Annotated in this window: 99 protein-coding genes and 4 tRNA genes; 58 read left to right on the top strand and 45 right to left on the bottom strand. The window is 72.6% G+C overall.

Annotated features, from left to right (window positions below; all coding sequences use genetic code 11):
• Positions 1-156: 156 nt before the first annotated feature.
• Entirely contained in the window at positions 157-1101 is a 945-nt protein-coding gene (locus tag ACZ4VA_RS03235; protein WP_468079454.1) for a ketopantoate reductase family protein, read from the top strand.
• A 110-nt stretch (positions 1102-1211) separates the two neighbouring features.
• On the opposite strand, the gene ACZ4VA_RS03230 is transcribed toward ACZ4VA_RS03235, so the two are convergent.
• The gene (locus ACZ4VA_RS03230; protein WP_468079452.1) at positions 1212-1796 is read right to left on the bottom strand and encodes a hydrolase; all 585 of its coding nucleotides are present in this window, start codon (positions 1794-1796) and stop codon (positions 1212-1214) included.
• A 233-nt stretch (positions 1797-2029) separates the two neighbouring features.
• Positions 2030-2479 carry a MarR family winged helix-turn-helix transcriptional regulator gene (locus ACZ4VA_RS03225; RefSeq protein WP_356168278.1) on the bottom strand — a complete coding sequence of 150 codons (450 nt, stop codon included), beginning with the start codon at positions 2477-2479 and terminating at the stop codon, positions 2030-2032.
• A gap of 299 nt (positions 2480-2778) precedes the next feature.
• Here ACZ4VA_RS03225 and ACZ4VA_RS03220 point away from each other — a divergent pair, with 299 nt between their 5' ends.
• Positions 2779-3132, top strand: a complete 354-nt coding sequence (locus ACZ4VA_RS03220; protein WP_355783253.1) for a hypothetical protein — start codon at positions 2779-2781, stop codon at positions 3130-3132.
• Positions 3133-3377: 245 nt separating this feature from the next.
• Here ACZ4VA_RS03220 and ACZ4VA_RS03215 read toward each other — a convergent pair whose 3' ends face one another.
• The 3 genes from ACZ4VA_RS03215 to ACZ4VA_RS03205 all read right to left on the bottom strand — a co-directional run bounded on the left by ACZ4VA_RS03215 (position 3378) and on the right by ACZ4VA_RS03205 (position 5743).
• The gene (locus tag ACZ4VA_RS03215) at positions 3378-3848 is read right to left on the bottom strand and encodes a GNAT family N-acetyltransferase (protein ID WP_355783685.1); all 471 of its coding nucleotides are present in this window, start codon (positions 3846-3848) and stop codon (positions 3378-3380) included.
• Between the two features lie 850 nt (positions 3849-4698).
• The gene (locus ACZ4VA_RS03210) at positions 4699-5244 is read right to left on the bottom strand and encodes a GIY-YIG nuclease family protein (protein ID WP_356241748.1); all 546 of its coding nucleotides are present in this window, start codon (positions 5242-5244) and stop codon (positions 4699-4701) included.
• Positions 5245-5347: 103 nt separating this feature from the next.
• The gene (locus tag ACZ4VA_RS03205; RefSeq protein WP_468079449.1) at positions 5348-5743 is read right to left on the bottom strand and encodes a hypothetical protein; all 396 of its coding nucleotides are present in this window, start codon (positions 5741-5743) and stop codon (positions 5348-5350) included.
• Positions 5744-6304: 561 nt separating this feature from the next.
• Between ACZ4VA_RS03205 and ACZ4VA_RS03200 the strand changes: the two genes are divergently transcribed.
• Positions 6305-6808 carry a cupin domain-containing protein gene (locus tag ACZ4VA_RS03200; protein WP_355783670.1) on the top strand — a complete coding sequence of 168 codons (504 nt, stop codon included), beginning with the start codon at positions 6305-6307 and terminating at the stop codon, positions 6806-6808.
• Positions 6809-6988: 180 nt separating this feature from the next.
• Here ACZ4VA_RS03200 and ACZ4VA_RS03195 read toward each other — a convergent pair.
• A tRNA-Val gene (locus ACZ4VA_RS03195) sits at positions 6989-7063 on the bottom strand.
• Positions 7064-7267: 204 nt separating this feature from the next.
• On the opposite strand from ACZ4VA_RS03195, the gene ACZ4VA_RS03190 reads away from it, so the two are divergent.
• From ACZ4VA_RS03190 to ACZ4VA_RS03170, 5 genes are all read left to right on the top strand, one after another.
• Complete coding sequence (locus ACZ4VA_RS03190; protein WP_355783667.1) at positions 7268-8095, top strand: DUF4097 family beta strand repeat-containing protein; 828 nt, start codon at positions 7268-7270, stop codon at positions 8093-8095.
• 74 nt (positions 8096-8169) lie between these two features.
• Positions 8170-9594, top strand: a complete 1425-nt coding sequence (locus tag ACZ4VA_RS03185) for a coiled-coil domain-containing protein (RefSeq protein ID WP_356168288.1) — start codon at positions 8170-8172, stop codon at positions 9592-9594.
• Positions 9595-9773: 179 nt separating this feature from the next.
• A complete protein-coding gene (locus tag ACZ4VA_RS03180) occupies positions 9774-10406 on the top strand; it encodes a DUF4383 domain-containing protein (protein ID WP_355783661.1) in 633 nt (210 codons plus the stop codon).
• A gap of 89 nt (positions 10407-10495) precedes the next feature.
• Entirely contained in the window at positions 10496-10720 is a 225-nt protein-coding gene (locus tag ACZ4VA_RS03175; protein WP_402381887.1) for an FmdB family zinc ribbon protein, read from the top strand.
• Positions 10721-10876: 156 nt separating this feature from the next.
• Complete coding sequence (locus ACZ4VA_RS03170; protein WP_356241741.1) at positions 10877-11596, top strand: DedA family protein; 720 nt, start codon at positions 10877-10879, stop codon at positions 11594-11596.
• On the opposite strand, the gene ACZ4VA_RS03165 is transcribed toward ACZ4VA_RS03170, so the two are convergent.
• Genes ACZ4VA_RS03165 through ACZ4VA_RS03155 form a run of 3 tightly spaced genes read right to left on the bottom strand, consistent with a single transcriptional unit; the run spans position 11508 to position 16026 of the window.
• Positions 11508-12335 carry an HAD family hydrolase gene (locus tag ACZ4VA_RS03165; protein ID WP_468079444.1) on the bottom strand — a complete coding sequence of 276 codons (828 nt, stop codon included), beginning with the start codon at positions 12333-12335 and terminating at the stop codon, positions 11508-11510. The genes ACZ4VA_RS03170 and ACZ4VA_RS03165 overlap by 89 nt on opposite strands.
• Entirely contained in the window at positions 12335-14812 is a 2478-nt protein-coding gene (locus ACZ4VA_RS03160; protein WP_468079442.1) for a phosphoribosyltransferase, read from the bottom strand. Before ACZ4VA_RS03160 ends, ACZ4VA_RS03165 begins: the two co-directional genes overlap by 1 nt.
• Positions 14813-14862: 50 nt before the next feature.
• Positions 14863-16026, bottom strand: coding sequence for an HpcH/HpaI aldolase/citrate lyase family protein (locus ACZ4VA_RS03155; protein WP_355781127.1), 1164 nt, complete (start codon positions 16024-16026; stop codon positions 14863-14865).
• A 189-nt stretch (positions 16027-16215) separates the two neighbouring features.
• On the opposite strand from ACZ4VA_RS03155, the gene ACZ4VA_RS03150 reads away from it, so the two are divergent.
• Positions 16216-17115 (top strand): TerD family protein, encoded by a 900-nt coding sequence (locus ACZ4VA_RS03150; RefSeq protein ID WP_355781125.1) that lies wholly within the window; start codon positions 16216-16218, stop codon positions 17113-17115.
• 36 nt (positions 17116-17151) lie between these two features.
• Here the strand turns inward: ACZ4VA_RS03150 and ACZ4VA_RS03145 are convergent, their stop codons facing one another.
• From ACZ4VA_RS03145 to ACZ4VA_RS03120, 6 genes are all read right to left on the bottom strand, one after another.
• Positions 17152-17889: a TerD family protein gene (locus ACZ4VA_RS03145; protein WP_355781122.1), complete on the bottom strand. Its 738-nt coding sequence runs from the start codon at positions 17887-17889 to the stop codon at positions 17152-17154.
• A 193-nt stretch (positions 17890-18082) separates the two neighbouring features.
• Positions 18083-19231, bottom strand: coding sequence for a DUF475 domain-containing protein (locus ACZ4VA_RS03140; protein ID WP_356168299.1), 1149 nt, complete (start codon positions 19229-19231; stop codon positions 18083-18085).
• A gap of 146 nt (positions 19232-19377) precedes the next feature.
• The gene (locus ACZ4VA_RS03135) at positions 19378-19953 is read right to left on the bottom strand and encodes a TerD family protein (RefSeq protein WP_355787438.1); all 576 of its coding nucleotides are present in this window, start codon (positions 19951-19953) and stop codon (positions 19378-19380) included.
• 134 nt (positions 19954-20087) lie between these two features.
• Positions 20088-20663: a TerD family protein gene (locus tag ACZ4VA_RS03130; RefSeq protein ID WP_121403257.1), complete on the bottom strand. Its 576-nt coding sequence runs from the start codon at positions 20661-20663 to the stop codon at positions 20088-20090.
• Positions 20664-20778: 115 nt separating this feature from the next.
• Positions 20779-21237 carry a peroxiredoxin gene (locus ACZ4VA_RS03125; RefSeq protein ID WP_355787441.1) on the bottom strand — a complete coding sequence of 153 codons (459 nt, stop codon included), beginning with the start codon at positions 21235-21237 and terminating at the stop codon, positions 20779-20781.
• 180 nt (positions 21238-21417) lie between these two features.
• The gene (locus tag ACZ4VA_RS03120) at positions 21418-21855 is read right to left on the bottom strand and encodes a DUF3052 domain-containing protein (RefSeq protein ID WP_183116860.1); all 438 of its coding nucleotides are present in this window, start codon (positions 21853-21855) and stop codon (positions 21418-21420) included.
• 469 nt (positions 21856-22324) lie between these two features.
• Here ACZ4VA_RS03120 and aceE point away from each other — a divergent pair, with 469 nt between their 5' ends.
• Positions 22325-25072: a pyruvate dehydrogenase (acetyl-transferring), homodimeric type gene (gene aceE, locus ACZ4VA_RS03115; RefSeq protein WP_356168304.1), complete on the top strand. Its 2748-nt coding sequence runs from the start codon at positions 22325-22327 to the stop codon at positions 25070-25072.
• 107 nt (positions 25073-25179) lie between these two features.
• Positions 25180-25947 (top strand): potassium channel family protein, encoded by a 768-nt coding sequence (locus tag ACZ4VA_RS03110; RefSeq protein ID WP_468079436.1) that lies wholly within the window; start codon positions 25180-25182, stop codon positions 25945-25947.
• A 148-nt stretch (positions 25948-26095) separates the two neighbouring features.
• Here ACZ4VA_RS03110 and ACZ4VA_RS03105 read toward each other — a convergent pair whose 3' ends face one another.
• Both ACZ4VA_RS03105 and ACZ4VA_RS03100 read right to left on the bottom strand, forming a co-directional pair.
• Entirely contained in the window at positions 26096-26404 is a 309-nt protein-coding gene (locus tag ACZ4VA_RS03105) for a small hydrophobic protein (protein WP_468079634.1), read from the bottom strand.
• A 275-nt stretch (positions 26405-26679) separates the two neighbouring features.
• Positions 26680-28302 (bottom strand): MFS transporter, encoded by a 1623-nt coding sequence (locus tag ACZ4VA_RS03100; RefSeq protein WP_356241733.1) that lies wholly within the window; start codon positions 28300-28302, stop codon positions 26680-26682.
• A gap of 113 nt (positions 28303-28415) precedes the next feature.
• Here ACZ4VA_RS03100 and ACZ4VA_RS03095 point away from each other — a divergent pair, with 113 nt between their 5' ends.
• The 3 genes from ACZ4VA_RS03095 to ACZ4VA_RS03085 all read left to right on the top strand — a co-directional run bounded on the left by ACZ4VA_RS03095 (position 28416) and on the right by ACZ4VA_RS03085 (position 31410).
• A complete protein-coding gene (locus ACZ4VA_RS03095; RefSeq protein WP_355784729.1) occupies positions 28416-29096 on the top strand; it encodes a TetR family transcriptional regulator in 681 nt (226 codons plus the stop codon).
• Positions 29097-29268: 172 nt separating this feature from the next.
• Positions 29269-30486: an alpha/beta hydrolase gene (locus ACZ4VA_RS03090; RefSeq protein WP_468079433.1), complete on the top strand. Its 1218-nt coding sequence runs from the start codon at positions 29269-29271 to the stop codon at positions 30484-30486.
• 57 nt (positions 30487-30543) lie between these two features.
• Entirely contained in the window at positions 30544-31410 is an 867-nt protein-coding gene (locus tag ACZ4VA_RS03085; protein WP_355784738.1) for a DUF4429 domain-containing protein, read from the top strand.
• A 25-nt stretch (positions 31411-31435) separates the two neighbouring features.
• Here the strand turns inward: ACZ4VA_RS03085 and ACZ4VA_RS03080 are convergent, their stop codons facing one another.
• Both ACZ4VA_RS03080 and ACZ4VA_RS03075 read right to left on the bottom strand, forming a co-directional pair.
• Entirely contained in the window at positions 31436-32452 is a 1017-nt protein-coding gene (locus tag ACZ4VA_RS03080) for an aldo/keto reductase (protein WP_468079431.1), read from the bottom strand.
• The gene (locus tag ACZ4VA_RS03075) at positions 32449-32931 is read right to left on the bottom strand and encodes a MerR family transcriptional regulator (protein WP_355789809.1); all 483 of its coding nucleotides are present in this window, start codon (positions 32929-32931) and stop codon (positions 32449-32451) included. The genes ACZ4VA_RS03080 and ACZ4VA_RS03075 overlap by 4 nt, the downstream gene beginning before the upstream one ends.
• A 95-nt stretch (positions 32932-33026) precedes the next feature.
• Here ACZ4VA_RS03075 and ACZ4VA_RS03070 point away from each other — a divergent pair, with 95 nt between their 5' ends.
• Together ACZ4VA_RS03070 and ACZ4VA_RS03065 are read left to right on the top strand one after the other, a co-directional pair.
• Positions 33027-33506, top strand: a complete 480-nt coding sequence (locus ACZ4VA_RS03070) for a GNAT family N-acetyltransferase (RefSeq protein WP_356241729.1) — start codon at positions 33027-33029, stop codon at positions 33504-33506.
• A gap of 10 nt (positions 33507-33516) precedes the next feature.
• Complete coding sequence (locus ACZ4VA_RS03065; RefSeq protein ID WP_468079428.1) at positions 33517-34344, top strand: serine hydrolase domain-containing protein; 828 nt, start codon at positions 33517-33519, stop codon at positions 34342-34344.
• 291 nt (positions 34345-34635) lie between these two features.
• Here ACZ4VA_RS03065 and ACZ4VA_RS03060 read toward each other — a convergent pair whose 3' ends face one another.
• The gene (locus ACZ4VA_RS03060) at positions 34636-35292 is read right to left on the bottom strand and encodes a pirin family protein (RefSeq protein ID WP_355789815.1); all 657 of its coding nucleotides are present in this window, start codon (positions 35290-35292) and stop codon (positions 34636-34638) included.
• Between the two features lie 84 nt (positions 35293-35376).
• Here ACZ4VA_RS03060 and fasR point away from each other — a divergent pair, with 84 nt between their 5' ends.
• The 5 genes from fasR to fabF all read left to right on the top strand — a co-directional run bounded on the left by fasR (position 35377) and on the right by fabF (position 40310).
• Positions 35377-36582, top strand: a complete 1206-nt coding sequence (fasR, locus tag ACZ4VA_RS03055; protein ID WP_355789801.1) for a fatty acid biosynthesis transcriptional regulator FasR — start codon at positions 35377-35379, stop codon at positions 36580-36582.
• A gap of 89 nt (positions 36583-36671) precedes the next feature.
• Entirely contained in the window at positions 36672-37589 is a 918-nt protein-coding gene (locus tag ACZ4VA_RS03050) for an ACP S-malonyltransferase (protein ID WP_356168320.1), read from the top strand.
• A gap of 14 nt (positions 37590-37603) precedes the next feature.
• The gene (locus ACZ4VA_RS03045; protein ID WP_355788635.1) at positions 37604-38635 is read left to right on the top strand and encodes a ketoacyl-ACP synthase III; all 1032 of its coding nucleotides are present in this window, start codon (positions 37604-37606) and stop codon (positions 38633-38635) included.
• Between the two features lie 72 nt (positions 38636-38707).
• Positions 38708-38956: an acyl carrier protein gene (locus ACZ4VA_RS03040; RefSeq protein ID WP_355788632.1), complete on the top strand. Its 249-nt coding sequence runs from the start codon at positions 38708-38710 to the stop codon at positions 38954-38956.
• Positions 38957-39038: 82 nt separating this feature from the next.
• Positions 39039-40310 (top strand): beta-ketoacyl-ACP synthase II, encoded by a 1272-nt coding sequence (gene fabF, locus ACZ4VA_RS03035; RefSeq protein ID WP_355788629.1) that lies wholly within the window; start codon positions 39039-39041, stop codon positions 40308-40310.
• Between the two features lie 101 nt (positions 40311-40411).
• Here fabF and ACZ4VA_RS03030 read toward each other — a convergent pair whose 3' ends face one another.
• Positions 40412-40906, bottom strand: a complete 495-nt coding sequence (locus ACZ4VA_RS03030) for a DUF3145 domain-containing protein (protein ID WP_468079424.1) — start codon at positions 40904-40906, stop codon at positions 40412-40414.
• Positions 40907-41166: 260 nt separating this feature from the next.
• On the opposite strand from ACZ4VA_RS03030, the gene ACZ4VA_RS03025 reads away from it, so the two are divergent.
• Entirely contained in the window at positions 41167-42069 is a 903-nt protein-coding gene (locus ACZ4VA_RS03025; RefSeq protein ID WP_355779485.1) for an SGNH/GDSL hydrolase family protein, read from the top strand.
• A gap of 52 nt (positions 42070-42121) precedes the next feature.
• Positions 42122-43105 (top strand): aldose epimerase family protein, encoded by a 984-nt coding sequence (locus ACZ4VA_RS03020; protein ID WP_355779482.1) that lies wholly within the window; start codon positions 42122-42124, stop codon positions 43103-43105.
• A gap of 71 nt (positions 43106-43176) precedes the next feature.
• Here the strand turns inward: ACZ4VA_RS03020 and ACZ4VA_RS03015 are convergent, their stop codons facing one another.
• The gene (locus tag ACZ4VA_RS03015) at positions 43177-45627 is read right to left on the bottom strand and encodes a glycoside hydrolase family 3 protein (RefSeq protein WP_468079421.1); all 2451 of its coding nucleotides are present in this window, start codon (positions 45625-45627) and stop codon (positions 43177-43179) included.
• A gap of 100 nt (positions 45628-45727) precedes the next feature.
• Here ACZ4VA_RS03015 and ACZ4VA_RS03010 point away from each other — a divergent pair, with 100 nt between their 5' ends.
• Together ACZ4VA_RS03010 and ACZ4VA_RS03005 are read left to right on the top strand one after the other, a co-directional pair.
• Entirely contained in the window at positions 45728-46303 is a 576-nt protein-coding gene (locus ACZ4VA_RS03010) for a TetR/AcrR family transcriptional regulator (protein WP_355779477.1), read from the top strand.
• Positions 46304-46549: 246 nt separating this feature from the next.
• Positions 46550-47785 (top strand): pyroglutamyl-peptidase I, encoded by a 1236-nt coding sequence (locus tag ACZ4VA_RS03005; protein ID WP_355779475.1) that lies wholly within the window; start codon positions 46550-46552, stop codon positions 47783-47785.
• Positions 47786-47804: 19 nt separating this feature from the next.
• On the opposite strand, the gene ACZ4VA_RS03000 is transcribed toward ACZ4VA_RS03005, so the two are convergent.
• The 4 genes from ACZ4VA_RS03000 to ACZ4VA_RS02985 all read right to left on the bottom strand — a co-directional run bounded on the left by ACZ4VA_RS03000 (position 47805) and on the right by ACZ4VA_RS02985 (position 51020).
• On the bottom strand, positions 47805-48419 hold the full coding sequence (locus tag ACZ4VA_RS03000) for a LysE family transporter (RefSeq protein ID WP_355779473.1): 615 nt from the start codon (positions 48417-48419) through the stop codon (positions 47805-47807).
• Positions 48416-49246, bottom strand: a complete 831-nt coding sequence (locus ACZ4VA_RS02995; RefSeq protein WP_355779471.1) for an EI24 domain-containing protein — start codon at positions 49244-49246, stop codon at positions 48416-48418. The genes ACZ4VA_RS03000 and ACZ4VA_RS02995 overlap by 4 nt, the downstream gene beginning before the upstream one ends.
• 206 nt (positions 49247-49452) lie before the next feature.
• A complete protein-coding gene (locus tag ACZ4VA_RS02990; protein WP_356168338.1) occupies positions 49453-49872 on the bottom strand; it encodes an organic hydroperoxide resistance protein in 420 nt (139 codons plus the stop codon).
• Between the two features lie 125 nt (positions 49873-49997).
• Positions 49998-51020 carry an NADP-dependent oxidoreductase gene (locus ACZ4VA_RS02985; RefSeq protein WP_355779467.1) on the bottom strand — a complete coding sequence of 341 codons (1023 nt, stop codon included), beginning with the start codon at positions 51018-51020 and terminating at the stop codon, positions 49998-50000.
• Between the two features lie 114 nt (positions 51021-51134).
• Between ACZ4VA_RS02985 and ACZ4VA_RS02980 the strand changes: the two genes are divergently transcribed.
• Positions 51135-51566: a MarR family winged helix-turn-helix transcriptional regulator gene (locus ACZ4VA_RS02980; RefSeq protein WP_355779464.1), complete on the top strand. Its 432-nt coding sequence runs from the start codon at positions 51135-51137 to the stop codon at positions 51564-51566.
• A 1190-nt stretch (positions 51567-52756) separates the two neighbouring features.
• Here ACZ4VA_RS02980 and ACZ4VA_RS02975 read toward each other — a convergent pair.
• Positions 52757-53497 (bottom strand): SCO2400 family protein, encoded by a 741-nt coding sequence (locus ACZ4VA_RS02975; RefSeq protein WP_468079417.1) that lies wholly within the window; start codon positions 53495-53497, stop codon positions 52757-52759.
• 262 nt (positions 53498-53759) lie between these two features.
• Between ACZ4VA_RS02975 and ACZ4VA_RS02970 the strand changes: the two genes are divergently transcribed.
• From ACZ4VA_RS02970 to ACZ4VA_RS02935, 8 genes are all read left to right on the top strand, one after another.
• Positions 53760-54917: a mandelate racemase/muconate lactonizing enzyme family protein gene (locus ACZ4VA_RS02970; RefSeq protein WP_356168344.1), complete on the top strand. Its 1158-nt coding sequence runs from the start codon at positions 53760-53762 to the stop codon at positions 54915-54917.
• A complete protein-coding gene (locus ACZ4VA_RS02965) occupies positions 54914-55918 on the top strand; it encodes a zinc-dependent alcohol dehydrogenase (protein WP_356168347.1) in 1005 nt (334 codons plus the stop codon). Before ACZ4VA_RS02970 ends, ACZ4VA_RS02965 begins: the two co-directional genes overlap by 4 nt.
• A 93-nt stretch (positions 55919-56011) precedes the next feature.
• A complete protein-coding gene (locus tag ACZ4VA_RS02960; protein ID WP_355785397.1) occupies positions 56012-56980 on the top strand; it encodes a hypothetical protein in 969 nt (322 codons plus the stop codon).
• Between the two features lie 124 nt (positions 56981-57104).
• Positions 57105-58217 (top strand): multiple monosaccharide ABC transporter substrate-binding protein, encoded by a 1113-nt coding sequence (gene chvE, locus ACZ4VA_RS02955; protein ID WP_355785400.1) that lies wholly within the window; start codon positions 57105-57107, stop codon positions 58215-58217.
• A gap of 33 nt (positions 58218-58250) precedes the next feature.
• Positions 58251-59792, top strand: a complete 1542-nt coding sequence (gene mmsA, locus ACZ4VA_RS02950) for a multiple monosaccharide ABC transporter ATP-binding protein (protein ID WP_356237760.1) — start codon at positions 58251-58253, stop codon at positions 59790-59792.
• 5 nt (positions 59793-59797) lie between these two features.
• Positions 59798-61042 carry a multiple monosaccharide ABC transporter permease gene (gene mmsB / locus ACZ4VA_RS02945; protein WP_355785406.1) on the top strand — a complete coding sequence of 415 codons (1245 nt, stop codon included), beginning with the start codon at positions 59798-59800 and terminating at the stop codon, positions 61040-61042.
• Positions 61043-61096: 54 nt separating this feature from the next.
• The gene (locus ACZ4VA_RS02940; RefSeq protein ID WP_355785409.1) at positions 61097-62242 is read left to right on the top strand and encodes an aldose epimerase family protein; all 1146 of its coding nucleotides are present in this window, start codon (positions 61097-61099) and stop codon (positions 62240-62242) included.
• Positions 62243-62440: 198 nt separating this feature from the next.
• Positions 62441-64021 (top strand): pyridoxal phosphate-dependent aminotransferase, encoded by a 1581-nt coding sequence (locus tag ACZ4VA_RS02935; RefSeq protein WP_356168355.1) that lies wholly within the window; start codon positions 62441-62443, stop codon positions 64019-64021.
• A 10-nt stretch (positions 64022-64031) separates the two neighbouring features.
• Here ACZ4VA_RS02935 and ACZ4VA_RS02930 read toward each other — a convergent pair whose 3' ends face one another.
• Positions 64032-64541 (bottom strand): ATP-binding protein, encoded by a 510-nt coding sequence (locus tag ACZ4VA_RS02930; RefSeq protein ID WP_356237758.1) that lies wholly within the window; start codon positions 64539-64541, stop codon positions 64032-64034.
• Positions 64542-64670: 129 nt separating this feature from the next.
• Here ACZ4VA_RS02930 and ACZ4VA_RS02925 point away from each other — a divergent pair, with 129 nt between their 5' ends.
• Positions 64671-65519, top strand: a complete 849-nt coding sequence (locus tag ACZ4VA_RS02925; protein ID WP_356168361.1) for a helix-turn-helix domain-containing protein — start codon at positions 64671-64673, stop codon at positions 65517-65519.
• Complete coding sequence (locus ACZ4VA_RS02920) at positions 65516-65704, top strand: DUF397 domain-containing protein (RefSeq protein WP_356168364.1); 189 nt, start codon at positions 65516-65518, stop codon at positions 65702-65704. Before ACZ4VA_RS02925 ends, ACZ4VA_RS02920 begins: the two co-directional genes overlap by 4 nt.
• Before the next feature lie 41 nt (positions 65705-65745).
• Here ACZ4VA_RS02920 and ACZ4VA_RS02915 read toward each other — a convergent pair whose 3' ends face one another.
• The 4 genes from ACZ4VA_RS02915 to ACZ4VA_RS02900 form a co-directional block, all read right to left on the bottom strand.
• Positions 65746-66600 carry an SMP-30/gluconolactonase/LRE family protein gene (locus ACZ4VA_RS02915; protein ID WP_355792508.1) on the bottom strand — a complete coding sequence of 285 codons (855 nt, stop codon included), beginning with the start codon at positions 66598-66600 and terminating at the stop codon, positions 65746-65748.
• A complete protein-coding gene (locus ACZ4VA_RS02910) occupies positions 66597-67370 on the bottom strand; it encodes an IclR family transcriptional regulator (RefSeq protein WP_355792505.1) in 774 nt (257 codons plus the stop codon). Before ACZ4VA_RS02910 ends, ACZ4VA_RS02915 begins: the two co-directional genes overlap by 4 nt.
• Before the next feature lie 365 nt (positions 67371-67735).
• Complete coding sequence (locus ACZ4VA_RS02905; RefSeq protein ID WP_355790525.1) at positions 67736-68977, bottom strand: PucR-like N-terminal domain-containing protein; 1242 nt, start codon at positions 68975-68977, stop codon at positions 67736-67738.
• 2 nt (positions 68978-68979) lie between these two features.
• Positions 68980-69132 (bottom strand): hypothetical protein, encoded by a 153-nt coding sequence (locus ACZ4VA_RS02900; protein WP_355790522.1) that lies wholly within the window; start codon positions 69130-69132, stop codon positions 68980-68982.
• A gap of 262 nt (positions 69133-69394) precedes the next feature.
• Between ACZ4VA_RS02900 and pgfA the strand changes: the two genes are divergently transcribed.
• From pgfA to ACZ4VA_RS02850, 10 genes are all read left to right on the top strand, one after another.
• Positions 69395-70426, top strand: coding sequence for a cell envelope lipid trafficking protein PgfA (gene pgfA / locus ACZ4VA_RS02895; RefSeq protein ID WP_356237757.1), 1032 nt, complete (start codon positions 69395-69397; stop codon positions 70424-70426).
• Between the two features lie 250 nt (positions 70427-70676).
• The gene (locus ACZ4VA_RS02890; RefSeq protein WP_355790517.1) at positions 70677-71828 is read left to right on the top strand and encodes a glycosyltransferase family 4 protein; all 1152 of its coding nucleotides are present in this window, start codon (positions 70677-70679) and stop codon (positions 71826-71828) included.
• Positions 71829-72175: 347 nt separating this feature from the next.
• On the top strand, positions 72176-72883 hold the full coding sequence (locus ACZ4VA_RS02885; RefSeq protein WP_356168433.1) for a class I SAM-dependent methyltransferase: 708 nt from the start codon (positions 72176-72178) through the stop codon (positions 72881-72883).
• Complete coding sequence (locus ACZ4VA_RS02880) at positions 72880-77535, top strand: alpha-(1->3)-arabinofuranosyltransferase (protein WP_452923251.1); 4656 nt, start codon at positions 72880-72882, stop codon at positions 77533-77535. Before ACZ4VA_RS02885 ends, ACZ4VA_RS02880 begins: the two co-directional genes overlap by 4 nt.
• Complete coding sequence (locus ACZ4VA_RS02875; RefSeq protein WP_468079408.1) at positions 77532-78845, top strand: condensation protein; 1314 nt, start codon at positions 77532-77534, stop codon at positions 78843-78845. The genes ACZ4VA_RS02880 and ACZ4VA_RS02875 overlap by 4 nt, the downstream gene beginning before the upstream one ends.
• Complete coding sequence (locus ACZ4VA_RS02870; protein WP_468079406.1) at positions 78842-79576, top strand: class I SAM-dependent methyltransferase; 735 nt, start codon at positions 78842-78844, stop codon at positions 79574-79576. Before ACZ4VA_RS02875 ends, ACZ4VA_RS02870 begins: the two co-directional genes overlap by 4 nt.
• A gap of 15 nt (positions 79577-79591) precedes the next feature.
• Positions 79592-80494: a hypothetical protein gene (locus ACZ4VA_RS02865; protein ID WP_355785330.1), complete on the top strand. Its 903-nt coding sequence runs from the start codon at positions 79592-79594 to the stop codon at positions 80492-80494.
• Positions 80491-80721 (top strand): Trm112 family protein, encoded by a 231-nt coding sequence (locus ACZ4VA_RS02860; protein ID WP_355785323.1) that lies wholly within the window; start codon positions 80491-80493, stop codon positions 80719-80721. Before ACZ4VA_RS02865 ends, ACZ4VA_RS02860 begins: the two co-directional genes overlap by 4 nt.
• Entirely contained in the window at positions 80718-81596 is an 879-nt protein-coding gene (locus ACZ4VA_RS02855; RefSeq protein WP_468079404.1) for an FkbM family methyltransferase, read from the top strand. The genes ACZ4VA_RS02860 and ACZ4VA_RS02855 overlap by 4 nt, the downstream gene beginning before the upstream one ends.
• Positions 81502-82107 carry a hypothetical protein gene (locus tag ACZ4VA_RS02850; protein ID WP_389389482.1) on the top strand — a complete coding sequence of 202 codons (606 nt, stop codon included), beginning with the start codon at positions 81502-81504 and terminating at the stop codon, positions 82105-82107. The genes ACZ4VA_RS02855 and ACZ4VA_RS02850 overlap by 95 nt, the downstream gene beginning before the upstream one ends.
• Here ACZ4VA_RS02850 and ACZ4VA_RS02845 read toward each other — a convergent pair.
• The 3 genes from ACZ4VA_RS02845 to ACZ4VA_RS02835 form a co-directional block, all read right to left on the bottom strand.
• Positions 82088-83008: an ATP-grasp domain-containing protein gene (locus ACZ4VA_RS02845; RefSeq protein ID WP_355785314.1), complete on the bottom strand. Its 921-nt coding sequence runs from the start codon at positions 83006-83008 to the stop codon at positions 82088-82090. The two genes, ACZ4VA_RS02850 and ACZ4VA_RS02845, sit on opposite strands and share 20 nt — an antisense overlap.
• A gap of 99 nt (positions 83009-83107) precedes the next feature.
• The gene (locus tag ACZ4VA_RS02840; protein ID WP_356237774.1) at positions 83108-84298 is read right to left on the bottom strand and encodes an MAB_1171c family putative transporter; all 1191 of its coding nucleotides are present in this window, start codon (positions 84296-84298) and stop codon (positions 83108-83110) included.
• 23 nt (positions 84299-84321) lie between these two features.
• Positions 84322-85014, bottom strand: a complete 693-nt coding sequence (locus ACZ4VA_RS02835; RefSeq protein WP_468079401.1) for a toxin-antitoxin system, toxin component — start codon at positions 85012-85014, stop codon at positions 84322-84324.
• Between the two features lie 350 nt (positions 85015-85364).
• Between ACZ4VA_RS02835 and ACZ4VA_RS02830 the strand changes: the two genes are divergently transcribed.
• The 3 genes from ACZ4VA_RS02830 (at position 85365) to ACZ4VA_RS02820 (ending at position 89352) form a co-directional block, all read left to right on the top strand.
• Positions 85365-86450, top strand: coding sequence for a S1 RNA-binding domain-containing protein (locus tag ACZ4VA_RS02830; RefSeq protein ID WP_356168381.1), 1086 nt, complete (start codon positions 85365-85367; stop codon positions 86448-86450).
• A gap of 63 nt (positions 86451-86513) precedes the next feature.
• Positions 86514-87995, top strand: coding sequence for an acyl-CoA synthetase (locus tag ACZ4VA_RS02825; protein WP_388903671.1), 1482 nt, complete (start codon positions 86514-86516; stop codon positions 87993-87995).
• Complete coding sequence (locus ACZ4VA_RS02820) at positions 87988-89352, top strand: carboxyl transferase domain-containing protein (protein WP_468079398.1); 1365 nt, start codon at positions 87988-87990, stop codon at positions 89350-89352. Before ACZ4VA_RS02825 ends, ACZ4VA_RS02820 begins: the two co-directional genes overlap by 8 nt.
• Here the strand turns inward: ACZ4VA_RS02820 and ACZ4VA_RS02815 are convergent.
• Entirely contained in the window at positions 89327-92950 is a 3624-nt protein-coding gene (locus tag ACZ4VA_RS02815; protein ID WP_468079396.1) for a S8 family serine peptidase, read from the bottom strand. The genes ACZ4VA_RS02820 and ACZ4VA_RS02815 overlap by 26 nt on opposite strands.
• Before the next feature lie 325 nt (positions 92951-93275).
• On the opposite strand from ACZ4VA_RS02815, the gene ACZ4VA_RS02810 reads away from it, so the two are divergent.
• The 3 genes from ACZ4VA_RS02810 (at position 93276) to ACZ4VA_RS02800 (ending at position 96318) form a co-directional block, all read left to right on the top strand.
• Positions 93276-94313 carry a rod shape-determining protein gene (locus tag ACZ4VA_RS02810; protein ID WP_356168392.1) on the top strand — a complete coding sequence of 346 codons (1038 nt, stop codon included), beginning with the start codon at positions 93276-93278 and terminating at the stop codon, positions 94311-94313.
• 9 nt (positions 94314-94322) lie between these two features.
• Positions 94323-95753, top strand: a complete 1431-nt coding sequence (locus ACZ4VA_RS02805) for a GAF domain-containing protein (RefSeq protein WP_355786488.1) — start codon at positions 94323-94325, stop codon at positions 95751-95753.
• A gap of 88 nt (positions 95754-95841) precedes the next feature.
• A complete protein-coding gene (locus ACZ4VA_RS02800; protein ID WP_356168396.1) occupies positions 95842-96318 on the top strand; it encodes a hypothetical protein in 477 nt (158 codons plus the stop codon).
• 69 nt (positions 96319-96387) lie between these two features.
• Here ACZ4VA_RS02800 and ACZ4VA_RS02795 read toward each other — a convergent pair whose 3' ends face one another.
• Entirely contained in the window at positions 96388-97299 is a 912-nt protein-coding gene (locus tag ACZ4VA_RS02795; RefSeq protein ID WP_388903678.1) for a DUF4231 domain-containing protein, read from the bottom strand.
• Positions 97300-97850: 551 nt separating this feature from the next.
• Here ACZ4VA_RS02795 and ACZ4VA_RS02790 point away from each other — a divergent pair.
• On the top strand, positions 97851-98600 hold the full coding sequence (locus tag ACZ4VA_RS02790) for an SDR family NAD(P)-dependent oxidoreductase (RefSeq protein ID WP_356168402.1): 750 nt from the start codon (positions 97851-97853) through the stop codon (positions 98598-98600).
• 114 nt (positions 98601-98714) lie between these two features.
• On the opposite strand, the gene ACZ4VA_RS02785 is transcribed toward ACZ4VA_RS02790, so the two are convergent.
• The 3 genes from ACZ4VA_RS02785 to ACZ4VA_RS02775 form a co-directional block, all read right to left on the bottom strand.
• Positions 98715-98791: transfer RNA gene (locus tag ACZ4VA_RS02785), tRNA-Ile, on the bottom strand.
• A 166-nt stretch (positions 98792-98957) separates the two neighbouring features.
• A tRNA-Asn gene (locus ACZ4VA_RS02780) sits at positions 98958-99030 on the bottom strand.
• A gap of 5 nt (positions 99031-99035) precedes the next feature.
• Positions 99036-99108 (bottom strand) — tRNA-Asn (locus ACZ4VA_RS02775).
• 147 nt (positions 99109-99255) lie between these two features.
• Here ACZ4VA_RS02775 and ACZ4VA_RS02770 point away from each other — a divergent pair.
• The 4 genes from ACZ4VA_RS02770 (at position 99256) to ACZ4VA_RS02755 (ending at position 104978) form a co-directional block, all read left to right on the top strand.
• Positions 99256-99558: a YtxH domain-containing protein gene (locus tag ACZ4VA_RS02770; protein ID WP_355785439.1), complete on the top strand. Its 303-nt coding sequence runs from the start codon at positions 99256-99258 to the stop codon at positions 99556-99558.
• A gap of 120 nt (positions 99559-99678) precedes the next feature.
• Entirely contained in the window at positions 99679-101130 is a 1452-nt protein-coding gene (locus ACZ4VA_RS02765) for a xylulokinase (RefSeq protein ID WP_402381739.1), read from the top strand.
• A gap of 186 nt (positions 101131-101316) precedes the next feature.
• Positions 101317-103050, top strand: a complete 1734-nt coding sequence (locus ACZ4VA_RS02760) for an ABC transporter ATP-binding protein (RefSeq protein ID WP_402381737.1) — start codon at positions 101317-101319, stop codon at positions 103048-103050.
• Entirely contained in the window at positions 103050-104978 is a 1929-nt protein-coding gene (locus tag ACZ4VA_RS02755) for an ABC transporter ATP-binding protein (protein WP_355785446.1), read from the top strand. The genes ACZ4VA_RS02760 and ACZ4VA_RS02755 overlap by 1 nt, the downstream gene beginning before the upstream one ends.
• Positions 104979-105051: 73 nt before the next feature.
• On the opposite strand, the gene ACZ4VA_RS02750 is transcribed toward ACZ4VA_RS02755, so the two are convergent.
• The 5 genes from ACZ4VA_RS02750 to ACZ4VA_RS02730 all read right to left on the bottom strand — a co-directional run bounded on the left by ACZ4VA_RS02750 (position 105052) and on the right by ACZ4VA_RS02730 (position 112243).
• Complete coding sequence (locus ACZ4VA_RS02750) at positions 105052-106380, bottom strand: RNA polymerase sigma factor (protein ID WP_389389488.1); 1329 nt, start codon at positions 106378-106380, stop codon at positions 105052-105054.
• Positions 106381-106580: 200 nt separating this feature from the next.
• Positions 106581-108494, bottom strand: coding sequence for a DNA primase (dnaG, locus tag ACZ4VA_RS02745; RefSeq protein WP_355786972.1), 1914 nt, complete (start codon positions 108492-108494; stop codon positions 106581-106583).
• Between the two features lie 46 nt (positions 108495-108540).
• Positions 108541-109806 (bottom strand): NAD(P)/FAD-dependent oxidoreductase, encoded by a 1266-nt coding sequence (locus tag ACZ4VA_RS02740; protein WP_355786975.1) that lies wholly within the window; start codon positions 109804-109806, stop codon positions 108541-108543.
• A gap of 93 nt (positions 109807-109899) precedes the next feature.
• A complete protein-coding gene (locus tag ACZ4VA_RS02735; RefSeq protein ID WP_468079390.1) occupies positions 109900-111267 on the bottom strand; it encodes a deoxyguanosinetriphosphate triphosphohydrolase in 1368 nt (455 codons plus the stop codon).
• 70 nt (positions 111268-111337) lie between these two features.
• On the bottom strand, positions 111338-112243 hold the full coding sequence (locus ACZ4VA_RS02730) for a sirohydrochlorin chelatase (RefSeq protein WP_356168415.1): 906 nt from the start codon (positions 112241-112243) through the stop codon (positions 111338-111340).
• 224 nt (positions 112244-112467) lie between these two features.
• On the opposite strand from ACZ4VA_RS02730, the gene ACZ4VA_RS02725 reads away from it, so the two are divergent.
• Positions 112468-113205 (top strand): SanA/YdcF family protein, encoded by a 738-nt coding sequence (locus tag ACZ4VA_RS02725; RefSeq protein ID WP_468079388.1) that lies wholly within the window; start codon positions 112468-112470, stop codon positions 113203-113205.
• Positions 113206-113519: the final 314 nt, after the last annotated feature.

The following is a 113519-nucleotide window of genomic DNA, read 5'->3' as shown; positions in this document are numbered from 1 at the left end:
GGAATAGCCCTCGGTCCCCCGCCGATTGTGCAGAACATGACCACCCGAGCGGTTGCACCTCTTGCCCCCGGCGCGTCCGTACGGCGGTAGCGACTGAGATCATCCACGCCGAGGCGGCCACCGTCACGGGGCCGACCGACGAGAGGACAGAGACGCATGACGAAGAACCAGCCCCCGGAGCAGCACGGCCCCCTGCCGGGCGGGAAGCCGTTGACGGTCGCGGTACTGGGCCCCGGCGGCGTCGGCGGACTGCTGGCGGCGCTCATGGCACGGCCCGGGCACCGCGTGATCTGCCTGGCCGGTGACGAGACGGCGCGGGCGCTGCGCGACGGCGGCATCCAGGTGCGCAGCGGCACGTTCGGCGACTTCACGGCGCCGGTCGAGGCGGACACCGAGCTGCGCGAGCCGGTCGACGCCTGCCTGATCGCCGTCAAGCACACGGCGCTGGACGCGGCGCTGGACCGCGTACCGCCGCACGCCCTGGGCGAGAACGGCCTCGTCGTACCGTTCCTGAACGGTGTCGAGCACCCCGCGGCCCTGCGTGCCCGGTACGGCGACGCCCGGGTGGCGCCGGCCGTCGTCCGCGTGGAGTCGACCCGGGTGGCCCCAGGGGTGATCGAGCACGGCAGTCCCTTCGCGGAGATCGACCTGACCGGGGACGCCGTGCCGCGCGAGCGCCTCGACGCGCTCGCCGGGGCACTCGCGGCGGCCGGACCGGCGGTGCGGGTCCTGGACGACGAGGTCGCGGCGCTGTGGGCGAAGATGTCGTTCCTGGCGCCCTTCGCCCTGCTGACGACGCGGTACGGGCTGCCACTGGGCGAGGTGCGCACCGGTTACCGCGAGGAGCTGACGGCGCTGGTCGAGGAGACGGCCGCGGTCAGCCGCGCGAGCGGCGCCCCGGCGGACCCGGCACAGGCCCTCGCCCGCTACGACTCCTTCGCGCCCGGCATGCGGTCCTCCATGCAGCGCGACGCGGAGGCGGGCCGCCCGCTGGAACTCGACGCGATCGGCGGGGCGTTGCTGCGCGCGGCCGACCGGCACGGGGTGCCCGTACCGGTGACGGCCCGCCTGGTACGGGAGTTGGCGGACCGGACGCGCTGAGCGGCGTAGGCGGGGTACGGCCCCAGGATCACCGGACGCGCTGAGCGCTGGACGGGACACGGCCCCCCGCGCTCATCGACTGGCCTGCCAGACGCGGGTCTTGTGGCCTGTCAGACGCGGGTCTTGGCCAGCAGTTCGATGATCTCGGCGGTCGTGCCCGTCTCGCCCAGCCGGGGGAAGATCCGCTCGACGCTGTTGCGGTGGGCGTCGGCGTCGAGGTCCGACATGGCGTCGGTGGTGAGGGTGACGTGGTAGCCGTGCTCGTGCGCCGCCCGGGCGGTGGACTCCACGCCGATGCTGGTCGCGATGCCGGTCAGCACGATCTGCGTGATGCCGCGGCGGCGCAGCTGGAGGTCGAGGTCGGTGCCGTGGAAGGCGCCCCAGTTGCGCTTCGTCACGGTGATGTCCTCCGGGTGGCCGGCGAGTTCGTCGACGACGACGTCCCAGCCCTCCGGCAGGCCGCCGCCTCGGCGCCCCCGCTCCGTACGGCCGGGGACGGCGTCCGCTCCGTCGGCGGCCGCCGTGACACGCACCAGGACCACGGGGAGCCCGTGGGCCCGGAAGGCACCGGCGAGTTCGACGGCCCGGGCCACCACCTCGGCCCCGCCGAGAGGAGCGGTGGGAGCGGCGACGATCCCGTTCTGCAGGTCGATGACGACGAGCGCGGTACGGGGGTCGAGGGTGGTGAGAGTCATGGGGGCCCTTCGGGGGTGGCGTGAGGGGGCAGGGTGCGTGGGGGGGGCCAAGGGTGCGTGGGGGGGGGAGGAGGAACTCCTGCGGGTGAGGGCTGGAGGGTGGGGAGGCTGACGGTTGTCGCCGGGCATCCCGACCTCCCGAACTCACACGCCTACGGGCTCCGGGGCTTACTAACTCACGGGCTGACAGGCTGACGGGTTCCGGGACTCACTGGACTCACCGACTGAGGGGCTCATGGCCGGGTGAGCCGTTCCACCAGGGCGATCGCCTCGATGACGGTCTGCCGCTCGGCTTCGGTGCAGCGGTCCTGGAACGCCCGGGCCAGCCATTCCTCACGAGCCTGCCGGTTGCCCTCGACGTACTCGCGACCGGCGTCGGTGAGCGTCACCAGCTGGCGCCGCCCGTCCCCGGGGTCGGGATTGCGCGCGATGAGCCCGTGCCGGTCCAGCGCGGCGAGGGTCGCGGCCATCGACTGCGGGCGAACCCCTTCGGCGGCGGCCAGCCCACTGGCCGTGGCGGCCCCGCTCTTGCTCAGCAGGGTCAGCGCGGACACCTGGGAGGGCGTGAGGTCCTGGGTCTCCGCGACCTCGCGGATTCGGCGCCGCAGCCGGCTGAAGACCACGCGAAGATCCTGCGCGGCCCGGGCGGCGGAGTCGGAGATCCCCACGCCTTCGTCGGTCATGCGCCCGCTCCATCGATCATGCGCCCACGCTAAAACCTTCAGGCTGGCCTGTCCAGTTCCACCTGACCAGTTCGAACTGCGCAGCCCGGTTACGTAAAGGGGGGCGAGGTGAACTCGACGCCGTGGTGGGCCGGTTGGCGTCCGCCGTGGAAGGAGCCGCACCCGGGGTGCTGGGGCCGTGCGATGCGGAGCGACGCCCGAGGCGCCGCGAGTGGTGGCCGGAATCCGACGCCGACCCGTTCGCGTGAAGTCACCGGAGGAACTCGCATCACTAAATCGAACAGGCGTAGCATTGCGGCGTGGCAGCGACCCCCTATGACTTCCCGAGTGACCTCCTGGCCGGCCAGGAGGAGCTGCATCAGGTCCGGGCGGAGCTCCTGGCCCTGCTCAAGCGACTCCCCTGGTCGGTGGAGCCGCTGGACGGCTTCAGCGACGGCCACGGCTGGCGCAAGGTGGAACGCCCCGCGTCCCCCGGCTGGACGCCCGACGAACAGGCCGAGGTGGAGAAGCTCCGCCAACGCGAACGTGAACTGGCCGTCTTCGTGACCTGCCACCGCTTCTGGGACGAGGTCGCGACCGCGGAGAAGGTCGACGCCCGCAGCAGGCTGAAGCACGCCCGGGAGACCCCCGACCCGGACACGAGCCGGCCCTAGGGTCTGTCGTTTGGATCAGGTCGGCCGTGACAGAGGGTTCGTCCCGGTCGGCCCGAGCGGGGTCTGGTGCGTGCAGCTGCAAGGCGGAGGAGGGGGTCGAAGCGGAGCTTCGGCGACCGACGACAACGCCGCAGATGTGCGTGCCAGACCCCGCGACACCGGCCTGATCCAAACGACAGGCCCTAGCCCCGGACCCGCCCCCCCGGAACCCTCCCCCACTCCGCTCCGACGAGCCGGTGGCGGCGTTACCTCAGCTCCAGCACGCCGACCGTCTGGCCGCCGCTCGTCTCCCCGGTGGGACGGAACCCGAGCCCCAGATAGAAACGCTCAGGACCGCTCTCGCCCGGGTGCCAGGTGGTCGTCAGCACAGTGCCGCCGCGACGGCGGATCTCGGCGGACACGGACTCGACGGCGAAGCGCCCGTAGCCCCGGCCCTGCTCGCCGGCGGCGATATTGAGACGCCAGAGGCCGGAGCGGAGGTCGGTGCCGCTGCCGTCGCCCTTCCAGTCGATGTCGAAGAACGCCATGAGGAAGCCGACGGGCCGGTCACCGTCGAGGACGAGGCGGGGCCAGGCGACGCCTGGATACATGTACGCCTCGGCGAGCGACTTCACGACCGGCGCGACGAGGTGCTCCTGGTCCGCCCGGACCCGCAGACCGATCGCGGCGTCGAAGTTGTCCGGGGTGATCTCTGCCAGCCGAGGTGAACGAATCATGCCGGAACCCTAAGAGGGCGAAACGGAGACCGCGCACCCCGGGGGACAGCTTCCGGGCCGTCCCCCGGACGCGAGGACGCGCGGTCCGCCCCGAACTCGGGGGTGAGGCAGCCGTTGTAGAGGCGGCAGCGCCGTCGGCGGTGTCCACCTTGCAGGAGAGGACGTACCCGGATCGATGACGATCTTCGCCGGGTCGTCCCAGTTCAGGACGGCCTCGCGACGCACGATGGCGCGCGCGACCTCGCGGCTTCCCGCCGCGGCGTCCGGTCACCTCGGTGGGGCACCTCAAGCAGAGGTCGGTGGCGTCTTGACGACCGGGTCAGCCTTCGGGGTACCGGTCCCTTGCTCCCATGCCCACTCGTGACGGCAGTCTGCACAGGTGAGGTATGTGGGCAGTGATTCCGAAGTGCTGTGTGTGATGCGGAAGAGCTCGTGCTCGTCGGTCGTGGTGGGGACGAACACGGTGAGGACGCGGTCGGTTGCCGCGCCGCAGTTGGGACACGGGGTGGGCGGATGAGTGCGTGGCCGCATGCGTCACCCCTCGGTCGAGTCATCTCCAAGGTAGCCAACCGGGGCGTGCACCACAGGTGATCGGCTGCGCCGAAGGCTGCGTGCCTGGTCAGGCTGTGCTGAACTTCCGGCCCCAGGCGGTGGCCGTTCGGTGTCGTCGATGGCATCGCTCCAATTGGCTACCCGGAGCCAGGGAACCGATCCCGAGGTCGGTGTCACCCCCGTTTGCCACCGGCAGTCTGTCCATCACTGGTTTCCGACGGCGGGGCGCCTGCCATCGCAATCCCGCAGGTGCGCGCCGTTATTGATGTCAGTCGGTGATGTCAGGCCGCCGGTCGGCCTATGCAGTTACTGCCAACTCCCTTGCACGCTGCCTGGCTTGGGAACGCAATTCCTTGAGGTGCCCATGGAAGGGGTTGTGACGGTTCTGGTCGAGATTCAGTGGCAGGTCGAGCTGTGAGATGAGTACCGACTCCAAGACCCACGGCTCCTCGTGCTCGATCCAACACACTCGGGCGTTCTCCGCCATCCACTGGCTGAGGACGGCTTCCCCTGCCTTACCGAAGGTCATGCGCTTTCCGCTCCCTACCCGGCGCAGCTCAAGTCCCAGCAGGCAACCGAGGGTGAGCCGAAGCGTCGATCCGGCCGCATTCCCACGGTAGTGATAGCGCACCCGTTTGCGGAGATTCTGCGTGCTGGTCCTGTTCGCCATGTACCGCGGGGCTATGCCGACGTAGAGCAGTCGCCCGGCGCCGAGTTCTGCACAGGGAGCCTGCTCGAAGTGCCATCCGTAGACCCCGGCCGCCGCCGGAACCGGGCTGGGACGCGTCAGGACCTCCTGCGCCGACCACAGCCGATCCGGTTCGGTGAGAGCGGTACGAGCCACGCGGCCTCCAAGGTCGAGAGGGCAGCCGGCTGCAGACTACCGGCCGGCCACGCATTGCAGACGGCATCCCGGCCTTGGTCGACGGCCGCCACATCGGGAGAAGCTACAGGTCCTCGAACGCCTCTTCACCGGGCCGCCAGACCGTCCAGGAGCGATCCGCAAAGCCATTGAGCATCGCGATCTCGGGACCTTCGCAGGCGGCGGGGTGCAACTGCACGGAGCCGGTCCCGAAGTCGACCTTGACCCCGATGCCGGTCTTCTCATGGGTGGCGGTCACATTCTGCGAGATGAGTGCACGAAGCGCATCAGCCCAGCCGGCCTCCGCCGGCGAAATCGCCTTCCCCGACAGCGTGACCGTCGGCAGCACATCGCACGTGAGCAGGGGCATGTCGTCGGTCGGACCATCGAATCGCAATTGGACATAGTCCATGACGAATTCCACCGAGTACAGCCGAAATCCGACGAGTCGACCAAGCAGGGAGTTCAACTCGTATGCCACGGCGGGGAGTCTAGGCAGCGTGGATATCCGGGTGCGCTCGTGGGGGGGGCGGACGGCAACTGTGTTCCCGGCCGCCCATGGTCCTAGAGCTGACCTCGCCACCAGGGCACGTCCCGGCCCTCCGCCGGGATCACCTTGGCCCTTGCCAGAATTTTCCCGTCCAGAGCCCACACGAGGCGCGCAACTCACGCGCGCTCTTCCTGGGCAGTGCGTGAAGCACGGCTTCGAGGTACTCGCGGAAGTCGGCGTGCCTCCGACAGCAATACACGCTTCTCTCCCGCCCAGCCGGGCTCCGGGGCCCCCGAGCATGGCAGGACCCCACATAGCGCCGCGTACTCAACACGCGTCCGGCACAGGTCGAGCTGTGCGGCACGGAGATCGTCGACTAAGTCGACATTTCAACCAACGGAATAGTGCTGCCTGTTCGGCTTCGGGGGCCTGCACCGCGCGGTCACCGCCGCAACGGCCGCCGCCCCGGGCCACTCAGTAGTGCTGGCGACTCAGACTTGAGACCGGAATAGAGTGTTAATAGGCACTAGAAGCGACATCTAGGAGGCCGTCGTGAAGACTCGCTTTGTAGTCGAACCGGACGAGGGCAAGTCGATCTGGCTCGGGGGCATCGGTGTCGACTTCAGGATCTGGGCCGAGGAGACCGGTAACCAGTTCTCGGTCGTCGAGCACCCGATCGAGCCGGGCCGTCTCGTCCCGCCGCATGTGCACAGCCGTGAAGACGAATTCTCATACGTCCTTCAGGGCCAGGTCGGTGCACGGGTTGGCGAACAGGAGGCCACGGCGGGTCCGGGCTCCTACATCCTCAAGCCACGAGGAACCCTGCACACCTTCTGGAACGCCGGACCGGAACCGGCGCGGATCCTGGAAATCCTCTCCCCCGCAGGTTTCGAGCGATTCTTCGACGAGATGGGCACGATCGCCGAGACTGCGGCCGATCCTGCGGAGTTCGTCCAGCGGCGCTCCGAGCTGGCCAAGCAGTATGGTCTCGAGTTCTCGGACGAGTGGGTCGCCGAACTGACCGACAGGTACCGACTCAAGCTCATCGGCGAATAGCGTTTCCCGCACGGTCGGGTACGGATGAGGCATGGACCTCTTCGTTAAGAGGGTGAAGCGGCCCCCGCAAGGACCATCTGGCACGTGAGTGGCACGGCGTCGAGAAGTCGCCCAGAAAGATCAAGGCCCAGGCACCCGGATACACACCGGCTGACCTGGGCCTCGTCCGTGTCCTGAGACTGGTGGGCGCGGACGGTTTCGAACCGCCGACATCCGCCTTGTAAGGGCGGCGCTCTACCGCTGAGCTACGCGCCCAGGACGAGTCGACAGCCTACATTGCCCGAGGGCCTGTCCCGCAAACCCGTATACGGGGCCTGGGCGGGGGTTATCCCCACCCCGGATCCGGGAGTGGGCCGGATCCTCCCGGGGGTCCCGGATCCGTACGGTCGGAGAGCGTCGGAAGAGCGTGTGCCCCAAGGGCCCGGCGCACTTCCGTGTTCTGTTCAGGGGGAGATCCACATGGCCCGTACGGCCCGCACAGCGCCCGCCCGCAGTACCCGCACCATCCGCAGCGCACCGCTCACCCGGGCGGTCCGGGGCGTGGCCGCCTCCGCCGTGGTCGTCGGCCTCTGCGCCGGCGCCGTGGCCTGCGGGGCCGACGCCGGGGACGACGACAAGCCCGAGCACCGCTCCTTCGCCCTGCACGGCCGCACCCTCACCGTCGACTCGGACGACTCCGCCCTGGAACTCGTGGTCGCGGACTCGGGCGAGGCCGACCAGGTCGAGGTCACCCGGTGGTTCAAGGGGAGCGTCGTCATGGGCGGGGAGCCCAAGGTGACCTGGGACATGAAGGACGACCGGCTCGTCCTGCGGATGAAGTGCTCCGGCGTCGTCGCCGACTGCTCCGCCAAGCATCGGATCGAGGTCCCGCGCGGCATCGCCGTCAAGGTCGAGGACGGCGACGGACGTGTGACGGCAAGCGGCTTCGCGGCTCCCCTAGGCATCCGTACGTCCGACGGTTCCGTCCGCGTGACGGACTCCACCGGCCCGCTGGACCTGCACAGCGCCGACGGTTCGATCAGCGCCGTCGGAGTCGGCTCGCGCCGGGTCCGGGCCACGACCGACGACGGCTCCGTGCACCTCGAACTGGGCTCCGTACCGCAGCTCGTGGAGTCCCGCACCGAGGACGGTTCCATCACGATCGCGCTGCCCCGCGAGACGTACCGGGTGACGACGAAGAGCGACGACGGTGCCGTCCACGTGTCCGTGCCCCGCGACGCCGGCAGCACCCACGTCGTGTCCGCCCGCAGCGGGGACGGGAAGGTCACGGTACGAACCGCGAACTGATGACCCCGTGTGTTCGTCTCTATCGGGTGGGAGAATGACACCGGGTAGGGCGGATGACAGCACGGGAGAGGGATGTGACGGCGACACCTTCGCAGCCGTACACGCCGTTTGTGCCAGGTGCGGAGCAGACACGTCGTCGCCCCCGGGTCCCACGGGCCGGCAGCGCCGCCGGAACCGCCCGCGCCGCCCGTGACGCGTTCACGCTCATGGCGCTGCCGCTGCTCGCCGTCCTCGCGCTGCCGGCCGCCTTCGCCGGCGGCGGCACCCGGCGGTGGTTCGGCGGCCGCTCCGAGAGCCAGCGCGCCGAGGCGCAGGCCGCGAAGGACGCCGCCGCGGCCGCCTTCTACGAACTCGACACCGCGCAGCGCGACCTGCGGATCTCGATCGAGACCATCCGGGCCGTGGACGACTCCCCCGCCGCCCGCCGCGCGGTCTCCGACTTCGAGGCGCTGGGCCGGCGCATCGACGAGGCCAGCCACCAGTACATCGAGGCGGTCGACGCCCACGACCTGGACCGGGACGACCTGGAGGCGTCCGTCGCCGCCCAGGCCCGCACCGAGCTGACCGCCGCCAAGGACGAGCTGGGCCGGGTCCGGCAGGAGCTGGACCGCTTCACCCAGGGACTCACGCCCCTGCTGGGCAAGGCCGAGACGCAGCTGGCCCGGCTCGCCCCGTCCGTCGAGCGTGCCCGCCAGTCCCTGCTCGCCGCCTCGAACGCCCTCGACGCCGTACGGAGCTCGAAGCTGCGGGCCGACGACCTCGCCGCCCGGCTCGCCGCCCTCGGCCCCGAGCTGACCAGGCTCAACCAGGGCGCCGGACAGCACGGCGTGGCGGAGACGCTGGAGCGCGCCGAGCGGGTCGCCCGCGAGGCCGAGGCCGTACGGGCCGAGGCGCAGCGGCTGCCCGAGCGGGCCGCGGAGATCGACCACCGGCTGGTGTCGCTGCGCACCCGCGCCGAGGCGCTGACGACCCGGTCGGGGCAGGTCGAACCGGTGCTCAGCGAGCTGCGGCGGCGGTTCACCGTCGCCTGCTGGCAGGACCTGCAGCACGTGCCGGAGCTGGCCGCGGAGAACGTACGGCAGGCCGAGCTGAAGCTGAAGGAGGCGCAGGCGGCGCGCGACGACCAGCGCTGGCCGGACGCGACCTCGCTGCTGTCCACGGCGCGGGCCCTGCTGAACCACACCGACGAGGCCGTCTCGGCGGCAGGTGACCGGCTCCAGCGGCTGAACGCGGTGGCGAAGGACCCGCAGCACGAGATCGACCGCACCCGTTTCGCGATCCGTGACGCGCAGCGCCTCGCCATGACGGGCCGCAGCACCCCTGACCCGCGGCACGCCCGTCCGCTGGACGACTCGGTGGCCCGGCTGGACCGCGCCGTCGCCGCGCTGGAGGGCCGCCACCCCGACTACTGGCACTTCCTGATGGAGACCGAGGCGGTACGGCGGACGGTGGCCGATGTGGTCGGGCTGATCCGTGAGCAGCGCGGCGGCGGGGCCTGATCACCGGTCCGCGAAGCCGACAGGGCCGACAGGGGACGTCACGGTCCGTTTTCCCGTGCGGGCGCTGGGGTCCGGGGCCCGCCGCCGGTGACCGGTGCGGCCTGATGTTGCCGGTCGGGGGCCATCGGGCGGATCCTGAGGGGTACGTACACCTCCGCTGGTGGCAGAGGGAGGCGAACATGGCCACACACGTACTTCACCAGGGCTCGAAGCGTCGTATCCGGTTCGACGAGCATCTTCCGGTCGACCACCGCCTCAGCAAGTTCTACCGGGTCGGCGCCGGACTGATGGGCCTCGTCCTGCTGGCGTTCGGCATCCTGGGCCTGATCGACAAGGTCGGGTTCTTCGACACGCACGGGGACACCGTCGCCGGCCTGAGCACGAACGGCGCGCTCAGCGTCCTGTCGATCTGCGTCGGCGTGCTGCTCTTCGTCGGCATGGTGATCGGCGGGAACTTCGCCTCCACGGTCAACATGGTCGTCGGCGTCCTCTTCATCCTGAGCGGCTTCGTGAACCTGGCGCTGCTCGACACCGACGACAACTTCCTCGCCTTCCGCATCCCGAACGTGCTGTTCAGCTTCGTGGTCGGCGTGATGCTGATGTTCTTCGGCATGTACGGGAGGGTCGGCTCGGCCCTGCCGCACGACAATCCGTACTGGCGTTCCCGCCATCCCGACCAGGCGGAGAACGAGGAGCGGGTGCGCGCCAGGATCAAGGCGGCCGAGCAGGCGAAGAGCATCCAGCGGGTCAGCCCGTCCGGCGACGTGCAACGGCACGGGCCGGGTTCCGGTTCCGGCTCACACTCCGGCTGAGGGCTCCAGGGGGCGCCCTCCCCTGGCAGGTGGCGCCCGCCCCCCGGGCGCGCCTCCCCGTGGCGGGCCGCGCCCGTTAGCCTGTGCGCATGCCTCGCTACGAGTACCGCTGCCGGACCTGCGGCGACACCTTCGAGATGAGCCGTCCGATGGCGGAGTCCTCCGCCCCCGCGGCCTGTCCCTCCGGTCACGACGACACCGTGAAGCTCCTGTCGACCGTCGCGGTCGGCGGTTCCTCCTCGGCCCCCGCGCCGGCGCCCCGTGCGGGCGGCGGTGGCGGGGGCGGCTGCTGCGGCGGGGGTTGCTGCGGCTGAGTGACGCGAGGGGACGGCGACTCCTGCGTTCCCGTCCCCTCTGCCCGTCCACGCTCCTCGCCTCCCCGCCGCAGCAGCCGCAGCCGCAGCCGCAGCCGCCGGGCCCCTCCCCGTCTCCTCAGGCTCCCTTCAGCTTCGCTTCCTTAGCGTGGCCCCATGACAGCCATCGCAGCGGCGACCACGGCGGCCGGGCCCGCTCAGGGCGGCGCGCCCCAGTGGGTCAGTGATCTCATGGCCACGCTCGGCGCCCCCGGCGCGGGCCTCGCCATCGCGCTGGAGAACCTGTTCCCGCCCCTGCCGAGCGAGGTGATCCTGCCGCTCGCCGGTTTCGCGGCGAGCAGCGGCCGGATGGGCCTGCCGGCCGTGCTGGTGTGGACGACGCTGGGCTCGGTGATCGGCGCGCTCGCCCTGTACGGCGTCGGGGCGCTGCTCGGCCGTGACCGCACGGTGGCGCTGGCGGCACGGCTGCCGCTGGTGAAGGCGAGCGACGTCGAGAAGACGGAGGCGTGGTTCCTGCGGCACGGGACGAAGGCGGTGTTCTTCGGGCGGATGATCCCCGTCTTCCGCAGTCTGGTCTCCGTGCCCGCGGGCGTGGAGCGCATGCCGCTGCCGGTGTTCCTGGGGCTGACCACGCTCGGCAGCGCGATCTGGAACACCGCCTTCGTGCTCGCGGGCTATCTGCTGGGCGACAACTGGACGGCCGTCACGGGTGTCGTCTCCGCGTACTCGAAGGCGGTGCTGGCGCTCGCCGTGCTCGCGGTGCTGGTCTTCGTCGGGGTGCGGGTGCTCAGGCCCGGTGGGGGCGGTCGCAGGCGGCGAGGAACTCCCGCAGGATCCGCTCCCCCGCGGCGACCCCGAGTTCCGGAAGAGCGGTGACCGCGGGGGCGGTCCAGCCGGCCTCGGCGAGTTCGCCGTGGCCGGGACGCCAGCCCCGGTCGGCGGCGAGCAGCAGGTCGGCGTCGAGGAGCGAGTCCCCGGCGGCGAGGGTGAGGTCGGCGCCGGTGCGGCGGGCGACCTCCCGTACGGCCGCGCTCTTGGTGAGCGGCTTGGGGACGGCGTAGATCTTGCGGCCCTGGAGGGAGACGGTCCAGCCGCGGTTCTCGGCCCAGACGGCGAGTTCCTTCACCCAGTCCTCGGGCAGCAGCGCGCGCTCGACGACGAGGTAGACGAAGAGGTCCTCGGCGACGCGGTGCTTGCGGACCCAGAGCGGGTCGGACGTGGCGGCCATGTGCTCGCGCACCTCGTCGAGGGAGGCGCACTCGTCGGCGAGGCGGGCGGTCACCCGCGCGTGCCAGTCGCGGTCGGAGACGCCGTCGACGAGCAGGTGTCCGCCGTTGGCGCAGATCGCGTACTTCGGGGCGGGGCCGGGGAGGGTGATGCGCTGGTACTGCTTGCGGGTGCGGGTGGTGGTGGGGACGAAGTCCGCGGTGGTGCCGAGTTCGGTGAGGAGTCCGGCGGCGGTCTCGGTCATGTACGACAGCGGCTTGCTCTCGTGGACCTCGACGCAGAGCAGCCGGGGGGCGTCCGCGTCGGGCATGGCGAGGGCCAGCGCGGCCGAGGAGTAGATGAGCGTGCGGTCGAGGTCGCTGGCGACGAGCACCCGGGGCGTGGTCATCAGGCCGTCACCGCCTTGCCGTCGGCACCGGTGGCGCCCTTGGTGAACTTGGGGTGGATCAGTCCCACGCAGGTGTAGGGGAGGTCGGCGACCTCCTCGACGGGGACGCCGCGCTGTTCGGCGAGCAGGCGTACGTGGTCGAGGTCGGCGCCCGCTCCGGCGCGGGCGAGGATCTTCCAGGGGACGCGGCGCAGCAGGACGCGGGTGGTCTCGCCGACGCCGGGCTTGACGAGGTTGACGTCGTGGATGGCGTACTCCTCGCTGATCCGCTCGACGGCCGCCCAGCCCTCCCAGGTGGGGGCGCGGTCGGCGGACAGCAGGTCCTTGACGCGGGCGTCGACCGCGTCGGTGACGTCGGGGAAGTGCGCGGCGACGGCGTCGAGGAAGTCGGCGGAGACGTCGGAGCCGGCGAGTTCGCGGTAGAACTTGGCGCCGTGGTAGTCGTGTTCGCCGACCAGGTCGGCGCGCAGGACGGTGCGGGAGATCAGGCCCGAGACGGTCGAGTTGAGGCAGGCGGAGGGGATGAGGAAGTCCTCGCGGGTGCCGTAGGTGCGTACGCAGGAGCCGGGGTCGGCGAGTACGGCGATCTCGGGGTCGAAGCCGGTGATGCCGTCCTGGGCCTCGAACTCCTCGACGGCCTGGGCGAGTTCGCGGGTGATGGCGCCCTTGCCGGTCCAGCCGTCGACGAAGACGACGTCGGCGGGGTCGTGGTGGGCGGCCAGCCAGCGCAGGGCGTTGGCGTCGATGCCCCGGCCGCGCACGATGGAGACGGCGTAGTGCGGGAGGTCCAGGCCGTGGCGGTGCCGGGCCCAGCGGCGCATGAGGACGCCGACGGGGGTGCCGGCGCGGGCGAGGGAGACGAGGACGGGTCTGGGTGAGCGTTCGGCGAGCACCAGCTCGGTGACGGCTCCGACGGCCTCGGCGATGCGGGCGGCGGAGGTGCCGAGCGCGGCGTGGAACAGCTCCTGGTACTGCTCGCTCGGCTGGTACTCCACGGGCAGCGACTCGGCGTAGTGGGCGCCGCCGCTCTGGATCGCCTCCTCGCGCTCCTCGGTCGGGGCTTCCAGGCGGACGTCCGAGAGGTCCTGGAGCAGCCAGCCGATCTCGTCGGGCGCGTACGAGGAGAAGGCGGGGCCGCGGAGGGGCTCGGGGAGCATGGAGGGCCTTTCGGTGGCGGTCGGCCGGGGGGCCGCGTGCGGCGGGTCTCCGGGGCCGGGCGCCTGCGACGGGACGTGGGAGGGGACGACGGCGAGCAGGACGGCCGGGGTGTGGGCGGCGAGCTGGGCGAGCAGACCGTCGGGGGCGTGCAGCATGGGGGTGTCGGCCGTGGAGTCGACGACCGCGACGACGGCGTCGAATCCGGCACCGGCGACGTTGTAGGCGTAGCGCGGTCCTGGCCCGTCGTCCGGGTCGTCGTGGGCGGGGAAGACGATGCGGCTGCGGATGGCGTAGCCGGGGTCGTCCACGGCGAGGACGGGTGAGCGGGTGGTGGTGGAGTACCGCACCTCGGCGTCCACGGCCTGTTCCAGCTCGGTCGCCAGCCGCAGCGGCGCGTACATCAGTTCCTCGAAGCCGAGGACGAGAACGCGGCGCGCTCCTTCGGGCAGGGCGTCGGCGAGCCGGGCGGCCATGGCGGGCAGCGCGGTCTCCAGCCGTATTCGGTCCTCGGGGGTGAATCCGTGCCGCCCGCCGTCGGGCACGCCGTCCGGCCAGCCGAGCGCGACGCGGCCGACGGTGCCCGCGCGCCCCGGTGCGGGGCGGCCGGGCGGGTCGGTCTCGTGGGCGGCGACCAGCGCCTGCCCCTTCTCCAGGACGCCGTCGGGCAGGGCCACCGTGCCGGAGGCCGTGGTGACCAGGTCGACGCGGGCGCCGATCTCGCGGGCGAAGGCGTCCAGGCGCCCGAGGTCGGCGGCGGAGCGCATGTCGACCAGGGCCACGACGACGTACCGCTCGCGCGGGTAGCGCTCGTGCAGGGCGCGGATGGTGTTCAGGACGGTGTTGCCGGTGGAGAACTCGTCGTCGACGAGGACCAGCGGGCCGGAGCCGGCGAGCAGGCCGGGGTCCTCGGGGAGCAGCAGGTGGGAGGTGGCGTGGGAGTGGGACTCCTCGAAGCCGCCCGCCTGGGCGACGCCCGGGACGGCGCGGCGGGTGGAGTGGAGGTAGGGGGCGAGGCCGATGCCGTCGGCGACGCAGTGCCCGAGGCCGGTGGCGGTCTCCGCGTAGCCGAGGACCACGGCGGTGTCCGCCTGGTCGCCCAGCAGGTCGCGGACGCGCCGGCCGAGGGCGAAGCCGTGGCCGTGGACCACGGAGGGCGACTGCGGGACGTGCTTGCCGAGCACGTTGGACACGAGGAGGTGCGCCCGCTTGGGGTTGCGCCGCAGCGCGAGCCCCAGGAGGTCGTGCAGCTTCTCATCACCGACGAGTTCGACCCCGAGCCGCCGCGCGACCCAGGTTCCCGTCCACACCACGTTGTTCATCGATTCCTTGCTGGGTCGGTCGGCCGGCGGGCCGGTCGGTCCGGGCCGGTTCAGGCGGGCAGTCCGGCGGCGAGCAGCTCCACGAAGCCGATGTCCTCGTTCGCGACGCCGAAGACCTCGGCGCGCTGGAGGGTGCGCTCGGCCCAGGCGCGGTGCGGCTTCACCTCGTTCATCTTGTTCGTGTACGCGGAGCGGAGCACGCCGCCGCCGAGGCGGTCGGGCCGCAGGATGTCCTGGGCGTCGGTGTACTCCTCGTGGCTGACGACGGACAGCGCGTGCACGGGCAGGACGTGCGAGGGGTGGATGCAGGTCTTGCCGAGCAGTCCGTTGGCGCGGTCGAGGGCGATCTCGCGCAGCAGTCCGTCCATGTCGTGCTCGATGAGGGTGGTGCGCAGTTCCTCGGCCGCTCCGGTGAAGGGGCTGCGCCGCAGCTGCGGCTTGAACATGCGCTCCTGGAGTCGGAAGTACTCCCAGACGGGGCCGGTGACGGTGAATCCCGTGCCGTCGGCCCGGCCGAGGACGTTCACCACGTCGGCGATGACGGAGGCGACGATCTGGACGTCGTACGCCGTCATGTCGGGGGCTCTGCGCAGTCCGTACGCGGAACAGAAGTCGGTGACGCCGAGGCGCAGCGCGAGGACTCTGTCGCGGTACTTGTCGACCGTGCGGTAGATGCCCTCCAGGGTCTCGCGGCGGGACTCCAGGTGGAGCAGGCCGGGCGATTCCAGGACGGGCATGGCGAACAGGCGCCGTCCGCTCGCCGTCTCGGCGGCGGTGAGGGCCTCCAGGAACGGGGTCCCCCGCTCCTCGGTGAACTTCGGCAGGACGAATCCGGACAGCAGGTGGGCGGCGGGGCCGAGCCGCCGGACGAGGTCCGGGATCTGCTCGGGGGCGCGGACCCGTACGAAGAGCAGCGGGAGCTCGACGCCGGGCCGTGCGGCGAGGTCGGTGAACTGCCCGACCAGGTTCTCCTCGGCGTCCGCCACCTCGGCGTCGTCGATGGAGTCCTCCAGGCAGAGGACCATGGAGACGACGCCGCGCCCGGACTGCTTGACGATGTCGTCGGCGAGGCGGGGCCGGGTCGCGGGGCTGTAGAGCGTGGCGCCGAGGGCCGCGGCGAGGACGTGGGCCGGGGAGTCCGCGCCGAAGACGCAGGGCTCCTGGTGGAAGAGGCGTTGTCGCACCTCAGGGGCGACGTGCCCGAAATGACGCATGAGACTCCCCCGTGGCGGCTAGACGGCCTGACGTGATGTGGCCGGTAATAGTACGTAGATATCTGTGTCAAGAGTTCCCGGCGAGCATGAAGTTCTGGTAACTCGGCTGTGTCCGGTGCCTGCTGTTCCTGTGCGGGAGCCGAGTACCCCGCGTTGTCGTGACCAGGCCCCAGAGGGCAGGATGACCGCATGACGCACGCGATGCTGAAGGGGTCGAACGTCCCGCTGGACGCCACGGCGGTACGTGCCGTGCTGCGCTGGGCGCCCGGGCAGGGCGTGCCGGACGTCGACGCCTCGGCGCTGCTCCTCGGCCCCGACGGTCGTGTGCGATCCGACGAGGACTTCGTCTTCTACAACCAGCCCCGGCACCCCTCGGCCAAGGTCTGGCGGCTCGGCAAGAAGCGGGTCGCCGAGGGCCTCACCGACACGATCCAGACGGATCTGGCCGGGGTCGAGTCCGCGGTCGGCCAGATTCTGCTGGTCGCTTCGGCCGACGGTGTCACCTTCGACCGCGTACGCGAGCTGCGCATCCTGCTGTACGACGCGTCGGCCGGGGACGGTGAGCCGATCGCGTACTTCGACATCAAGCCGGAGACCGGCGCGGAGACGGCGCTGATCTGCGGGGAGCTGTACCGACGCGGTGACGGGTGGAAGTTCCGGGCGCTCGGCGAGGGCTACTCGAACGGGCTTCAGGGCCTCGCGACCGACTTCGGCATCTCGGTGGACGAGTCGGAGCCCGACTCCGCGCCCGAGGGCACCTGGGCCGCTCCGGCCGGTGCCACGGACGAGACGTGGGCGGCGCCCGCCGGTTCTCCCGAGACCTCGGTTCCGCTGCCGCCCGAGCAGCCCGCGCCGGTGCCCCAGCAGGCCTCGCAGCCCGCCTACGGCTATCCGCCGGAGCCCACACGGCAGCCCGCGTACGGCTATCCGCAGACCGCCGCCCCGCCGGCGCAGCCCGCCTACGGCTATCCCCAGCAGCAGACGGCGGCCGCCGAGCCGCCCGCGTACGGTTACCCGCAGCCGGTGGGTCCCGGGCCGGACCCGGACTTCGAGCTGCCGCCGCAGGGTCCTCAGTTCATCGGCCGCTGACCAGGGCTTCCGCCGGTCCCGGCCGGCGGAAGGCGCTCAGCGGTCGACCTTCGACTTGTAGCCGCGTCCCCACTGCAGGCCCCAGCCGTACAGGCGGTCCAGTTCGGCCTGGAAGCCGTAGACGAACTTCACCTCGCGCCGCACGGTCAGCTCGCCCTTGTTGTTCTCGATCATCACGACCGCGCAGGACCGGGCCTGGGGATGGCGTTCGTCAAGGCCGATCTCGATCCGGGGGCCGTTGCTCGGGTAGAGGGTGACGATGGCGTGCGTACGGTCGAAGGCCGGCGTCTGGTCGTATATGTAGACGAAGACGAGCAGCCGCCTGATGTCGTCGCGGTGGTCGAGGTTGACGAAGATCGTCTCGCCGGAGCCGGAGCCGAAGCGGTCGTCGCCGCTGAGCTTGACGTACGGCGGGGCGTTGAGCTCGCCGAAGAAGCCGCCCAGGGGCTGGACCACGCCCTTGGAACCGTCCGTGAGCTCGTACATGCAGCCGAGGTCCAGGTCGACGTTGACCATGCTCTGCGTGTGCGCCTGGACCACCTCCGGCCGGAACGCCTGGAAGGGGTGGCGCAGCAGGCTGCCGCGCTCGGGCCCGCCGATGTCGGAGGTGCGCATCCGCCAGGACAGGTTGATGCGCAGGTTGCCGGTGGCGGCGCCCTGCTTGGTGAGCGACACCTGCCGGTGCCGCTTGGTCAGCTCGATGGCGTTGGTCGAGGCGCTGCCCGAGTCGAAGTCCGCCGACCGTCCGCGCCACAGGTCTTCCCAGAAACTCATTGCGCCCCCCACAGTGCGTGCTGCCTACGTCGTGGCCGTGCCGGTCCCCGCACCGGGCACGGGTGCGTGCGGCGCCCGTGACGTCGTCAAGGGCACAGCCGTGCGGGGCGGCACCGAGGACTCGTCCCCGACGACCGCCCCGCACAGAGCGTTCCTCAACGGGCGGGGTGCCAACCCCCGGACCCGGTGCGTGTCACACCCCGGACGAGACCTCAGTCCTGTCGTCCGAGGCCTCCCCTTTTCCCTCGGCCGCCGCGAGCGCCTTGTTGCGGCGCACGGAGGACCAGAAGGACCAGGCGATCAGGATGACGCCGACGAGGCCGGTGATGACCTCGTTGATCTGGTACTGGATGGTGACAAGGAGGATCACGGCGAGGGCGCCGATAGCGTAGTGCGCGCCGTGCTCCAGGTAGACGTAGTCGTCGAGGGTGCCCTGGCGGACCAGGTAGACCGTGAGCGACCGGACGTACATGGCGCCGATGCCGAGGCCGAGCGCCATCAGCACGATGTCGTTGGTGATGGCGAAGGCGCCGATCACACCGTCGAAGGAGAAGGACGCGTCCAGCACCTCGAGGTAGAGGAACATGAAGAACGCGGCCTTGCCGGCGAGGACGACCGCCGACGGCTTCTTGCCGGTCTTCCTGGCCTCTTCCTCGGCCTCGTGCTCGCGCTCCTCCTCTTCCTCGAGCTTGTCCTCGAAGTAGCCGGAGAGGCCGCCGACGATCATGTACGTGATCAGGCCCGCGATGCCGGAGATCAGGACCGTCTCGGCCTTGTCGGCGTGCGCGCCGCCGTGCTGGTGGGCGTTGGCCGCGAAGGTCATGGAGGTGATGAGCAGGGCGACGAGCGCGATGCAGACCGACAGCATGTCGACCTTGCCGAGCTTGGCCAGCGGGCGCTCAAGCCAGCTCAGCCACTTGATGTCCCGGTCCTCGAAGATGAAGTCGAGGAAGATCATCAGCAGGAACATGCCACCGAAGGCGGCGATGGCGGGGTGGGCGTCGGTCACCAGCTGCTGGTACTGGTCCTTGTCGGTCAGCGCGAGGTTGACCGCGTCGATCGGGCTCTTCTTGGCGGTCACCGCCACGATGACGACGGGGAAGACCAGACGCATGCCGAAGACGGCGATCAGCACGCCGACCGTGAGGAAGATCTTCTGCCAGAAGGCACTCATCTTCTTCAGGATTCCGGCGTTGACCACCGCGTTGTCGAAGGACAGCGAGATCTCGAGGACGGACAGGATCGCCACGATGCCGAAGCCGGTCCACCCCCCGTAGAGCACCGCCGCGACCAGGCCGAGTGCGGTGACCGCAAACGACCAGCCGAAGGTTTTCAGAAGCACTGGCTACCCAATCGTGTATTGGGGGCGCCCCCCAAGCGGAGCTCGGAGGAGGGTTTTCCCCGCGCCGTACTCGGCTTTACCTAACGTTGACCCTGAAGTGTAGAGCGCCATCCCCCCGGACGACGCGGGCGGGCCCCGCATAGCGCCTAGGAGACGTTGACACCGAAGTCCAGGGCGATGCCCCGCAGACCGGACGCATACCCCTGACCGACGGCGCGGAACTTCCACTCGTCGTTGTAGCGGTAGACCTCGCCGAAGATCATCGCGGTCTCGGTGGAGGCGTCCTCGCTGAGGTCGTAGCGCGCGAGCTCCTGGCCGTCGGCCTGGTTGACGACGCGGATGAAGGCGTTGCTGACCTGCCCGAAGGTCTGGCCGCGGTTGTCGGCCTCGTGGATGGAGACGGGGAACACGATCTTGTCGACGGTGGCGGGCACCTTGGAGAGGTCGATCAGGATCGACTCGTCGTCGCCCTCGCCCTCACCCGTCAGGTTGTCCCCGGTGTGCTCGACCGAGCCGTCGGGGCTCTTCAGCTGGTTGTAGAAGATGAACCACTCGTCACCGAGCACCCGGCCCGCGTTGCACAGCAGCGCGCTGGCGTCGAGGTCGAAAGGGGCTCCGGTGGTGGAGCGCGCGTCCCAGCCGAGCCCGACCATCACCTGCGTGAGGTTGGGTGCGGCCTTGGAGAGGGAGACATTGCCTCCCTTGGCGAGTGTGACGCCCATGATGCTGGTCCTCCCCGAGATGGAACTTCAGTTGTCCGGCGGTCCGGCGCCGCCGTCGAGCGCGTCCGGCGCCGCACTCGATGCGTGCGGCGCCGGACGGGTGAGCCTGGGGCCCCGGAGGGCCCGTCCTCGGCTCAGACGTTCACGCCGAAGTCCTGCGCGATGCCGCGCAGGCCCGAGGCGTACCCCTGGCCGATGGCGCGGAACTTCCACTCCGCGCCGTGGCGGTAGAGCTCGCCGAAGACCATCGCGGTCTCCGTCGAGGCGTCCTCGGAGAGGTCGTAGCGCGCGATCTCCGCCTCGCCCGCCTGGTTCACGACGCGGATGAACGCGTTGCGGACCTGGCCGAACGACTGCTGGCGGTTCTCGGCGTCGTAGATCGAGACCGGGAACACGATCTTCTCGACGTCGGCCGGGACGGCGGCGAGGTTGACCTTGATCTGCTCGTCGTCGCCCTCGCCCTCACCGGTGATGTTGTCGCCGGTGTGCTCGACCGAGCCGTCCGGGCTCTTCAGGTTGTTGAAGAACACGAAGTTGGCGTCACTGCTGACCTTGCCCTCCGCGTTCGTCAGGATGGCGCTGGCGTCGAGGTCGAAGTCGGTGCCGGTGGTGGTGCGGACGTCCCACCCCAGACCGATGATGACCGCGGTCAGGCCGGGGGCCTCCTTCGACAGCGAGACGTTGCCGCCCTTGCTGAGGCTGACTCCCACGAGTCCTCCCAAATGGTGTCCAGGGGCGGGGAGCCCCGTCGTGCGTCGGTATTCGGATCAACGTCTCGATCCTAGTGACGGGTTCCCGTACCCTGCAGGGCTTGCGAACGAAGAATCACAGGGTGTCGAGCGCCTCGATGTACTCGTTCAGGTCACGCGCGTCGGGCAGCGCGTTGACGACGGTCCACCGGACGACGCCCTCCTTGTCGATCACGAAGGTGCCGCGCACGGCGCAGCCCTTGTCCTCGGCGAAGACGCCGTACGCGCGCGAGACCTCGCCGTGCGGCCAGAAGTCCGACAGCAGCGGGTAGTCCAGGCCCTCCTGCTCGCCGAAGACGCGCAGGGTGTGGATGGAGTCGTTGGAGACGGCGAGGAGCTGGGTGTCGCGGTCGGTGAACCTCGGCAGCTCGTCGCGCAGGGCGCACAGCTCACCGGTGCACACGCCGGTGAAGGCGAAGGGGTAGAAGAGCAGCACCACGTTCTTCTCACCGCGGAAATCGGACAGGCGCACGGTGGCTCCGTGGTTGTCCTTGAGCTCGAAATCGGGGGCCTTGGTGCCGACCTCGATCGCCATGGTCACACGCTTCCCTTCCAGGGGGCTGTTCGGGTGACGACCAGCCTACGCAGTGATCCACGGGGAGGCCCGTCGGCCCGCGCATGGGTGAGGCCCCCGCCGTCGGCTGATCGGCGGGGGCCTCACACATGTTGCTGCGGGCGGTTCACGGGAACCGCCCCGGGGAGAGAGAAGCGGAGCTCAGCGCTTCGACTTGGCCGCCTTCGGCGTGGCCAGCCGGCTGCCGCTCCAGTCCTTGCCCACGCTGACGGTCTTGGTCTGGGACAGACCCGCGGTCGTCGCGGCTTCGGCGATGTCGCTCGCCTCGACGTAGCCGTCGCGGCCCGTCTTCGGCGTCAGCAGCAGGATCGTGCCGCCCTCTTCGATGTACGTGGTGGCGTCCACCAGCGCATCCGTCAGGTCGCCGTCCTCGTCGCGGAACCACAGCACCACGGCATCGGCGACGTCGTCGTACTCCTCATCCACGAGCTCGCTGCCGATGACTTCCTCAATGGCCTCGCGGAGCTCCTGGTCGACGTCGTCGTCGTAGCCGATCTCCTGGACCACCTGCTCGGGCTGGAACCCCAGCCTCGCGGCAGGGTTCGTCCTCTCCTCCGCGTGGTCCGCGGTCGCGCTCACGGGTTGCCTCCTGATCATGTTTCGGTTGGGGTCTCCCCCCTGCTCGTTCGGGAGCTGGGAGAAGTCTTCAGCCACGCGCGTGCGCGAAGCATTGGCCGTAGTCCACACGGGCCGGGCGGATCGCGCAAGTACCCGGCCACCGAGACCGCCGAAACGGTGACGATCCTGGCCGTGTCGACGCAACTCCTGGCATCGAATCACAGCTGCCGGTGACGCACACCACGCGCTTCTGCCCGGTTTGCGGAATTCGGGACCCTCCGAGGGTACGGGAGTCGAATGGCTTTGCGGAACGCGTGACCGGCTGGGCGTATCGTTGCGATTTGGCCTGACCCGCCCCGAACGGGCCGGACGGACGTGAGGGTTACCTCTCGGTAGAGATGACGATCGCGTTCCCGAGGTACACGATGGGGAACGGTGCAGACACCTGGAAACCCAGGGAAAAATGGCCCTCTGACAGTGAAGGAACAGCGTGGCTTCCGGATCCGATCGCAACCCGATCATCATTGGCGGCCTTCCGAGTCAGGTACCTGACTTCGATCCCGAAGAGACCCAGGAGTGGCTCGACTCCCTCGACGCCGCCGTCGACGAGCGGGGCCGGGAGCGGGCCCGCTACCTGATGCTGCGGCTGATCGAGCGGGCGCGCGAGAAGCGCGTGGCCGTGCCCGAGATGCGCAGCACGGACTACGTCAACACGATCGCCACCAAGGACGAGCCCTTCTTCCCCGGCAACGAGGAGATCGAGCGCAAGGTCCTGAACGCCACCCGGTGGAACGCGGCCGTGATGGTGTCCAGGGCGCAGCGTCCCGGTATCGGCGTCGGCGGGCACATCGCCACGTTCGCCTCCTCCGCCTCGCTGTACGACGTGGGCTTCAACCACTTCTTCCGCGGCAAGGACGAGGGCGACGGCGGCGACCAGATCTTCTTCCAGGGGCACGCCTCGCCGGGCATCTACGCCCGCGCGTTCCTGCTGGACCGGCTGAGCGAGCAGCAGCTCGACGCGTTCCGGCAGGAGAAGTCGAAGGCGCCGTACGGGCTGTCCTCGTATCCGCACCCGCGGCTGATGCCGGACTTCTGGGAGTTCCCGACCGTGTCCATGGGCCTCGGCCCGCTCGGCGCGATCTTCCAGGCGCGGATGAACCGCTACATGGAGGCGCGCGGGGTCGCGGACACCTCCAAGTCGCACGTGTGGGCGTTCCTCGGCGACGGCGAGATGGACGAGCCTGAGTCGCTCGGCCAGCTGTCGATCGCGGCGCGCGAGGGCCTGGACAACCTGACCTTCGTGGTGAACTGCAACCTCCAGCGGCTCGACGGCCCGGTGCGCGGCAACGGCAAGATCATCCAGGAGCTGGAGTCGCAGTTCCGCGGCGCCGGCTGGAACGTCATCAAGCTGGTCTGGGACCGCACCTGGGACCCACTGCTGGCGCAGGACCGCGACGGCGTGCTGGTCAACAAGCTGAACACCACGCCCGACGGGCAGTTCCAGACGTACGCCACCGAGACCGGCGCGTACATCCGCCGGCACTTCTTCGGTGACGACCACCGGCTGCGCGCCATGGTCGAGAACATGACCGACGACCAGATCCTGCACCTGGGCCGCGGCGGGCACGACCACCGCAAGGTGTACGCGGCGTTCGCGGCGGCCAAGGCGCACAAGGGCCAGCCGACCGTGGTCCTCGCGCAGACCGTCAAGGGCTGGACGCTGGGGCCGAACTTCGAGGGCCGCAACGCCACGCACCAGATGAAGAAGCTGACGGTCGACGACCTCAAGGGCTTCCGCGACCGGCTGCACATCCCGATCTCCGACAAGGAGCTGGAGTCCGGCGCCCCGCCGTACTACCACCCGGGCCGGGACTCGGAGGAGATCCAGTACATGCACGACCGCCGCAAGGGCCTGGGCGGTTACGTCCCGACCCGCGTGGTGCGGTCGAAGCCGCTGGCGCTCCCCGAGGACAAGACGTACGCGAGTGTGAAGAAGGGCTCCGGCCAGCAGTCGATCGCCACCACCATGGCCTTCGTGCGGCTGCTCAAGGACCTCATGCGGGACAAGGAGATCGGCAAGCGGTTCGTGCTGATCGCGCCCGACGAGTACCGCACCTTCGGCATGGACTCGTTCTTCCCGAGCGCGAAGATCTACAACCCGCTCGGCCAGCAGTACGAGGCCGTGGACCGCGAGCTGCTCCTCGCGTACAAGGAGTCGCCGACCGGGCAGATGCTGCACGACGGCATCTCCGAGGCGGGCTGCACGGCCTCGCTGATCGCCGCGGGCTCGGCGTACGCGACGCACGGCGAGCCGCTGATCCCGGTGTACGTCTTCTACTCGATGTTCGGTTTCCAGCGCACCGGCGACCAGTTCTGGCAGATGGCCGACCAGTTGGCGCGCGGTTTCGTGCTCGGTGCGACCGCCGGCCGCACGACCCTGACCGGTGAGGGCCTCCAGCACGCGGACGGCCACTCGCAGCTGCTCGCCTCGACCAACCCGGGCTGCGTCGCGTACGACCCGGCGTACGGCTTCGAGATCGCGCACATCGTGCAGGACGGTCTGCGCCGGATGTACGGCTCGACGGAGGAGCACCCGCACGGCGAGGACGTCTTCTACTACCTCACCGTCTACAACGAGCCGATCCAGCACCCGGCCGAGCCGGAGAACGTGGACGTCGACGGCATCCTCAAGGGCATCCACCGCTTCAGCGCGGGCACCGCGGGCTCGATCCCGGCGCAGATCATGGCGTCCGGCGTCGCCGTCCCGTGGGCCGTCGAGGCGCAGCGCGTCCTGGCGGAGGACTGGAACGTCCGGGCGGACGTCTGGTCGGCGACCTCCTGGAACGAGCTGCGGCGCGAGGCCGTCGAGGTGGAGCGGCACAACCTGCTGCACCCCGAGGAGGAGCAGCGCGTCCCGTACGTGACGCGGAAGCTGTCGGGTGCCGAGGGCCCCTTCGTGGCGGTCTCCGACTGGATGCGCTCGGTGCCGGACCAGATCGCCCGCTGGGTGCCGGGGACCTACCAGTCCCTGGGCGCGGACGGCTTCGGCTTCGCGGACACGCGCGGTGCGGCCCGGCGCTTCTTCCACATCGACGCCGAGTCGATCGTGGTCGCGGTGCTGACGGAACTGGCCCGCGAGGGCAAGGTCGACCGCTCGGTCCTGAAACAGGCGATCGACCGCTACCAGCTCCTCGACGTGACGGCGGCGGACCCGGGGGCGGCGGGGGGCGACGCGTAGCAGTACGCCCGCCCGGCTTCGGCACGGGCACCGGCGCCGCGAGGTGACGAGGAGGGGCGGCGGGGTCTTCGGCTCCGCCGCCCTTCGCGTTTTTTTACGATGCGGACATGAAGCAAGAAACGGCGCAGGACCGCTGGGAGCGGCGCACTCAACGGCCACTGCTGGCGCTGGCGGTCGCCTTCGCCCTCGCCTACGCGGTACCGATCGTGGACAGCAGCGTGAGCCACACGCTGACGGTCGCCTGCACGGTGGTCGAGTGGGTCGTGTGGGGCGCCTTCGCCGGCGACTACCTCGTACGGCTCGGACTGGCCCGCGACCGGCGGGAGTTCGTGCGCGGGCACTGGATGGACCTGTGCGCGGTGGTCCTGCCGATGCTCCAGCCGCTGCGTCTGCTGCGGCTCGTCTCGACACTGATGCTGGTGGGGCGGCGGGCCCGGATGGCCTCGCAGATCCGGCTGACCACGTACGTGGTGGGCGCGGTCGTGGGGCTGCTGATGTTCGGTTCGCTCGCCGTGCTGTCGGTGGAGCGGGCGGCGCCGCACGGGAACATCAGAACGCTGGGCGACGCGGTGTGGTGGTCGTTCACCACGATGACGACCGTGGGGTACGGGGACCACGCCCCGACCACCGGGCTGGGCCGGGTCCTCGCGGTCGGCCTGATGCTCTCGGGCATCGCGCTGCTCGGTGTGGTCACGGCGAACATCGCGGCGTGGTTCATCTCGCGCTTCGAGAAGGACGACGTGGAGGAGCGCCGGCAGACCGCGGCGATCGAGGCGCTCACCGAGGAGGTGCGGGCGCTGCGGGCGCAGGTCGCGGACCTGTCCCGGACCGCGCATCCGGTCCCGAGGCCGACCGAGCCGTCACAGCCGGCGTAGGCCGGGTGGGGAGCCGGTGCGGACGCCCTCCCGGAGACCCGGGCCCGCCGTGCGTGGGCGAGCCGGTACCGGGACCCCTGTGATCAGGTGCCCGGCACCGGTGGCTGTGCCCCTGCGCCGCACGCGGGAGGGGTTCCCGGGCCGGCGGTCAGAGCAGGCCCGATCCGGGGCCCGCCGCGCCGACGAGCCAGACGAGGGCGAGGAGCGTGTCGATCGCGCCCAGTACGACGGCGATCAGTGCCGGCAGCGGTCGGGCGCCGGCCCAGCTGCGACCCATGGCCAGCCAGCCGCAGACCATCGCCACCGGTCCCAGGACGATCCCCAGCGTGAAGAATCCCGCGACCGCGCAGACGACTCCGATGATGCCCAGCGTCGCGCGATCCGGCCCGGTCCGTGACCACATCCGGCCACGTGAGCGGGGGTACCTGCGCGTGCCGTTTCCGAAGCCCGCCATCATCAACTCCTGAACTCTCAAGCCCTCTTGGGCAGTTCGGGTTCGATGTGCGGGTACCCCCGTATCCCTTCGGCAGACCTGCCCGCGCGCCGCCCCCCTCCGGCGGCGCGCCGCAGCTCCGCTCGCCCCCCATGCCGTGCGGAGGACTTGACCCACTGTGACCTGCGGCGGGCATCCGGCGGGAGGGATCTTGAGCGTTGTCACCCAGATGAGCGAAAAAGGGTGACGGGGCGGCCGTCGGCCGCCCCGTCACCCCGGGGACTGTCGTCGGGCAGGCCCTAGATGTGCCCGGCGCCCGGTCCCGCCGCGTCCGCGTTGATGCCGCGCTTGGTGAGCAGCGCGACGAAGACGGCCACGAGCGCGACCCCGGCGGCGACGAGGCACGCGAGGCTCATGCCGGAGATGAAGGTGTCGTGGGCGACGTCCGCGATCTTCGCGGCGAGCTCGGCCGGCGTGCCCTTCGGCACCGGCGCTGCGCCCTGCTGGACCGACTGCGAGGCCTGCTCCAGCTGCCCCTCGGTGAGCGGCGGCAGCTTGGCGTCGGCCCAGTTGCCCGCGAGGTCGTTGTCGACCTTGGAGGCCATCACGGCACCCAGCACCGCCGTACCGAGGCTGCCGCCGATCTGCATGGCCGCCTGCTGGAGACCGCCGGCGACACCGGAGAGCTCCATGGGCGCGTTGCCCACGATGACCTCGGTGGCGCCGACCATGACCGGGGCGAGACCGAGGCCGAGTCCGGCGAACCAGAGCGACATGACGGCGCTGCCGGTGCCCGTGTCCAGCGTGGACATGCCGTACATGGAGATCGCGGTGAGCGCCATGCCGCCCGCCAGCGGCAGCCGCGGCCCGGTCTTGGTGATGAGGACGCCGGCCAGCGGCGAGCCCACGATCATCATGCCGGTGAGCGGCAGTAGGTGCAGGCCCGCGTCGACCGGGCTCATCCCGTGCACGTTCTGCAGGTAGAAGGTGACGAAGAACAGGCCGCCCAGGAAGGCGATGGCCATCAGGACCATCAGCACCACGCCGGCCGACAGCGGCACGGAGCGGAAGAGGCCGAGGGGGACGAGCGGCTCCCGGACCTTGGTCTCCCAGAAGGCGAAGAGAGCGAAGCCGAGCACCGAGGCGGCCAGGAACGTCCAGGTGAGGCCGTCGCCCCAGCCCCAGGCCGGCGCCTTGATGAGCGCCCAGACCAGGCAGAACATGGCGGCCGAGAGCAGGGCTATGCCGAGGATGTCGAAGGAGCGCGGCGCGTTCTTCGCGCGGTGGTCGGTCAGGATCAGCGCGCCGAGGACCACGGCGACGACGCCGACCGGCACGTTGATGAAGAACACCGACTGCCAGCTGACGTGCTGCACCAGCAGACCGCCGAGGATCGGGCCGCCCGCCGTGGACGCGCCGATCACCATGCCCCAGATGCCGATGGCCATGTTCAGCTTCTCGGCCGGGAAGGTGGCCCGCAGCAGACCGAGCGCGGCCGGCATCAGCAGCGCGCCGAACAGACCCTGGAAGACCCGGAAGGTGACCACCAGGGCGATGCTGTCGGACAGGCCGATCACGCCCGAAGCGGCGGCGAAGCCGACCACGCCGATCAGGAAGGTCTGCCGGTGCCCGAACCGGTCGCCGAGCTTGCCCGCGGTGATCAGGGTGACCGCCAGGGCGAGGAAGTACGCGTTGGTGATCCACTGGACGTCGGCGAAGCTCGCGCCGAGGTCCTTGGCGATGGCCGGGTTGGCGATGGCGACGATGGTGCCGTCCAGGGCGACCATCATGACGCCGATCGCCACGCTGATGAGCGTCAGCCAGGGATGGCCACGCAACCCCTTCGCGGGGCTCGGTCCGGACGGGGTGGCCGAGGCCTTGTCGGCCGGGCCCGTCGCGTCGACGGTGGTCTGACTAGTCATACGTTCGAGATTAGTGACAGTCGCTGACAGTTGACAAACCGATTCACTAGTCGGTAACTGTCACGGCACCCGGACGTACGCTGAGCAGGACGGATGGACGAAACGAGGACCCCATGGACACAGCGGCGCGGCCGGGGCTGCGCGAGCGCAAGAAGCGGCGCACGCGCGACGCGCTGCTGCGGGCCGCTCTCGAACTGTTCACCAGCCAGGGTTACGAGCAGACGACGGTCGACGAGATCGCCGAGGCCGTCGACGTCTCCCAGCGCACCTTCTTCCGTTACTTCGCGGGCAAGGAGGAGGCCGCCCTCGCCGTCCAGGGCATGACCGAGGCGCGCTTCGTCGAGGCGCTGCGCGGCCGACCGCCGGGCGAGGCCCCGCTGGAGGCGCTGCGCCGGGCGGTGCTGGAGAGCTGGGACACCATCGGTGAGGCGATCACCCAGGTCGTGCCGCTCGAACTGCACATGCGCACCTTCCAGTTGATCGAGTCGACGCCGGCGCTGCTCGCGGCGCACCTGCGCCGGTCCGCGGAGGTGGAGGAGGAGCTCGCCCGGGTGATCGCGGGGCGGGAGGGCCTCGACGTGGACGCGGACCCGCGCCCGCGGGTGGCGGTGGCGGTGTTCGGTGGCGTGATGCGGGTGACCGCCCGACGGTGGGGCGCCGGCGAGGACCTCAGCGTCGAGGCGATCCGGGAGTTGACCGCTTCCCATCTGGATCACCTGGGGCCCGCGCTGGCCGGGGACTGGCGTACGCGCCCGGAGCCGCGGAAGACGGTGGCACGGACGCCCCAGGGGTGACGATCACCTAACGCGGTGTCACCAAGCGCCGGATATAAGGCCGGTGTATGGATACGCAGCGTGAGTATTTAACTCAAACTGAACCCCCTATGACCCAATTACCCCACCGGAAACGTGATCCGCATCACTCGGTTAACGCGAGACACTCCCGTTCTCCTAGTGTGTCCTCCCAGTGACTTCCTTCGACCCCTCACCCCAACTCAACGTCTGGCGCGCACTGCTCGCGCTGGCCGTGGTGTTCGTGATGCTGGCGACCACCGGATGGACCGCGCTGAACAGCCACCGGGGCGCCTCGCCGCTCCAGGCGTCGCTCTCCAAGTGGGAGCACGGGCGCCTCGCCGGACAGCGCCTGCCGGACCCCGACTCCGCGCCGGACCGCCTGACCCACTTCTTCGCCTCGCTCGACGCCCAGCAGCGCAGCCGCCTCGTCCACCGCTACCCGCTGGCGGTCGGCAACATGAACGGCGCCCCGGCGAAGCTGCGTTACCGGGCCAACCGTCTCGCGCTGGGCCAGCAGCGCAGGGTCGAACTGCACCGCATGCGCGACAACCGCCTCTCGTCCTCGGGCCGGCAGCAGGCGGCCAGCCGCATGCACCGCTACGAGGCACTCCTGCACGGCAAGCGGCAGATCCTCGCCTTCGACCCCACGGGCTCCGGCCGGGTCGCCGAGGTGTTCGGCGACCTCACCCGGGCCGAGCGGGTCTCGATCGTGGTGCCGGGCGTCGACACGGACCTCCTCACCTTCCAGCGCTCCAGCCGCAAGTACTCGGCGCCCGTCGGCATGGCGCGTTCGCTGTACCGGGCCGAGCGCGCGGCCGACGCCACGACGCGTACGGCCGTCATCGCCTGGGCCGACTACACGACGCCCAGCGGACTCGGCATGGACGCCGCCACGGCCATGCGCGCCAGGGACGGCGCGGTCCGCCTCAACCGACTGCTGCGCGCGCTGCCCGGCCGGGCCCCCGTCGCGCTGTACTGCCACAGCTACGGCTCGGTCGTCTGCGGCGTCGCCGCGCACGACCTGCCGGAGCGGGTCAGGGACCTCGCGGTCGCCGGCAGCCCCGGGATGCGCGCCGACAACGCCGGCCGGCTCGACACCTCCGCGCGGGTCTGGGCCATGCGCGACGCCGACGACTGGATCCAGGACGTGCCGCACCTGGAGGTCGGCGGACTCGGGCACGGCGCCGACCCGGTCTCCTCCGGATTCGGGGCGCGCGTCCTGTCCGCGGCCGGCGCCAAGGGACACACCGGCTATTTCGAACCCGGCACCGAGAGCCTGCGCAACTTCGCCGAGATCGGCGTCGGCGCGTACGGCGCGGTGAGCTGTGCCCACAAGGACGGCGCCTGCACGAGGGGTTTGTCCGCCTCGACGGCGGCGGGACGCGCGTAGAGGACGAAGAACTGCGGTCCGTTCGGGGTGGCGACGGAGAAGCCCGTGCCGCATACGATGAGCCGCATGGGTGACGTACTGGCCGGATTTCATGCCGCCTGGGAGTTCGAGTCCGACTCCGTGCTCATCCGCTTCGAGCGGGGGATCCGAACGCCGAAGCTGTTCCAGGCGCTCGGCGAACGCCGTGTCCCCCTGGAGGCGCTCGCGGCGGTGACCCTGACTCCCGGGAAGCGGGGGACGGTGGTCCTGCACGCGGTGCCGAGACCGGGCGCCGACCCGCTGATGGAGGCCGCGGCGGGCCAGCTGAAGGAGGGCTGCGACCCCTACCGGCTGGTGCTGCCCGCCGAGCGCGAGACCCTCGCCGAGTACTACGCCGACGAGCTGCGCGCCCTGCTCGCCCAGGACGGTTCGCCCGCCGGGCGCCACCTCGTCGAGCCGCCCGAGGCGCCCCGGACCTTCAAGGCGTACGACGCGAAGGCGTCCTTCGACGGCAGGGAGGTGTCGTTCCGGTGGTCCTGGACCGGCGCCTCCTCCGCCAAGTGGAAGGCCGGCGACCAGAGTTTCCCGGTCACCGGCCTCAGCGGCGTCGAGTGGCGCTCCCCCGAGGTCTTCGAGGGCCACCTGCGGCTGCTGTACCGCGAACCGGCCGCCCAGCAGCCCGCGCAGGCCGACCAGGACCCGGCGGCCGTCGTCTTCGGGCTCGGCTACGGCCCGGTGCACGAGTCGCTGCCGTTCGCCGCCTCGGTGCTGGCCGCCGTGCGCGCCGCGGGTCCGCCGGCCGCGGTCCCCGCCTCGACGGCGCCCCGCCGCGACCCCGCCGACATCGCCGACCGCATCCGTCACCTGGGCGAGCTGCACCGGGCGGGCCTGGTGACGGACGAGGAGTACACGACGAAGAAGGCGCAGCTGCTGGCGGAGCTGTAGGGCGCGGCCGGGCGGACCCGGTGGGTTACTCGCGGCCCGCCGACGTGAACGTCATGTCCGCGTAGCGGTCGCCGGCCACCTGGGCGGCGATCGGCTCCAGCAGGGCGAGTTCCTCGTCGGTGAGGACGATGCGGGTGGCCGCGGTGTTCTCCTCGACGCGGGTGCGCTTGCGGGTGCCGGGGATCGGCACGACGGTCAGCCCGTGCACCGCGGCCCGCTGCTGCACCCAGGCCAGCGCGATCTGCCCCGGCGAGGCGTCGTGGGCCTTCGCGACCGCGCGCACCGGCTCCAGGAGGGCGGCGTTGGCGGCGGCGTTCTCGCCCGTGAAGCGGGGCTGCTGACGCCGGAAGTCGTCCGGGGTCAGGTCCTGCTCGGCGTTCGCGAACGAGCCGGTGAGGAAGCCCCGGCCGAGCGGCGAGTACGGCACCAGGGCCACGCCGAGCTCCCTCGCCGCGGGGACCACGCCGGCCTCGATGTCCCGGCTGAAGAGGGACCACTCCGACTGCAGGGCCGCGATCGGGTGCACGCTCTGGGCGGCGCGCAGTTCGCGGCCGGTGACCTCGCTCAGCCCGAGGTGCTTGACCTTGCCCTCGCGGACCAGCTCCGCCATCGTCGCGACGGTCTCCTCGATCGGGATGTCCACGTCCCGCCGGTGCATGTAGTAGAGGTCGATCACGTCGACGTCCAGGCGCTTGAGGCTCGCCTCCACCGCCTGGCGGATGTACGGCGTGTCGTTGCGGATGACGCGCTTCGTCGGCTGGTCCGGCGGGATGGACAGGGCGAACTTCGTCGCGATGACGACCTCGTCCCGGTGGGCCTTGAAGAACGGGGAGAGGAACTCCTCGTTCTCCCCCGCCCCGTAGGCGTCCGCGGTGTCGTAGAGCGTGACGCCGAGTTCCAGCGCGCGCTCCAGCGCGGCCCGCGCCTCCCCGGCGTCCGTGGGGCCGTAGGCGAAGCTCATGCCCATGCAGCCGAGGCCCTGCACACCGACCTCCGGGCCTCCCGTGCCGAGCTGTGCCTGAGCGATCCTGCTGTCCGTCATCGGGGCCTCTCCGACGCCGGGGCGCGCCCGGCGTCCGCGTAGAAACTGATCTTGTGGTCGAGCACGGCCAGGGTGTCCTGGAGCTCGGCGATCCGCGCCCGTACGTCCCGGCGGGTCGCTTCGAGCAGGGCGCACCGCTCGCCGAAGGTGTGGTCGCCCTCGCGCACCAGTTCCGCGTAGCGCACCATGTCGGCGACCGGCATGCCGGTCAGCCGCAGCTTGCCGACGAGGCTGAGCCAGTCCAGGTCGCGGTTGCTGTAGCGGCGCTGGCCGGTGTGCGAGCGGTCGATGTGCGACATCAGCCCGATCCGCTCGTACCAGCGCAGGGTGTGCGCGGTCAGGCCGGTGAAGGCGACGACCTCGCTGATCGTGTAGTTGTCCCGGCCGTCCGGGCGGGGGTGGCGCTCGGGCGCCGTGGCGCAGACGTCCGTGCCGGTGCCGGTCTCGGCGTCGGCGGCCGTGGTCTCCATCACCGTCATGCCCCCACGCTAAAACCTTGGAGTGCACTCCAAGCAAGCGGAATCCACCGAAAATCCGGCGACGCGGGGCCGTCGCGGTGAATACCGTGCGGGGCATGAGTGCCGTACGCCGTGCCCTGCCCGAGGACGCCGGGGAGCTGCTCCGCCTGCGCCAGGTGATGATCGACTCGATGGCCGGGGCCGACAGCTCCACCGCGTGGCACGCCGAGTCGCTGCCCACGGTACGGCGCAGGCTCGCCGAGCCGGACGGTGACTTCGCCGCCTTCGTCGTGGACCACCCGGAGCGGCCGGGGGCACTCGCGGCGCTGGTCGCCGGGACGGTGGAGTACCGCATCGGACGGGAGGGCAATCCGCACGGCGCGGTGGGCCATGTGTTCAGCGTCGCCACCGATCCGGAGTGCCGGCGGCGCGGGTACGCCCGCGCGTGCATGGAGGCGCTGCTGGACTGGTTCCGCGAGCGGGGTGTCCCGCAGGTCGACCTGAACGCCTCGGCCGCGGCGGAGCCGCTCTACGCCTCGCTCGGTTTCGTGCGCAAGCCCGACCCCTCGATGCGGCTGCGGCTGGGCGGCGCTTAGGCTCGGGGGCATGTCCTTGCAGAGCCTGGCGTCGATCGAGAACTGGCCCGTCCCCACCGCCGCGGCGGCCGTCGTCCGCGCGGACGGCACGGTGCTCGGGGCGCACGGCCCCGGCGGGCGGCGCTTCCCGCTCGCCTCCGTCACCAAGCCGCTCGCCGCGTACGCCGCCCTCGTCGCGTACGAGGAGGGGGCGGTCGAGCTCGACGAACCGGCCGGGCCCGCCGGCTCGACGGTCCGTCATCTCCTCGCGCACACCTCCGGGCTCGCCTTCGACGAGCACCGGGTGACCTCGGCGCCCGGGGAGCGGCGGCTGTACTCCAACGCCGGGTTCGAGGTGCTCGGGGACCACATCGCCAAGGCCACCGAGATCCCCTTCGGGGACTATCTGCGGCAGGCGGTCCTGGAGCCGCTGGGCATGACCTCGACCACGCTCGACGGGTCGCCCGCCAAGGACGGGGTGTCCACGGTGGACGACCTCGTGCGGTTCGCGGCGGAGGTGCAGGCGCCTCGGCTGCTCGATCCGCGGACCGTCGCCGAGGCGATGACGGTCCAGTTCCCCGGGACCAAGGGCGTCCTGCCCGGGTACGGGCACCAGAACCCCAACGACTGGGGGCTCGGATTCGAGATCCGTGACTCCAAGTCGCCGCACTGGACCGGGAGTTCGTCCTCGCCGGGGACCTTCGGGCACTTCGGGCAGTCCGGTACGTTCCTGTGGGTCGACCCCGTCCTGGGGGTCGCCTGTGTGGCGCTCACGGACCGGGCGTTCGGGGCGTGGGCCAGTGAGGTGTGGCCGGCCTTCACGGACGCGGTGGTCGCGGAGGTGTCCGGCGGCGCCTGAGCGTCCGGCCGGTGCCGGTCCTGTCCGGCGGTGACCGGGCCGTCCCCCGGCTCGGGGGCTCCTGCCCGGCCCGCGTCCCGGGGGTCGGGTGGCTCGGGGCGGCCGGGCGTTTCCTCGCCCCCTCCGCCCCTTCCCGTCCCGACTCGGGGCTCCGCCCCCGACCCCGCTCCTCAAACGCCGGAGGGGCTGCATTTCCCTCGCCTCCCCGCACTCGGGGCTCCGCCCCCGACCCCGCTCCTCAAACGCCGGAGGGGCTGCATTTCCCTCGCCGGAGCCCGGTGGTCCCCTGGCTCACGCCTGGATCATTTCCCAGATGAGGAGTTCCGCCGGGGAGCCCGCTATGGCTTCCAGGTCCTTCGCGTCCGGGATGCGGGCCGCGTCGCCGGTCTCCAGTTCCAGGCCGTCCAGCCGGATCTCGCCGCGGACGACGTGGACGTAGACGAAGGGGGCGTCGGGGATCGCCGTGCGTTCGCTCGCGGTCAGGCGGCGCACGTGGAGCATGGCCCCGGCCTCCGGGACCGCGTACGGCGTGGAGTCCGCGATGCCGTGGACGGTCTCGTAGACGGGGTCGCCGCCCGGCTCCAGCGGGGCGAGCCACATCTGCACGAAGGTCAGCGGGGTCAGCCCGTCGTTGCGTTCCACGTGCCGGACGCCGCCGCCGGCGCTGAGCCGCTGCACGTCGCCGGCCCGCACCCGCGACTCGTTGCCCGCGGAGTCGCGGTGCGTCAGCTCGCCCTCGATCACCCACGTGACGATCTCGGTGTGGCTGTGCGGGTGCTCGTCGAAGCCGGCGCCGGGAGCGAGCCGCTCCTCGTTGCAGGCGATCAGCGGGCCGAAGCGGAGGTTGTCGGGGTCGTAGTGGGGGCCGAAGGAGAAGGCGTGCAGGGACTCGATCCCGGCCGCCGGGTCCCCTCCGCGGTAGCGCTCGTCGGCGCGCCGTACGTCCATCACACAGCCCACGGTAGACCCGTGCGGGCGGGCCACCGGGACCCGGCGCGGCGCACACGCGTCCGGATAAGGCAGTCTTGTCCCGTGCCCGAACCCCAAACCAGCAACACCGAACCCGCAGCACGCCCGCCGCACACGCACACCGCGACCCTGAGGCGGCTGGAGAAGTCGTCCGGGAGTCTCGCCGCGCAGGCCATCGCGCGCATGGACGAGACGCTGCCGTGGTACCGGGCGATGCCGCCGGAGAACCGGTCGTGGATCGGGCTGGTCGCCCAGGCGGGTATCGCCGCCTTCACCGAGTGGTTCCGGCGCCCGGACGCCCCCCAGGCCATCTCCACCGACGTCTTCGGCACCGCCCCCCGCGAGCTGACCCGGGCGATCACCCTGCGCCAGACCGTCGAGATGGTGCGCACCACCATCGAGGTCATGGAGAGCGCGATCGACGAGGTCGCGGCGCCGGGGGACGAGTCCGTGCTGCGCGAGGCGCTCCTCGTGTACGCCCGTGAGATCGCCTTCGCCACCGCCCAGGTGTACGCCCAGGCCGCGGAGGCCCGGGGTGCCTGGGACGCGCGGCTGGAGTCCCTCGTGGTGAACGCCGTCCTGTCCGGCGAGGCCGACGAGGGCGCCGTGTCCCGCGCCGCGGCGCTCGGCTGGAACTCGCCGGAGCACGTGTGCGTCGTGCTCGGCACTGCGCCCGACGGCGACAGCGAGCTGACGGTGGAGGCGATCCGGCGGGCGGCCCGGCACGCCAAGCTCCAGGTGCTCACCGGGGTGCTCGGCGACCGGCTCGTGGTCATCGCCGGCGGCAGCGACAACCCGCTCGCCGTCGCCAAGTCGCTGATCGGCCCGTACGCGGCGGGATCGGTGGTGGCCGGGCCGATCGTGCCCGACCTGCTGGCCGCGACCCGGTCCGCGCAGGCGGCCGCCGCCGGCCTCAAGGCGTGTTTCGCCTGGCAGGACGCGCCGCGGCCGGTGCTGGCGGACGATCTCCTTCCGGAGCGCGCGATCGCCGGGGATCCCTCGGCCCGCGAGCAGTTGGTGGAGGAGATCTACAGACCGCTGGAGGAGGCCGGATCGGCGCTCCTGGAGACACTGAGCGTGTATCTGGAACAGGCGAGCAGCCTCGAAGGCGCGGCCCGCATGCTCTTCGTGCATCCCAACACCGTGCGCTACCGGCTCCGACGTGTGACTGACGTCACCGGCTGGTCGCCCTCCGATGTACGCTCCGCGTTCACACTGCGCATCGCCCTGATCCTGGGGCGTCTGGCCGATGGAGATCCTCAGGCCTAGGCTTTTGTCGGGGGTCCACAATTCCCCCTCCCGTTCTTCGTCCCTGTCCCCACGGGCGGCCGTGGCCGTCCACAAGAGAGAGTGTGAGAGTGCTCGTACTCGTCGCTCCCGGCCAGGGCGCCCAGACGCCCGGCTTCCTGACTCCTTGGCTCGAACTGCCCGGTGCCGCCGACCGCGTCGCCGCGTGGTCGGACGCCATCGGGCTCGACCTCGCCCACTACGGCACGCAGGCCGACGCGGACGCGATCCGCGACACGGCCGTGGCCCAGCCCCTGCTCGTCGCGGCCGGACTGCTGTCCGCGTCCGCGCTCGGCGACGTGTCCCCGGGGGCCGTCGCCGGCCACAGCGTCGGTGAGATCACCGCCGCCGCGGTCGCGGGCGTGCTCGGCGAGACCGAGGCGCTGCGCCTCGTCCGCAAGCGGGGCCTGGCGATGGCCGAGGCCGCCGCCGTCACCGAGACCGGCATGTCCGCCCTGCTCGGCGGCGCCCCGGAGACGACGGTGCCGCATCTGGAGAAGCTCGGTCTGACCCCGGCGAACATGAACGGCGCGGGCCAGATCGTGGCCGCCGGTACGCTGGAGCAGTTGGCCGCCCTGGAGGCCGACAAGCCCGAGGGCGTGCGCAAGGTGATCGCCCTGAAGGTGGCCGGCGCGTTCCACACGCACCACATGGCGCCCGCCGTCGACGTGCTCGCCGAGGCCGCCGCGGAACTGACCCCGGCGGACCCGCGGATCACGTACGTGTCGAACAAGGACGGCCGGACCGTCTCCACCGGTGCCGAGGTCGTCTCGCGCCTCGTCGGCCAGGTCGCCAACCCGGTCCGCTGGGACCTGTGCATGGAGACGTTCAAGGAGCTCGGGGTGACCGCGCTGATCGAGATGTGCCCCGGCGGCACCCTCACGGGGCTCGCCAAGCGCGCGCTGCCCGGCGTCAGGACGCTGGCGCTGAAGACACCCGACGACCTCGACGCGGCTCGCGAGCTCGTCGTCGAGTACAGCGCGGCATAAGGAGCCCGGAGAGCATGTCGAAGATCAAGGCAAGGAAGGGCGCACCGTACGCGCGCATCCTGGGCGTGGGCGGCTACCGCCCGGTCCGGGTCGTGCCCAACGAGGTGATCCTGGAGACGATCGACTCGTCCGACGAATGGATCCGCTCGCGCTCCGGCATCGAGACCCGGCACTGGGCCTCCCCCGAGGAGACGGTCGCCGCGATGTCGGTCGAGGCGTCCGGCAAGGCCATCGCGGACGCCGGGATCTCCGCCGAGCAGATCGGCGCCGTGGTCGTCTCCACCGTCTCGCACTTCGCCCAGACCCCGGCCATCGCCACCGAGATCGCCGACAGGCTGGGCACGGCGAAGGCCGCCGCCTTCGACATCTCGGCCGGCTGCGCGGGCTTCGGCTACGGCCTCACGCTCGCCAAGGGCATGATCGTCGAGGGTTCGGCCGAGTACGTCCTCGTCATCGGCGTGGAGCGGCTGTCCGACCTCACCGACCTGGAGGACCGCGCGACGGCCTTCCTGTTCGGCGACGGCGCGGGCGCGGTCGTCGTGGGCCCGTCCGAGGAGCCGCACATCGGCCCGACCGTCTGGGGCTCCGAGGGCGACAAGGCCGGCACGATCAAGCAGACCGTGCCGTGGGACCGCTTCCACAGCGGCGACGTCTCCACGCTGCCGCTCGACTCCAAGGGCGAGATCAAGTTCCCCGCCATCACGCAGGAGGGCCAGGCGGTGTTCCGCTGGGCCGTGTTCGAGATGGCGAAGGTCGCCCAGCAGGCGCTGGACGCGGCCGGGATCGCCCCGGACGACCTGGACGTGTTCATCCCGCACCAGGCCAACGAGCGGATCATCGACTCGATGGTGAAGACTCTCAAACTGCCGGCGCACGTCACGGTCGCCCGCGACGTACGCACCACCGGCAACACGTCGGCCGCCTCGATCCCGCTCGCGATGGAGCGGCTTCTGGCGACCGGCGAGGCGAAGAGCGGCGACACCGCGCTCGTCATCGGCTTCGGGGCGGGTCTCGTCTACGCCGCCACGGTCGTTACCCTCCCCTAGGCACACCGTCCGGATCATCTCCGGCCGGAGTACCGCCACACCCTCTGAACACATACCGAAGGAGCGCCTGACATGGCCGCCACTCAGGAAGAGATCGTCGAAGGTCTCGCCGAGATCGTGAACGAGATCGCCGGGATCCCCACCGAGGACGTCCAGCTGGACAAGTCCTTCACCGACGACCTGGACGTCGACTCGCTGTCCATGGTCGAGGTCGTCGTCGCCGCCGAAGAGCGCTTCGACGTCAAGATCCCGGACGACGACGTCAAGAACCTCAAGACCGTCGGTGACGCGACGTCCTACATCCTCAAGCACCAGGCCTGATCGTCCGATCTCCTGGGCTGACTGCCCCGCCACCCGGCGGTGGCGCCGCTGAATCCTCGTATCCGTTGGAGAAAGAATTCCCGTGAGCCCGACCAATCGCACCGTGGTCGTCACCGGTATCGGCGCAACCACACCGCTGGGTGGCGACGCAGCCTCTACCTGGGAGGGCCTGGTCGCCGGACGTTCCGGCGTCGGCCCTCTGGAGCAGGACTGGGCCGCCGACCAGGCGGTCCGCATCGCGGCACAGATCGCCGTGGAACCGGGCGAGGTCATCCCCCGCCCGCAGGCCCGCCGCCTCGACCGCTCGGCGCAGTTCGCGCTGATCGCGGCCAAGGAGGCCTGGGCCGACGCAGGCTTCACCGCCAAGGCCGGTGAGGACGAGAGTGTCGACCCCGACCGTCTCGGCGCGGTCATCGCCTCCGGCATCGGCGGCGTGACGACCCTGCTCGACCAGTACGACGTGCTGAAGGAGAAGGGCGTACGCCGCGTCTCCCCGCACACCGTCCCCATGCTGATGCCGAACGGCCCGTCCGCCAACGTGGGCCTCGCCGTGGGCGCCCGCGCGGGCGTGCACACCCCGGTCTCCGCCTGCGCCTCGGGCGCCGAGGCCATCGGCTACGCGATCGAGATGATCCGCACCGGCCGCGCCGACGTCGTCGTCGCGGGCGGCACGGAGGCGGCCATCCACCCGCTGCCCATCGCCGCCTTCGGCAACATGATGGCGATGTCCAAGAACAACGACGACCCGCAGGGCGCCTCGCGTCCCTACGACGTCGGCCGTGACGGCTTCGTCCTCGGCGAGGGCGCCGGCGTCCTCGTCCTGGAGTCGGCCGAGCACGCCGCCGAGCGCGGTGCGCGGGTCTACGCGGAGGCCGTCGGCCAGGGCATCTCGGCGGACGCCCACGACATCGTGCAGCCGGAGCCCGAGGGCCGCGGCATCTCGCACGCCCTGCAGAACCTGCTCGACAACACCGACCTGGACAAGGCGGAGGTCGTGCACGTGAACGCGCACGCCACCTCGACGCCGGCCGGTGACGTGGCTGAGCTGAAGGCGCTGCGCAAGGTGTTCGGCGACGACACCGACCACATCGCGGTCTCCGCGACGAAGTCGATGACCGGGCACCTGCTCGGCGGCGCCGGCGGTGTCGAGTCCGTCGCGTCGGTCCTCGCCCTGTACCACCGGATCGCCCCGCCGACCATCAACGTGGAGAACCTCGACCCCGAGGCCGAGGCCAACGCCGACATCGTCCGCGGCGAGGCGCGCAAGCTCCCCGTCGAGGGCCGTATCGCCGCGCTGAACGACTCGTTCGGCTTCGGCGGCCACAACGTGGTCCTGGCGTTCCGCACCGTCTAGATCCGGACGTACGCCGTCGAGTTCCGGTCGTACGCCGAGTGACACGGAAAGGGCCCCCGCCTTCGGGCGGGGGCCCTTTCCGTGTGCCGGGTGACGGCGGGTCAGACGACCTGGTGGAGCCAGCGGACGGGGGCGCCCTCACCGGCGTGGCGGAAGGGCTCCAGCTCGTCGTCCCAGGGCTTGCCGAGGAGTTTGGCGAGTTCGCTCTCCAGCTCGCTCTCGCCGCGCTGGGAGCGGACCAGCGCGGCGCGCAGCCGGTCCTCGGGGATCAGGATGTCGCCGTGGATTCCGGTGACGGCGTGGAAGATGCCCAGGTCGGGGGTGCAGCTGTAGCGCTCGCCCTCGGCCGTCGGGCAGGGCTCGGCGGTGACCTCGAAGCGCAGCATCTGCCAGCCGCGCAGCGCCGAGGCGAGCTGGGAGGCCGTGCCGGCCTCGCCCTTGAAGGAGAACTCGGATCTCCAGGTGCCGGGCGCCGCCGGCTGCCGGATCCAGTCGAGGCTGACGCGCGTACCGAGCACGCCCGCGACTGCCCACTCGACGTGCGGGCACAGCGCGCGCGGCGCGGAGTGCACGTAGAGAACTCCACGTGTCGTCACCGGGACCTCCGGGCAGAGCGGGACATCTTGTAACTTAGCGGAACGGCAGTGGCAGGGCGGCCACGGGGCGAGGCTACCGTGCGGCGGCGCAAGGAGTGTGACGTACCGTCGGTCCCAGGGCGCATAAACACCGAGGTTTCACCCGGCGGGACGCGTGCCGGACCCGCCGCCGCGGTTCGCGGGCCGTACCGGGCGGCCGCGGCCACCCGCCGGGACGCGGTGGCCGGCCGAGTGTGCACGACGAACGAGGGGAACTGGGGATGCGGAAGCGGAGCCACCGTTCACGGACCGTCCTCGCCGTCGCGGCGGCGGCCGTCCTGGGCATCGCGGGCTGCGACGCCTCCGGTGGCGACGCGGCGGCCCCCGAGGGCGCCGCGGCGAAGGCCCGCCCGTCCCCGAGGCCGACGCCCGCCTGGGACCGCAGCCCCGAGTCCCTGGTCGCGGTGGGCGACTCGATCACGCGCGGCTTCGACGCGTGCTCGGTGCTGTCCGACTGCCCCGAGGTGTCGTGGGCCACGGGCAGCGACGCGGGCGTGCGCAGTCTCGCCGTGCGGCTGCTCGGCCGGGCCGGGGCCGCCGAGCGCAGCTGGAACTACGCGGTGACCGGGGCCCGGATGGCGGACCTGCCGGCCCAGATGACCCGGGCGGCGACCAGGAAGCCGGAGCTGGTGACGGTCATGGCGGGCGCCAACGACGCCTGCCGGGCGAGTGTCTCGGCGATGACCTCGGTGGCGGACTTCCGGGCCGAGTTCGAGGACGCGATGCGAACCCTGCGCACGGCCGCGCCGCGGACCCAGGTGTACGTGTCGAGCGTGCCCGACCTGAAGCGGCTGTGGTCCCAGGGGCGCGGGAACGCGCTGGGCAAGCAGGTGTGGAAGCTGGGCATCTGCCCCTCGATGCTGGGGGACGCGGACGCCCTGGACGCGGCGGCGACCCAGCGGCGCGCGAAGGTCCAGAAGCGCGTGGAGGCGTACAACTCCGTCCTGGAGGAGGTCTGCGCGAAGGACCGGCGGTGCCGCTTCGACGGGGGCGCGGTCTACGACTACCGCTTCGGCACCACCCAGTTGAGCCACTGGGACTGGTTCCACCCGAGCCGCGACGGCCAGGCGCGGATCGCGGAGATCGCGTACCGGACGGTCACGGCGAGGAAGCCGGCGGCGTGATCCGGAGGGTACGCGCGCGTGCCGGGCGGGTCCGGAGCGTAGGGTCTCGATCATGCCTAGCGAACTCTTCGGCACCCTCTCCGACGGCGCCCGCGTCCACCGCTGGACGCTGGAGCGCTCGGGAGTGCGGGTGCGGGTACTGACGTACGGCGGGATCGTGCAGTCGGCCGAGGTCCCGGACCGGGACGGGCGGACCGTGGACGTGGTCCTCGGGTTCCCGCGGCTCGACGACTATGTCGCCCACCCCGAGCCCTACTTCGGGGCGCTGGTCGGGCGGTACGCGAACCGGATCGCGGGCGGGCGCTTCCCGCTCGACGGCGGGATCTGCCGGCTGGCGCGGAACAACGGGCCCAACTCCCTGCACGGCGGGGACCGGGGCTTCGACAAGCGGGTGTGGGACGCGGAGCCGGTCGAGCACGGGGTGCGCCTGTCGCGGGTGAGCCCGGACGGCGAGGAGGGCTTCCCTGGACGCCTGGAGGTCTCGGCGACCTACACGCTGGACGGGGACGGCGCGCTGCGGATCTCCTACGAGGCGGTCACGGACGCGCCGACGGTGGTGAACCTGACGAACCACACGTACTGGAACCTGACCGGTTCGGGGAACGCGGGCGGCCATGAACTGCGCCTCGACGCCTCGCGGTTGACGCCGGTGGACGCCGACCTGATCCCGACCGGCGAGCTCGCGGCCGTCGACGGGACGCGCTTCGACTTCCGCACGCCGCGCAAGGTCGGCTCCGGCTACGACCACAACTTCGTGCTCGACAAGGGCCTGAGCGAGAGCCCGGTGAAGGTGGCCGAGCTGTACGACCCGGCGTCCGGGCGGCAGTTGTCGGTGGCGACCACGGAGCCCGGGCTCCAGCTCTACACGGCGGACCACCTCGACGCGTCGGTGCCCTTCGCGCCGGGCGACGGCATCGCGCTGGAGACGCAGCACTTCCCCGACTCCCCCAACCGGCCCGAGTTCCCGAGCACCGGGCTGCTGCCGGGCGAGGTGTACCGCTCGGAGACCGTGTACCGGTTCTCCGTACGGGACTAGGGGCGTACGGACGAGCCCCGGCCCGGCCGTCAGGTTCCGGGCCGGGGCTGCTCCGTGGAGGCGTCCGGCGGTCACGCCTCGATGATCGTGCGCACCCGGCGGTCGGCAAGGGAACGGCCTGCCTGAACCTCGTACGAACCCTTCACAAGACGCCACGCGCCCGCGGTCGTGTCCCACACCTCGAAGGCACGGCGCGGGAGTTCGACGACGGCCTCGGCGCTCTCGCCGGGGGCCGCCCGCACGGTCGCGAAGCCGGCCAGCCAGCGGGCGGGCCGTGCGGGGTCCGGGTCCACGGGGGCGAGGTACACCTGGACGACCTCGCGTCCGGTGCGCTCGCCGGAGTTGCGCAGGCGGACGGTGGCGGTGCTCCCGGCGACCTCGACCGACTCGTAGGTCCAGTCGGTGTAGCCGAGTCCGTGCCCGAAGGCGTACGAGGGGGTCCTGCCCTCCTTCTCCCAGGCGCGGTAGCCGATGAACACGTCCTCCGTGTAGTGCAGTTCGCCGTCGGCCGGGGTGACCCGGGTGACCGGGGCGTCCTGGAGGGAGCCCCAGGTGGTGGGCAGGCGGCCGCCCGGCTCGTGGGCGCCGGTGAGGACATCGGCGAGGGCGGCGCCGCCCTCCTGGCCGGGGAACCAGCCGAGGAGCACGGCGGCGACCTCCTCGCGCCACGGAAGCTCCACCGGGGAACCGGAGTTCACGACCACGACGGTGTTCGGGTTGGCGGCGGCGACGGCGCGGACCAGGTCGTCCTGGCGGCCGGGCAGGCGGAGGTCCTTGCGGTCGAAGCCCTCGGACTCGACGCGCTCGGTGGTGGCGACCACGACGACGGCGGTGTCGGCGGCGCGGGCGGCCTCGACGGCCTCGGCGATCAGTTCCTCGGGGTCGCGCCGCGGTTCCTGGTGGACGAGCGTGAAGGTGACGACCTTCATGGTGGCGTCCTCGGGGAAGGTGACCGTGTGGCGCAGGGACACCTCGTACGCGCGTCCCGCCGTCACCTCCACGCGGGCGCGCTCGACGGGGGCGCCGAAGAAGGAGATGAACGGATCGTCCGTGTCGGTGCTCGCCACGTCGTCGTAGCGCACCTGCCCGTCGACGGTGAGGGTGAAGGCGCCGAGTCCCCTGGTGCCGAAGGTGTGCGGGCCGCTCTCGCGCGGGGTGAAGGTGCCGGTCAGCTCGACGCTGTGCAGGGCGTCGTGGGTGACGCCCTCGGGCAGGTCGTCGCCCATCCACTGGATGTGTCCGCTCGGTGCGGTGCCCGTGCCGATGACCGTGCCGTGTGCGTCGCGGCAGACCGCGCGGAGCGCGAACCCCTTGTCGGCGACGGCGAGTTCCTCGTTCGGGTCGGCGCCGACGGCGTACGTCAGGGTGCCCTCGGGGAGGGCGGCGGTGAGGCCGTCGAGCGGGGAGACGACACGGGCCGGGAAGACGGTGGCGGAGCCGCCGCCGAGCACGCGGGCGTCGCGGGCGGCGGCGCCGAGCAGGGCGACCCGGTGTCCCCCGGGCAGCGGGAGTGCGCCTTCGTTGCGCGCCAGGACGAAGGAGCGGCGGGCGATCTCGCGGGCCAGCGCCTCGCCGTCGACGGGGGCGGGCCGCTCGCTCACGACCGGCTCGGCGCCTTCCAGGAGGCCGACGCGGGCGGCGAGGCGCAGGACGTTGCGCACGGCGTCGTCCACCTTGGACTCCGCGACATCGCCGTCGCGTACGGCGCGGGCCAGTGCCTCGCCGTACACGGTCCGCGGGCCCGGCATGGCGACGTCGAGGCCGCCCTCGACGGCGCCGACGGTGGAGCGGGCGGCCGTCCAGTCGGAGACGTTGAAGCCGTCGAAGCCCCATTCGCCGCGCAGCACCTCGTTCACGAGGTGGCGGTGCTCGGTCATCGTGGGGCCGTTGACCGAGTTGTAGGCGGTCATGACGCCCCAGGGACGGGCGTTCTCCACGATGGCCTCGAAGGGGGCCAGGTAGAGCTCGCGCAGGGCGCGTTCGGAGACCACGTTGTTCACGGTGAAGCGGTCGGTCTCGGCGTCGTTGGCGACGAAGTGCTTCACGGTGGTGCCGACGCCGCCCGACTGCACGCCGGTCACGTAGGCCGCGCCGATCCGGCCGGTCAGGAACGGGTCCTCGCTGTACGCCTCGAAGTGGCGCCCGCCGAGCGGGGAGCGGTGCAGGTTGACGGTGGGCGCGAGCAGCACGTGGACGTGCTTGCGGCGGGCCTCCTGGGCGAGGAGGACACCGGCGCGGCGGGCGAGGCCGGGGTCCCAGGTGGCGGCGAGGGCGGTCGGGGACGGCAGCGCGACGGAGGGGTCGTCGGCGGTCCAGTGCACGCCTCGGACGCCGATCGGGCCGTCGGACATGACCAGGGAGGGCAGTCCGATCTCGGGGAGCGGGGGCAGGGACCACATGTCCTGTCCGGACAGCAGCCTCGTCTTCGCGTCCAGGCCGAGCCTGCCGAGGGCCGCCTCGACGGCCGCCTCCCGGGCCCGGTCCGCCGCCTCCCCCGTCCGCTGCTGCGCTGCTTGTGCCACGGCGTGCCTCCTCGTCGAAGTCCTTGGGCGCCTCCATCCTGCACGCGTCACCTGTAGAGCGGTAGGTTTCGTGACCTCAGCGTTACACATGGGAGAGCGGATGCCGTACGGTGACGGCATGACGGGCAGGACCAGGAGCGAGGAACGGCGCGCGGAGATCGTGCGTGCCGCCCTGGAGGTGATCGCCGGGCGCGGCTACCGGGGCGCGAGCCTGGCCGCCGTCGCGGAGCGGGTCGGTCTCACCCAGCAGGGGCTGCTGCACTACTTCCCGACCAAGGAGGCGCTGCTCGTCGCCGTGCTCCGGGAGCGCGACCAGTGGGACGCGGTGCCGGACAGCCGGTGGCGGCTCGATCTGCTGCGGTCCCTCGTCGAGTACAACGCGATGCGGCCGGGCATCGTGCAGACCTTCTCGGCGCTGCTCGGAGAGAGCGTCACCGAGGGCCATCCGGCACGCGAGTTCTTCACCGAGCGCTACACCGCGGTGCGGGCGAACATGGCGGCGGTGCTGCGCGAGCAGTACGGGGAGCGGCTGCCGAGCGGACTCACACCCGAGCGTGCCGCTCCCCTGCTCGTCGCCGTGATGGACGGACTCCAGTACCAGTGGCTGTTGGACCCGGAGTCGGTGGACATGCCCGCCGCCTTCCGGGACTTCCTCACCCTGCTGGGCGAGGACTGACCGCCGCGACGACCGCGCGGTCCTGGTGAGGAACTCCCGCCGTACGGCGCCGTATTCGTTCAGCCGGCCGATGTCCGTCAGATACGTGCGGATGTCAACGATGCCGTCGAGGGTCGCGCCGTGGCCGGCGGGCGAGCGCGGCCCCCGCCTGATCCGCCCCGGTCACGCACCATGGCGTGCGCCCCGTGCGTCACGCGATACTGCGGCCATCCCAAGCACCCCACGGCGACGGAAGGCCCAACTCCCTTGACTCACGCACGTGCTCGCATCGGTGTCCTCGGACTGGCCCTGCTGGCGGGGCTCGCGACCGCACCCACCGCGACGGCGGCCGAGGCCCCCACCGTCGAGGAGCAGCGGCTCGACAGGGCGGCACCCCAGGAGATCCTGCGGCGGTCCGGATTCGACACCGTGGCACCGCGGTTCGGCCGGGCCCTGGACGCGGCGCACTCGTACGCGCAGGCCGAGCGCGTCGTGGAACGGGAGGGGGCGCGGCTGTGGCGGCGGGCCGTGGACCGGGCCCAGGGCCGCGGCCCCGCCGGTGGCGACCTGAGCCGGGACGACGACCGGCCGCTGTACTGGGCCCGGCTCGGCATGACCCGCGAAGTCCGCGCGTGGGAGCCGGGGTTCGGCCTGACGGACGTGCAACGGCGGGCATTGCTGGCCACCTTGGAGGAGAACTCGCGGGGGCAGAACGCCATCCGCTATCCCCACGGCAAGGGCGTGAAGCGCGTCCTGCTCACCGGGTTCGACCCGTTCACGCTGGACCGCGACGTCAGGATCTCCAACCCCTCGGGGGCCGGAGCGCTCGCCCTCGACGGGACGACGATCCAGACCGCCGACGGCCCCGCCCGCGTCGAGACGGCGGTCTTCCCGGTGCGCTGGCAGGACTTCACCGACGGGACGGTGGAACGGACGCTGCGCCCGCACCTGGGCCGGGTGGACCTGTTCACGACGGTGAGCCAGGGCCGGGTCGGCCGCTTCGACGTGGAGCGGACCAACGGGGCCTGGCGGGGCGGCTTCCCGGACAACGAGAACGTCTCCCGCACCGAGACGGTCCCCGTGTCCGACCCGGCCTCCCAGCCGCAGTGGACGTCGACGACGCTGCCGTACGGGGCGATCGTGGCCGCGGACACCGGGCGCTTCCCGGTGTACGACAACACCTCGGTGACGGAGATACCGGCGGGCGGCACGGAGCCGGTGGTGCGCCCCGAGGGACCGACGCCCGGTTCGACGGCCCGCGCCGGGGGCGGCGGCAACTACCTGTCCAACGAGATCGCCTACCGGGCGACGCTGCTGCGCGACCGGCTCGGCCTGCGCTCCTCGCTGCCGGGCGGCCATGTGCACACACCGGTGCTGGAGTTCGGCGCCGGCAACACGGACCCCGCGACCGGAACGGTCACCGACCCCGGGTTCGTGCGGAACCGGCTGGACATCATCGCGCAGGTCCGGTCGATCCTGCGGACGGCCCTGGAAGCGGGGTGACCCCCAGGAGGCCCTGTGGCTAGTGCGACGGGGCGAAGGCGAGGCTCACGCCGAGGCCGGCGAGGACCGAGCCGATGACCTTGTTCAGCACCCGCTGGCCGCGCAGCATCAGCGAGCGCATCCGCTCGTGCGAGAAGAACACGGCGACCACGGCGAACCACAGCAGGTGGGCGAGGGACATGAACAGTCCGTAGCCCACCTGCCTGAGGACCGGGGTGCCGGGCCCGACGACCTGGGCGAACGTGGAGACGACGAACAGGGTCGTCTTCGGGTTGAGGACGTTGGTGAGGAACCCGGCGCGCAGGGCGGCGAGGGGACCGAGGTCCGTGCCGGCCCGGAGGTCGACCTCGACCCGGGTGCGCGTGCGGAAGGTGCGGACGCCGACCAGGACGAGGTAGGCCGCGCCGACCAGCTTGATCGCGGTGAACAGGGCGGTCGAGGAGGCGATGAGCAGGCCCACGCCGAGCATCGTGTACGTGACGTGCACGAGGACGCCCGCGGCGACGCCGGCGGCGGCGAGGAGCCCGGTCCGCCGGCCGTGCAGATAGCTGTTGCGGACGATCATCGCGAAGTCGGCGCCGGGCGCGATCACCGCGAGGACGGTGACGACCGCGACCGCGAGGACCTCGGTCATGCGGGGGCGGCCCCGTCGTCGCCCGGGTGCGGGATGCCCGCGTGCGTGTGGCCCGCGGCGCTCTCCTCGTCGGGTTCCCCGGTCCGCTCGCCGAGCAGGTCGCGCGCCATCAGGGTGGCTCCCGCGACCGCGCCCGGCATCAGGAACACGGCGACGAACGGGACCACGAAGGCGACGGCGAGCGGGGTCCCGAAGCCCCAGACCAGCGTCCTGCGGGAGCGCAGCAGGGCGAGGCGGGCGCGCAGTTCGACGCGCCTGCGCTGCAGGGCCACCCCGGTCAGCTCCTCCGTGAGGAAGAAGCCGGTGACGAAGAATCCGACCACCGGGACGACGGTCTGGCCGACGACCGGGACGAAGCCGAGGGCGAAGAGCAGGATGCCCCACACGAGGGCCCGGACCAGGATGCGCAGGCTGTCCCGGCCGGAGATCCACAGCTCGCGCCAGAGCGGCAGGCCCGACTCGGGGGCGGTGCCGTCCGGGGACACGTCCCGGTCGACGCGCTCGGAGAGGGACTCGTAGAAGGGCTGGCCGACGAGCAGGGTGACCGCCGTGAACGTCAGCACGGAGAGGGCCAGGGCGAGGGCGAAGAGGACGACGGTGAGGAAGCCGCGGAAGAGGCCCTGCCAAGGGCTGCCCCAGTCGTCCGCGAACGGGGTCGCCCAGGTGGTGAAGTCCTCGCCCCACAGGGCCAGGGCGGTGAGGGCCGCCGCGTACAGCACCAGGGTTATCAGGCCCGGGAGCAGTCCGAATCCGTACTGTCGCCCGTGCTTGGCCACCCATCGCTGGCCCTGCACCAAGTAGTGGAAGCCCGCCCCGAAATCACGCATGGCCAAAACCCTACCGGGCGCTCCCCGCGCCCCCGGCGGCAGGTTTCCCGGGGCCCGGAAGGGCCCGGCGCGGGGGCAGTCACGACCCCAACACCTCGTCCCCGCAGGGGAGTCGGAGAGGGGCGACCGCGCCGTACCGCCCGGGAACGGACGGAGGCCGCGCCCCGGTGCGGGGGTGCGGCCTCCGTCGCGCGCGACGCGCGCCGTCAGACGAGCGTCACGGTGATGTTGTCCCGGGTGGCCTTGGAGTACGGGCACACCTGGTGGGCCCGCTCCAGGAGGGACCTGGCCGTGCCGGCGTCGACGTTCGGGATGGCGGCGGAGATCTCGACGATCAGGCCGAAGCCGTCCTCGTTCTTGCCTATGCCGACCTTCGCGGTGACGGTCGAGCCGGTGATGTCGGCCTTCTCCTGCCGGGCGACGACCCCGAGCGCGCCCTGGAAGCAGGCGCTGTACCCGGCGGCGAAGAGCTGCTCCGGGTTGGTGCCGGCGCCGCTGCCGCCCATCTCCTTCGGCGGGTTGACGACGACGTCGAGCCTGCCGTCGTCGGTGGCGACCCGGCCGTCACGCCCGCCCTCGGCGGTGGCGACGGCGGTGTAGAGGACCTCGGACTGCTGGATGGACATACGGTGCTTCCTCCTTGGTCCGCCGCGACTCGCGCCCACGATCGCGACGACTTCGGAAAGAAGTTACCGCATGCCGGAAGTCCGGCGACAGGCTCCGGGGGCCCGGAGCCCGCCCGCTCCCGGACTCAGAGCTTGACGATCATCTTCCCGGTGTTGTCGCCGCGCAGGACGCCGAGGAAGGCCTCCAGGTTGTTCTCGATGCCCTCGACGACCGTCTCGCGGTACTTGAGCTCCCCGGAGCGGACCCAGGAGCCGACCTCCTCGACGAACTCCGGCTGGAGGTCGTAGTGGTCGCCGACAAGGAAGCCCTCGATGCGGCCGCGGGTCTGGATGAGACGGGCGAGGTTGCGCGGGCCGGGCGCCGGCTCGGTGTTGTTGTAGACCGAGATCATGCCGCAGACGGCGATCCGGCCGCCCTGGTTGAGCCGGCCGATCGCCGCCTCCAGGTGGTCACCGCCGACGTTGTCGAAGTACACGTCGACGCCGTCCGGGGCGGCCTCGCGCAGCTGCTCGGCCACCGGGCCCTTCTTGTAGTTGAAGGCGGCGTCGAAGCCGTACTCGTCGACGAGCAGGCGGACCTTCTCGTCCGAACCGGCCGAGCCGATGACGCGCGAGGCGCCCTTCAGCTTCGCGATCTGGCCGACCTGGCTGCCGACGGCACCCGCGGCGCCCGAGACGAAGACGGAGTCGCCCTCCTTGAAGGACGCGGTGCGCAGCAGGCCCGCGTACGCGGTCAGGCCGGTCATGCCGAGCACGCCGAGGTAGGTGCTCAGCGGGGCGGCCTCCGGGTCGACCTTGACGGCCTGCTCGGCGCTCACGGCGGCGTACTCGCGCCAGCCGAGGAAGTGCAGCACGTGGTCGCCGACGGCGATCCCCTCGGCCTTCGAGGCGACGACCTCGCCGACCGCACCGCCCTGCATGACCTTGCCCAGCTCGAAGGGGGCGACGTACGACTTGGCGGCACTCATGCGGCCCCGCATGTACGGGTCCACCGAGAGGTACTTGTTGCGTACGAGGACCTGCCCGTCCCTGGGCTGCGGGACCTCGGCCTCGACCAGGTCGAAGTCCCCGGGCTCCGGCCAGCCGACCGGGCGGCTGAGCAGGTGCCATTCGCGGCTGACGGCGGGGAGCTGGGGCGTGTCGGTCATGGGGGCCTTTCCTGTGCGCCTGCGGAGCGGCTCTCGCGCAGTTTGTTTCATTACCTGAAACAACCATGCTCCTGAATATTTCAGGATGTCAAGTAACCGGGTAGCCTGGAGCGCATGTCCCCGCAGAAGACCCGCCCCGACGCCCTGACGCTCGAGGTCGTCGACCTCATCGGCAGTGTGGTGGCCCGCTACCACGAGGAGTACGAGGAGGCGGCCGGCGAGCACGCGCTCACCGGTGCGCAGGCGCGGCTGCTGAGCCTGCTCACGCTGGAGCCGCTGCCGATGCGGCGGCTGGCGCAGAAGCTGCGGTGCGAGCCGTCGAACGTGACGGGGATCGTGGACCGGCTGGAGGCACGCGGGCTGGTCGAGCGGCGCCCCGATCCCGCGGACCGGCGCGTCAAGCTGGCGGCGCCCACGGAGGAGGGCCGCCGCATCGCCCGCAGCCTGCGGGACTCTCTCGACTTCGCCCGCGAGCCGCTCGCGGGGCTCTCCCACGAGGAGCGGCTGTCCCTGCGGGAGCTGCTCCAGCGAATGCTCGACGCCTGACGCCCGCGGTGCGGGGGGGGTCGGCGCCGGGGGCGCCGGTCGTCTCGTCGTCGCCGGTGCCGAGGGCCCGGTCTCGCCGGGTGCCGGAGGCCCGGGGGGCCGGGTCTCGCCGGGTGCCGGGGGCCCTGACTCACCGTCGCCGGTGCCGGGTCGCCCGGTCTCGCCGTCGCCGGTGCCGGGTGCTCGGTGAGGTCACTCGCCGCGGCGGGCGGCCGGCGGCGCGGTCACGGAGGCCCTTGGCGGGCGGGACCGCGGACCCGACGGGCACGGTACGCCCGCGCGGGCTGACTGGGCGCCTGGGGCGGGTACGGCGCCCGTGCGGGCCGGCGGACCGGGGCGCGGGGCCCGAGCCAGGCGCCTTGCCTGCGCGGCACACCCGTACGGGCTGAACGGGCGCCCAGGCGCGGGTACGACGCCCGTGCGGGCCGGGGCCGGCGGACCGGGACACGCGGGTCCCACGCCAGGCGCCTTGCCCACGCGGCACGCCCACGCAGAGCCCAACGGGCGCCTGGGGGGGGGCGAGTACGCGGGCCGGGCGGCAGGCGGACCGGGACACACGGGGTCCCGCGCCGGGTGCCTTGCCCGCGCGGGGCCCAACGGGCGCCTGGTCGTGGGTACGACGCCCGTGCGCGCCAGGTGGCCGGCGGACCGGGGCACGCGGGTCCCGCGACAGGCGCCTTGCCCACGCGGGGCCCAACGGGCGCCTGATCGTGGGTACGGCGCCCGTGCGCGCCAGGTGGCCGGCGGACCGGGGGCACGCGGGTCCCGTGCCTTGCCCCCGCAGCACGGCACGCCCACATGGGCTGGACGGGCGCTTAGGCGCGCCCTTGCGGGCCGGGGCCGGGGGACCGGGACACGGGGGTTCCGCGCCCGGTGCCTTGCACGCGCGGCGTGCCCACGCCGGGCCCAATGGGCGCCTGGGGGCGAGTATGTGGGCCGACCGGGACATGGGGCCCCGTCAGGGGTGTCGCCTGTCGGTGCCTGCATGCGGGGTGCGGCGGGCCGTGTTGACGGGACGCGGGACGCCGCGGCAGGGGCGTCGGCCTGCGTCCCTACGTCCGGGCGGACGCGGCGGTCACCCTCAGGTGCGTCGTCCTGCGATGCGCTTCAGGCCCGGCCCGTATCCGGGCCGGGGTACAGCGGTCTGCGTGGGCCGGGCGCTGGGCGGGACGCGGGTCGGTGAAACCGCGTCAGGTGCACCACCACAGGAAGCGGCTGCAGGACTTCGTGGGGGACGGGGTCGGGGTGGGCCGGGCCGAGGTGGGCTCCGCTGACGGGGTCTCGGGGGCGCCGGGAGCCGTCGTCGCGGCGGGCGCCGAGGGCGAGGCGCCGGTGAGCGGGCCCGTGGACGCCGACGCCTGCTGCGCGTCCTTCTCCTCGCCGCCGTCCTTCTTCTCGTCCTCGGCGGACTCGGACGCCGACGGGGACGCGGAGTCGCTCGGCGAGCCCGAGGGCTTCGCACTGCCGCCGCCCGCCGCGGGGCCGCCCGGCGCGGACGTCTCCCCGGCCGATCTGGCGCCGCCGTCGGCCCGTTCGTCGCCGGCCGTCGCCGCGCTCGGCGCGGACCCCGGTACCTCGATGCCGAGTTCGGCCAGGCTCAGGCCGCCCGCCGCGAGCAGCAGCCCGGCACCGACCAGCAGGGCCCTGCGCCGCCGGCGCCGGTGGGCGGCGGCCTTGCGGTCGCGCCGGCCGGCCCGTCCGCCACCCTCGCCGCGGGCCCGGTCACCGCCACGGCCGCGTCCGCGCGCCGCGGCCCGGCCGGGACGCTCGGTGTCGTCCTCGTACGGCTCGGCGGCGTCGTCCGTCCCGGCGTGCGCGCCGGGGTCGTCCGGCGCGTCGGCGTGCGCGCGGCACTCGTCGGCGGGGGTGCCGCACCCCGGGCAGGCGAGCGCGCCGTTGAGGTGCCTGCGGCACGGCTGGCAGTAGTCCATGACGCCGGAAGACTAGGTTCCTCACAGGTAACGTTCATAGTCACAGCTGTGAAAGTTGTGTGGGGAACCGTGCGTTCCGCCCTGTCGACCAGCGCTCCCTCCGGTTCGCGTGCGCGACGAGCGCGGCATACCACCGAAATCCGTCGCGGGTGGTTGTGTTCGACCCATTGACACCTCCGGGGCCGCGTCCTTACTGTCACGCCAGCATTTCGAACGTGTGACGAAATTTCGAACAGAGCGAAGAGCACAGGGGGCAACTGCCGTGCGCATCACGGGAATCAGCACGCACGTGGTCGGGACGCCGTGGCGGAACCTGACCTACGTCCAGGTGCACACCGACGAAGGACTCACGGGAGTCGGCGAGACCCGGATGCTGGGCCACACCGACGCGCTCCTCGGCTATCTGCGGGAGGCCGAGGTCAACCACGTCCTCGGCTCCGACCCGTTCGCCGTCGAGGACCTCGTGCGCCGTATGAAGTACGGCGACTACGGGCGGGCCGGCGAGATCGTGATGTCCGGTATCGCGGTGATCGAGATGGCCTGCTGGGACATCAAGGGCAAGGCGCTGGGCGTACCGGTCTGGCAGCTGCTGGGCGGCAAGGTCACCGACAAGGTGAAGGCGTACGCCAACGGCTGGTACACGACCGAGCGCACGCCCGAGGCGTACCACAAGGCCGCCCAGGAGGTCGTGGCGCGCGGGTACCGGGCGCTGAAGATCGACCCGTTCGGGACCGGCCACTTCGAGCTCGACCACGAGCAGAGCCTGTACGCGGTCTCCCTCATCGAGGCCGTGCGCGACGCGATCGGCCCGGACGCCGAGCTGATGCTGGAGATGCACGGCCGGTTCTCCCCCGCCACCGCCGTGCGCCTCGCCCACGAGCTGGCGCCCTTCAAGCCGGCCTGGCTGGAGGAGCCGGTGCCGCCGGAGAACCTGAAGGCGCTGGAGAAGGTCGCCGCCAAGGTCGACATCCCGCTCGCCACCGGTGAACGCATCCACGACCGCATCGAGTTCCGCGAGCTGTTCGACAACCAGACCGTGGACATCATCCAGCCCGACGTCGGCCACATCGGCGGCATCTGGGAGACCAGGAAGCTGGCGGCGACCGCGGAGACCCACTACATGCTGGTGGCCCCGCACAACGTGGGCGGCCCGGTGCTGACCGCCGCGAGCCTCCAGGTCGGCTTCACCTCGCCGAACTTCAAGATCCTGGAGCACTTCAACGACTTCGCGGACGCGGAGATCAAGAAGGTCGTCAAGGGCGCCCCGCAGGTCGTCGACGGCTACTTCGAGCTGTCCCACGAGCCCGGTCTCGGTGTGGAGCTGGACGTCGACGCGGCGGCCGAGTTCCCGCAGCAGCAGGCCCGGTTCGACCTGTGGGCGGACGGCTGGGAGCAGCGCAGGCCGAAGGGGACGCAGTGAGCACCGCGGTCGTCGTCGAGGCGCCCGGCGAGCACCGGCTGATCCCGCACGAGCCGGTGCCGCCGGCGGCCGGCGAGGCGCTGGTGCGCGTCCACGCCGTCGGCATCTGCGGCAGCGACCGCGAGCTCTACCAGGGCAACCGGCCCGAGGGGTACGTCCGTTACCCCCTCACGCCGGGCCACGAGTGGTCCGGGACCGTCGAGGCGGTGGGGGCCGGGGTGCCGCCGGCGCTGGTCGGCCGCAAGGTCGTCGGCGAGGGCTTCCGCAACTGCCAGGTGTGCGACCGCTGCCACGCGGGCGAGACCACCCTGTGCAGCGCGGGTTACGAGGAGACCGGCTTCACCCAGCCCGGGGCGATGGCCTCGACGCTGACGCTGCCGGCCCGGCTGCTGCACGTCCTGCCCGACGACGCCGACCTGACGGCCGCCGCCCTCCTGGAGCCCGCCGCGTGCATCGCGGCCGCCGCGCTCAAGGCGGACGCGCGGCCCGGCGAGCGGGTCGCCGTGGTCGGCACCGGAACCCTCGGGATGTTCGCCGTGCAGTTCCTGCGGGCCGGGTCGCCCGCCGAGCTGCTCGTGGTCGGCACCCGCCGGGACCGCGCGGCGCTGTCGCGGGAGTTCGGCGCCACCGACTTCCGCACCCGGGACCAGGAACTGCCCGACGACTTCGACGTGGTGATCGAGACCGCCGGGTCCGCGTCCGCCGCGCGCACCGCCGCCTCCCTGCTGCGGCGCGGCGGACGCCTGGTCCTGACGGGCATCCCGGCTCCGGGGGCCGAGGGGCTCGACCCCACCGACCTCGTCGTACGGCAGCTGGAGGTGCACACCGTGTTCGGTGCGCCGCCGGACGCCTGGGCGCACGCGGTGCGGGTCTTCGGCGCCGGACTGCTCGACCCGCTTCCGCTGGTCACGCACGAGCTGCCGCTCGCCGAGTTCCCGCAGGCCATCGAGTTGGTGGGGGCCGGCGACCCGAAGGTCGGCAAAGTCCTGCTGCGCCCCTGAGCCGTACGCCGGTACGGGGATCCTGACGCCCCGTACCGGCGTACACCCACCGACACGAATGTCGTCCGAAATACCGAACGTGAAGGACAGCTTGTGACCGACGCTCCCACCACGGCAGCCCGGCGACCCGGCGAGCCGGCACTCGCCGCGCTCGGCCTGGGCGCACCCGCCCTCTCCCCCGCCGACGCCTCTGCGCACACGTTCCCCGAGGGCGGCAGCTGGCGCACCGAGGTGCCCTCCGTGGAGGGCCCCGAGGCCCTCGCGGTGGTCCTCAAGGAGTCCTCGCGGCTCGACGTGCCGATCCACCGGATCAGCCAGGGCAGCGGCGTCTGGATGCTGACCGACGCCGAGATCACCGAGATGGTGGAGTCGACCGGCGAACGCGACATCGAGCTGTGCCTGTTCACCGGCCCGCGCGGCACCTGGGACATCGGGGGCTCCGTGCGCACCGACTCCCGGGGCGGCGGGCTGCGCGCCCGAGGTCACGACGCGGTGGCCGGCTGCGTCGAGGACGCCGTCCGGGCGACGGAGCTGGGCGTCAAGTGCCTGCTCGTCGCCGACGAGGGCGTGCTGTGGACGCTGCACCGGGCCCGCGAGGCGGGGATCATCCCGGCCGACACGACCCTCAAGGTCTCGGCGCTGATCGGCCCGGTCAACCCGGCCGCCTACGCCGTGTACGAACAGCTGGGCGCCGACTCCGTCAACGTGCCCAGTGATCTGACGCTCGATCACCTCACCGAGATACGGCGGGTGTCCGCCGCCCCCATGGACATGTACATCGAGGCCCCCGACGATCTCGGCGGCTACGTGCGCATGTACGAGGTCGCCGAGCTGATCCGCCGCGGCGCGCCGATCTACCTCAAGTTCGGCCTGTCCAAGGCGCCCGCGATCTACCCGTACGGCACCCACCTGCGCGACGTCACCCTGGACACCGCGCGGGAGCGGGTGCGGCGCGGACGCCTCGCCCTGGACCTGCTCGCCCGCCATGGCGCGGACGGCGACATGGCGCCGCTCGGGTCCCGGCTGCCGGGCTCGCTCCGGCGGTTCGCAACTCCGTCGTAACGTTCTGAACTCAGCCCTTCACAAAAGACGACGCAGCCGCACACAATCCCACACACCTCCTCTCGGTCCTCCCGCACAGCCGAACTTCCCGACCGAGCCCGCCCGAACATCAAGGAAGATGATCATGCGCAATCGCAGAGCAGCGCTCGCCGCCGTAGCCACCGCCGCCTCTCTGGCGCTCACCCTCTCCGCCTGCGGGCAGGACAGCGAGGGCGGCAGCGAGAACAAGAAGGACGACGCGAAGGGCTCCACGGTCGGCATCGCGATGCCCACCAAGTCCTCCGAGCGGTGGATAGCCGACGGCGCCAACGTCGAGAAGAACCTGAAGTCGGCCGGCTACAAGACCAAGCTGGTGTACGGCGAGGACGACCCCGACACCCAGGTCTCGCAGATCGAGAACATGATCACGCAGGGCGTCTCCGCCCTGATCATCGCGGCGATCGACAACAAGTCGCTGGACAACGTGCTCCAGCAGGCGGCCGACGCGGACATCCCGGTGATCTCCTACGACCGCCTGATCCTCGGCAGCAAGAACGTCGACTACTACGCCTCGTTCGACAACGAGAAGGTCGGCGAGCTCCAGGGCGGCTACATCGTCGACAAGCTCGGACTGAAGGACGGCAGCAAGAAGGGCCCGTTCAACATCGAGCTGTTCGCCGGCTCCAACGACGACAACAACACCAAGTACTTCTTCCAGGGCGCGATGAACGCCCTCCAGCCGTACATCGACAAGAAGCAGCTCGTCGTCAAGTCCGGCCAGACGAAGCTCAACCAGGTCACCACGCTGCGCTGGGACGGCGGCACCGCGCAGAAGCGCATGGACGACCTGCTGACCTCGGCGTACAAGACCGGGCGCGTGGACGCGGTGCTCTCGCCCTACGACGGCATCTCGATCGGCATCCTCTCGGCCCTGAAGTCCGACGACTACGGCAGCAAGAGCAAGCCGCTGCCGATCGTCACGGGCCAGGACGCCGAGGTCGCCTCGGTGAAGTCGATCATCGCCGGTGAGCAGACGCAGACCGTCTACAAGGACACCCGCAAGCTCGCGGAGGTCGCCTCGAAGATGGTGGACGCGGTCCTCAACGACAAGAAGCCCGAGGTCAACGACACCAAGACGTACGACAACGGCGCGAAGGTCGTGCCCGCCTACCTGCTGGAGCCGGTCAACGTCGACAAGTCCAACTACAAGGAGACCGTCGTCGACTCCGGCTACATCAAGGAAAGCGACCTCAACTAACCGCCGCGTATTCAAGGATTGGTAGGCACGACCATGGCGGGACCCGTCCTGGAAATGCGCTCGATCGTCAAGACCTTTCCCGGCGTCAAGGCGCTGTCGGACGTCTCTCTGAGTGTCCGTCCGGGCGAGGTCCACGCCATCTGCGGGGAGAACGGCGCCGGGAAGTCGACCTTGATGAAGGTCCTCTCCGGCGTCCACCCGCACGGGAGTTACGAAGGGGAGGTCCTCTTCGAGGGGGAGCCCTGCCACTTCAAGGACATCCGGGCCAGCGAGCAGCAGGGCATCGTGATCATCCACCAGGAGCTTGCCCTGGTGCCGTATCTCTCCATCGCCGAGAACATCTTCCTCGGCAACGAACACGCCACCCGCGGGTTCATCAGCTGGAGCGAGACGCTGAAGCACGCGAGCGAACTGCTGCGGCGCGTCGGGCTGGCCGAGCACCCCGACACCCGTGTCGCCGACATCGGCGTGGGCAAGCAGCAGCTCGTCGAGATCGCCAAGGCGCTCTCCAAGAAGGTGAAGCTGCTGATCCTCGACGAGCCGACGGCGGCGCTGAACGACGAGGACAGCGGCAAACTGCTCGACCTCATCCTGGGCCTCAAGGACGAGGGCATCACCTCGATCATCATCTCGCACAAGCTCAACGAGATCGAGCGGGTCGCCGACTCGGTGACGATCCTGCGCGACGGGCGGTCCATCGAGACCCTCGACGTGAAGGCGCCGGAGACCACCGAGGACCGGATCATCAGCGGCATGGTCGGACGCGACCTCGACCACCGCTTCCCGGAACGGACCCCGCACGAGCCCGAGGTGGGCGCGGCGCCGGCCCTGGAGATACGCAACTGGACCGTGCACCACCCGATCGACCAGCAGCGCAAGGTGGTCGACGACGTGTCGATCTCCGTGCGCCGCGGGGAGATCGTCGGGATCGCCGGCCTGATGGGCGCCGGGCGCACCGAGCTGGCGATGAGCGTCTTCGGACGCACCTACGGCCGGTACGCGGGCGGCACGGTCCTCAAGGACGGTGCGGAGATCCGTACGAAGTCCGTGCCGGAGGCGGTCAAGCACGGGATCGCGTACGTGACCGAGGACCGCAAGCACTACGGCCTCAACCTCATCGACACGATCAACCGCAACATCTCGCTCAGCGCCCTCGGCAAGGTCGCGAAGCGCGGTGTGGTCGACGAGCACGAGGAGCGCCAGGTCGCCGAGGGCTTCCGCACCTCGATGAACATCAAGGCGCCGACCGTCTTCGAGCCGGTGGGCAAGCTGTCGGGCGGCAACCAGCAGAAGGTCGTCCTCAGCAAGTGGATCTTCGCGGGTCCCGACGTGCTGATCCTGGACGAGCCGACCCGCGGCATCGACGTGGGCGCCAAGTACGAGATCTACACGGTCATCGACAAGCTGGCCGCCGAGGGCAAGGCGGTCGTCTTCATCTCCTCCGAGCTGCCGGAGCTGCTCGGCATGTGCGACCGCATCTACACGATGGCCGCCGGCCGGCTGACCGGCGAGGTGCCGCGGGCCGAGGCCACGCAGGAAGTGCTGATGCGCCAGATGACGAAGGACAAGAGGTAAGAGCGATGAGCACGAATGTGACCGCCAAGAGCCCCGCGCCGGCTCCCGCCGGCAAGGGCGGCCCGGCGGAGGGCGACGGCCTGTGGCAGCTGATGGTGGACGGCATGCGCCGCAACATGCGGCAGTACGGGATGCTGATCGCCCTCGGCCTGATCGTCGTCCTGTTCGCCGTGTGGACCGACGGGGACCTGCTGCTGCCCCGCAACGTCTCCAACCTGGTCCTGCAGAACAGCTACATCCTGATCCTCGCGATCGGCATGATGCTCGTCATCATCGCCGGGCACATCGACCTGTCGGTCGGCTCGCTCACCGCCTTCGTGGGCGCGGTGGCGGCGGTGCTGATGGTCGAGCACGACGTGGCCTGGCCGGTCGCGGTGCTGCTGTGCCTGGCGCTCGGCGCGGTCGCCGGTGCCGTGCAGGGGTTCTTCATCGCGTATCTCGGCATACCGTCGTTCATCGTCACCCTCGCCGGGATGCTGCTCTTCCGCGGTCTGACGGAGATCTTCCTGGAGGGCCAGACCCTCGGCCCGTTCCCCGACGGTCTGCAGAAGGTCGCCAACGGCTTCCTGCCCGAGGTCGGCCCGGACACCAACTACCACAACCTCACACTGCTGCTCGGCTTCGCGGTGATCGCCTTCGTGGTCATCCAGGAGGTCCGTGACCGCAGGCGGCAGCAGGAGTTCGCGCTCGACGTGCCGCCGGCCAAGCTCTTCCTGCTGAAGCTGGTGGCGCTGGTCGCGGCGGTCCTCACCGTCACGATGATGCTGGCCAGTTACAAGGGCGCCCCGGTGGTGCTGATCATCCTCGGTGTCCTCGTCGTCGGCTTCGGCTACGTCATGCGCAACGCCGTCATCGGCCGCCACGTGTACGCCATCGGCGGCAACCTTCCCGCGGCCAAGCTCTCCGGTGTGCGGGACAAGAAGGTGACCTTCCTGGTCTTCCTCAACATGGGCATGCTCGCGGCCCTGGCGGGTCTGGTCTTCGCGGCCCGCTTCAACGCGGCCTCACCCAAGGCGGGCGTGAACTTCGAACTCGAGGCGATCGCCGCGTCGTTCATCGGCGGTGCGTCGATGAGCGGCGGTGTGGGCACGGTCCTCGGCGCGATCATCGGTGGCGTCGTCCTGGGCGTGCTCAACAACGGAATGAACCTCGTCGGGGTCGGCAGCGACTGGCAGCAGGTCATCAAGGGCCTGGTGCTGCTGGCGGCCGTCGGCTTCGACGTGTGGAACAAGCGCAAGGTCGGTTCGTAGGTCCGGTTGTGCGGGGGTCCGGAAGGGCCCCCGCACCTATATCAGGAGCCGCACATGGAAACCACCAGACGCACTGTCATCGCCGCCGCGGCGGCCGCGGGACTCACCGCCGCCACGGTCGGCACGGCGCACGGGGCGACCGTCCGCAAGCCCGTCAAGGAGCTGTTCGGCAAGCTCGCCGACGGCACGAAGGTCCACCGCTGGTCGCTGCAGAACGGCGGCACCCGCCTGAAGGTCCTCTCGTACGGCGGCATCGTCCAGTCCCTGGAGATCCCCGACCGGCACGGCCGCCACCGGAACGTGTCGCTCGGCTTCGACACCATCGAGGACTACGTCGCCTCCAGTCCCTACTTCGGGGCGCTGATCGGGCGGTACGGCAACCGCATAGCCAAGGGCCGCTTCACGCTCGACGGCAAGCCTTACCAGCTCGCCGTCAACGACGGGGAGAACAGCCTGCACGGCGGGGACAAGGGCTTCGACAAGCGCGTCTGGGACGTCGAGGGCTTCACCTCCGGCTCCGACGTGGGCCTCGTCCTGCACTACACCAGCGTCGACGGCGAGATGGGCTACCCGGGCACGCTCCGGGTGAAGGTCACCTACACGCTGACCCGGCACGGCGACTGGCGCGTCGACTACGCGGCCACCACCGACAAGGCCACGGTCGTCAACCTCACCAGTCACGTCTACTGGAACCTCGCGGGCGAGGGCAGCGGCTCGATCTACGACCACGAGCTGAGCATCGCCGGCTCCCGCTACACCCCCGTCGACTCGGGCCTGATCCCCACCGGCGAGCTGGCCAGGGTCGCGGGCAGCCCCTTCGACTTCCGCCGCGCCAAGACCGTCGGCGAGGACATCCGCGAGGGCCACCAGCAACTCCTGTACGGCCAGGGCTTCGACCACAACTGGGTGCTCGACAAGGGCAGCACGGCCAAGCCCGAGCAGGTTGCCGTCCTGCGCGACCCGTCCTCCGGTCGCACCCTGCGGATCGCGACGACGGAGCCGGGGCTCCAGTTCTACTCCGGCAACTTCCTGGACGGCACGCTGGTCGGCACCGGCGGACGCGTCTACCGGCAGGGCGACGCGCTGTGCCTGGAGACCCAGCACTTCCCGGACTCGCCGAACCATCCGTCGTTCCCGTCCACGGTGCTGCGGCCCGGCCAGACGTACCGGACGACGACCGTGCACTCCTTCGGGGCCTGAGCGTCCAGGTCCGGGGGGACCTGACGCTTCCTGTGGGGCTTTGGTTGCCTCGACCGCCGAACCCTCACCGAAAGCACACCAGTTGAACAGCGCCACCTCCGTGTCCGTATGAGAGGGCGGCCCGTGCTCCCCCGCACGGGCCACCCGGGACGGGAGGGCCCGTCCTCCCCCACCGGGCCCGCCACCGACGGAGGTTCCATGGCCGACAACGTCACCTCGCTGTTCCGCAGCACGGCGGCGCACAGCCCCTCGATGGCCGCGCTGACGCGCGAGGGCGACGGGGCCGGTCCGGTGGACTTCTGCATCCCCTGCAACCCGTACTTCCCGACGCCCGCCATGTTCGACGACCTGGCGGGCCGGCTGCGCGAGATCATCACGTACTACCCGAGCAGCGCCGACACGATCACGGCCGAGCTGTGCAGCCTGCTCCGGCTGCCGCCGCAGTGCGTGGCGATGGGCAACGGCTCGACCGAACTGATCACCTGGATCGACCACCTGCTGGTGCGCGAGTCCCTCGCGATCCCGGTGCCCACCTTCGGACGGTGGACCGACCAGCCGATGGAGACCGGCAAGCGCGTCGACATGTTCCCGCTTCAGGAGTCCAGCGGCTTCGCCCTCGACCTCGCGCAGTACGCGGAGTTCATCCGCGCCCGGGGCTCGCGCGTCGCCGTCATCTGCAACCCGAACAACCCGGACGGGGGTTTCCTGCCCCGGCACGCGGTCGTGCAGTTCATGGACGCGATGGCCGATCTGGACCTGGTGATCGTCGACGAGTCGTTCCTGGAGTTCGCCGACGCGGAGTCCGAGCCGAGCGTGGTGGAGGACGCGGTGATGCGGCCGAACGTCATCGTGCTGCGCAGCCTCGGCAAGAACTTCGGCCTGCACGGCATCCGTTTCGGCTATCTGGCCGCCAACCCGGCACTCGCCGGGAAGGTCCGCTCGATGCTGCCCAAGTGGAACCTCAACTCCTTCGCGGAGACGGTGGTGTTCATGCTCCGGGAGCACGGCGCCGAGTACCAGGAGAGCCTGCACATGGTCCGCCGGGACCGGCTCGACATGGCCCGCCAGCTCTCCGCGCTGCCCGGTCTGACGGTCTACCCGTCGCAGGGCAACTTCCTCTTCGTGCGCCTGCCCGTCGGCGCGGAGGGCACCGTGGTCCGGGACCGGCTGCTCACCGAGCACCGCATCCTGGTCCGCGAATGCGGCAACAAGATCGGATCGTCCAGCCGCTTCCTGCGTCTCGTGGTGCGCCCCCAGGTGGACGTGCGTCGCCTGGTGTCCGGCCTGGAACAGGTGCTCTACGGGACCAGGAGGGGAGCCGCCGTGCCCGAGCCCGGCCATGGGACCGGCTACAGCTCGGGCACGGCGGCGGTGGACCGGCTGGTCGGCGCCACGAACGGGGCCGGCATGCAGGGGCTGGCCGCGCAGGCCGGCGCCTGGCCCGGACCGGCTCCCGGGGCCATGCCCCATCTCGCACCCGCCCCGGCACCGGCCGCCGTGCTGCCGGCACCGGCCGCCGCCATGCCGGCCATGGCGCCGGCGCCCGCCGCGGGACTGACGGCCGTCGCCCAGTACGGCCCGCCCGCACCGGCCGCCCCGGACCCGCTGACCGGCGGGACGGGCGCGGCGTACGGCGGCGGACCGACGGGGCTGGGCGCCGCCGGCGGCCTGACGGCCGCGCAGGTGCGGGGCTACACGCAGCCACCGCAGCAGCCCGAGGCGCAGCCCCAGCAGACCGGCTGGCCCGCGGCAGGGAGCGTGTACAACCAGGTCGGCTAGCCCTCGCACGTCAGCGGTCTTCGCGGCGGCGGTCGGAGGCCGCATCCCGGGCTGCGGCCACCAGGGAGAGCCACCCCGGCAGGTCGACCTCGGCCCGCACGGTCTTGCCCGGCGGGGGCTGCCGGTCGACCACCTCCCACCGGTCGGCGAGCGCGTCGACCAGGACGAGGCCGCGGCCGGTCTCCTCGTCCGCCCCCGGTGCGCGTACGTCTCCGGGTCCCGGCGGCCGGGGCCCCGTGCGGGTGTCGCCGACCTCGACGCGGACACTGCCCGGCACGAGCGCGAGGCGCAGCTCGAAGTCCCGGCCGGGCACCCGCCCGTGCGTCACGGCGTTGGCCGCCAGCTCGGCGACGATCACGGCGACCGCCTCCGCGGCAGCGGTGTCGAGCGGTACGCCCCAGGCGTGCAGCTGCGCCAGGGCGAGGTGCCGGGCCAGGCGGGCGCCGCGCGGAGTGGAACTGAGCCGCTGCGTGAACACACGTACGGTGACCGGTTCTTGGGGGGACGGCGGTGCTGTCATGCGCCCAATCTGGCGGTCCGATCGAGCACTCCACCAGGTCGGCGGCGCGTACGCCCCGCGAGCGTACGCGGTGACGGACTGGACAGTACCGTTCACGTTCCGTGACCATGAGCCCGGGAGGTGACCGGGGTGGTCGATGGAGTGGTGGGCGCGGGCGCGAGCGAACCGGAGTCGTCCGACAGTCTGCGGACCTTCGGTGCGGTGGTCCAGGCGCTGCGGGAGCACGCCGGGCTGAGCCGGGAGGAGTTCGCGGACCTGGTGCGGTTCTCCAAACACACCGTGGCGTCGGTGGAGTTGGGCAGGCGGATGCCGGACCCCGCCCTGGTGGACCGGGCGGAGGAGGTACTGGGCAACACGGGCGCCCTGCGGAAGGCGGCGGGCCATCTGGCACGCCAGCCGGGACTGGCGGCGTGGTTCAGGCAGTGGGCGCGGATGGAGTCCGTGGCCATCAACCTGGACACGTACGAGTGCCGGGTGGTACCGGGTCTCCTGCAGACGGAGGCGTACGCAAGGGCCGTGACGCTCAGCGTGCCACCTCTCCCGGACGAGGCGGAGTTGACCCAGCGGATCGCCGCGCGGCTGGCGCGGCAGGAGCTGCTGTCGACACGGCGGAAGCCACCCTGTGCGTTCAGTTTCATCTTCGAGCAGGCCCTGCTGGAGCGGCACACAGGGGGCGAAGACGTCACGCGCGGGCTGCTGGACCACGTACTGCACGTGATCGACCGGCACTGGAACGTGCAGGTGCAGATCATGCCGCTGCGCCAGCCCGACCACCCAGGTCTGGACGGCCCCTTGCAGTTGCTGGAGACGCCGGAGAACCTATGGTTCGCCTACTCGGAGGGGCAGAACAACGGCCGCCTCATCTCCGACCGGAAAGAGATCAGCGTCCTCAGCCAGCGGTATGGAAAACTGCGCGCGCAGGCTCTCACCCCAGAGGACTCGAAGTGCCTGCTGAAGCGGATGCGAGGAGCGCTATGAGCGGCACCCCGGAACTGACCTGGTTCAAGAGCAGCTACAGCAGCGGCAGCCAGGGCGACTGCGTCGAGGTCGCCCTCACCCCCGTCGCCGTGCACGTCCGTGACTCCAAGGACCGGACGGGCCCGCGGCTCGAACTCTCCCCGGCCGCCTGGGGCGAGTTCGTGTCGCGGGCCCGGCTCGGCTAGCTCTCGGCCGGGGCCGACGGGCGGGGCTCCGGGCGGCCGGTCTAGCCGGCGAAGGCGGGCTGGGCGAGGCCTTTCCCGGCACCGGGGACCACCAGCACCGAACCGCTGAGCGGATGCGGTGCCTCAAGGCCCGTACGGGCGGTGGTGATGTACAGGTCGGTCAGGTCCGCGCCGCCGAACGCGCAGGCGGTGGGGCGCGGGACGGGCAGCTCCACGACCCGGTCCAGCTCGCCGGACGGGGTGTAGCGGCGGACCGCCCCGCCGTCCCACAGGGCCACCCACACACAGCCCCCGGCGTCCACGGTGAGGCCGTCGGGGGACCCGGAGCCGTCCTCGATCCGGGCGAACGGGCGCCGGTTCACCGGCACTTGGTCCTCACCCACGTCGAAGACGTCGATCCGGCGGGTCGGCGAGTCGATGTAGTACATCAGCCGTCCGTCGGGGCTCCACCCGGCGCCGTTGCTGACGGCGACGTCGTCGAGCACGGTGCGCACGGTGCCGTCGGGGGCGATCCGGGACAGCGTGCCGCCGCCCGGGGCCTCGTCGTACCGCATGGTGCCGGTCCACAGCGAGCCGTCGGGGGCGACGGCGGCGTCGTTGCCCCGGCGGCCGGGGACGGGCTCGCGGTGCAGCCAGCGGAAGCCCTCCCCGGAGCCCGGCGGCCCGTAGAGCGCCACCCCGTCCCGGAGGTTGACCACCAGACCGCCGCCCGCGCGCGGTTTGGCGGCGCCGACGTGCTGCTCGGTGGCCATGACCGTGGTGCGGCCGGACACCGGGTCGTACGTGTGCACCCGGGAGCCGAGGATGTCGACCCAGACCAGCCGCTGCCCGGCGGTGTCCCACGTGGGGCCCTCACCGAGCGCCGCGTACGCGCGGACCGCGACCTCGGCGCTCATGCCACGCTCCGGTAGCCGAGCCGCTCGGACAGATCGGCGGCGCCCTTCGCGGCCAGCTGCTCCAGCTCGCCGAGCCGGTCGTCGCTCCAGCGGATCATCGGGACGGAGATGGAGAGCGCGGCGACGACCTGCCCGGTGCGGTCCCGCACGGGGGCCGCGACGCAGCTGACGTCCGGGTTGGACTCCCGGCTCTCCACCGCGACGCCGCGCCGGCGGATCTCGGCGAGGGCCTCGCGCAGGGCGCCGGGCTCGGTGATGCTGTTCGGCGTCATCGCGGCCAGCGCCGAGTCGTCCGGGATGCGCGAGCTCAGCTCGGAGTCGGGCAGCGAGGCCAGCAGCATCTTGCCCACGGAGGTGCAGTGCGCGGGCAGCCGGCGTCCGGCGGCCGACACCATGCGCACCGCGTGCGTGGAGTCCACCTTCGCGATGTAGATGACGTCGGTGCCTTCGAGGATCGCCACGTGCACGGTCTCGTCGCAGGTCTCGGCGACCGAGCGGGCGACCTGCTGGCCCTCGGCGGCGAGGTCCAGCTGCTCGGCGTAGCGGCTGCCGAGCTGGTACGGCCGCACCCCGAGCCGGTAGCGTCCGGGCTGACCCGGCACCTGGACGATGTACGACCGGGCGGCGAGGGTGGTGACCAGCTCGTGCACGGTGGTGCGGGGCAGCTGGAGCTTGCGCACGATGTCGGGCGCGGAGAGTGTGCCGTCTCCGTCCAGGAAGAGCTCGAGTATGTCGAGAGCGCGGGTCACGGCAGGTACGAGGCGTCCCACGAGCGGCCCCTCCCTTGTGTTCGAAATTTCAACAGACGATCGGGATGACGAACACAGGCTAGTCATATGGGCTGGGCCGGGCAATGGGCGGACGGGGGCGGACGTCCGGACCGGGTGCGGGCGGGGACGGAACCGGGTGCGGGCGGGGCCGGAACGGGTGCGGGCGCAGACCCGCGGGGCGGCCGAGGGGTGGGCCGCCGCGACTCCACGCCCAGGGGTCGGGCGGCGGCCCGCACCGGCGGGGAGTCTTATTCGGGGACCGCCGACGAGACGGACCGGGGTCCGACCGGAGCCGGCCTCTTCCTCACCGGCACGGCGGTCTGCCCCTCCGGTCCTCTCATCCCGGTCATCCCCGTCGGGCCCCGTCAGCGTCTGCCGCGGGCCACCCCCAGCTCTCCCCTCAGCCGTTGTGCGCGCAGGACGAGTTCCAGTTCGAAGCGGCGGTCCGGGTCGTCGACCTCGTCGCCCCACAGCTCCCTGATCTGCCGCAGCCGGTAGCGGACGGTCTGCGGATGGACCCCGAGCCGGGCGGCGACCTCGGGGGCGCCACCGCGTGTCTCCAGCCAGGCCAGCATGGTCTCCGCGAGCCGGCGGCCGTGGGTGGGACCGCAGTGCGCGAGCGGGGCCAGGCAGCGCAGCGCGAGGTCGTCGATCAGCTCCTCGGGCTGGAGCAGGACCAGGGCCTCCGTGTGTTCCGTGCAGTGCAGCACCTCGCCGCCCGGCAGCAGCCGCCGCTCCATGAGCCGTACCGCCGCCTCCGCCCAGCGCAGCGACTTCGCCGCGTCGACCAGCGGGACCGGCGGCCCGATCGCCCCGGCCCAGCCGGTGAGCGCGCGGTGCAGGAGTTCGGGGCGGCCCGCCGCGTCCGGTTCCGGCACGACCATGCGGGGCTGCTCGTACTCCATGTCGAGCAGGACGCTCTGGCCCACGGCGGGGGCGACGGCCTCGCGCGCCGGGCGCAGCAGCACCCCGACCGCGACCTTGGCGGGCAGCGGCCAGCCGATCCGGGCGGCGCGTTCGGCGAGCGCGTCGGTCGGGTCGCCCCTGGTGTGCTCGGCGAGGAGCAGCTCCATGAGGCGGCGCTGGAGACGCAGCCGCTCGCCGGCCTGGCGGGCCGCCGCCTCCGCGTAGCCGCGCACGGACTGGTCGACCAGCCCGTCGAGATACTCGTAGCCCGCGTCGACGAGTTCGTACATCGCCGGTGGCGGGATCTCGACGCGCTGCCCGATCTCGGCGAACCGGCGCCAGGCGAGCCGCACCCCGAGCCGGTAGATCGCCTGGAGCGAGTCGAGGCTGCGGCCGTTCAGCCCCTCGCCGCGGCCGAACTCCTGGAAGACCTCGGGGGGAACGCGCGGGCGCCCCTCGGCGGTCTCCAGGTGCTGGACGAAGACCTCGATCGCCCGTCGGATGCCGATCAGCGCCATCGGTTCGCCGGAGTCGTCGAGCACGACGGGCAGATGCGGGTACTCCCGGCGGATCTCCCGCAGGATCTCCTCGGCGAGCACGGGGGCCTCCGCCATCGCCAGCGCGGCGAACTGCCGTACCTGAAGGCGCGGAACGTCACGCCAGGCCGAGCGCGCGGTGACCGTCCCCGGGCGGGAGGTCACGGTCAGCGCTCCCGGGCGGCATGCTCGTACGTGATCAGCGGGGTGTCGGGCTGGTCCGGAGTGGCGTCGAGCAGCGCCACGATGCCGAACGCGGCGCCCACGGCGAGGGCGGCGGCGGCCACGACGGTCAACGCGGCGGCGAGCAGTCTGGACATCGCAGGGTCAGCCTCTCTGTCGGAGGTCGTCCCCACCCCGGCCACCCGGCCCGAAGGCCGCGCGTCCTGCCTGCCCCGTACCGGCCCCGTCCGGCAAGTGCCCAGTCTCGACAATGCATTGACACTTCGTCAAGGGTGCGCCTACGGTTCCCGGCCCATACCGCACGTGCACTTTCCCTCCTGGTGTCGACGCACGCGTATCCGCTCGTACCACCACGTATCACGCGTGTGCCGAGCCGACTCAAGCCACTGGAGTGCCCGGATGCGCCGGACCGCCCGCCCGTCTCCCGACCACCACCCCGCACGGAGGCCCTTCCGGGCGCGCCCGCCCGTCTCCGTCTCCCTCCTCCTGCTGGGCCTCGGCACCTTCCTGCTGGTACTGGCCCCGATGCTCGCGTGGTACGTGCAGCCGCGCGCCGCCGTGAACCCCGTCGACATCGACACCACCGCGGTCTACACCGGCACCGGCAGCGTCTTCGACGTCGAGAAGGTCGAGACCGTCCCGGACCAGCGGATCACCGTCACCCAGCGGGTGCGCGGCGACGTCGCCGACAGCGAGCGCAGCGGCAGAGCGGTCTGGGACGTGACGACGACGGTCGACACGGACAAGTCGCTGCCCGCGGCCGACCCGCACGACGCCCTGGAGTTCACGCCGCACCGGTGGGTCACCGACCGCAGGACCAACGCCCCGGTGCACTGCTGCCGGGAGAAGCCGTACATCCAGGGCGAGGCCTACCTCAAGTTCCCCTTCGACGTGCAGAAACGCGCCTACCGCTGGTGGGACAACTCCCTCGGCGCGACGGTCACCCTGCACTACCGGGACACCAAGAAGGTCCAGGGGTACGAGGGTTACCGCTTCACCGGCACCGTGCCGGCCACCAGGACCGGGACCAGGCTCGTACCGGGCGCGATCGTCGGGCAGCCCGAGCGCAGTCAGGTGCTCGCCGAGGAGTGGTACGCCAACCACCTCGTCGAGCTCGTCGTCGACCAGCGCACGGGCCGGGTGCTCTACGCGCAGGTCGGTCCCCGCAGGACACTGCGCGCCCCGGGCGCCGCGAAGGACGCGGCGGTGCTCCTGGACAGCAGGAAGCTCGCCTTCACCACCGCCACCCAGAAGGACCAGGTGAAACAGGCGAAGTCGGAGAGCGGCCAACTGCGCATGCTGGGCCAGACGTTGCCCGTGGGGGCCGCGGTACTGGGCTTCCTGCTCGCCGCGGCGGGAGCCGTTTTGGTGCTGCGCGGGCGACCGCGTCCCGATACGCCCGACTCCTCCCGTTCAGCCCTCACGAAGTGATGTGCCGTCAGCTCCACAAAGCCCCGAAATTGTCACGCCGGTGAGTAGCAGCAACGAACGGCTGGGCGAAAACTGTCCACCCCACCCGAACACAGCCCGGTCACAACCCCACCACAGCCGGCCCCGTTTCCCCCCACGGAACGGAACCGACCGAGAACCGAGACCCCGACCGGCGGACCGAAGATCCGCACCCGCTCCACGCCCCTCCCCCCACGCTGAGTTCCGCACCCTGAGACGAGTTGGAGCACCCATGCCCCAGCACGTGCCTTCCTCGCTGCGCGACGCGTTCCCGCGCTCCGCGCAGTACCCCCCGGCGCTCCCCCCACACCCGCGCCGCATCGTCTTCCTCGCGCACCGCGACCTCGGGAACCCCGCCGCCGGCGGCTCCGAACTCCTGGTCGACCGGCTCGCCGACGGACTCACCCGGCTCGGCCACCAGGTCACGCTGCTGTGCGGAGGACCCGCGTCCTACCGCGACTACCGGGTCGTCTCGGCGGGCGGCGACCTCGGCCACTACCTGCGCGCCCGCTCCGCCTTCCGGCGTCAGGTCGGCGACTGCGACCTGCTGGTCGAGGTGTGCAACGGGATGCCGTACCTGGCCCCGCTGTGGCACCGCGGACCCACGCTGTGCCTGGTCAACCACGTCCACACCGATCTGTGGCGGATGCGCTTCGGCGGTCCGCTCGCGCCGGCCGCCCGGCTCGGCCGCAGACTCGAACACTGGGCGCTGACCGGTGCGCAGCGGCGCAACCTGGTGGTCGCCGTCTCCCCCTCGACCGCGCAGGCGCTGCGCGCGATCGGGGTCGAGCGGGACCGGATCCGGGTCGTGCACAACGGGGTCGAGGAGCCCGGGCCGCGGTCCCCGCGCTCGCCGGAGCCGCTGTTCCTGGCGATGGGACGGCTCGTCGAGTACAAGCGGATCGACCTGTTGCTGCGGCTGTGGGAGCGGGTCCGTCCGGTCACCGGCGGCCGGCTGGTGATCGTCGGCGAGGGCCCCGAGCGGGAGCGGCTGGAACGGCTCGCGGGTCCGGGCGTCGAGTTCGCCGGCCGGGTGTCGGAGGCCGAGAAGCACCGGCTGCTGTGCGCGGCGTGGCTGCTGCTGCACCCCTCGGCGGTCGAGGGGTGGGGCCTGGTCGTCACCGAGGCCGCCACCCGGGAGACCCCGGCGATCGCCTTCGACGTCCCCGGGCTGCGGGACTCCGTGGTGGACGGCGAGACGGGGGTGCTGGCGCGCGGCGAGTCCTCCTTCGCGGCGGCCTGGTGCACCCTCGCGCTCAGCGGCCACCGGCGCGCCCGGATGGGCGCCGCCGCCCGTGAGCACGCCGCCCGGTACCGCTGGAACCACACGGTCCGCCGGTTCGGAGCGGTGGCCGCGGAGGCGGTGAGGAGCTGGACGCCGTGAGCACCCCGAGGGGTATGGGTGCGGGTACCGGTGCCGGTACCGGTCCGGGTACCAACACCGGTACCGATGCAGGTGCTGGTCCGGGTGCCGGTGCCGGTGCCCATGCCGGTGCCGGTACGGGTACCAACACCGGTATCGATGCAGGTGCTGGTCCGGGTGCCGGTGCCGGTGCCCATGCCGGTACCGGTACGGGTACCAACACCGGTACCGATGCAGGTGCTGGTCCGGGTGCCGGTGCCGGTGCCCCTGCCGGTGCCGATCCGGGTGCCAACGCCGGTACCGATGCAGGTGCCGGCCCGGGTGCCGGGGCGAAGGGGCCTGGCGGGACCGGGTTCAAAGATCCCTCGCTGCGGCGGTCCCTCGCTCTCTTCCGGGCCTTCCGGCACGAGCAGGACGACCCCGCCGCCTGCTACTCGCTGCTCGCCCGCGACGCCGCCGACCAGGTCGAGGCGTACGGCCCCGTCCGCGGCCGTACCGTCGTGGACGTCGGCGGCGGGGGCGGTTACTTCACCGCGGAGTTCCGCCGCCGCGGCGCGCAGGCGTACCTCTTCGAACCCGACGTCGCGGAGCTGGGCCGGAAACCGCCGGACGGGGCGGTCGTCGCCGACGGATACCTGCTGCCGCTGGCCGACGGGGTCGCCGACGTCTGCTTCTCCTCCAACGTCCTGGAGCACGTGGCCGACCCGCAGACCTTCCTCAGCGAGATGGTGCGGGTGACCCGGCCCGGCGGGCTGATCTACGTCTCCTTCACCAACTGGCTCTCCCCGTGGGGCGGTCACGAGTGGGCGCCCTGGCACTACCTCGGCGCCGAGCGGGCCCGGGCCCGCTACCGCCGCCGTACGGGCAAGCCGGCCAAGCACACCCTCGGCGAGAACCTCTTCGCCGTGCACATCGGCTCCACCCTGCGGCAGGTCCGCGCCCGTGACGACGTCGCGGTCCTCTCGGCGCGCTCCCGCTACTGGCCGTTCCTCGCGTCCGCCGTCGCGAAGGCGCCGGGACTGCGCGAGTTCGCCACCTGGAACCTCCTCCTCATCCTCCGGCGGTGTCCACCATGACGAGCACGGTCCAGGCCCCACCCCCGGCAGCCGTCCGCCCCGCCGCCACCGCCTCCGGCCCCCCGGAGGGTCCGCGGTCGCGGCGGTGGCTGCTGGGGTTCTGGGCCGTGGTGTTCGTGCTGTTCCTGGCCGTGCACCCCGGCCGGACGACCTTCGACACCAAGCTCGGTGTCGCGCTGGACCCCTGGCAGTTCCTCTCCGACCTCGGCCAGCTGTGGCACGACCGGGGCGGTTTCGGCGGCCTCCAGGACCAGTACGTCGGCTACGCCTGGCCGATGCTGCCGTTCTACGGCCTGTGCAAGCTGGTCCACCTGCCGGTGTGGCTGGCGGAGCGGCTGTGGCTGTCGGTCGTCGTGTCCGTCGCGTTCTGGGGCGCGCTGCGGCTGGCGGAGCGGCTGCGCGTCGGCACGTCCGCGTCCCGGCTGCTCGCCGCGACGGCGTACGCGCTGTGGCCGGTCTTCACGATCGTCGTCGGCTCCACCTCGGCCGCCGCCCTGCCGGGCGCCTTCCTGCCGTGGGTGCTGCTGCCGCTGACCGACGGGCGGTACGCCGCCCGGATCGCCGCGCTGCGCTCCGCGCTGATCGTCCCCTTCATGGGCGGGGTGAACGCGGCCGCGACCCTGGCCTCCCTGCTGCCCGTCGGCCTGTACCTGCTCTCGCGTCCGCGCGGCCCCCGGCAGCGCAAGCTCATCGCCTGGTGGGTGCCGGGCGTGCTGCTGGCGACGGCCTGGTGGGTGATCCCCCTGCTGCTGCTCGGCGTCTACGGGGAGAACTTCCTCCCGTACGTGGAGACCTCGCAGACGACGACGGCCACCATGTCCGCCACCGAGACCCTGCGCGGCGCCGGGAACTGGGTCGCCTATCTGCACTTCGGCGAGGCCTGGCTGCCGGCCGGCTGGACCGTCGTCTCCTCGGTGGCCGTGGTGCTCTGCTCGGCGCTCGCCGCGGGCCTCGGCCTCGCCGGTCTCGCGAGACGGGACCTGCCGGAGCGCCGGTGGCTGGTGCTGACCGTGCTCACGGTCGCCCTCATCACGCTGGCGGGGTACGGCGGTTCGCTCGGCGCGCCCTTCCACGGCACCGTCCAGGACTGGCTGAACGGCGGGCTCGTCCCCTTCCGCAACATCTACAAGTTCCAGACGGGACTCGCTCTCGCGCTCGTGCTCGGGCTGGCCCATCTGGTCGGCGTGGCCTCCTCCGAACGCGGGGCCCGCCGGGTGCGCGGACGCCGTCTCGCCCCGCTGGTCGCGGCGGTCCTGGTCCTGCCGGGGCTCGCCTGGCCGTATCTCAACGGGTCGATCCTGAACCCGGGTTCGTTCCGGGAGCTGCCCCGGTACTGGCAGAGCACGGCCGACTGGCTGGAGAAGTACTCGCCGGACTCCCGGGCCCTCGTCGTGCCGGCCACCGCGCACGGCCTCTACACCTGGGGCTCCCCCGTCGACCAGCCGCTCGACGTCCTCGCCGGCTCCCGCTGGGCGCAGCGGGACTACGTCCCCTTCGGCACCCCCGGCAACCGCCGGGCCATGGACGCGGTGGAGCAGTCCCTGATGACGGGCGCCGAGGTGCCGGGCCTGGCCGACTACCTGAGCCGGGCCGGCCTCTACTACGTCGTCGTCCGCAACGACCTCGACCCCGACCAGCTCGGCTACGTCCCCACCGCGACCGTGAAGCGGACCCTGGAGCAGTCCGGGTACCGGCGGGTCACCGGCCTCGGGCCCGTGACGACCGGCGGCCGGATCGCGGAGGACACCCCGTTGCAGGTCGAGGGCCTGTACCCGCGCCAGCGCGCCGTCGAGATCTACGAGCCGGCGGACGCGGACGTCCCGCGGCCCGGGCAGGCCGGGCTGAAGGCGGTCGCCGACACCGCCGTCGTCTCCGGCGGACCCGAGGCGCTGCTCCCGCTGTCCGCCGAACCCGGGATGCGGAACAGGGCCGCGGTGCTGACCGGTGACAGCCACCCCGGTCTCGGCACCCCGCCGGTGCAGGTGCTCGGCGACGGGCTGCGCCGGGCCGACACCCGCTTCGGCCTCGTCAACTCCAACACCTCGTACACGTACACGCGTGACCAGCGCAACGACGAGGACAGCGCACAGGACGCGGGTGAGAAGCCGCACCAGATCCTGCCGACGACGGGCCTGGAGCACCAGACGGTGGCCGAGCTGCGCGGCGCCCGCTCGGTGACCGCCTCGTCGAGCGGCAACTGGCTGTTCCACCTGCCCCAGTACGACCCCGTGAACGCCTTCGACGGCAATCCCGGCACCGCCTGGGCCGAGGGCGCGGCGAAGTCGGCCGACGGGCAGTGGCTGCGCATCGGCTTCACCGGTTCCGTGGACGTGCCGTCGTCGTTCCGGGTGACGCCGCTGCCGCAGGACGGGGTGCGGTCGGCGCCCACCCGCGTGCGGATCGAGACGGAGAAGGGCTCCGCGACCAGCTTCCTCCAGCCGAACGGCATGACCCAGCGCGTCAAGGCCCCGGCCGGGGAGACGAGTTGGCTGAAGGTCACGATCGTCGGCTCCACCGCGCGGCACCCCGGCCTCACCGGCGCCGGCTTCTCCGAGATCGACCTCCCCGACGCCCAGGTGACGCGGCTGCTGCGGCTCCCGACGGACGCCGCCGGCTCGGACGCCGCCGCCGGGATCGTCTCGCTGCACCGCACGTCCGACCCGACCGGGCTGTCCCCGACGGGCACCGAGGCGGGCCTGCACCGCCGGTTCACGGCCTCGGCCGCCGGCAGCTACGAGGTGCGGGCGAGCGCGGTCCCCGTCCCCGGCGAGGAACTGGACCGGCTGCTCTACGAGGTCGCGCCGGGGCAGCGGAGCCGGATCGTCGCCACGGCGGACTCCACGGCCCGGCTCGGCAGCGGACTGTCGGCCCGCAACCTCACCGACGGCGACCTGACGACGGCGTGGATCGCGGGCGGCAGCCCCGTCATCCACCTGCGCTGGCCGGACAAGCAGGCGGTCGGCTCGATCGTGCTGGCCCCGGCGGGCGGCCTGTCCACCCGGCCCACGAAGATCAGCATCAGCTCCCCGGACGGCGCGGCGATCGCCGGGGTCGACGAGAACGGCTGGGCCCGCTTCGACCCGATCACGACCGACCGGCTCGACATCACCGTGACGGAGAGCGCGCCGCTCACCGTCCACAACCCGGTGGCGGACGACGACCTGCAACTGCCGGTCGGCCTCACCGAGGCGTACATCCCGGCCCTCGACCAGTACCGCACCCGGCAGCCCTCGCCGTCCCGGACCTTCTCGCTCCCGTGCGGGAAGGGGCCGGTCCTCGCGGTCGACGGCGAGTTGTACGAGACGGCCGCGAAGGGCACGGTACGGGACCTGACCGAGCGCCGTCCGATCGAGCTGACGCTCTGTCAGGAAGGCGCGGCGGACGCGGCGCTGCAACTGGGCACCGGCGCCCACCGCGTCGAGGCCGGGGACGCGGGTCCGCTCGCCGTGACCGACGTGACGCTGACCCACGGGACGGTGGCGGAGGCGTCCACGGCCGGCCGCGACCTGCGCGTACGCGACTGGCTCGGCGACCGGCGCACGCTCACCGTCGGCTCCGGCGCGGCCTCCTACCTGACGACGTACGAGAACTTCAACGACGGCTGGGAGGCGACGCTGGACGGCAGGAAGCTCACGCCGGTCCGGCTCGACGGCTGGCAGCAGGGCTGGCGGATCCCGGCCGGCGCTGGCGGCACCGTCAAGCTGTCGTACGGCCCCTCGACCGTCTACGAGGCCGGGCTGATCGGCGGTGTCGTCGCCGTGGCGCTGCTCGCCGGGCTCGTCCTGTGGCGCCGCCGCTCACCCGACCCCGACGAGCCGGGGCCCGTACCGCCGGGCCCGGGTCCGTGGCTGGGCGTGGTCGCGCTCACGCTCGTGGGGATCGTGATCGCCGGGTTGCTCGCGCTGCTGGTCCCGCTGCTGGCGCTGCTCGCCGTGAAGCGGCACGCGCTGCTCGTGCCGGTCGCCTTCCTCGCGCTCACCGGGGCGGGGATCACCGCCGCCACCGGCGCCGGGTCACCGCCCGGGGCGGACGTCGGCGCCTTCCACCCGGTGGCCCAACTGCTCGCGCTGGTCGGCTTGTTCGCGGCGCTGGTGAGCGTGCGGGAGACCACGCCGGGGGCGGCGGGATCGACCCTGCGGTGGGAGACGCCACCGGCGTCGGAGGCCCCCACCGCTCCGCTGCCGCGCCGCCGCAGGGGCGAGCACGGCGGCCCGGGGACGGACACCCGGCGCACCGGCGGGGACCCGCCCGCGGCCCACGCCGAGAGCGCACCCGGGGAGCGGGGCTCCGCTCCCGCGGCCCCGCCGGCCTACGGGCACGGGGCCGGTCCGGCCCGCGGCCAGGACAGCGGACCCGGCGCCGCGGCTCCCGGCGGTGCGCGGGACGGCGGAGCGGGCCGGGACGGGGAGGGCGCGGGGGCGCCGCCGCCTCCGCCCGCGCCCTGGGCCCCCGCCGACGCCTCCCCCGTACCGGAGGCGCCGCCGCGGCCCGTCGCCGGGCCGACCGTCTCCGCGCGGGGGCCGGCGCGGCCCGACACCGATCCGCCCACCGCCCGGATCGGCTTCCGCAAACCGCGGCCCGCGACACCGTCCAAAGACACGGACACGGACACGGACCGCCAGGGCGACACGGGGAAGGGCGAGGCCACATGACCGCTGTGCAGCATCCGGCGCGGGACGGCACGAACGGACCCGGACGGCCGCCCGCGCGCGTGCCGTTCCCCGTGGTGGACGAGGTCGCCCGGCACTGCCGGCAGGACGAGGAGCCCGAGACCGTCCACATCGAGGTCCACCTGCCCGGCCGGCTCGACCGGGCGCGTCTCACCGCGGCCTTCACGGCGGCCCTGCGGCGGCACCCCCGCATCCTGATGCGCGAGGCCGCGGGCCCCTGGTACCGGCGGCGCTACGAGTGGGAGCTGACCGGGGACCCGGACGTCGAGGTGGTGACCTTCCCGCCGCCGGGCCGCGACGCCCTCGACCGCGCGCGCCGGCGGGCCCTGGACAGCGCCCCGCCGCTGACCGCGTCGCCCCCGATCCGGCTGGAGGTCGTCGAGGACGACGGCTCCCACGGCACCGTCCTGTTCCTCACCGTCAACCACACGGCGCTGGACGGCCCCGCCTGCCTGCGCGTCCTCGCCACCGCGGCCGAGCTGTACGGCGGCCGGGACAACGCCCCCGCCGCGCCGCCGGTGCGCGTGCCCGACCCCTCGCCCGCCGCCGCGCCGCAGGCCGCGTCCGGCTGGGCCCCGCCCGCCCGGGTCGCCCGCGGCACGCCCGAATCCTCGCCCGGCAACGGCCTGCTCGTCACCGAACTGCCCGTCCCGCACCGCCCCAAGGGCTCCCCGTACACGGTCAACGACCAGCTGATGGTGGCCACCGCCCTGATGATCACCGACTGGAACCGGGAGCACGGCGCGCGTCCCCGCCCGCTGCGCATCACGATGCCGGTCGACGACCGCCCCCGGGGCACGGACATGCCGATCGGCAACGGCACCCGGCTCGTCGAGGTGCCCTTCGCGCCGGAGGAACTGGACCCGGCCCGGATGCGTGAGCTGCTGCGCCGTACGGCGGACCGCACGCGCGCCCTCAAGTCCCAGCCGCGCCCCCAACTCGGGCACGGCGCGGCCCTGTTGACCGCCCCGGTGGTGCCGGTCGCCTGGCGGGCCGCCGCCACCCGGGGGCTGCGCCGGGCGGTGGCGCCCTGGACGTCGACCACCCTGCTGAGCAACATCGGCCGCATCCCGTACTCGCTGGACTTCGGGGAGGACGCCGGCCGCGCGCACGCGGTCTGGTTCTCCGCGCCGGCCCGCATGCCTCGCGGCCTGACCGTCACGACCGCGTCCACCGCGGGCCGCCTCCACGTGGCCCTGCGGTGGTCGCGCTCCCTGCTCGGACACGGCGACGGCGCCCGGCTGCGCGACCTCTTCGAGCACCGTCTGCACGCGACGCAGGAGGGCCCGTGACCACGACCGCCCCGGCCCGGCGGGGCCTGCGGGACTTCTACGAGGACCCGGCCGTCCCCGTCGCCTCCGGCACCCCCCGCAGTCTGCGCCAGGCCCGCATGCTGGCCGCCGCGCTCGGCCCGGCCACCGAGGGCGCGCGCACCGTCCTCGACATCGGCTGCGGCGACGGCACCGCCGCCGCCACCGCCGCCCCCTTCCTCGCCGGGCACCGGCTCGTCGGCGTCGACTGGTCCCAGGACGCCCTCAGACGTGCCCACGCCCGGCTGCCGTACTCCGTGCGCGGTGAACTCACCGACGGCGGGCTGCCGTTCGCGTCCGGGGCGGCCGACGCGGTCCTGTTCAGCGAGGTGATCGAGCACCTTGTCGACCCCGACTCCGCCCTCGACGAGATCCGGCGGGTGCTGCGCCCCGGCGGCCACCTGATGCTCTCCACCCCGAACCTCGCCGCCTGGTACAACCGCGCCCTGCTGCTCGCGGGCGTGCAGCCCGTGTTCTCCGAGGTGAGCCTGCGGGCGGTCCACGGGCGTCCGGGCCGGGAGGTCGTCGGCCATCTGCGGCTCTACACGGCGCGCGCGCTGCGGGAGTTCGTGGCCGCGTCGGGCTTCGAGGTCGTCGCACTGCGGGGCGCGCCCTTCCACGGCGTACCGCGTCCGCTGCGGCCGCTGGACCGGCTCGCCTGCGCCGTCCCCGCGGCGTCCTCGATCCTGCTGCTGCACGCGCGAAGGACGTAGCCGATGTGGTGGGGAGTGGCCGCGGCCCTGCTGGCGAACGTCCTGTACAGCACCGGATTCGTCCTGGAGAAGCGGGCGCTCGCCGCGCTGCCGGAGGTGAACATCCGCCGCCCCGCCCGCCTGCTGCGCCTGGTCGTCGGCTCTCCCCTGTGGATCGGCGGCTCGCTGTCCCTGGCCGCCGGGTTCGGGGCGCAGCTCGCCGTCTACCGCACGCTGCCGATCGCCGCCGCGCAGGGCATCTTCGTCTCCGGTCTGGTGCTGCTGGTGCTGCTGTCGGCCCGGCTGCTCGGCGAGGAGACGACCGGGCGGGAGCGGTACGCGCTCGGCGCGATCCTCGCCGCGCTGCTGATGGTGGTGCTGTCGCTGAGCGAGGGCTCCGACTCGGTGGGCCGCGGCGCCCCGGCCCCGCTGATCCTGCTGGTGTGCGTGCCCTCGCTGGCGGCGGGGCTGTGGCTGTACGGCTCCGCCGAGCGCCGGGCCCGCCACCGGCACCGCATGCCGACCACCGGAGTGGAGTACGGCGTCGCGGTGGGCCTGCTGTACGGCGTCAGCTCGCTGGCGATCAAGGGCGTGTCGAGCTACCTGACCACGAGCGGGCTGGGCTCGGCGGCCCTCGGCCTGCTGCGCTCGCCGTACCCGTATCTCCTCATGTTCACCGGTGTGTTCGGCCTGGTCATGTCGCAGGCGGCGCTCCAGCGCTGCCGGGCCTCGCTGATCGTGCCGGTCTGCACGACCGTGACGTGCCTGTTCACCGCGGTGCTCGGGACCCTGGCGTTCGGCGAGGCGCTGCCGCACGAACCGGTGCGGCTCGCCCTGCGGATCGCCGGGACCGCGCTCGCGGTCTCCGTCCTGCTGGTCATGCCCAAGCACGACACCGCTCCCCAACCCATCTCCGGCGCCAAGGAGTTGACCCCATGAACCCGGACGACCCGCTGCTCAGGATCCTGGCCTGCCCGCTCGACAAGGGGCCGCTGCACCTGCTCGTCCCCGACCAGTCGAAGGCCGCGGCGGAGGAGGCGCTCTACAACCCGCGGCTGCGCCGCCGCTACCCGATCGTCGACGGCATCCCGCAGCTGCTCCCGTCCTCCGGGGAGCAGGTCACCGAGGACGAGCACGAGGACCTGCTCGGGCGGATGGCGCCATGACCACGCTGGCCGCCCGTCTCGCGCCCTTCCTGCCGGTGCGGCTGGTCGCCGCGGGCGCCCGGCTGGTCTACCCGCGCTTCGAGCCCGAACTGGCGCGCCTGGCCGAGCTGTGCCCGGCGGACTGCGAGACCGCGGTCGACGTCGGCGGCTGGTACGGGCCCTGGACCCGGCTGCTGTCCCGCCGGGCCCGCCGCGTGGTGACCGTGGAACCGGTCCCGCACCTCGCCCGGCTGGTGTCCTCGGCGGGCTTCCCCGGCGTCCGCGTGATCACCGCCGCCGCCTCCGACCGGACCGGCACGGCCCGGCTGTGGCTGCCCGCGGGCGACCCCGGCGACCGGGGCGTGTCCTCGCTGGTCCGCCGGGACATCCACGCCCGCGCCGTCGAGGTCCCCTGCGTCACCCTGGACAGCCTGGAGCTGCGCGGTGTCGGCTTCGTGAAGATCGACGTGGACGGCAACGAACTGGCGGTCCTGCGCGGCGCCGACACCCTGCTGGCCCGCGACCGCCCGGCCCTCTTCGTCGAGCTGGAGTCCCGCATCCAGCCGGTCGCCCCGGTCGTCTCGCACCTCGCCGAGCGGGGGTACGCGGGCTGGGTGCTGCCCGGCGACACCTGGCGCCCGCTCGCCGGCTTCCCCCTGGAGGAGCACCAGGCCCGCACCGCGCACGTGGTCTCCCGCGGCCTGCTGCGCCGGGTGCTGCCGTGGCGCGGCCCCCGGTACGTGAACTCGGTGCTGTTCCTGCCGGACGGCCGCCGTCCGGGCGGGGACCGCGTACGCGAGGATGGGCCGCATGCCGGCCAGAAGACCCGCCACCCCGTTCACCCCACTCGACTTCCAGCTGGTCCTGCTGCGCCGCATGGCCGACCACAACCCTGACCTGGTCGAGGACGCCCGGCACGAGCTGGGCGCCTCCCTGGCGGACATGCGCGAGGCCAACCGCCGCTGGCAGGCGATGCTGCGCTCGCCGCGCTCCCGGGGAGCCGCCGCCCGCTACCGCTCCGTCCTCGGCACCCCGGAGTCCGTCGAGGAGCGCCGGATCGGCGACCTGGACTGCGAGGCCCTGCTCTGGCCCGTCCCGCTCTGGCCGGACCTGCGCTTCGAGGTGCTGCTCGCCCCGAACGGCGTGGCCTGGAACGAGTGGCTGGTCCGGGCCCCGGGCGCCGCGGGCCCCGCGCTGCGCACGCTGGACGACCTGCGCCCCTGGTCCTGCACGGTCGACGAGGCGGCCCGCGCCTTCGCCCCGGTCCGTCCGCTGGAGGGCAGCGCGCCGACCCGCTGGGGGCTCGCGTTCACGGCACGGGACGGATCGGGCGTGCCGCGGGCGTGCGCCGCCGAGTTCACCTGGGGGCTGCTCCAGCGGGTGGCGGTCAGCGAGCGGCCCGGATGACGGCCTCCGCGACGACGTGCAGGGACTCCGGGTGCAGCCAGAGGAACAGGTTCGGCTCGACAAGTTCGAGTTCCATGACCCGCGGCTCGCCGTCGTCGCCGTCGACCAGGTCGACCCGGGCGTAGAGCAGCTCGGGGGCGGCGCCCTCCCCGCCCGCGGCGGCCGCGACGGCGTCCGGGACGGCGGCCAGCGCCCGCTCGGCCACGAGGAGTTCGGCGGGCGTCACCTCCCAGTCCTGGAGCTGCGGGTGCGGCACCTTGACCCCGTCGTAGGGCGTCCCGGGCTCCAGGACGGCGCCCTTGCGGCTGGCGTGCAGGAAGCGCCCGCCGAAGAACTGGAGCGCCCGCTCCCCGGCGGCGTCGATGTTCCGCAGGTAGGGCTGCACCATCGCCGTCAGGCCCTCGGCGTGCATCCGCGCGAGCTGCCGGGCGGCCGTCTCCCGTTCCGCGGGGGTGTAGCGGGCGGCGAAGCGGGCGCCCGCGCCGGCGGTGGGCTTCACCACGAACTCGTGGTCCTCGGGGAGTTCGGCGTCCTCGCCCGGGGCGACGTAGCGGGTCGGGACCACCGGGACCCCGGCCGCCGCGAGGTCCCCGAGGTAGCGCTTGTCGGTGTTCCACCGCACCACGTCCGCCGGGTTGGCGAGCCGGGTCAGCTTCCCGCACAGCTCGGCCCACGCCACGAACTCGGCCACCCGCCAGCTGTAGTCCCAGGTGGACCGGATCAGGACGAGGTCGAAGGCCGCCCAGTCGACCTCCGGGTCGTCCCAGTGGGCGACGACGGCGTGCGCGCCGGCGTCCTCCAGAGCCTCCTTCAGGGCCGGCAGGTCCCGGTCGGCGTTGCCGTTCTCGCCGGGCCGGTAGGTGACGAGTGCGACGCGGGCACGGACTGTGGTGCGGGCCACGGTGGCTCCATCCTCAAGTGTTCCGGCGGTCCAGCCGCAGGCTAACAAGCGTCCTGGCAGCGCAGACAGCGGATGTCCCCCGGCGTCCCGGGCGGCCGGTCAGGAGGCGGGGACGTGGGCCGGCACGGCGCTCGCGCGGTCCCGGACCGCGCGGATGTCGGCGGTTCTGCGCAGGGTCCGGGAGACGGCCTCGATCTCCTCCAGGAGGTCCTCGACGTCCGGGCTGCCGAGGGAGCGGGCGGCGGCGTCGGCACGGCACTTCCTCCGGGTGTCGACGGCATCCTGGACCGTCACCACGTGGGCGAGCAGCCGGGCGTCCCGCTCGCCGAAACCCTGGCCCAGCGCCGCGTCGTGGGCACGGCGGCGCAGGTCCTCGTCGAGGTAGCGGGCGAGGTGGAGCAGCTCGTCCCGGATGAACGTCTCGCGGCGCGTCAGGCGCAGTTCGGGCGCGGCACGCAGCTTGAACGCCACCCGCCCGTCCGTGACGGTGCGCATCAGCCGGTACAGCGGCCGCAGCCGCCAGTGGCTGAGCCGGGTGCGTGTACGGCGCTGGAGGTACTGGCCGGTGTGCGGCAGGACGAAGCCGACCGCGATGAGGACGGCGGAGACGCAGGCGACGGGAGGTGCCAGGTCGGTGCTCAGCCAGTCCAGGTCGTGGCCGGTCCAGCGGGCGAGGACGGCGGAGAGTTTCGCGCCGTCGTAGAGGAGGTTCATGGCGTATCCGACGCCCATGAACCGCAGGCCGCCGCGCAGCCACGGGCCGAGTCCGCCGGTGCGGATCCAGTTCCAGATCACCCGGGACGTGACGAGGCAGGCGGCGGTGTGCGCGAGGAGGTAGAGCAGGATCTCCTCGCGCATGAAGGCCGTTCTGGCGTAGTACGTGTCCAGGTCGCGCACCCGCTCGTCGGGGACGTCGGCGAGCGCGAACAGCGCCCACAGCGCGACGATGACGCCCGTGTAGAGGGCGAGGACCCACCGGGTGGCGCGGCGGGTCCTCGGGGAGTGCTCGGACAGCCCGTTGCGCCAGGCGATGACCAGCAGCAGGCAGGAGCCGCAGAACGCGGTGAGCAGCGTGTAGACCACCGGCGCCGAGATGTTGGGCACGCCGGTGACGCGGTTGGTCCAGGCGATGGTGTCGGGTGCGGCGAAGACGAAGACGGCGCAGGCGAGCAGCAGCAGGCCGCCGACGGCGCGCAGCAGCGGGTCCTGCCAGAGCTTGATGATGCCGGGCAGCCTGATCGCGAGGGCGACCGCGAGGACCGCCAGCGGTATCCAGAACGAGATGTACATCCCGTCGAGGAGGCCGGCGGGTTTCACCGCTGTCCGCTCCTCGGGTCGCGGTAGCCCAGCGACGCCTGGATGGCCCGGCCGACGGGGTCGGCGGGGCCCTCGGCGCCGGGACCGGTCACCCAGGACCGGAAGGCGCTGGCGAGGTGCAGGCCGAACTCCTCGGCCTCCGCCTCCTCGGCCTCGTGGGAGCCGTTGCGGGCGGCGACGGTCAGCGCGATCCCGGGCCAGGTCGGGGTGCCGGGCAGGGCCCGTACGCCGGCTGCACCGGACGGTCCGGGGCCGGGGCCGCCGGACAGGGCGCGCGCGGCCTCGGCGGCGCCGACCACGTGGTGGTCGCGGTGCCCCTCCTTCAGGTGCCACAACTCGTGCCCGAGGATGACCAGTTGCTGCACGGTCTCGGCACGTTCCTCGACGATGACGAGGTCGAAGTCCTGGAACTGGAGCCAGAGTCCGGTGACCTCCATCTCGTCGGGGAAGCGCTCGAAGCGCAGTTCGACGGGACGGCCGTCGCGCCGCCTGCTCATCTCCGCGCACAGGGCGCGGGCCAGTTCGCGCACGTCGACCGGCGGATCGAGCCGGCCGCGCAGCGCGCGGGTCAGCTCGGCGGCGAGCGCGCGCATCTCGGAGTCGGCCCTCGGCGGGAGCAGCGCCGCGACCGCGTCCGCCGCCCGCCGTACGCGGGCGGTGAACGCCCCTCTCCCACGGGGGAGTTTCACCGTCGCCTCTCCTCACGGTCCGGCCGCCCGTCGGGCACGGGCAGGGCCGCCCGGCCGCCCGGCTCCGGCGTCCCGGCGGTAGAGGGCAGGGACTCACTCACTCATGGACTCCCGGCAGTTGACCCGTCAAGTGTCGCTGAAGGCCGAGACTACGGGCCCCGCCCGGCCCGCGCCATGCCTCCCGGACGACTGGGCCCCGGACACGGCCGGAACCGCACGGGGCGGCGGCCGGTGGCCGCCGTGGCGCCGGAGACCCGTCGCGGGACGGCCGGCCGGCCCGCCCGTGCCCGGGTGGCGCGATCGCTGCCCCGGTCGGGGCGGGACGGCCGCGGAGCGGGCACGATCGCGTCATGGCGATCTCAGGAACGGACGCGTACGACCACTTCGCGGAGCCTCTGCCCCCGCTCGTCGGGCGGGCCGTCGCCGCCGCGCGGCGCCACGGCTTCACGCACTCGTGCCGGCCCGAACAGGGGCGGCTGCTCCAGCTGCTGGCGGGCGGCGCCCGGTACCGGATCGGCGAGACGGGCACGGGGTGCGGTGTCGGGATGGCATGGCTGGCGTCGGGGGCGCGGGAGGGCGTCGAGCTGATCAGTGTGGAACGGGACGCCGGGCGGGCGCGGGTGGCCGCCGAGGTGTTCGCCGACCGGCCCGACGTGCGGATCGTGCACGGCGCGTGGCAGCGGATCGGCGAGCACGGCCCGTACGACCTGCTGGTGCTGGACGGCGGCGGCCACGGCAAGGGGCACGACGACGGCACGGCCGGGCTGTTCCCGCTGCTCTCCCCCGGCGGCACGATCGTGGTGGACGACTTCACGCCGGCCACCAGCTGGCCGCCCCTGCACCAGGGCGTCCTGGACCGGGCCCGGCTGCACTGGCTGAACCATCCGCTGCTGCACGCGACCGAGGTGCGGCTGGCCGCGGACCTGTGCACGGTGGTCGGCACCCGCAGACCGCCGGCCGCCGACCGGCTGCACGCGCTGGAACGCGGCCAGATCTGCCGGGGTGTGGTCACCCACACGCCCCGCTTCGGCGTGTTCGTCGACCTCGACGGCATCGAGGGGTTCGTCCGCGTCCCCGAACTCACCTGGCGGCACGTCGACTCCGTGGACGACGTGGTCCGGGTCGGCCAGGAGGTCACCGCGCAGGTGCTGGACATCGACGCGGAGCGCCAGCAGGTGCAGCTCTCCCTCAAGGCGCTCCAGCCGGACCCGATGGCCGCGCTCGGCCGGGACGGGCTCGGCCGGGTGGTGCGCGGGACCGTCACCCAGGTCGCCCCCTTCGGGGTGTTCGTACGGGTCGCCGACGGGCTCCAGGGGCTGGTGCACAAGGACGCGCTCGCCACCCTGCCCTCCCCGCCCCGGCCGGGCGACGAGCTGACCGTCGAGATCGTCGGCATCAACCTCGTACTGCGGCGGATCTCCCTGGCGTTGGTGTAGGAACAAGAACGAAGACAAACCCAGACGAGCCCAGACGAGCCCTGCGACCTAGGAGTACGCCGCGTGTCCTCCCTCTTTCCGGCCCTGACGGGCGGCTCGGCCGCCGCGCGGCCCGCGCTGCGCTTCGGCGACCGCTCCCTGACGTACGCGGAACTCGCCTCGGCGGCCGGTGCCCTGGCCCCGCGGCTCCGTGACGCCGGCCGGGTCGCCGTGTGGGCGACGCCCGCGCTGGAGACCGCCGTCGCCGTCGTGGCCGCGCTCCAGGCCGGTGTGCCCGTCGTACCGCTCAACCCGAGGTCGGGCGAGGGCGAGCTGGGGCACATCCTGGCCGACAGCTCCCCCTCGCTGGTGCTGGCCGCCGCGGGCGACCGGCTGCCGCCCGCGCTGGACGCCCTGGCGCGTACCGACGTCGACGCGCACGCGACGGGACCGGCCGCGGAGACCGCCGGCGCGGACCCCGCCGCGCCCGCCCTCGTCGTCTACACCTCCGGCACCACCGGGCCGCCCAAGGGCGCCGTGATCCCGCGCCGCGCGGTCTCCTCGACGCTGGACGCGCTGGCCGACGCCTGGGGGTGGACCGGCGACGACGTGCTGGTGCACGGGCTGCCGCTGTTCCACGTGCACGGGCTGATCCTGGGCGTCCTCGGACCGCTGCGGCGCGGTGGTGCCGTGCGGCACCTGGGCCGGTTCAGCACGGAGGGCGTGGCGCGCGAGCTGGCCGACGGCGCGACGATGCTGTTCGGGGTGCCGACGATGTACCACCGGATCGCGGAGGCGCTCCCGGGCGATCCCGGCCTCGCCGCGGCGCTCGGCGGGGCGCGGCTGCTGGTGTCCGGCTCGGCCGCGCTGCCCGTGCACGACCACGAGCGGATCGCGGCGGCCACCGGGCGCCGGGTGGTCGAGCGGTACGGCATGACGGAGACGCTGATGATCACGAGTGTGCGGGCGGACGGCGAGGCCCGCGCGGGGACGGTCGGGGTGCCGCTGCCGGGCGTCGACGTGCGCCTCGTCGAGGAGGACGGCACCGTCATCGGCGGGTACGACACCGACGGGACGCCGGTGGGCTCGACGGACGGGGAGCGGGTCGGCGAGATCCAGGTGCGCGGGCCGAACCTCTTCAGCGGCTACCTGAACCGGCCCGACGCGGACGCGGCCGCGTTCACCGGGGACGGCTGGTTCCGCACCGGTGACGTGGCGGTGCGCGACGGCGACGGGTACGTGCGCATCGTCGGCCGCAAGGCCACCGACCTGATCAAGAGCGGCGGTTACAAGATCGGGGCGGGCGAGATCGAGAACGCGCTGCTGGAGCATCCGGCGGTGCGGGAGGCCGCCGTCACGGGTGAGCCGGACGCCGATCTGGGCGAGCGGATCGTGGCCTGGGTGGTGCCGCAGGAACCGGCGGGGCCCGCTCTCGGCACCGAACTCGCCGACCACGTGGCGGCGCGGCTCGCCCCGCACAAGCGTCCGCGCACGGTGCGCTTCCTGGAGTCGCTGCCCCGCAACGACATGGGCAAGATCATGAAGCGGGCGCTGCGGCATGACTGACCGTCACTCGGCCCGCGAGGCCCTCGCCCTGGCCACGGCTGGCGCCGTCTTCACCGAACTCCCCGTCCCCGAGGGCGAGTCGGAGCCCGACGGTCCCCTGGACTGGCAGGGCTACGGCGCCGCGCGCGACCGGGCCGCGCTGCGCACCGGCGAGACGGAGTCCGTCGTGTGCGGGCGGGCGTCCGTCGGCGGCACCGCCGCCGTGCTCGTCGCCTTCGAGTTCGGGTACCTGGGCGGCTCGCTCGGCGAACGGACCGGCGACCGGCTGGAGGCCGCGTACACCTACGCCCGCGAGCACCGCCTGCCCGTCGTCTCGCTCGTCGCGACGGGCGGCAGCCGGATGCAGGAGGGCATGCTCGCCCTCACCCAACTCCAGCGGGTGGCACGGCAGTCGGCGCTCACCCGGGAGGCCGGGCTGCCGCAGATCGCGGTGCTGCGCGATCCGACGACGGGCGGCGGCTGGGCGACGCTGGGCGCGGGCGCCGACGTGATCCTCGCGCTGCCCGGCGCCCAGGTCGGCTTCGCGGGCTCCCGGGTGCGTCCGCCCGACGCGGACCCGGCGGCGTACACGGCCGAGGCGCAGCTGGCGTCGGGCGCGGTCGACGCGGTCGTACGGCCCGAGGACCTGAGCGGGACGCTGGCGCTGTACCTGGCGCTGCTGACCGCGCCGTCCGCCGAGCCCGCGCCGCCTCCGCCGTCCCCGGGGCCGCCCGCCGGTCTCCCCGCCACCGGCTGGGACGCCGTCCTGCGTGCCCGCTCCCCCGAACGGCCGCGCGCCGACGCCTACTTGAGCACCTACTTCAGCCGGCGGGCGCCGATCCGCGGCGACCGTTGCGGCGGCACGGACGACGGGATGCTGTGCGGCTTCGGCGAGCACGCGGGGCGGACCGTCGCGTACGCCGCCCAGTGCGGGACGGCCACCCGTCCCGCCGGGTACCGCACCGCCGCCCGGCTGATCCGTCTGGCGGACCGGCTCGGCATCCCCGTCCTGACGCTCGTGGACACGCCAGGCGCCGCCAACGACGCGGACGCCGAACGGCAGGGCGCGGGCGCCGCGATCGCCGACGTGTTCGCCGCGGTCGCCGGAGCCCGCGTCCCGATCACCACGGTCGTCGTCGGCGAGGGGGGTTCCGGGGGCGCCCTCGCCCTCGCCGCCCCGGGCAACACCTGGGCGGCGCCGGACAGTTACTTCTCGGTCATCGCGCCGGAGCTCGCCGCCGCGATCCTCAAGCGTCCCGCGGACCGCGTGCGCGCGACGGCCGACCAGCTGCGCGTACGCCCCCAGGACCTGGTCGCCCTGGGGGTCGTCCGCGGCGTGACCGGGCCGGGGGCTACCGCACCCCCACCGCCCGGATGATCTCCTGGCGCACCGAGCCGCCCCGGTCGTCGTCCGCCGACGCGCGCAGCGAGACGTACCGGGCGTCGCGGGGCACGGTCAGCGTCCCCCGCCAGGACGCGCCGTCCCCGGAGAGGCGGACCGTCCGCCACGTCTTCCCGTCGTCGTAGGACACGTCGAGCCGCCCGCCGCCGAGGGTCCCGGTGCCGGCGGCGTGGGCGACGTACTCGGCGGACAGCCCGACCGGCACCCGGGCGCCGCCGCGGACATCGCCCGCGAGGTCGGTGCCGATGTCGTAGCCGAGGTTGATCAGAGGCAGCAGGGTCCAGTGGTCCTCGGGGGTGGCGGCCGACCTCAGGGTCCACTCGGAGCGGCTCCGCACCGACAGCCGCCAGCGGTCGGGGTCGAGGGCGGTGTCGGTGACGACCCGGTAGGTGTGCTCGTCGGCGGGCGCGTCCCAGACGTACGCGCCGGAGCCGGTCCGCCGGTCGACGAGGACGCCGTCCTGGTGGACCTCGGTGGTCTGGGTCATGCCGCTGCCCTCGCTCCACACGTCGCCGAAGCCGGTGTGGTCGGGGCCCGAGTCGCCCCAGCCCGGGGTGTTGAACTGGATCTGGTTGCCGGCGCGCTGCTGGCCCCAGCCGAGTCCGGTGCCGAGCCACGGGTGCCAGACGGGCCTGAACCAGTCGAGCGCGGTGCGCGTCCCGCCCCGGTACCGGAGCACTCCGCTGCGCTCCTCCAGCGCGCCGTCCGCCATCGTCACCGACTCGTGCCACTGCTGGCCGGGGCCGGTGGAGACGTGATCCGTCCGCTCGGCCGGGTAGTCGATCCGCTCCAGGAAGCCGATGCCGACGGGGAAGGCGTCGGTGAGCGAGTACCGGAACTCGCCGCCGCCGACCGGCTCCGACGCGTGGAACCGGGTGTCCAGGACGGCGAGTTCACGCCGATCCGGCGCGTACGTCAGGTCCCCGCGCGGGACGGCGCCGCGGTGGCCCTCGGAGAGGTCGTACACGTACGGGGTGTTGCGCGTGCCGGTCATGTCGACGCGGCGGGCCGCGCGCAGCCGTGCCGCGTCGGCCGTGTTCACGGTGGCGATCTGCAGCGGCCGGTCCGCGTTGTCGTCCGTGCCGAACCAGGCCATGAGCCGTCCCGGCGCGTCGTCCGTCACGAAGAGTGCCTCGGCTCCGGCGTCCTGGGCGGCCTGGGCGAGCGCGGCGGGCTCGGTGCCGGCGGGCAGCCGCGCGAGGACGGCCCTGCCGCGGACGCCGGTGAGGGCGCCGCCCGTGAAGGTCCCGGCGTCGACGAGCGGCAGCGTGCTGTGGCCCTCGGCCAGGGTGCCGCCGGACTGGACGACGGCCTCGCCGATCCCCTTGACCTGGAGCAGTGGTTTGCCGAGCCGCCACACGGTCCGGTACTCGAAGGTCCCCTCGGTGACCTTCGAGGTGGGCGCGGCGAAGACGCTGTCGTACGCGAGGGGCACCTGCACGGCGCCGAACAGGTCGGAGCCGCCGGCGTCGCGGTCGTACTCCATGAGGAGCTGCCGCGTCTCGGTGCGCCGGCCGACCTCGGCGTCGATCTCCTGGAGCGTCCGTCCGTCCAGGGTGACCTCGCGGTCGCGGTCGAGGACGATCTCGGGTGCGGCGAGGAAGCCGAGGCCCAGGGAGTCGCGGCCGTGTCCGCCGCGCACGTCGAGGAAGGAGGTCACGCTGTACGTGCCCGGTACCAGCCGCAGTCGCAGCGTCCCGGAGTCGCCGACCGCCGCCGGGAACGGTTCCGCGTCCCGGGCGAGCCGCTGCACGGTCAGGCCGGCGGCCGCGGCGGCTCCGTCGCGGTCCTTGACGTGCACGGTGAGCGTGTACCGCTCCTCCTCCTTGACCAGCCCGAACGCGGTGTGCGCGACCGGCTTCCCGTCGGCGCTGGCCACGATCCGCCCGGAGGTGTTCCCCACCGGTGCCTTCGCCCCGTCGCCGGTGACGGTGGTGGCGGCGGTGCCGTGCGCGGGCACGGTGAGCCGGTCGTCGGCGAGCGTGACCGCGCCGTCCGGGGCGCCCTGCGCGGCGAGACTCAACTCGATCGGCGCATCGGAGGAGTTCGTGTAGGTGAGCGTCCTCGTCACGGGCTTGTCCGTGTCGTAGGGCCAGCGGTGGTAGCCGAGGTCGGCGCTGCCGGTGGCGGTGATCCGCGCGTTCACCGCGTCCGGCACGTCCACCCGGCCCGCCCCCAGTACGTAGGCGGACGCGTCGAGCGGCGTGGACGTCGACATCAGCGCGTCCTTGAGCCGGGCGCCGGTCCAGTCGGGGTGCGCCTCGGCGAGGAGCGCGGCGACACCGGCGACGTGCGGGGTCGCCATCGACGTACCGCTCATGGAGGTGTAGGGGCCGCTGCCCTCGGCGAGGGAGGAGCGGGCGGCGAGGATGCCGACACCCGGCGCGGACAGGTCCGGCTTGAGCGCGTTGTCCCCGGAGCGGGGGCCCGCGCTGGTGAAGTACGCGGCCTCGTCGGCGGAGTCGACCGCGCCGACGGTCAGCGCGGAGTCGGCGGCGCCGGGCGAGCCGATCGACGACGGGGCGCCGGTGTTGCCCGCGGCGACGACGAAGAGCGCGCCGGTCTCCGCGGAGAGGGCGTCCACCGCCGCGGCCATCGGGTCGGTGCCGTCGCTCGGCTCGGCCGACCCGAGGCTCATCGACACCACGTCGGCGCCCACGTCCCGCGCCGCCCACTCCATGCCGGCGATGATCTGCGACTCGCTGCCGGAGCCCTGGTCGCTCAGCACCTTCCCCACGGCGAGGGTGGCGTCCGGCGCCACGCCCCGCTCCTTGCCCTCCGAGGCGGCGCCGCTGCCGCCGACGGTCGACGTGACGTGCGTGCCGTGCCCGTTGCGGTCGGCGACCTCCTCCCCGTCGATGAAGCTGCGGGTGGCGGCGACCCGTCCGGCCAGGTCGGGGTGGCCGGTGTCGACGCCCGTGTCGAGGACGGCGACGGTCACGCCCTTGCCCGTCAGCCCGGCCTCCCAGGCCTCCGGCGTGCCGATCTGGGCGTTGCTCTCGGCCATGTCGGCCGTGACCCGCCCGTCGAGCCACACCTTGCCGACGCCGTCCTGCCGGGTCAGCGACCGCCACAGGCTCCGCCCCTTGCCGGCGTCGACGGCGACCGCGCGGATGCTGGGAAGGGCGCGGGTCCGCTCGGCGCCGCGCGGGGTCACCGCCCGCGTGCCCTTGTCGTACGTCACGATCAGCGGCAGCTCGTCGGTCCTGCCGTCGCCCAGCCCCTGCCGTATCAGCCCGCTGACGTCGAACAGCCGCCGGTCGAGCGTGCCCGCCCGCAGATACGGCAGCGCCTCGTCCGGCACGACGGTGACGGCGCCGTCCGCGACCTCGGTCCGCACGGCGCCTGTTGCGCCCCGCGGCCGTTCGACGGTGACGGTCTTCCGGCCGCCCGCCAGGTCCGTGACGGTGACCTCGTCCCCGGTGATCAGGGTGACGGTGCGGGAGGTGTCCGCGGCGCGCGCGGCGGGGGCGCCGGCCGCGGTCCCGGCGGTCGCGGGTCCCGCGGGCAGCAGCGCGCACACGAGTCCGGCCGACAGCAGCGTCGCCCCGCGTCTGGCTCTTCCTCTGGTCATGGAAGCCTCTCTGGCTCTTCTCGCCGACGGCGCCGGCGGCACGCGTCGCGGACGGGGTGGTGGCCGCGCGCTGCGAAGAGTGTCGGGGCCCTTGTGTTACGGGGAAGTCGACGCGGCCTGGCGGGAAGCTGCCCTGGCGGCTTCCCGCCAGGGCAGCCGCGGCGACCGCGGCGGGACCATCGCCGCGCACCGTCCGAAACCACCCGTCCGGCCGCACCCCGCCCGGCCCACCCCAGCAGGCGACGCCCCGTCAGGTCCCGCACGATGCGAATGAGGACCGCTGTCCGGCGGAGTCTCACGGTCTGTGCTCTCGGGAGGAACCGCCATGACCGGCAGTCTGGATCAGCTGCGCCGCTGTCACTTCGCCGTCGACCTGGGGGCGGCACGGACCCGTGTGTACGTGAAGGGGGCCGGGCTCGTCGTCGACCAGCCGAGCGCGGCCGCCATCAACACGAAGACCGGCGCCCTGATCGCGGTCGGCGAGTTCGCCGAGCGGATGACGGGCCGTACCCCCGACTACATCCGCGTGGTGCGGCCGGTGTCCGGCGGCACCGTCGTCGACATCGAGATGGCCCAGCGCATGCTGCGCCAGCTGCTCGGCGACAAGGTCCGCCGCGCGCTGCGCCGCAAGCCGCGGCTGCGGGCCGCCGCCTGCACCCCGCACGACGCCGACCCGCTCGCCCAGCGCGCGGCGATCGAGACGCTGGTCGGGCTGGGCGCACGGCGGGTGGAGCTGGTCGACACGCTCATCGCCGCCGCCGTCGGCTGCGGTCTGCCCGTCGAGCAGCCCGAGGCCACCATGGTCATGGTCTGCGGGGCCGCCGCCACCCAGGTCGCGGTGCTCTCGCTCGGCTCGATCGTCACCGCCGAGCGCATCCCGGTGGGCGGCGAGGCCGTCGACCACGCGATCGTCCAGCACCTGCGCCACCAGCACGAACTGATGCTGCCGAGCCAGTCCGTACGCCCGCTTCAGCTGGCCCTCTCCGGGAACGGGCTCACCCCGCACGGACCCGCCGTCACCGAGATCCACGGACGGGACGTCGCCACCGGCCTCGCCCGCTCCGTGCAGGTCGACACCGCCGCCGTGCGCGACGCCATCCAGACCCCGCTGACCGCCGTGCTCGACGGCATCGGCAAGGTGCTGCGCGACTGCCCGCCCGACCTGGTCGCCGACCTCGCCGACCGCGGGATCATGATGGTCGGCGGCAGCGCCCTGCTCCCCGGACTCGACCAGATGCTGCGGCAGGCGACCGGTATGCCGGTGCACATCGCCGAGCGTCCCGACGTGTGCGCGGTCCAGGGCCTCGGCTACATGCTGGAGGGCCGGATCGAGCCCCTGGTCCTGGATCCGCTGGCGGGCTGACGTGCGGCGATGACCGACCCCGTCCCCCGCCTCCCGTCCCTGCTGGAGGCGGTCCTGAGCGTCGGGACCGACCTGGAGCTGCGGGCCACGCTCCAGCACATCGTCGACGGCGCGGCGGAGCTGACGGGTGCCCGGTGCGCGGCGCTCGCCATGGTCGACCCGAAGCACGAGGGGCTGATGGAGATCCGCACGGCGGGCCTGTCCGCGACCGACCGCACCCCGGTCGGCCGCACGGACGACTTCCTGGGGGTCTCCATCCGCGTGGACGACGAGGTGTTCGGCAACCTCTACCTGGTCGACAAGCCCCAGGGCCCCTTCACGGACGAGGACGAGCAGCTGCTGCGCGTCCTGGCCACCCAGGCCGGCATCGCGATCGGCAACGCCCGGCTGTACGAGACGGCCCGGCAGCGCGAGCGGTGGATCGAGGGCGCGGCGGCCGTCACGAACGCGCTGCTGACCGGCGAGGCCGCGGCCGACGCCCTGATGACGGTCGCCGAGCGGGCCCGGATCCTCGCGGACGCCTCCGCCGGCGTCATCCTGCAGCCCACCGACGAGGGCGGCATGGAGATCGTCACCGCCTCCACGCTCGACGACCCCGGGGACATCGTCGGCACCGTGATCGAGCCGGGCAGCCCGGTCCTCGAACAACTCCTCGGCGGGCAGCCGGTGTTCGTGGAGGACTCCGCCACGGACCCCCGGATGACGACGCACGTGCGCCACCGGTTCGGGCCGAGCATGCTGCTCCCGCTCCAGACCGCGGGCCGGCTCATCGGCACCCTCGCCCTGCCCCGGCACCGCGGCGCCCGCCCGTACACGCCGGTGGAGCGACTGCTCGCCACCCAGTTCGCCTCCCAGGCGGCGGTGGCGCTCGTCCTCGCCGACGCCCGTCAGCACCGGGAGCGGCTCGCCGTCCTGGAGGACCGCGACCGGATCGCCCGCGACCTGCACGACCTGGTCGTCCAGCGGCTGTTCGCGACGGGCATGATGCTGGAGTCCACCCAGCGCCGTACCGGGGGCGAGGACGTGTACGACATGCTCGGCCGGGCCGTGGACGAGCTCCAGTCCACCGTCCAGGAGGTCCGTACGGCGATCTTCGCGCTGCAGCAGCCGCCCGCCGACGCCCCCACCACCTTCCGCGGCAAGGTCCTGCGGGAGACGGCCGGGACCGCCGCGCTCCTCGGCTTCCAGCCGTCGGCGCGCTTCACCGGGGCCGTCGAGAGCCGGATCACCGAACCCGTCGCCGGTCATCTGCTCGCCGCCCTGCGCCGCGCGCTGGCCGCCGCGTCCCGGCGCCCCGGGGTCCGCCGGGTGGAGGTGACGGTCGACGCGACGGCGGTGCTGCCGGACGGCCGGCCGGGCGTACGGCTGACGGTGTATGACGACGGGTCGGCGGAGGCGGGCGCAGCGGGCACGACGAAGACGTGGCAGTCGCCCCTGTGAGCTGCCCGTGCGCCTCGAACACCCGTCGCCCGGCCGGATTCCCGACGCTAGTGTGGAAGGGACGGCCTCGACTGCGAAGGTGGTTCTCGTGACCAGGATCGGCGTCACCGGGCACCGAGGGATTCCCGCCGCCGCACTGCCGTCCGTCCGCGCCGGCATCGGAGCCGAACTCCGCGGCTGCGCGGGCACCGAGGCCCTGAGCAGCCTCGCGGCCGGCGCCGACCAGCTCTTCGCGGAACTCGCCCTCGACCACGGCATCCCGGTCACCGCGGTGATCCCGGGCATGGACTACGAGGCCCATCTCGGCGGCGACGAGGTGCGGGCCGCCTACCAGCGCCTGCTGAAGGCGTGCTCTTCCCGGGTGAAACTGCCCCCGGAGCCGACGCACGAGGAGGCGTACTACGCGGCCGGCCGCTGGATCGTCGACCACGCGGACCGGCTGGTCGCCGTCTGGGACGGCCGCCCGGCGCGGGGCCTCGGCGGCACCGCCGACGTGGTGCGGTACGCGCGCCGCAACGGCGTTCCCGTGCGCGTGCTGTGGCGCCCCGGGGTGGTCAGGCACTAGCGGGCGCCGCGGACCCGGGGGCGCGCACGGCTCCCCGGGCGTCCTCCACGAGCCGTCCCTGCCGCGCCGTCAACTGCCGAAGCGCACCAGCCAGTCCGTGTGCTGCGGGCTCACCAGCCGCTCCGCCTCCGCGACCGCCTCCGCCCAGCCGTCCTCGGTGACCGTCGTCGCCATCCCGATCCGCGCGGTCTCCAGGTCCTGCTCTATCAGCGAGTGCGCGTACGTCAGAGGGCGGTGCCGGCGGACCTCCTGCCAGGCCACGCCGCCCGCCGCCGCCGCGCTCAGCACACCGGTGAGGTCCCAGTCGCCCAGCGCCCCCATCGCCCGCAGCACCGCCGCGAAGAGCGCCAGCAGCGTCAGTACGGCCGTGACGGTCGACCAGCGGGCGGCGGCCCGCCGGGCCTGGGCGGCGCTGTTGCCGTACCAGACGAGCTGCTCCAGGACCCGGTCGCGCAGATAGAAGTCCCGGCGCACCTCGAACGGCTTGGCCCGCACCGCCCGCATGGCGGGGGTGATCTGGCCGGCGCCGAGCCCGGCGGCGGAACGCTCGTCCTCCCAGCCCACCTTGCGCAACTCCCGCAGCCGGTCGGTCAGCCGTTCCGTGAACATGCCGTCCGGGTCGGCGAGTCCGGTGCGGAACGGGCCGCCGTGCACCATGTACTGCCAGGCGAGCGACTTCACGGTCTCGGCGACCGCCCGGTGTGCCTGCCAGTGCGCACGCGCGCGCCGCCGGGAGGCGTGGACGCCGATGACGATGGTCAGGGCGTAGAGGACGGCGGCGAGCGCGGCGACGGCGTGGTCGTCCACGTGCTCCGCGAGGGTGGCGGCGCAGGTGGCGAGCAGCAGGACGACCAGCTGGGCCCGGACGGCGAGGAACGATTCACTCTGCCGGCTCAACGCCTGCCGGTCACTCTCGTGGAACAGCGGAGGCAGGTCACCCGCGCTCAAGGTGGTGCTCGGTACGGGAGTCCCGTCCCCCATCGCCGCCCCCCCGGTGGTAAAAGGTGTGAGCCGACATCGTCGCGCCGAACGCGGGGCTGGACCAGTACTCTCTCGGCGAAAGACCCGCGCCCTCCCGACAGCCCTCGCCGCCACCCAATACCCGTGCCAGCAAACGGAGTTGGGAATTCACGACCGCCTGCGCCCGACGGTCTCCGGCGCTCCCGAGAACGGCCCGCGACAGCTGCCGGGACCCGGGAAACGAGGTGCTCAGGCGCCGTGCGCGGGGTCCCGGTCGCGGCCCCCGCCGACGGCCCCCGCGAGCGGGATCGCGGCCGTTCCCCGCCCGGCCTCCGCCCGGGCCGGCCGCCTCCCCCGGACGTCTCCGGGGACCCGGCGCACGCAGGCGGACCGACATCTTTCGGCCGTGTGCCTCCACTCTCCGAAGGGAACCCGGCGGGCACGACCCGCCGCGGGGCACCCTCTTGACGGGGCATCGCCCGCTCCGTAGCGTCACGCCCGTACGCACATGTGATCGGCATTCACATCCAGGGACGAGTACGCGCACGAGGGCGAGGGCGAGACCGATGACCATGTTCCAGCGACGTGTGGTGGTGTCCGGCGGAGGCACCGGGATCGGCCTGGCGACTGCGGAGCTGTTCGCCGCGGACGGGGACCGGGTGGTGCTCCTCGGGCGCCGCGAGGACGTGCTGCGCAAGGCGGCGGAGAAGCTCAACGACTGCCACGGCGCCGCCACGGCGACCTGGTACGCGGCCGACCTCTCCGACCCGGAGCAGGTGGCCGCCGCGACCGAGTTCATCGCCACGGACGAGACCCCGGTCGACGTCGTGGTCGCCAACGCGGGCGGCAACGTGGCCCCCACGAACGACGGCACCCTCGCCTCCATCGCCGACAGCTACCGCCGCAACTTCGACGCCAACGTCCTGACGGCCGTCCTGCTCACCGAGGCGCTCCTGCCCCACCTGCGCCGTCCCGGCGGCCGCATCGTGCAGGTCTCCTCGATCGCCTCCCTGCGCGGCCCGGGCTCCTACGGCGGCTCCAAGGGCTGGATCAACACGTACACGTACGACCTCGCCCGGCGCCTCGGCCCCGAGGGGATCACCGCGAACGCGGTCGCCCCCGGCTTCGTCGGCGACACGGAGTTCTTCGGCGACCGCGCCACTCCGGAGTTCGTCGCGGCCCGCGTCTCGGAGTCCCTCACCGGCGAACCCGGCCGCCCCGCGGAGATCGCCGCGGCCATCCGCTACGTCAGCTCCCCCGAGGCGGGCTACATGACCGGGCAGCTGCTGCACATCAACGGCGGCGCGGCGCTGGGCCGCTAGGGGCACCCGGCCGCGGCCCCGGCAGGACGGACCCCGGAGACGACGAAAGCCCCTCGTACGACGAGGGGCTGACGGTACCGTCCCGGGCTGAAACGTTCCTGCGGGAGGACGCCTTGGTGGGGCGGGTGGGACTCGAACCCACGGCCGACGGATTATGAGTCCGCTGCTCTAACCGGCTGAGCTACCGCCCCATTACGGCGCGTCGCGCACATTTGTGCGCGCCGTCTGCCGCAGCATAGCCGCTCATACGATCTCCTGCTTCGGATGGTCGGCTTCGCATGACCTTGAGGACCACGGCGCGCGGCGCACGGTTCCCGCGGACATGAAAAAGGACCCCTGAGGGGCCCTCTTCCACTGCTCTCCCGACTGGACTCGAACCAGTAACCTGCCGGTTAACAGCCGGCTGCTCTGCCAATTGAGCTACAGGAGACCGAGCTCCCCCGACTGGACTCGAACCAGTAACCTGCCGGTTAACAGCCGGCTGCTCTGCCAATTGAGCTACGGAGGAATGTCTCGTTGCATCGAACGCACCTACCTGGGTATTCGCCAGGGGGCGCGCGTTCGCTGCGACACATACATTAGCGCAAGCAGGGGGGTGCTCCGCCAATCGGTACTCCGCTGCGACCGATGCCGACGCAAGGGAAGGGTGGCTGCCATGCGCTACCGGCTCATGTTCATCACCGGACTGGCTCTGGGTTACGTGCTGGGCACGAGGGCCGGTCGTGAGCGCTACGAGCAGTTGAGGAAGAGCGCCCGACAAGTGGCGCAGAACCCGGCGGTGCGCAACACCGCCGAGAGTGCCGCCCAGCAGGGGCGGCAGATCGCGGGCAAGGCGTACCACGTGGTCAGCGAGAAGGTGGGCGACCGCGTCCCCGACTCCGTGGCGGACCGCGTGCGGTCCCTGCGGGAGCGGAACGCCGGCCCCGGCGAGGACGACTGGGGCACCACGAACACCTGAGGTCACACGCACCACGGCCGCCGGCGGACACCCGTCCACCGGCGGTCGCGCATGTCGCCAGGGGCCCGGCCGGCGCGCGCCCGGCGCACACACCCCCCTTCGTACGGCAGAATTTCCGCCATGGGGATAGTCGCCGGGTTGGACAGTTCGCCCGATTTCACTCGTATCGTCGTCTGCGACACCGACACGGGTGCCGTGCTCCGGCAGGGGTATGCCCCGCATCCGGTCGAGAGCGCCGAGGGCGGCCGTCCCTCCGACGTCGACCCGCAGGCCTGGCTGCTGTCGCTGGGCGAGGCCGCGAGCGGCGGGCTCCTCGAAGGCGTCCAGGCCATCGGCGTCTCCGCGCAGCAGAACGGGCTCGTCCCCCTGGACGCGCAGGGCAACACGGTGCGGCCCGCGCTGGTCGGCGGGGACAAGCGGGCGCAGGTCGCGGCGGCGGACCTGATCGACGCGCTCGGCGGGCGCGAGGCGTGGGCGCAGGCCGTGGGCTGCGTGCCGCAGGCGGCGCAGCCGGTGACCAAGCTGCGCTGGCTCAGCCGGACGGAACCGGAGTCGGCGCTGCGCACCGCGGCGCTGCTCCAGGCGCACGACTGGCTCGTGTGGCAGCTGCTCGGGCGGCCCGCGCGGCGCACCACCGACCGCGGCGGGGCCTCCGGCACCGGCTACTGGTCGGCGGCCACCGGCGCGTACCGGCCGGACCTGATCGAGCTGGCGCTCGGGCACCAGGCGGTGCTGCCCGAGGTGCTCGGCCCCTCGGAGGCCGCCGGCACCACCCCGGAAGGGCTGCTGATCTCCGCCGGGACCGGCGAGACGATGGCGGCGGCCTTCGGCCTCGGGATCGGGCTCGGGGACGCCGTCGTGTCCCTGGGGGCCTCCGGGTCCGTGATGGCCGTGCACCCCGAGGCGCTGGTCGACTCCTCCGGGATGATCACCTCGCTGGCGGACGCCACCGGCATGCACCTGCCGGTCGTCCACACCCTCAACGCCGTACGGGCGCTGCGCGGCGCGGCCGAACTCCTCGGGCTGCCGGACCTGGAGAGCCTGTCCGACCTCGCGATGAAGTCGACGCCGGGAGCGCACGGCCTGGTCCTGCTGCCGTACCTGGAGGGCGAGCGGACGCCGAGCCTGCCGTACACGGCGGGGACGCTGGCCGGGCTCAGGCGGGAGTCGATGAAGCCCGAGCACCTGGCGCGGGCCGCCTTCGAGGGCATGCTGTGCGGGCTCGCGGACGCCCTGGACGTACTGCGCGGCCGGGGTGTCGACGTCCAGCGGGTGTTCCTGCTGGGTGCCGCCGCCGAGCTGCCCGCCGTCCAGGCCGCGGCGCCCTCGCTGTTCGGCGCGCAGGTCGTGGTGCCGCAGCCCGCCGACTACGCGGCGCTCGGCGCGGCCCGGCAGGCGGCCTGGGCGCTCGGCGCCTCGCAGGGCACCCTCGACCCCCGGCTGCCACCCGTATGGCGGGGTGCCGCCGCACAGGTGTTGGAGCCCGGCGAGGAGCTGGCCGTGGGTCAGGCCGTACGCCAGCAGTACGTGTCCGTACGGGAACAGACGCATCCCGGGGCGTTCCGGGTGTGAACGGCACGGCCGGGGCGGCGCCGCCCCGGTTCCCGGCCCCCGGGAAAGGGGCGGACCGGGCGGAGATTTCGTCCGTCCTTGGACCGCTCTTGGGTTAATCGGTTGAGGTAACACGGGTGGAGTGCCCGACGATAGGGGGTGGTGCACCACCCGATCCCTTCCGTCGACGACTCCGAGAGACCCCGCGTGCTCATACGACTTCTGCGGACCCACCTCAGTCCGTACCGCAAGCCCATCTCCCTGCTGGTGCTGCTGCAGTTCCTGCAGACCAGCGCCACGCTCTACCTCCCCACGCTGAACGCGGACATCATCGACAACGGTGTCGTGAAGGGCGACACGGGCTACATCCTGTCCTTCGGCGCCCTGATGATCGGCATCTCGCTGATCCAGGTCGTCTGCAACATCGGCGCCGTGTACTTCGGCGCCCGGACCGCCTCGGCGCTCGGCCGGGACATCCGGGCGGCCGTCTTCGACCGGGTGCAGTCGTTCTCCGCGCGTGAGGTGGGCCACTTCGGCGCGCCGTCGCTGATCACCCGCACCACCAATGACGTCCAGCAGGTGCAGATGCTCGCCCTGATGGCGTTCACCCTGATGGCGTCGGCACCGATCATGTGTGTGGGCGGCATCGTCCTCGCGCTCGGACTCGACGTGCCGCTGTCCGCGGTGCTCGTCGCGGTGGTGCCCGTGCTCGGCATCTGCGTCACGCTGATCGTGCGCCGGCTGCGGCCGCTGTTCCGGCTCATGCAGGTGCGCCTGGACACCGTGAACCGGGTGCTGCGCGAGCAGATCACCGGCAACCGCGTGATCCGCGCCTTCGTCCGGGACGGCTACGAGAAGGACCGCTTCCGCAAGGCCAACGGCGACCTGACCGAGGTGTCGCTGGGCACCGGGCGGCTGCTGGCTCTGATGTTCCCGATCGTTATGACGGTGGTGAACCTGTCCTCGATCGCCGTGGTGTGGTTCGGCGCGCACCGGATCGACAGCGGCGGGATGCAGATCGGCGACCTGACCGCGTTCCTCGCCTACCTGATGCAGATCGTCATGTCCGTGATGATGGCCACCTTCATGTTCATGATGGTGCCGCGCGCGGAGGTCTGCGCCGAGCGCATCCAGGACGTCCTGGAGACGGAGAGCAGTGTGGTGCCCCCGAAGGCGCCGGTCCTGGAGCTGCGGCGGCACGGGCATCTGGAGATCCGCGGCGCCGGGTTCCGCTACCCGGGCGCCGAGGAGCCGGTGCTGCGGTCCGTGGACATGGTGGCGCGGCCCGGCGAGGTGACCGCCGTGATCGGGTCCACCGGCAGCGGCAAGTCCACGCTGCTCGGGCTCGTGCCCCGGCTGTTCGACGCGACCGACGGGAACGTCCTGGTGGACGGCGCGGACGTACGGACCCTCGACCCGGGGCTGCTCGCCAGGACCGTGGGACTCGTCCCGCAGAAGCCGTACCTGTTCGCGGGGACCGTCGCCTCGAACCTGCGGTACGGCAATCCGGACGCGACCGACGACGAACTGTGGCACGCGCTGGAGGTGGCGCAGGCCAGGGACTTCGTGGAGCGGCTGGAGAACGGCCTGGACTCCCCCGTCGCGCAGGGCGGCACGAACGTCTCCGGCGGGCAGCGACAGCGGCTCGCGATCGCGCGGACGCTGGTGCAGCGCCCGGAGATCTACCTCTTCGACGACTCCTTCTCGGCCCTCGACTACGCGACGGACGCCGCGCTGCGGGCGGCCCTGTCCCAGGAGACGGCGGAGGCGACCGTGGTGATCGTCGCCCAGCGGGTGTCGACCATCCGGGACGCCGACCGGATCGTGGTGCTCGACGAGGGCCGGGTCGTCGGCACCGGCCGGCACCACGAGCTGATGGCGGACAACGAGACCTACCGGGAGATCGTGCTCTCCCAGCTGACGGAAGCGGAGGCTGCCTGATGGCCGGTCCCATGGGACGGATGATGGCCGGGGGCGGCCCCGATCAGCGCTCGATGGACTTCAAGGGGTCGGGCAGGAGGCTCCTGTCCCACTTCCGGCCCGAGCGCGGCACGATGTACGCGATGCTGGCCGCGGTCGTGATGAGCGTGGGCCTGTCGGTGGTCGGGCCGAAGATCCTGGGCCGGGCCACCGACCTGGTCTTCGCCGGCATCATCGGACGTGAGCTGCCCGGGGGCACCTCCAAGGCCGAGGTGCTGGAGTCCATGCGCGAGCGCGGTGACGGCGGCATGGCCGACATGCTCTCCGGCACCGACTTCACGCCGGGCCAGGGCATCGACTTCGACGCGGTCGGCAGGGTGCTCGGGCTCGCGCTCGTGGTGTTCGTGCTGGCCGGACTGCTGATGGCGGTGGCGACCCGTCTGGTGAACCGGGCGGTCAACCGGACCGTGTACCGGCTGCGCGAGGACGTGCAGACGAAGCTGTCGCGGCTGCCGCTGTCGTACTTCGACCAGCGGCAGCGCGGTGAGGTGCTCAGCCGGGCCACCAACGACATCGACAACATCGGGCAGACCCTCCAGCAGTCGATGGGCCAGCTCATCAACTCGCTGCTGACCATCGTCGGTGTGCTGGCGATGATGTTCTGGGTGTCGCCGCTGCTGGCGCTGGTCGCGCTGGTCACCGTGCCGCTGTCGTTCGTCGTCGCCACCCGCGTGGGCAAGCGGTCGCAGCCGCACTTCGTGCAGCAGTGGCGCACCACCGGCAAGCTCAACGCGCACATCGAGGAGATGTACACCGGGCACACGCTGGTGAAGGTGTTCGGGCGGCAGGAGGAGTCGGCGGCGCAGTTCGCCGAGCAGAACGAGAAGCTGTACGAGGCCGGGTTCAAGGCGCAGTTCAACAGCGGGATCATGCAGCCGCTGATGATGTTCGTGTCGAACCTGAACTACGTGCTGGTGGCGGTCGTCGGCGGGCTGCGGGTCGCCTCGGGGTCCCTGTCGATCGGTGACGTGCAGGCGTTCATCCAGTACTCGCGCCAGTTCTCGATGCCGCTGACGCAGGTCGCTTCGATGGCGAACCTGGTGCAGTCCGGCGTGGCGTCCGCCGAGCGGATCTTCGAGCTCCTCGACGCGGAGGAGCAGGGCGCCGACCCGGTCGCCGCCGAGCGGCCCGCCGAGGTGCGCGGACGCGTCGCGCTGGAGCACGTCTCCTTCCGCTACGAGCCCGACAAGCCGCTCATCGAGGACCTCTCCCTGAAGGTCGAGCCCGGTCACACGGTCGCGATCGTCGGACCGACGGGAGCGGGCAAGACGACGCTGGTGAACCTCCTCATGCGGTTCTACGAGGTCACCGGCGGGCGGATCACGCTCGACGGGGTCGACATCGCGCGGATGACCCGGGACGAACTGCGGGCCGCCATCGGCATGGTGCTCCAGGACACCTGGCTGTTCGGCGGGACGATCGCGGAGAACATCGCGTACGGCGCCACGCGCGAGGTCACCCGGGGCGAGATCGAGGAGGCGGCGCGGGCGGCCCACGCGGACCGGTTCGTCCGGACGCTGCCTGAGGGGTACGACACCGTAATCGACGACGAGGGGTCCGGGGTGAGCGCGGGCGAGAAGCAGCTCATCACGATCGCCCGGGCGTTCCTGTCCGACCCGGTCATCCTCGTCCTCGACGAGGCGACGAGTTCGGTGGACACCCGCACCGAGGTGCTCATCCAGAAGGCGATGGCGAAACTCGCCCACGGGCGGACGTCGTTCGTGATCGCGCACCGGCTCTCCACGATCCGGGACGCGGACACCATCCTGGTGATGGAGAACGGGGCCATCGTGGAGCAGGGCGCGCACACGGAGCTGCTGGAGGCGGGCGGCGCCTACGCGCGGCTGTACCAGGCGCAGTTCGCGCAGGCAGTCGCCGAGGTCGACTGACGGTCCGTCACCCTGCCGCCGATTCCGCCCCCTTCCGCCGCCTTCGCGCGCCGGAGGGGGGCGGAGCCGTCTGTCAGTCCAGGTAGCCGCGGAGCTGGTCCGCGAAGGCGTGGTCCCGCAGCTTGTTGAGGGTCTTGGACTCGATCTGGCGGATGCGCTCGCGCGTCACCCCGAAGATGCGGCCTATCTCCTCCAGCGTGCGCGGACGCCCGTCGGCCAGTCCGTAGCGCAGCTGCACGACCTTGCGCTCGCGCTCCCCGAGCGTGGACAGCACCGCCTCCAGGTGCTCGCGCAGCAGCAGGAACGCGGCGGACTCCACCGGGGACGCCGCGTCGCCGTCCTCGATCAGGTCACCGAGGGCCACGTCGTCCTCCTCGCCCACCGGGGCGTGCAGGGAGACCGGTTCCTGGGCCAGCCGCAGGACTTCGCTGACCCGCTCGCCGGGCAGGTCCAGGTGGGCGGCGACCTCCTCGGGCGTCGGCTCGTAGCCGCGCTCCTGGAGCATGCGCCGCTGCACCCGGACGACCCGGTTGATCAGCTCGACCACGTGGACGGGCACCCGGATCGTGCGGGCCTGGTCGGCCAGCGCCCGTGACATGGCCTGCCGGATCCACCAGGTCGCGTACGTGGAGAACTTGTAGCCGCGGGCGTAGTCGAACTTCTCGACCGCCCGGATCAGGCCCAGGTTGCCCTCCTGGACCAGGTCGAGCATGGTCAGCCCGCGCCCGACGTACCGCTTGGCGACGGAGACCACGAGCCGCAGGTTCGCCTCGATGAGCCGGCGCTTGGCCATCCGGCCCATGACGACCAGCCTGTCGAGGTCGAGGGCGAGCTGGCTGTCCAGGTCGCGGGCGAGCCGCAGCTTCTCCTCGGCGAAGAGGCCGGCCTCCACACGGCGGGCGAGTTCGACCTCCTCGGCCGCGGTGAGCAGGGGGATGCGGCCGATCTCGCGCAGGTACTGGCGGAACAGGTCCGAGGAGGGGCCGCTGGTGTCGGCGGCGCGGCTGCGGGGCGGTACGACGGGCTCGGCCTCCACGGCCTCCACGGCCTCGGCCTCGGGCACGTCGCTCCCGGGCGCCTCGTCGGCGTCGGCGGCCGGTCCGTCCGCTTCGGGCGGGTTCTCCGGCCGCGCCTCCGGGTGGTGCGTGGCACGGCTCTGCGGGGGGACCGCCGCGACGACGCCGTCTTCCGCGTCCGTGTCCGTGGTGTTGTCGGTCTCGGTGAGGGTCTGGGTCTGCACGGGGGCGACCTCCAGGAATGTCGCTGCTGAGGCATGCGGCAGCGGTACGTCGGGGATGGGGTCGACGGCCTCGCCGCTGTCCATCCCGTAGTCGTTTGGCGGAACCGCGGGGATGGGGGACCCGTCGCGTACGGGTCTGCCGCGCTCCGAGGACTCAGGCACCGCACCCCAGTGTGGAGTACGACACATCACCGCCACGAGGGGCGTGCGGTGACTTTTTGCGTCCGGTCCGTGACCGCATGATTACCCTGACGCACGAGTGCGCAGCCCGACGGAACCGAAACCCCCGGAAACAGGCGAACCGGGGGCCGTTCACCGGCGCGTGCCGGAGTGCGCCGGAGGCGCCGGGCCCGGCCGGGAGGTCAGAGGGCCGACGCGCCCCGTTCGCGCAGCGCCTGCCCGTACTGCTGGAGCACCCACAGTTCGTTCTGCACGGCGGCCAGCCTGGCCGGGTCGCCCTGGGCGCTCGCACGGGCCAGCGAACCCTGCACCTGCTGGATGCGCCGGTCCACGGCCCGTCTGCGGACCATGACCAACTGGTCGCCCGCGTAGGCCTCGTCGACGGTCCTGCGCATGATGGCCTCGACGGCGAGTTCCGTGACCATGGCGCGCACCACGTCGTCCGGGGCGGCGTCACGGACCCGGACCAGGTACTCCTGGGGGTCCTGGACGCCGTACTCCGCGCCGCCGGCGTCCATGATCGCCTGGCGGACCGCCGCGTACGGCGCGGCGGTGAACTCGTCGATGCCGTAGGCGTCGAAGGCCGGGGAGACCAACTCGGGCCGCTGGAGGGCCAGTTTGAGCAGCTCGCGCTCGGTGGCGAAGACCGGGTTGCGCAGGTTGAGCGCGGGGCCGCCGGGGGCCGCGCCGCCCGGTCGCTGAGCCGCCCCGTACGCCTGCTGGGGCCGCTGCCGCTCGGGCGCGGGGCCCTTGCCGCCGCGGTCGCGGGCCCAACGGGCCAGCTGCGCCACCCGCTTGACGACGAACTGCGTGTCGAGGATGCCCAGCATGCCCGCGAGCTGCACGGCGACCTCGTGCTGGGCGCCGCTGTTCTTGATGCGGGCGACGACGGGCGCCGCCTCGTCCAGGGCGGCGGCGCGGCCGGCGGGGGTCTCCAGGTCGTAGCGCAGGACGATCTGGCGCAGCGCGAACTCGAAGAGCGGGGTGCGGGGCTCCACCAGGTCGGCGACGGCCTCGTCGCCCTTGGCGAGCCGCAGGTCGCAGGGGTCCATGCCGTCGGGGGCCACCGCGATGTACGTCTCGGCGGCGAACTTCTGGTCGTCCTCGAAGGCGCGCAGGGCGGCCTTCTGGCCCGCCGCGTCGCCGTCGAAGGTGAAGATCACGCGCGCCGAGCCGTTGTCCATGAGGAGCCGGCGGAGGATCTTGATGTGGTCGGTGCCGAAGGCGGTGCCGCAGGTGGCGATGGCGGTGGTGATACCGGCCAGGTGGCAGGCCATGACGTCCGTGTAGCCCTCGACCACGACCGCGCGACTGGTCTTGGCGATCTCCTTCTTGGCGAGGTCGATGCCGTAGAGGACCTGCGACTTGCGGTAGATCGCGGTGTCGGGCGTGTTGAGGTACTTCGGGCCGTTGTCGGAGTCGTAGAGCTTGCGGGCGCCGAAGCCCACGACCTCGCCCCCGATGTCGCGGATGGGCCACATCAGGCGGCCCCGGAAGCGGTCGATGGGGCCGCGGCGGCCGTCCTGGGAGAGGCCGGAGAGGACCAGCTCCTTGTCCGTGAAGCCCTTGCCGCGCAGGTGGCGGGTGAGGTGGTCCCAGCCCTGGGGGCTGTAGCCGACGCCGAAGTGGGCCGCGGCGGCCTGGTCGAAGCCGCGCTCGGCGAGGAACTTGCGGCCCGCGTCGGCCTCGGGGCTGGTGTCGAGCTGCTCCACGTAGAACTGGGCGGCCGCCTTGTGCGCCTCGACCAGCCGGATGCGCTCCCCCCGCTGGTGGGAGGGGTTGTACCCGCCCTCCTCGTACCGCAGGGTGATGCCCGCCTGGCCGGCCAGGCGCTCGACGGCCTCCGAGAAGGTGAGGTGGTCGACCTTCATCACGAACGTGATGGTGTCGCCGCCCTCCTGGCAGCCGAAGCAGTGGAAGAGCCCTTTGCTCGGGCTGACCTGGAAGGACGGCGACTTCTCGTCGTGGAACGGGCAGAGCCCTTTCAGGTTGCCGCCGCCCGCGTTGCGCAGCTGGAGGTACTCGGACACCACGGCGTCGATCGAGACCGCGTCCCGAACAGCCTTCACGTCCTCGTCGTTGATCCGTCCTGCCACGCGTGAATTCTACGGGGACGGTGTGACAGCCGGGCGCCGCGGCAGGTCACGGTACGAGGGTCTCCAGTGGGACGTGCGGGTCGGCGAGGGCCTCGGTGTCCACGCGGGCCCGGGATCGGATCAGGGACTGGATGGGATCCGTGACGTCCCACACATTCACGTTCATGCCGGCCAGCACCCGTTCGTCCTTGACCCAGAAGGCCACGAACTGCCGCTTGCCCGCGTCGCCGCGGATGACCACCTGGTCGTAGGTCCCCGGCGGCGCCCAGCCGGAGTACTCCAGCCCAACGTCGTACTGGTCGGAGAAGAAGTAGGGCACGCGGTCGTACGTCGTCTCGCGGCCCAGCATCGCGCGCGCGGCGGCCGGTCCGCCGTTGAGGGCGTTCGCCCAGTGCTCCACGCGCAGCCGGGCGTCGAAGAGGGTGTGGTGGAAGGAGGCCACGTCGCCGGCCGCGTAGATGTCCGGGTCGGAGGTGCGCAGCCGCTCGTCGACCGCGATGCCGCCGCCGTGCGCGCGGTCGGCCAGGGTGAGGCCCGCCGTCTCGGCGAGGCCGGTGCGCGGGGCGGCGCCGATCGCGGCGAGCACGTCGTGCGCGGGGTGCTCCTCGCCGTCGTCGGTGCGGGCGGCGAGCACCATGCCGTCCTGCCCGGCGATCTCGGTGAGGCGGGCGCCGAAGTGGAAGCGGACGCCGTGCTCGCGGTGCAGCTCGGCGAAGAGCTGGCCGAGCTCGGGGCCGAGGACGCCGTGCAGCGGGGTCGGCTCGGGTTCCACGACGGTGACCTCGGCGCCGTACTCCCGGGCCGCGGCGGCGACCTCCAGGCCGATCCAGCCGGCGCCCGCGATGACGATGTGACCGTTGTCGCGGCCGAGGGCGGCCAGGACGCCCTTCAGTCGCTCGGCGTGGGCGAGGCGGCGCAGGTGGTGGACGCCCGCCAGGTCGGTCCCGGGGATGTCCAGCCTGCGGGGCTCGGCACCGGTGGCGAGGAGCAGCTTGTCGTAGTGCACGAGGGTGCCGTCGTCGCCGAACCGGACGGTCTTCGCGATCCGGTCGATGGCGTCGACGGTCTGGCCGAGGTGCAGCTCGATGTCGTTCTGCGCGTACCAGCCGGGTTCGTGGACGAAGACGCTGTCGCGCTCCTCCTTGCCGAGCAGGTACCCCTTGGACAGGGGCGGCCGCTCGTAGGGGTGGTCGCGCTCGTCACAGATCAGTATCACCCGGCCGGTGAACCCCTCCGCGCGGAGCGTCTCGGCCGCCTTCGCGCCGGCCAGACCTCCTCCGACGATGACGAATGTCTGATCCGCGTCGACCACTTGATGCCTCCTCGTAAGGATGTCGCCACATGCGAGCGTCCCGCACGCGGCGTGGTGCGGGAAGAGGGAGTGGCCCGATCAGGCCACGCGGGGTCACACCGCGCCGCCTCCGCCGGGGCGCGTGGTGAGCCCGAGGTGCAGGGAACGTGCCGAGGCGTCCGTGAGCGAGGCGATCTGGTCGACCACGACCCGCTTGCGGGCCCGGTCGTCGGGAGCCGCGTCGAACTGGGCTCGGAACTGCGGCTCCAGCCCGTCGGGGGCGCGGGCGGTGAGCGCCTCGGCCAGCTCGGCGACGACGATCCGCTGGTCGGCGCGGAGGATCTCCTGCTCGGCGCGCTGCATGACGTACCGGTCGGCGACCGCCTTGAGGACGGCGCACTCCAGGCGGGTCTCCCACGGGACGACCAGTTCCGCCGTGTACCGGGTGAGGCGTCCGGTGCCGTACCGCTCGCGGGTGGCGGCCTCGGCGGCCAGGCAGAAACGGCCGATGAGCTGGCTGGTGGCGTCCTTCAGCCGGGCCTGGGCGACCGCCGAGCCGTCGTAGCCGTGCGGCCACCACTCCTGGTCGAGGAGGCGGTCGAGGGCGGCGGCGAGCTCGGCGAGGTCGGTGCCGGCGGGCACGTACCGTGCGACGGCGACCGCGAAGACCGCGTCCCGTTCCGGTTCGGCGTGCAGGCAGTTGGGGTCGATGTGCCCGGCGTGCAGCCCGTCCTCGACGTCGTGCACCGAGTACGCCACGTCGTCGGACCAGTCCATGACCTGGGCCTCGAAGCAGATACGCGTCCCGGGGGCGCCCTTGCGGGCCCAGTCGAAGACCGGCCGGTCGTCCTCGTAGACCCCGAACTTCGGGGACCCGGGGGCGGTGGGGTGGCCGCCGCGCGGCCAGGGGTACTTGGTCGCGGCGTCGAGGGCGGCCCGGGTGAGGTTGAGGCCGACGCTGACCAGTTCGCCGCTCTCCTCGCTGCGGACGAAGCGCTTGGGCTCGATGCGGGTGAGCAGCCGCAGCGACTGCGCGTTGCCCTCGAAGCCGCCGCAGTCCCGCGCGAACTCGTTGAGGGCCTGTTCGCCGTTGTGCCCGAAGGGCGGGTGGCCGAGGTCGTGCGAGAGGCAGGCCGCCTCGACCAGGTCGGGGTCGCAGCCGAGGGCGGCGCCGAGCTCGCGGCCGACCTGGGCGCACTCCAGGGAGTGGGTCAGCCGGGTGCGGGGGCTGGCGTCCCAGGCCCGGGTGCGGGTGCCGGGCGTGACGACCTGGGTCTTGCCGGCGAGCCGGCGCAGCGCCGCGGAGTGCAGCACGCGCGCGCGATCGCGCTGGAAGGCGGTGCGGCCGGGACGCTTGTCGGGCTCGACGGCCCAGCGCTCGACGGCCGCTTCGTCGTACTCGCCGCGCGCGGACCGGTCCTCGCGGACCCGGCGCGGGGTGCTCTCGGTCTCGGACGAGGTCTTCGGTGCGGTGCCTTCCATGCCCCGACCCTAGGCCCTGTCGTCCGGATCACCCCAGTGCGGCCGGGTCCGGCACGCGCGCCCGCCGGGTTCAGGCCGAGGCCAGGGTGCGTGCTGCGGCGGACCCGGGGGCCGCGAGGGCCCGGTCGTAGCGGTGCAGGACGAGACGGGCCATCGCCGGGTGGGCGCCGAGCGGGGCGGCGGCGATCCAGGGGGCGGCCGCGGCGCACTCGGTGGCGAAGCGACCGGGGGCGGTGAAGTAGGAGGCGACGGCGACCCGGTGGCGGCCCCGGGCGGCGAGGGCGCGCACCGCGGCGGGCACGGTGGGCGCGGCGGCGGAGGCGTAGGCGGGCACGACCGGGACGCCGAGCCGCTCGGCGAGCAGCCGGGCGGTGCGGCGCGTGTCGACGGCCGCGTCGGGGTCGCGGGAGCCGGCCGCGGCGAGGACGACGCCACTGGCGCGGCGGGTCGCCTCGCTCATGCGGGTCCGCCAGCCCGCCTCGACGAGCCGCGCGTACAGCGTCTCGACGAGCAGCGGGTGCGGGCCGAGCGGGGCGGCGACCCGGCAGTCCAGCTCCGGGACGGCCGCCGCGGCCTGGGGGATGTCCTGCTTGACGTGGTAGCCGCGGCTCAGGAGCAGCGGTACGAGGACGGCCTCGCCGGTGTCCAGGGAGGCGAGCGTGTCGGGCAGCAGCGGTTCGTTGAGCTCGATGTGGCCGAGGCGCACGGAAAGGTGGGGGCGCAGCTCACGGACCCTCTCGGCCAGGGTCCGCACGGTGTCGAGGGCGCGCGGGTCGCGGCTGCCGTGGGCCACCATGACGAGCGCGGGCGGCGCCGGGCGGCGCGCGCCGCCGGGCGAGACGAGGCGGAGCTGGCTGCCGAGCTGGCTGGTGATCCGGTTCATGAGTTGCGCCGTACTGTCGAGGTGGGCGCCGCCCGGCGGCCGGCCGCCGGGGCGGTTCTGGGACTCGTCGTGTGCTGGTGTCGACGCCGTCATGGACCGATCCTGGCGGGGGGACGTTGCCACGCCGTTGCGCGGGCGTCACGGGTGTTTTCCGGCGGTTCACCGCGAGGCACCCGGGGGTGTGAGGGCTCGCCGGGCCTCTGTCGGCCGCGGTCCGGGACTCGGGGTGAGCCCTGTCACGGTCCTTTCCTGAACCGTACTCCCGTTCGCCGCGTCTCCCTGTGCCGAGGGCCGACGTCACCTGGGGGACACCGAACATGCGCCTGCCGCGCCCGAGCATCCGCAGACCGTCACCGCGTTCTTGGCTGCCCGCGGTGCGTCTGCGCCGGCCCTCCCTGCCGCGCACCCGCCAGGGGCAGCGGCGGGCCGTGCAGGCCGTCATGCTGCTGTGCGTGCTGGCGCTGTCGCCCGCGACCTGGATGTACGTGACGACGGGTGACCGGCTGCGGACGACCACGGACGTGCCGCGGACCGAGGTCGCGGTGGTGTTCGGCGCCGGCCTCTGGGGCGGTGAGCCCTCCCCGTACCTCGCGCACCGGCTGGACGCGGCGGCGGAGCTGTACCGGGCGGGGCGGGTGAAGGTCGTGCTCGTCACCGGGGACAACAGCCGGAAGGACTACGACGAGCCCGACGCCATGCGCGCCTATCTGACCGAGCGCGGGGTGCCCGGCCGGCGCATCGTCAGCGACTACGCCGGGTTCGACACCTGGGACTCCTGCGTGCGGGCGAAGAAGATCTTCGGGGTCGACCGGGCCGTGCTGATCAGCCAGGGGTTCCACATCCGGCGGGCGGTCGCCCTGTGCGAGGCGGCCGGGGTGCGGTCCTACGGCGTCGGGGTCGACGCTGCGCACGACGTGACCTGGTACTACGGCGGTACGCGCGAGGTCCTCGCGGCGGGCAAGGCCGCGTGGGACGCCGTGTTCGAACCCGACCCCCGCTTCCTGGGCCCCCGCGAGCCGGGAGTGGACCGGGCCCTGCGAACACCGTCCCGGTGACTCCGCGCGACTCACCCCACCCGGGGCTCCCCGGCCGAAGCCTCCTCCCCGACCCCCACGGGGCTCCGCCCCGGACCCCGCTCCTCAGACGCCGGAGGGGCTGGAATTTTCCTCCCTTGACTCAGACGACCAACGCCACCGAAGTCACCATGGCGCAGGCGGCAGGGGCCAGGAGTATCGGTCCCATGGGCGCGGGGAATTCCAGCCCGTCCGGCGCGCACGGACAAACGCTCGGCGCCAGAAAATTCAGCCCGTCCGGCGATTGAGGACCAGCGCGCAGCGCGACCCGACAGCACCCGGGCGAAGCCCCAGGC

Source organism: Streptomyces sp. NPDC028308 (genome assembly GCF_055565855.1).
This window is presented reverse-complemented; position numbering and strand designations above follow the sequence as displayed.

Coding starts and splice junctions, on each gene's coding strand:
- ACZ4VA_RS03235 (WP_468079454.1), top strand. CDS start 157: ATGACGAAGAACCAGCCCCCGGAGCAGCACGGCCCCCTGCCGGGCGGG.
- ACZ4VA_RS03230 (WP_468079452.1), bottom strand. CDS start 1,796: ATGACTCTCACCACCCTCGACCCCCGTACCGCGCTCGTCGTCATCGAC.
- ACZ4VA_RS03225 (WP_356168278.1), bottom strand. CDS start 2,479: ATGACCGACGAAGGCGTGGGGATCTCCGACTCCGCCGCCCGGGCCGCG.
- ACZ4VA_RS03215 (WP_355783685.1), bottom strand. CDS start 3,848: ATGATTCGTTCACCTCGGCTGGCAGAGATCACCCCGGACAACTTCGAC.
- ACZ4VA_RS03190 (WP_355783667.1), top strand. CDS start 7,268: ATGGCCCGTACGGCCCGCACAGCGCCCGCCCGCAGTACCCGCACCATC.
- ACZ4VA_RS03180 (WP_355783661.1), top strand. CDS start 9,774: ATGGCCACACACGTACTTCACCAGGGCTCGAAGCGTCGTATCCGGTTC.
- ACZ4VA_RS03175 (WP_402381887.1), top strand. CDS start 10,496: ATGCCTCGCTACGAGTACCGCTGCCGGACCTGCGGCGACACCTTCGAG.
- ACZ4VA_RS03170 (WP_356241741.1), top strand. CDS start 10,877: ATGACAGCCATCGCAGCGGCGACCACGGCGGCCGGGCCCGCTCAGGGC.
- ACZ4VA_RS03165 (WP_468079444.1), bottom strand. CDS start 12,335: ATGACCACGCCCCGGGTGCTCGTCGCCAGCGACCTCGACCGCACGCTC.
- ACZ4VA_RS03160 (WP_468079442.1), bottom strand. CDS start 14,812: ATGAACAACGTGGTGTGGACGGGAACCTGGGTCGCGCGGCGGCTCGGG.
- ACZ4VA_RS03155 (WP_355781127.1), bottom strand. CDS start 16,026: ATGCGTCATTTCGGGCACGTCGCCCCTGAGGTGCGACAACGCCTCTTC.
- ACZ4VA_RS03150 (WP_355781125.1), top strand. CDS start 16,216: ATGACGCACGCGATGCTGAAGGGGTCGAACGTCCCGCTGGACGCCACG.
- ACZ4VA_RS03145 (WP_355781122.1), bottom strand. CDS start 17,889: ATGAGTTTCTGGGAAGACCTGTGGCGCGGACGGTCGGCGGACTTCGAC.
- ACZ4VA_RS03135 (WP_355787438.1), bottom strand. CDS start 19,953: ATGGGCGTCACACTCGCCAAGGGAGGCAATGTCTCCCTCTCCAAGGCC.
- ACZ4VA_RS03125 (WP_355787441.1), bottom strand. CDS start 21,237: ATGGCGATCGAGGTCGGCACCAAGGCCCCCGATTTCGAGCTCAAGGAC.
- ACZ4VA_RS03110 (WP_468079436.1), top strand. CDS start 25,180: ATGAAGCAAGAAACGGCGCAGGACCGCTGGGAGCGGCGCACTCAACGG.
- ACZ4VA_RS03105 (WP_468079634.1), bottom strand. CDS start 26,404: ATGATGGCGGGCTTCGGAAACGGCACGCGCAGGTACCCCCGCTCACGT.
- ACZ4VA_RS03100 (WP_356241733.1), bottom strand. CDS start 28,302: ATGACTAGTCAGACCACCGTCGACGCGACGGGCCCGGCCGACAAGGCC.
- ACZ4VA_RS03095 (WP_355784729.1), top strand. CDS start 28,416: ATGGACACAGCGGCGCGGCCGGGGCTGCGCGAGCGCAAGAAGCGGCGC.
- ACZ4VA_RS03085 (WP_355784738.1), top strand. CDS start 30,544: ATGAGCCGCATGGGTGACGTACTGGCCGGATTTCATGCCGCCTGGGAG.
- ACZ4VA_RS03080 (WP_468079431.1), bottom strand. CDS start 32,452: ATGACGGACAGCAGGATCGCTCAGGCACAGCTCGGCACGGGAGGCCCG.
- ACZ4VA_RS03075 (WP_355789809.1), bottom strand. CDS start 32,931: ATGACGGTGATGGAGACCACGGCCGCCGACGCCGAGACCGGCACCGGC.
- ACZ4VA_RS03070 (WP_356241729.1), top strand. CDS start 33,027: ATGAGTGCCGTACGCCGTGCCCTGCCCGAGGACGCCGGGGAGCTGCTC.
- ACZ4VA_RS03065 (WP_468079428.1), top strand. CDS start 33,517: ATGTCCTTGCAGAGCCTGGCGTCGATCGAGAACTGGCCCGTCCCCACC.
- ACZ4VA_RS03060 (WP_355789815.1), bottom strand. CDS start 35,292: ATGGACGTACGGCGCGCCGACGAGCGCTACCGCGGAGGGGACCCGGCG.
- ACZ4VA_RS03045 (WP_355788635.1), top strand. CDS start 37,604: ATGTCGAAGATCAAGGCAAGGAAGGGCGCACCGTACGCGCGCATCCTG.
- ACZ4VA_RS03040 (WP_355788632.1), top strand. CDS start 38,708: ATGGCCGCCACTCAGGAAGAGATCGTCGAAGGTCTCGCCGAGATCGTG.
- ACZ4VA_RS03025 (WP_355779485.1), top strand. CDS start 41,167: ATGCGGAAGCGGAGCCACCGTTCACGGACCGTCCTCGCCGTCGCGGCG.
- ACZ4VA_RS03020 (WP_355779482.1), top strand. CDS start 42,122: ATGCCTAGCGAACTCTTCGGCACCCTCTCCGACGGCGCCCGCGTCCAC.
- ACZ4VA_RS03010 (WP_355779477.1), top strand. CDS start 45,728: ATGCCGTACGGTGACGGCATGACGGGCAGGACCAGGAGCGAGGAACGG.
- ACZ4VA_RS03000 (WP_355779473.1), bottom strand. CDS start 48,419: ATGACCGAGGTCCTCGCGGTCGCGGTCGTCACCGTCCTCGCGGTGATC.
- ACZ4VA_RS02995 (WP_355779471.1), bottom strand. CDS start 49,246: ATGCGTGATTTCGGGGCGGGCTTCCACTACTTGGTGCAGGGCCAGCGA.
- ACZ4VA_RS02990 (WP_356168338.1), bottom strand. CDS start 49,872: ATGTCCATCCAGCAGTCCGAGGTCCTCTACACCGCCGTCGCCACCGCC.
- ACZ4VA_RS02985 (WP_355779467.1), bottom strand. CDS start 51,020: ATGACCGACACGCCCCAGCTCCCCGCCGTCAGCCGCGAATGGCACCTG.
- ACZ4VA_RS02980 (WP_355779464.1), top strand. CDS start 51,135: ATGTCCCCGCAGAAGACCCGCCCCGACGCCCTGACGCTCGAGGTCGTC.
- ACZ4VA_RS02975 (WP_468079417.1), bottom strand. CDS start 53,497: ATGGACTACTGCCAGCCGTGCCGCAGGCACCTCAACGGCGCGCTCGCC.
- chvE (WP_355785400.1), top strand. CDS start 57,105: ATGCGCAATCGCAGAGCAGCGCTCGCCGCCGTAGCCACCGCCGCCTCT.
- mmsA (WP_356237760.1), top strand. CDS start 58,251: ATGGCGGGACCCGTCCTGGAAATGCGCTCGATCGTCAAGACCTTTCCC.
- mmsB (WP_355785406.1), top strand. CDS start 59,798: ATGAGCACGAATGTGACCGCCAAGAGCCCCGCGCCGGCTCCCGCCGGC.
- ACZ4VA_RS02940 (WP_355785409.1), top strand. CDS start 61,097: ATGGAAACCACCAGACGCACTGTCATCGCCGCCGCGGCGGCCGCGGGA.
- ACZ4VA_RS02935 (WP_356168355.1), top strand. CDS start 62,441: ATGGCCGACAACGTCACCTCGCTGTTCCGCAGCACGGCGGCGCACAGC.
- ACZ4VA_RS02930 (WP_356237758.1), bottom strand. CDS start 64,541: ATGACAGCACCGCCGTCCCCCCAAGAACCGGTCACCGTACGTGTGTTC.
- ACZ4VA_RS02920 (WP_356168364.1), top strand. CDS start 65,516: ATGAGCGGCACCCCGGAACTGACCTGGTTCAAGAGCAGCTACAGCAGC.
- ACZ4VA_RS02915 (WP_355792508.1), bottom strand. CDS start 66,600: ATGAGCGCCGAGGTCGCGGTCCGCGCGTACGCGGCGCTCGGTGAGGGC.
- ACZ4VA_RS02900 (WP_355790522.1), bottom strand. CDS start 69,132: ATGTCCAGACTGCTCGCCGCCGCGTTGACCGTCGTGGCCGCCGCCGCC.
- pgfA (WP_356237757.1), top strand. CDS start 69,395: ATGCGCCGGACCGCCCGCCCGTCTCCCGACCACCACCCCGCACGGAGG.
- ACZ4VA_RS02890 (WP_355790517.1), top strand. CDS start 70,677: ATGCCCCAGCACGTGCCTTCCTCGCTGCGCGACGCGTTCCCGCGCTCC.
- ACZ4VA_RS02880 (WP_452923251.1), top strand. CDS start 72,880: ATGACGAGCACGGTCCAGGCCCCACCCCCGGCAGCCGTCCGCCCCGCC.
- ACZ4VA_RS02875 (WP_468079408.1), top strand. CDS start 77,532: ATGACCGCTGTGCAGCATCCGGCGCGGGACGGCACGAACGGACCCGGA.
- ACZ4VA_RS02860 (WP_355785323.1), top strand. CDS start 80,491: ATGAACCCGGACGACCCGCTGCTCAGGATCCTGGCCTGCCCGCTCGAC.
- ACZ4VA_RS02855 (WP_468079404.1), top strand. CDS start 80,718: ATGACCACGCTGGCCGCCCGTCTCGCGCCCTTCCTGCCGGTGCGGCTG.
- ACZ4VA_RS02850 (WP_389389482.1), top strand. CDS start 81,502: ATGGGCCGCATGCCGGCCAGAAGACCCGCCACCCCGTTCACCCCACTC.
- ACZ4VA_RS02840 (WP_356237774.1), bottom strand. CDS start 84,298: ATGTACATCTCGTTCTGGATACCGCTGGCGGTCCTCGCGGTCGCCCTC.
- ACZ4VA_RS02830 (WP_356168381.1), top strand. CDS start 85,365: ATGGCGATCTCAGGAACGGACGCGTACGACCACTTCGCGGAGCCTCTG.
- ACZ4VA_RS02820 (WP_468079398.1), top strand. CDS start 87,988: ATGACTGACCGTCACTCGGCCCGCGAGGCCCTCGCCCTGGCCACGGCT.
- ACZ4VA_RS02815 (WP_468079396.1), bottom strand. CDS start 92,950: ATGACCAGAGGAAGAGCCAGACGCGGGGCGACGCTGCTGTCGGCCGGA.
- ACZ4VA_RS02810 (WP_356168392.1), top strand. CDS start 93,276: ATGACCGGCAGTCTGGATCAGCTGCGCCGCTGTCACTTCGCCGTCGAC.
- ACZ4VA_RS02805 (WP_355786488.1), top strand. CDS start 94,323: ATGACCGACCCCGTCCCCCGCCTCCCGTCCCTGCTGGAGGCGGTCCTG.
- ACZ4VA_RS02795 (WP_388903678.1), bottom strand. CDS start 97,299: ATGGGGGACGGGACTCCCGTACCGAGCACCACCTTGAGCGCGGGTGAC.
- ACZ4VA_RS02790 (WP_356168402.1), top strand. CDS start 97,851: ATGTTCCAGCGACGTGTGGTGGTGTCCGGCGGAGGCACCGGGATCGGC.
- ACZ4VA_RS02770 (WP_355785439.1), top strand. CDS start 99,256: ATGCGCTACCGGCTCATGTTCATCACCGGACTGGCTCTGGGTTACGTG.
- ACZ4VA_RS02765 (WP_402381739.1), top strand. CDS start 99,679: ATGGGGATAGTCGCCGGGTTGGACAGTTCGCCCGATTTCACTCGTATC.
- ACZ4VA_RS02755 (WP_355785446.1), top strand. CDS start 103,050: ATGGCCGGTCCCATGGGACGGATGATGGCCGGGGGCGGCCCCGATCAG.
- ACZ4VA_RS02735 (WP_468079390.1), bottom strand. CDS start 111,267: ATGGAAGGCACCGCACCGAAGACCTCGTCCGAGACCGAGAGCACCCCG.
- ACZ4VA_RS02730 (WP_356168415.1), bottom strand. CDS start 112,243: ATGACGGCGTCGACACCAGCACACGACGAGTCCCAGAACCGCCCCGGC.
- ACZ4VA_RS02725 (WP_468079388.1), top strand. CDS start 112,468: ATGCGCCTGCCGCGCCCGAGCATCCGCAGACCGTCACCGCGTTCTTGG.